This window comes from Mycobacterium sp. NPDC050853 (genome assembly GCF_040653875.1).
Lineage (GTDB): Bacteria > Actinomycetota > Actinomycetes > Mycobacteriales > Mycobacteriaceae > Mycobacterium.
Genome location: NZ_JBFAGW010000003.1, coordinates 113,177 through 227,872, shown reverse-complemented (window position 1 = coordinate 227,872; position 114,696 = coordinate 113,177). Strand labels below are relative to the sequence as shown.

The following is a 114,696-nucleotide window of genomic DNA, read 5'->3' as shown; positions in this document are numbered from 1 at the left end:
TCGAGCATGATCCGCGCACGTTTGACGAGGGTCGTCGACGCCTCGTCGATATCGTGGCCCCCAAGTAGTTCGATACCGACCCCCACGAGGCTGGACAGCCGGGCCTCCCGCTGATTCTGTCCTTCGATAAGGCCGTAGATACGTTCGGCATATCCGCGCGCGCGATGCAGATCCGCGGCACGCCATGGCGGCGAGGACTCACGGGCCATCTCCTTGAGCCGGGCCTCGAATACGTCGGGAGCCGTTCCGGATGCAAGTAACCGCAGCACAGATAGCGCTGATTGGCCTGCACTAGGAGCCCCTTCGCGCGCCCCATTCACCTGTATGTCAGTCAATCCCAACTACCCGTCTGCTGTATATGCGTGGCAACGGTATGGGTGGGGTACAGCAGCGTCAAGACTCTTACGCGCGAACAGTTCGCAAAGATTCAACATGAGCGAAAGTTTGCGCAGGTGAACTCCTCAGATACGGTGCGTGATGGCCGCCTCAACGAGCTGACCTGCGGCTCCTACATAGGTGGCGGGGTCCAACAGTTCATTGATATCAGTCTCGCTCAACCATGCGATGATCTCCGGCCGGGACCGACTAGCCTCGCGCAAACTCACACCGCGTGCGACGGCGTCGTCGACGACGGCCGTAACGACGGCCTTCGCAGGCCCCCTGCCCAACTGCGGGGTAAGCGCCGCCGCAAGCCGTTCGGCCGAGGGCTGTCCACCGAGCAACGCAAGGTTGCCGGACATGCGTTCCGCGTGCACCTGCAGGCCACGGCTGAGATCGACAGCCGTCTCTGCCGCACCACCGGTGAGCCGTAGACATTCCCGTAATGCCAACCACTCCGCGTGCCAACCGCCCGCCGACCGCTCGTCCTCACTGAGCAACGATTGCGTCAGAATGGTGCTCAGCGCCGGAACCTGTAGGGCGGCCGACCGAATCATCGTTGCCAGCACCGGATTTCGCTTGTGTGGCATGGCCGAGGACACGCCTCGACCCGGCGGGGCCGGTTCGGTCACCTCGCCGATCTCGGTGCGGCTCAACGTGAGAACATCGACGGCGAGCTTGCCGAGAGCTCCCGACACAAAGGCCGTGGTGCTGCCGATATCCGCTATCGGGGCACGCAAGGCGTGCCAGGGCAACCTGGAAGCCACCAACCCCGTTCTCCGGGCGAACGCCGCGCTCAGCTCCTCGACAAACACCCCGGGGTCAGCGCCAGCCGGGCCGGCGTATTCGAGGTATCCGGCAAGGGTGCCCGCAGCACCGCCGAGCGATATCGGCAGCGCGCCGGCCACCGTAAGCACTCGTGCGCGCGCCTCCAGAATTAGCTCCCGCCAGCCGGATGCCTTGAGCCCGAACGTCGTCGGAACCGCCTGCACGGCCAGGGTGCGGGCAGCCATGACGGTGCCCCGATGCTCGACGGCAAGGCCGGCGAGAGCATCGGCCACCGCACCCAGATCAGTGGCGATGAGCCCCAACACCCGTTTGGACAGCATCATCGCCCCGGTATCGAGAATGTCTTGGCTGGTGGACCCGCGATGCACGTAATCGGCAGCACTCGAATCGATCTCACTTACAACTCGGGTCAGTTCCTTGATCAGGCCGACGACGGGGTTAGCGGTCTCCCGCGCAGACAACGCCACTGTGCGGATGTCGATATCGTGTGCGGCCGCGGCCTTGGCGATGACATCCGCTGCGGCCCTGGGTAGGACGCCGATATCCGCCTGCGCGGCCGCCAACGCGACCTCGGCGTCGAGCATCGCCTGCAGCCAGGCGGCATCGGTCAGTTCTGCCTCGGCGACGGTGCCGGCACTGACCGGTGAGAGCAGTCCGGTCTCCAGGAAACCGGTCACAACAACACCCCGCGATCACCCACATCCGCGGCCGGTCGCGGTGCACTCGCCAACGCGGCACGAGCGATAGCATCGGCATCGCCCAGCGTCACCGAATCAACCCCCGGCCTGATTCCCGCCGCGGTGACCCAATGCACGGATTCGGTGGGCACCCCGTAGGCGAACCGGCGTGGATGAACTCTCCCGTCGGCGCCGATCAACCGGTACGGGCGCTCCGTGACGGCCAATCCCTTTGTTTGATAGGCATTGTGATCGTCGGTACGAATCTCATACGGTCGGCATTGACCGGTCTCCTGCAGAAAGATCAGCAGTGGGTCGCTGCTGCGGCGCAGATCGGGTTCATGCAATCGCGCCTCGATGAGGCTGCGCGTCCTGATGGCCGATCCCGGGACGAGTGGCGACTCCACGACAACGGCCGGCTCATGGGTGTCGAAACGCACCTGCATCCGCGGACCCACCAAATGCATAACCCCGGCCTCTACCAGGGCGATGATCTCCTCGATCCGCTGGGCCGGCGGGCCGATGGACAGAAAGGCGTTCAACGGCGTGTACCAGCCCTCCAGCTCGTCCCGGTACGACTTCCCGTCCAGCCCACCGTGGTCCACCGCAAGTCGGATCTCATTGCGCAGGTCCCGCAACACGTCCAGCGCGGCCTTCACCGGACCGTCGACATTGCCCTCGCGTGCCATGACCACATCGGCGCGGAGATGCTCGAGCATCCATGCAGTGAAATCGGCGGGGTCGCTGAACTCGCGATCGCCCCACGGACGGTCCAGATCGTCCCATTCCCACAGGATGTCCAGCAGCTGGTGATCCGATAGCACCGTTGGCAGGTCGCCCTCGTCGGCGTTGAGGTACCGCGCGGCGAACTCCTCCACCAGCATCCCGCGCTGTGTCAAATGTCGTTCGTAATAAACGCATTCCACCTCGCGTGCGATGAGCGGCCAGAGGTCGCGGCGGAACTGCAGCAGACCGCCCAGGTCCTCCCGGAGCTGAGCGATGTGCTCTGCCGTGAGCAACCGCGGGAAGTAGCGACCCGAGGATCCCTTCTGGTTCTCACCGCGTGCGTGGTAGGGGATGCCACGCCGTGAACTCGCGTACAGAACGGGCTCCTGCCCCGAGGGGTGGTACACCAGGCGCGCGCCTTCTTCCCCGCTATCCCGGAGGAATTTTCCGCCGCGCCCCGCCGTCAGCAAGGCCATGTAATCGAAGAAGTTCAGACCCAACCCCCGAACGGCCACGGGCTCACCCGGTTTGATGGCGGACAGGTCGATATCGGCGGGGTTCGCGGGCGTGACGTACGTCAGTCCGTGGATACGGGCAAGGGAGGCTGCACGCGCCTCGCCGGGACGCAGACCTGCGGGCACATGCCCGATGGCGAGAATGACGGCGTTGAGATCATGTAATCGGGTTCCGTTCTCCAGCCGAACTCCCTGCGGCCCATCGATATCACCATGAGTGTCCGCCAACGCCACCGCACGAGAGCGGTGGACGTGAACAGTCATATGATCGGGCGCCCACCCGACCACGCGCGCGAAACTGTCGCTGAGGTAATGCCCATAGAGTGCACGCGTCGGGTATGAGTTGGATTGCAGTGCGCGTGCCTCGGCGATGGCCTTCTCTCCGCTGCGAGATGGATCGCCCAGCAAGGCAAGGCTTTGCGCCCACTCGTAGAGTGTCGGCCCCGGTTCTATTGGCCCTTCGATGGCCACGCTGTCGTCGGTGAACACGGTGATCTGCGATGCGACGGTGTTCATCAACAGGTGCCACGACTGATCCGTGCGCCATACCGATCCGGCGCCCGGGGAGTAGGGATCCACGACATGCACGACGATTCGCTCCGCGCTGGGTGCATGGCGTTCGTTGGCGCAGAGCCGCTCCAGCACCGCCAGGCCGCGTGGTCCCGCACCGATAATGCAAACCTGATGGTCAGACATCTACCGCACCCCCGCGGCCGACGTCACCGAGGCCAGCCCGAAATCGTTGTCTCCGTGCATCCAGGCCAACGCCTCGTGCAGATCGGCATCGCTCATCGCACCCAACTTCTCGTTCCGTTCGACGGCCGCGTCCCCGGCCGAGTGCCAGATGCGGATGCTGTCGCGGGCAGCCAGAGTCACATCGGCGGTACGGTCCCGCCGCCCCGCGACATATCTGCTGAACCTGCCGGGGATGTGGTCGGGATCGGCACCGATGACCGCGCCGAGGACCACAGCATCTTCGAGTGCCTGGCTGGCACCCTGTGCCGCGTAGTGCAGCATGGGGTGCGCCGCGTCGCCCAGTAGTACGACGCGACCATCGGACCACTGCCGCACCGGATCGCGATCGACAAGCGCCCACGACCTCCAGTTCTCGCCCAGCTCAAGCAGACTGCGGGCCGTCCCGCGCAACGGTGCCAACTCGCAGAGCACCCGCGCCCTACTCACCGACACTCCCGAGAACGCCTGTGTGACACCGTCGGTGCGGCTCGCCGCCAGATTCAGCAGCGCCCCACCAGCAATGGGGTACGTCACCAGATGGCAGCCAGGACCGGTCCACCAGGTGACCGAATTGGATTGCAGGCTCGCGTCGACCTGGTCGATGGGCACTGTGGTGCGATACACCGTGATCCCGGCGACCCGCGGTTCACCGTCAGCAAGTAGGGTCCGTCGAATTATCGAGTTGATGCCGTCGGCCCCGACGAGGCCGTCGGCTTCCACGCTGGCGCCGTCGGCAAGCACCGCCCGCACACCGCTTGGATCCTGTTGGTATCCGAATACCTCACTACGGCTGCGGAGTTCGATGCGGTCATCCGAGGCGCACGCTTCGACCAGGATGCGATGCAGCTCAGCACGATGCACCACCAGGTAGGGACTGTCGAACCGCTGCTGGTAATCCACTCCCAGACTCATGGTGTTGATCAATCGGTCCGCGGTGGCGTCGAACAAACGCAGCGAATCCACCTGAACTCCGATGGCGTCGATCTTGTCCCCCACACCGAGCAGGTTGAGAGCGTGTAATCCATTGGGGGCAAGCTGGATACCTGCGCCGATCTCGGCGAACTCACGTGCCCGCTCCAGCACGACGACATCGTTTCCCGATGAGGCGGCACTCAATGCGATGGCAAGTCCGCCGATACCGCCGCCGACGACGATGAGCCGTGACATCACCGGCCTCGATTCTCTTGGTGTAAGCCGCTCATCACAAAGCCCCCGCACCTATGCGCGCCGACAGTTCCAGCCTCTTGATCTTTGTGGTGGCCGTCTGCGGCAGCTCATCGAGGCGCAACTGTAACGGCGCGGCCATCGGCGGCAGCTGTGCTGCCGCAGCATCCCAGGCATTCAGATTCAGCGGCACATCGTTTTTCGTGCACACGACGGGCTGCGCGAGACCTCCCGGGCCGGCGACGATGATCACCTCGGTGAGCTCGCCCACTGCCAAGAACAGGCGATCCTCGGCGGCCAGGGTGCTGCCGAAGCCGTCGATGAGATCAACCTCGCGGTCGAGTAGATGAATGCAACCCCAGCGCGTGCGATAGCCGACATCTCCCATCCGCCACCAGCCATCGTCGAGCTGCTTGTCGTAACGTTCCTGCTCCCCCAGGTAGGTACGAATCCGACCATCGGTGCGCACCTCGATGTAGCCGGGGTTCTCCTGTGACGGCCGCTGTCCATTGCGGGATACGATTCGGACATCCGTCATACCCGGGAACGGGTAGCCGACGCAACGACCGTCGGAATCAGCAGACCGGAGACGGCTGAAGCCACGCGCCACGATGGGTCCTACCTCACTCTGACCGTAGAGCTGGCCGAAAAGCGGTCGGCGGCGTTGTGAAGCTGCGAGCAGGGTGTGCACGGTACGCGGGTGGATGGCGTCGAAGGTGCTGCTGAAGTACTTCACCGAGGCCAGGGGGCGCCGAGGGTCATCGGCCAGTGCTTCCCAGTTGATGAACGTGTTCGGATGGGCCTCAAGGATTCCCGGTTTGACGCGCAGGAAGATTTCTGCGGCGTGCTCGGGCTCGTCGTCCACAAGAACCACCACGGGGAACCCGCGCAGGATCGCGATCGCCAGCGCCGTCACCAGGCGCGAATGCACGAAGGACACATGGATGACGACGGGTTCGCGGCGGCGTACCAGCGCGGCGACGGCCGCCTGTGGCCGATACCGTGCCTCGAAGGTGAAGTTGGTGTGCACCGCAAGCTTTGGCACCCCGGTGGTACCTGACGTGTGGGTGATGAGTGCCGGGTCGTGCGGGCTGGGGATGACGGCAGGGGCGGGGGCCGCGGGAGTCAGATCCGATAGCGTCACGGCCCGTGCGTGCTGGCCTTCGGCGAGCAAGATGCGGGAGGTGAGGTCGGCGATGGGCTGTCCGGCCAGGTCGCCGTCGAGTTTGGCGGCATCAGTCAGCAAGGTCGGGTTGCCGACCCGCTCGATGAGTGTTGCCACTGTCTGTCCGTCCAGCTTGGGGGACAACAGAACTGGAACTGCACCAACGCGGGCGGCGGCACAGGCAGCGAGCGTGATATCAAAGCCATCGGACTTGTGGATGACCAGTTTGTCCCCCGGCTCGACACCGGCGGCCCGCAGCCGCCGGGCGATATCGTCCACCGCTGCAGCCACCTGGGCGATGGTCGCCGTGCCTTCCAGCTGCGGAGCCAGCGAGGGCCGATGGTCAAGGGTCAGCGTGTTGGAAGGGTGCTTACGTGCGGCGCGCTCGAAGAGCGTGCCGAGTTTGATCCCGCGGTTTCCTAGGCGCTGCAAAATCATTGGGGTACTCCAGCTTCTAGGGTGATACGCGCAATCGCGTCCACGGTGGCCTGCATATCGGCGCGGAGCTTGTCGCCCCATTCACGGACGAAACGCGCCTTCCCCTCTTCGTCGAGGTGCGACATGATTTCGGTGATACCCTCGGTGGGCTTGCCCATGCGGTAGTGATGCCGCAGGGTCGAGCCGCCCTCGGCGGGGTCGACGAAGTAGCTCCAGATGCTCTCCTGCCGCTCTCCGGAACGGTTCAGAATGGACCAGCTGAACTGTTTCGGTGCTTCGGCAGCCACGATCTCACTCTCGGTCTGCCAGCCTCCGCGCACCACCGGGGCCCAGGCCACAACGTCGGACGCACGATTATTGTTGCCGCGGAAGACCGCGCCAACCTGGCCGGGTTCGCCGGATATCCATTGTCCACCAATGCATTCTGGACTCCAACGACCACTCTCGGGGAGGTCACTGACCAATGCGTACAGCTCGTCGGGGGATGCGGTGGAGAAGGCGCTGGTTTCGATTTCGAAGAGGCTCACGCATCAAAGGCTGGCACCGGCCATTGGGCGCAGCGACGATTCCGGAGAAGGTCCGTCAAGTCGATTTTCGGGTCCGTCAAGTCGGTGCGTCGACGAGGCGTAAACGCCAGGTTGCGGCCAGTAATCAGGCGGGAAGCAGCACCAGTCGGGTGCCACCCATAGGCTCGGTCTCGATGCGCCGATGTGCTCGGGCAGTATCCGAAAACTGCATCATTTCAATGGTATTCGTTGCCAGTTCACCATCGGCGAGCAATACTGCGGTGCGACGGGCCGCGTCGGCGAGCTGGCGGGTGGAGGCCCTGGACATGACAAACCCGCGGATGGATCCGCTCTTGCGGTACAACGGGCCAAGCGGCACCGGCCGCTGAGTGTCCGCGGTTCCGTCCCCCGACAACAGGACGATCCGGCCGTGTGGCGCGAGCAGTTCCACCGCAGCGGTGATGTCGTTGACGCCCGAGGTGTCCAGATAGACGTCGATACCGGCGCTGTGTGTCTCGCCCACCCGTGGAACCCAATCCGACGTGTAGTCGTACACCTCGTGGGCGCCGAGCTCCCTACACCTGTCCAGGCTTCGCCGCGACGCCACCGCGATCACCGTCGCGCCGGACCGGGCGGCCAACGCGATGGCGGCCGACCCCACGTTCCCGGCGGCGCCCACGATCAGCACCGTATCCTCGGCTCCGGTCTCGCCGTACTCGACGGTCGCTAAATAGGCAGTAGAGGCGGGGTGCGCCACCGCGACAGCTATCACCGGGTCCACATCCGCCGGCAGTTCGTACAGCCGTTCCGCGGGGACAGCAGCGAATTCCGCTGTAGCGCCTTGTCTTCCGTCGTAGCCGAGACTGGTGCACCAGACGCGCGCACCCGGGCGGAACCCCGCTGCTCCGTCCACGACCGTCCCCACCAGGTCACGTCCGACCACGAACGGCAGCGGAATCGCAGTGGGATACGAGCCCGAGCGCACGAAGGTGTCCACCGGGTTGACCGCCACCGCGTCGACCCGGACGAGCACCTCGCCCGGCGCGGTGACGGGTTCGGGAAGCGTGCCGTACCGGATGTTCTCGGCGGGTCCCCGCTGCTCTATGTAGGCGGCGCGCATACGCACATCTTGGGCCATGTGCGGGAACGTCACAATGTGACATGAGGAGGTGACGGATTACGCTGCTACAGATTGCAATTCACGTCGCCGCCGGCAACGGCGTACGTATCACTCCCGGGGTACCCAGCCTGCCTGCGATCCATGGGAATGCCTGCGTGAAGGCCTCCTGCGCATATGCCCAGTCGTGGTTGCCCGTGCGGGTCACCACCACACACTCGATCCCGGCAGGCAGCGCCGCCTCACATAGTCGCCGAGCGGCGATCGGACCAGTGAGCTGCTCCTGACCGGCTCTGATCTTCGCGGTCGTCGACACGTCCAGCCAGCCCGCAACATCCCGGTACCGCTCATGGCCGGGTATTGCGGTCAGCGTGTCGAACAGCGCCCATTGACTTGCGTCGCCACCGAAAAGCCGCTCTACCGTCTGATCCTTGGTGCCCGCATTGGGAGTGAGGTCGCCGGCCATGTCAACGAAGGCATGGAAGAGCTCCGGGTGAGTGATGGTCAGGTCAGCCGCACACGTTCCACCCATCGACCAACCAACGACCCCCCAGTTATCGGGGCGTGAGCTCGTCGCGAACTCCGAATTCACATATGGAACAACCTCTTTGGTGATATGGGTGGCCACGTTACCGCGCGGCCCGTTCACACATTCGGTGTCGTTATTGAAGGTGCCTCCGGTATCGACGAACACCAGCACGGGAGTGACTCCGTCATGAGACTGCGCGAAGCGGTCCATGGCGGCGGCCGCGTTGCCTTGCCGCAACCAATCTGCTGGTGTTGACCACGCGCCAGAAATCATGACAACGACCGGCAGTTTCGGTGGGTCCGGCCGCGCGAACCACACAGGCGGCAGGTAGACGTACTCGGTGCGGTGGTGAAATCCCGAGATGTCCGTAGGGATCTGCACGGGCACCACCGCTCCCGTAGCCCTGGCGCCCTTACCCCTCAGATCCTGTGCGGTCGCCAGGTCTACCTGGTCGGGCAGCGGCCCGGCGGTCACCGACGCCCACGCCAGACGTGCGGTGTCGTAGTAGTCGATCCACTGATTGAGCACGGTCGCGGCGGCGATCAAGCACAGCGGAACAGCCAATGCCATCGCGCTCCGACGCGTCCATCGTGTCCTTGCCCAACCGGCGACAAGGACGACTAGAGCCCCTGCGGCAAAACCGATCCAAACCCACAGCATGAGCGGAGGCGGATTGTCTGCCATTCCCTGCGAGCTGACGTACCAGTACGCGAGCGATCCGACACCCACACCGCACATCGCGGCACTGGGCAGCCAGACCCGAAGCCAGTTTTGCGGTCTGCGATAGACGCCTGCGACCAGAACCAGGGCCGCCACAACTTGAATGACCACTGGAAGCCAACCGTGGATGAGCGACGGGCCCGCGTAGAGCGGGTTGTTCCGCGCGTAGGCCGGCAGCTCTGCCAGAACCGATGTCCCCGACGACGGCACGCCCCGATTCTCCACGCCATTCCTGAAAGAACGTTCCCTCCATTCTGGAGAATCGCTGGGAATCGGCGTATTTCAGCCCAATACCGCCCCCGAACGTGACGGACAACGCTGCCGCTACTTGCCGCGGAACCTACGTCCTGCCGATAGTGCAGCAATGGTGCGGGTTGCTCTGGTGGTGTTGTGCGCCCTCCAGGTCACCATGCAGCTGTACGTGTGGATTCCGATCCACGATGCCGTCTCGGCTTCCTACGGCGGACAGAACATGACACCCGCGCTCTCGGCAGCGCTCTTTGGTTACGCCGCGGGTTTCCTGCTGTTCGGACCCGTCACCGACCGCTTCGGCCGCCGACGTGTGCTGATCGCCGGGGTGTCTGTCATGGCCGTCTTGACCTTCTTGGTGCCCTTCGCCACAACACCCGCTCTCTTCGGGGTGCTTCGTGTGCTGCAGGGTTTCGCCGGTGGCGCGTTCTCGCCGTCCGCACTCAGTCATCTTGGCGAGGCACTGCCCCGTCGGACGGCGACCACCGCAATTGGCGCGGTATCCACTGCGTATCTGATGGCCGGTGTTCTCGGGCAGGTGATGGCCTCCGTCGTCACCCGTGCGTGGGGGTGGCAGTGGCTGTTCTGGATCAGCGCCGCGGGGCTCGCACTCAATGCCGCACTGCTGGCGCCCGTGATGCGTGAGGAGCGTTCCGGCAATCCAGGTTCACGGATCGTGAGCGGCTTTGTGGCGCAGGCCCGGCTGCTCACCCGTCGGGATATCGCGGTACCGCTGGCAGCCGTCTTCGTACTGATGCTGTCCTTCGTCGCGATGTATACAAGCTTGGCTGTTCAGCTGGTGGATGTACTGCAGCTCCCGGAATCCACGGTGACGACCATTCGGCTGGCGGGTATCCCCGGAATGCTCGTGGCACCGTTCGTGGGGTCGTGGGTGGGCAGGGTCGGCACCGAAACCGGGGCGTTGGTGGGATACGTGCTGGCCGCGGTAGGGCTGGCGGTTGAAGCCGTGGGCGCCGGATCGATTCCGGTCATCGTGATCGGTAGCAATATCTTCGTCGCCGGTATAGCCATCGCCTCGACGGCGATGGTCACTATGTTCGGCGACCGCGCGGCTCCCCGCCGCGGTGCCGGTACCGCCCTCTACGGGTTCACGGTCTTTCTCGGCGCGAGCTCGGCGCCGTACCTGGCGCACGCACTCGGATTCCGGCCGCTGCTGGGCGCGTTGGTCACCGCGCTGATCGGCGGAGCGGTGCTGGTAGCGAGCTCACGACGTGTGACGGTGCCGGTCGACGCAACTGCGGACTCCGGATAGTCGACTGGCTAATCCATCCACCCCCCATCGAATACCTCGTAAGCTCCCCCGCATGAGCATGCCGACACCGCGACGGCCTCTTCCTGGCTACTGGTACGGCATCGGCGCCGCATTGATCGCCGTCGGTGTGATCGGCGGTATTGCGCTGTTCATCACGGGGATGATCGCGATGATGCAGGGACCGACCTCCCAATTCGAGGGGAATGGTTCAGCCACAGTGCCTTTCGAGGCGGGTACCTCACAGATCATCTATATCGCCGATGTCAAGAGCGGTGTATCGGTGGCCGGACGCACACGATGCGTCGCTCGCGATGACGAAAATCGAGATGCGGCGATCAGCCGATACAGCGGCAGCCTGTCCATCAACCAATGGAGCGCCCTCTACGTGGTCACCGCGCAGGACGCCGGCGACTACACCATCAGCTGCGCGGGCTCACCGGATATGTACTACGGCGTCGGCCCTCGGGCCAGCACCGCCGCCAAGTCGGTGACCATCGCGGGCCCGATCGTCGGCGTAAGTCTCGCCGCTGCCGGACTCATCGTCTTGGTAGTCACCGCGTCACGCCGCAGACAGCCGCCGCAGTACCCCGGGCCTCCGCAGTACCCGTACCCGTATCCGCCCCGCGGCTGATAGCCGTGCAGGCCTACGACGTGCATCGGGGCCGGTCAAGGCAGTGGTGGCGATGAGCACTCAGGACAGTCCGCTACCATGACCGACGGAGGATTCGCCTAGTGGCCTATGGCGCTCGCCTGGAACGCGGGTTGGGTTAATAGCCCTCAGGGGTTCAAATCCCCTATCCTCCGCCACGCAAGACCGCATCAAGGAGGGCAATGGCTGCCGGACGCCGGACGGCGACCATCGTTCTGACCAGCAGCCATGCCGCTCTCTCCTTGATCGCGGGACTGCTCTTTTTCCTCTTCGTGCTGCCCCGCTGGCCCGAACTGGACGGCGCCACCAGCCACACGCTGGGTACGGGATTAAGAATCGTCACGGGCACGCTGCTCGCGGCTGCGGGTATCCCGGCCCTCATCTCCTGGCGGCGGACCAGACAACCCGAGTTCGCGACGCCTCAGCTGGCGCTCACGCTGCGCGCAGCCTCGTTCAGCGGCCATTTCCTGGCGGGCGCCCTGATCGTCGGCACGGCGGTGGCCGAGATCTGGCTGGACTTGGACCGGTTCGGCGTTTGGGAGTTCGGGGTGTACGGCGCCGCCGCGGCGATCGGACTCCTGGCTTTCGCGGCATACCACCTGGCGTTGGTGGCCGAGCTCCCCGAGAAGGAACGCAAGCCCCGCCCGGTCAAGAAGAAGGCCACCAAGGTCGTGGAGCTTAGCGACCAGACCGAGACAGACGAGACCGAAGCAGACGAGACACCGGCCGACGAGATCGCAGCCGAGGAACCCAGCGAGACAGAGGCGGCACAGACTGCCGACGACTCCACCGAAGAGACTGTCGAGACCGAGGAACCGTCGCGCGGCCTACGGAACCGTCGCACCCGCAAGTCCTAGGCCGGGTCCTTCCCCTGCGTAGACAGGACCAGTACCGACCCGTCCTTGGGCACAAAGGCCTTGACCGCCCAACCACCCTTCTCGGTATTGGTGGACAGCATCCGGTCAAGCTCGTCGCTGCGTTCGAATTGCGCGGACGGCACACCGGAGTCGAGCGTTTTCCACAGACGCGGTCTGATCGCAAGCACCATGCCCGAGCGGAAGGGCGCCACGTACGCGGCCAACTGCTGGGGCGGCATTTCGATGATCGCGTCCATCCAATACGTGGTGTTTGGCCCGGGCAGGGGTGAGTCGCTGAAAAATCCCTGCACCCATTCACCGGTCACCGGTTTCGGTAACTTCGGGAAACGCTGCTCCAGCGGCTCGGAGTCATAGCGGATCGGTGACGCTCCGGTCTTTTGCGGCATGTACGACGTTGGGGTGGACTCAGCTTGGTCCCATGACGAGCAGCCACCGACCGCGAAAAGCGCGACGGCACAGGTCGCCGCCCAACGTTTCATTCCTGCACGGTACCGGTATCCGATTCGGGTATCAGAGATTTCGTCGTGAGTACCCATATCGCCACCACAAGGAACAGCAACGGCAAGGCTGCACAGTCGAAGGCCCGCTCGGCCTTGGACATATGCGCGATGACGGCATCCCACCCGGTGATGTAGGACTGAAAATTGGGGTCTATCCGCATTGCCCGGATGTAGAGCAGCACGTATTGCCACATGAACACCACCACGCCGATCACGGCCGTCACCGCGGCCCACTGCCACCGGTGCACACCGCGAGTCGTCAGAATCTGGTTGACCAACAGCACTATGAGTGGCACCGTCCACACCCAGTGATGGCCCCACGCCAACGGGGACACCACGCAGCCGACCATGCCGACGACGGCGACCGCCAGCAGCTCCCGACCCGCGCGGTGAGCGCGCCACGCGGCCGCCATTCCCAGCAGCGCGGCCACACCCGCGAGCAGAACCCACAGCCATGTCGGCATGGGTTGCGGCGCATAGAGATTCGATAATGCTCCACCAATTGACGCGTTGCCCGGATGATCCAGCGACCCTATGTGATCGGTGGTACGGACGGCACTCAACCAGTAGTCGGACGAATCCGAGGGCAGCACAATCCATCCCAGTGCCACGGTACCGATGGCCGTTGCTATCGAAGCCACCGCGGCCCGCCACTGACGGGAAACCAATAGGTAGGGAAGGAAGATGATGGCGGTGAGCTTGACGCCCGATGCGACGCCCACCGACCAACCACGCCACCGGGCGCCATCGGGGCGGGTGAGATCCCAAATGATCAGCGCGGCCAGCACGAGATTGACCTGCCCCTGCCACAGCGTTCCATGGACAGGCTGAATATCCAAGGCCAACAAGGTCATTCCAGCGCATGCGACGGCCAGGCGGCTATCGGCCGCATATCCGAGAACCCGCCAGCACCGCCAGATGATGGCGAACAGCGCCCCCATGTTCATCACGAACCAGAGCACCTTCGCTGTTCCCAGCGATACGAACCCCAGCGGGGCGAACAGTAACGCGGCGAACGGCGTGTAGGTGAACCACCCCGCGTCCGGAATCTCCGTGGCATACAACAGCTCGCGGTGCAGAATCCGCAGACCACCGAATCGGTAGGTCATCAGATCGCCACCATTGCTGAACAATCCGAAGCTATTCGGGGCATCCAGCGGTACCAGCCAATGCTGAACCAGAACCGCGACGATACCCACCGCCAAGAACACACTCGCCGTCCGCGACGACATACTGCGGACTGTCACTACTGCTTCCTATCGGTATCCCGGGATGGCTGAACGCGTTTCGGTTCTCCCGGCATCTTCGGGTAGTTGGGCGGATAGGGCATATCGCCCAGTCCGTTCGCCTCATCCCGCGCTACCAGCTCAAGAAGCGGCTCGATCGATTGCGGTGCACCGTCCATCTCCGCCATAGGATCTGGACGCTTCCGGAGCAGCTCGGGCACGGTCGCGATGGTGAAGTCATCGGGTTCGGCGTCGACGAGCTCGTCCCACGTCAACGGCGTGGAAACCGTCGCGATGGATGTGCGTCGCACCGAATAGGCCGATGCCATAGTGCGGTCACGCGCATTCTGGTTGAAGTCGATGAAGATGCGCTCGCCACGTTCTTCCTTCCACCACGACGTGGTCACCTGTTTCGGCGCGCGGCGTTCCACCTCGCGGGCCAGCGCGATACCGGCCCTGCGTACCTCGATGAAATCCCAGCGAGTCTCGATACGCAGATAGATGTGGATACCGCGGCCCCCGGAGGTTTTCGGGTAGGCGACGAACCCCAGTTCGTCGAGCAGCGGGCGCAGCACATCGAGTGCCACCGACTTGGCCTCATCGAAACCGGTCCCCGGCTGCGGGTCCAAATCGATACGCAGCTCGTCGGGGTGTTCCAGGTCGGGATACCGCACCTGCCAGGGATGCAGCGTGACCGTGCCCATCTGCGCGGCCCACACGATCGCGGCGGGTGTGGTGACCCGCAGGACCTCGGCGGTGCGGCCGGACGGGAAAGTCACCTCGCAGGTGTCCAAGTAATCGGGATAGTGCTTGGGCAGCCGCTTTTGGTAGATCTCCTCGCCATCGATGCCGTCGGGGAATCGTTGCAGGTGCGTGGGCCGGTCCCGCAGCGCGTTCATCATGGGTCCGGCAGCCGCGGATGAGCCGCTTGCGCGAAGACCGACAGCCATCGTGCGGTAGTACTCGGCGAGGTGGCGTTTGGTGCCGCCATCGGCACCAAGCTGCGGAAAGTAGATCTTGTCGGGGTTGCTCAGGCGGACGGCGACGCCGTCTACATCTAATTCCTCGGCGGGTGTAGGCATTGCAGTCAGTCTGTCAGAGCCCGCCCGTCAGAATGGGCCAATGGACCTCCCCGTCATGCCACCTGTGTCCCCCATGCTCGCCAAGCCGGTGGCAGCCATCCCCGCTGACGCGTCCTACGAGCCCAAATGGGATGGGTTCAGGTCGATCGTCTTTCGTGACGGCGACGAGGTGGAACTGGGCAGTCGTAACGAGAAACCGCTGACCCGATACTTCCCCGAGCTGGTTATCGCCGCGCTGGCTGAGTTACCCGAGCGGTGCGTTATCGACGGGGAGATCGTGATCGCTACCGAGGACGGACTGGATTTCGAGGCCCTCCAACAGCGGATTCACCCCGCGGATTCACGGGTGCGGCTGCTGGCGGAGCAGACACCCGCCTCGTTCATCGCCTTCGACCTGCTCGCACTCGGCGACGAGGATTACACCGCACGGCCATTCAGCGAGCGGCGGGCCGCACTGACCGAGGCCCTGTCCCCCGCCGGCACGTCGATTCATCTCACGCCCGCGACGACCGACCAGACCCTCGCGCAACGCTGGTTCGAGGAGTTCGAGGGTGCCGGTACCGACGGGCTCATCGCAAAACCCTTGGCTATCGCCTATCAGCCCGACAAGCGCGTGATGTTCAAGATCAAACCCGAACGGACCGCCGACTGCGTGGTGGCGGGGTATCGGGTCCACAAGTCCGGTGACGACGCCATCGGATCATTGCTGCTGGGTCTGTATCAGGACGACGGGGCGCTGGCTTCGGTCGGTGTGATCGGCGCGTTCCCGATGGCCGAGCGCAAGCGCCTGTTCCAGGAACTGCAACCGCTCGTCACCCCCCTCGAGGATCACCCCTGGAACTGGGCGGCCCACGAAGCCGGTGAACGCACACCACAGAAGAACGCGGGTTCGCGTTGGAATTCCGGTAAGGACCTGTCCTTCGTTGCGCTGCGCCCCGAGCGGGTGGTGGAAGTCCGCTACGACCACATGGAAGGCGTGCGCTTCCGTCACACCGCGCAATTCAACCGCTGGCGCCCGGACCGCGATCCGCGTTCCTGCACCTACGAACAGCTCGAACGACCAATCACCTTCAACCTCAACGATATTGTGCCGGGTCTGGTGTGACGGGTGCCGGGCGATTTGCGCCGAGCCCGTCGGGTGACCTGCACATAGGGAATCTGCGCACGGCCCTGTTGGCGTGGCTGCTCGCGCGGTCGACCGGGCGGAGGTTCTTCATGCGCGTGGAGGATCTGGATACGCGCACCAGCACCTCGGTGGCAGCACGCCAGCTGGCCGACCTCGCCGCGATCGGGCTCGAGTGGGATGAACCCGTGGTGTGGCAGTCCGCTCGGACCACTGCCTACGACGAAGTGATCTCATCGCTGGAGTCTCGCGGCACGATATACGAATGCTATTGCAGCAGAAAAGATATCGCCCAGGCACCGACGGCGCCACACTCCCCGCCCGGCGCCTATCCGGGCACCTGCCGCGACCTGTCGGAGACAGAGCGCGCACGGTTCCGGTTAGGCCGCACCGAACGTCCGCCCGCGTTGCGGCTGCGCACCGAGAACTCTCCGCGCACCGTGGTTGACGTGCTGCGCGGTGAATACACTGGCCTGGTCGACGATTTCGTGGTGCGCCGCGGCGACGGCGCGGTCGCCTACAACGTCGCGGTGGTGATCGACGACAACGCACAGGGCATCGATCAGGTGGTCCGCGGCGACGATCTGCTGACTTCCGCGCCCCGGCAGGCTTATCTGGCGGAACTGCTGGGTTATCCGGTGCCGACGTATGCCCATGTCCCGCTGGCGCTCAACACGGCACGTGTGCGGCTGGCCAAACGCGATGGTGCCGTGACCATCGCCGACCTGGGTGCGGACCGCTCATTCCGGTTAATCTGCGAATCCCTGGGATACCGGGCCGCCGACGCTGCCGATCTGATGCGGCAATTCGATGCACTGCGGCTGCCCCGCGAGCCATGGATTTACTCGGATTGATCCGAAGCGGCCGGTACAGACACCCGACATGTTAGCCTGCCGCCCACTGCCTTCGAGGGGATAACTGTTGCGCCGTACACGAGTGGCGTTGGTACTGGGCATGCTTATTGCCCTGGTTACATTGGCGTGCGGTCAAGGTGCGGAGGGAGGATCGGACCGGAATTCCTCGGCGCGGGTGTTGCGCGTCGGCACCGAAGGGACGTACGCGCCGTTCAGTTTCCACGATGGAAACGCCGGCGGCACCCTTTCCGGCTACGACGTCGACGTGGCGCGGGCGGTGGGCGACAAACTCGGAATTCACATTGAATTCGTTGAGATGCCATGGGATTCGCTCTTTCCCGCGTTGGAGGCAGGCCGGATCGATGTGGTTGCCAATCAGGTCACCGCATCCCCCGAACGCCAAGCCATCTACGACCTGTCCAAGCCCTACGCGGTTGGCGAGGGCGTCATCGTCACCCGCGCCACTGATGATTCCATCACCTCATTGAAGGATCTGTCCGGTAAGACTGCCGCCCAATCGATGACCAGCAACTGGGCCGCAGTGGCCCGGCAAGCCGGGGCCAAAGTAGAAGCGGTGGATGGCTTTACACCGGCCATCACACTGCTCGACCAGGGCCGTATCGACGCAACCATCAACGACAGCATCGCTGTCTATGCCTACCTGGCGAGCAAGGAAAACACCTCGGTCAAGATCGCGGCCAAGACCGGGCAGCGCAGCGAGCAGACATTTGCGGCGCGCAAGGGCAGTGGACTACTGCCAGAACTCAACCGCGCCCTCGACGAGCTGGGCGCCGACGGCACGCTGGCCAAGATCTCCGAAAAGTATCTGAAGACCAACGCCAGTGGCAGCGCTCCCGCGCCATCGACCACGCGGCTGATCCTGGACAACCTTTGGCCGCTGGCCAAGGCCACCATCACCATCACGATTCCGCTGGCAGCGATCAGCTTCGTGATCGGACTCGTGATAGCACTCGGTGTGGCACTGGCACGACTATCGCCGAACCGTGTGCTGTCCGGGGCCGCCCGGTTCTACATCTCGATCATCCGCGGCACCCCACTGCTGGTGCAGCTATTCCTGATCTTCTTCGCGCTACCCGAGGCGGGGATCAAAATCGACGCGTTCCCGGCAGCGGTGATCGCGTTCAGCCTCAACGTGGGCGGCTATGCGGCAGAGGTGATCCGATCGGCCATCGCCAGTATCCCCAAGGGCCAATGGGAGGCCGCACAAACCATCGGTATGAAGTATCCGACCACATTGCGGCGCATCATCTTGCCGCAGGCCAGCCGGGTCGCGGTACCGCCGCTGTCCAACACATTGATTTCCCTGGTGAAGGACACGTCCTTGGCCTCGACGATTTTGGTGACCGAACTGTTCCGGACAGCGCAGATTGTGGCCGCACCGACCTTCAAGTTCTTCGCGATGTATGGAACTGCGGCGGCGTACTACTGGATTGTCTGCCTGGCATTGTCGGCGGGACAGAACAGACTGGAGAAGCGTCTGGAAAGGTATGTGGCCAAATGACCGACACTCTGGTAACCGTCGCTGGTGTGACCAAATCCTTTGGCAGCAACCAGGTTCTCAAGGGCGTCTCCTTTGAGGTGCCCACTGGTTCAGTGACTGTCATCATCGGGCCGTCGGGCTCGGGAAAGACCACGGTGCTGCGCTCACTGAACGCGCTGGAACGCCCGGACGCCGGCGAAATCACCATCGGTGATGTGCGGGTGGACTTTTCGGTCGATATACCCGAGGCTGAGTTCTATCGGTTCCGCGCCCAGAGTGGCATGGTGTTCCAGGGGCACAATCTCTTTCCTCATAAGACAGTGCTGCAGAACGTCATCGAGGGTCCGGTGATTGTGCAACGACGCCCGGTCGATGAAGCGCGAGCCGATGCCCTGGAGCTGCTGAGAAGCGTCGGGTTAGACGGCAAACAGGACCAGTACCCCTACCAACTTTCCGGCGGGCAACAGCAGCGGGTCGGCATTGCGCGGGCGCTGGCAATCAAACCCAAACTGATGTTGTTCGACGAGCCAACCTCCGCGCTCGACCCGGAGCTAGTCGGCGAGGTACTGGCGGTGATCAAGGACCTGGCCACCCAAGGCTGGACCATGGTGATCGTGACGCACGAGATCCGGTTCGCCCAGCAGGTGGCCGACCAGGTGCTCTTCACCGACGGCGGTGTAGTGCTGGAGAAGGGTCCGCCGAGCGAAGTGATCGGTGCGCCCCGGCAGGAACGCACGAAACAGTTCCTGCATCGCATCCTCGAACCGCTGTAGCTATCCGATACTCACCGGCAGGTCGGCGAGCCCGCGCAGCGTGACATTCGGTTTGTAGGTGGGCTCACCGGTCAGGCACGCCTCGGGGAACCGCGCCGTGATCGAGCTCAGCGCCAGCTTGGCCTCCAGTCGCGCGAGCGGCGCGCCCAGGCAGAAGTGCGGCCCATGCCCAAAGGCCAGGTGCTTGATCTCGGCACGATCCGGGTCGAAGACGTCGAGGTCGGGGCCGACCTCCGGATCACGTTGCGCGGCAGCGAGCATCAGCAACATCCACTCGCCGCTGGGCAACGTGAAGTCGCGAATGGTCATGTCTCCATCGGCAACACGGGCCACCATATGCACAGGTGGGTCATAACGCAGTGTTTCCTCGATGACCAGTGGCGCACGATCGGCGTTCTGTCCCAACAATTTCCACTGCTTGGGCGCACGCAACATGGCCAACGACGCGTTGGCCATCAGGTTGACAGTGGTCTCGTGCCCGGCGATGAGCAGCAGGGTGCAGGTGGAGATGATCTCGTCTTCGGTGAGCTGATCACCGGCTTCCTCCACCTGAATCAGCGCGGACAGCAGATCGTCACCGAGGTTGCGCCGACGGGCCGCGATGAGATCGATGAAGTAGTCCCACATCCAGCGGCTTGCTTTGATGCGCTCGTCCATGTTCTCGGCGGCCTGCCCGGTGAGCGCGAAGACCGGGTCCAAAGACTGCCCGAGAAGTGCTGAGGCGCGGCCGAATTCGGGCTCGTCTTCCAGCGGCACGCCCAACATCCGGCAGATCACCGCCACGGGTAGCGGATAGGCGAAGTCCGAGACCAGGTTGAAGCTGCCGCGCTCGGCGATATCGTCCAGCAGACCGTCGACAAGGGACTGGACATCAGTGGCCATCGCATTGATGACCCTGGGCGCAAATGCCTTTGACGCGAGCTTGCGCAGCCGAGTGTGATCGGGGGCGTCCAGCCCGAGGAACGAGGGCTTACCCAACGCCAGGTTCGGGTACTTGGCGAGCTGCTGCTGGACGAGATTGGACTTGCGCCGATCCGAGGAGGCCTGCGGGTGACGCAGCACGGCATTGCAGTCCGCGAAGGTGGCCAGCACGCTCACGGCGGTGCGCGGCTGCACCGGTCCAGTCTGTGTCTGCTCGCACAGCTGCCGGTACACGGGGTACGGATCTGCGCGATTCGCCGGATCGAGCACCTGAAGTAGCAGGGTGCCCGGGTCGGTCGTAGTAGGCATGTGCCCAGTGTGCGCCCGGATGCTGAGATCCGCCTGAGGCACGGACTCAGCAGTAGTAGCGGCCCAGCGTCTCCTCACGCAGCGCGTCAAAGGTGCCGTCGACGATGCCGGCGCGGATGCGGTCCACCAGTCCGATGGTGAATCGTTCGTTGTGGATGGTGGCCAAGGTGGATGCCAGCATCTCCTTGGCCTTGAACAAGTGGTGCAGATAGGCCCGCGTGTAGTGAGTGCAGGTGTAGCAGTCACATTCGGCATCGATGGGGGTGAAGTCCCGGCGGTACTTCGCACCGGTGATGTTCACCCGGCCGTCGCGGGTATAGACGGCGGCGTTACGCGCGACCCGCGACGGGGACACGCAATCGAATGTGTCCGCCCCTGCGGCCACCGCGGCGAACAAGTCGTCGGGCTCGCTGATCCCCAGTAGGTGGCGCGGTTTGTTTTCGGGCAGCTCGGATGTCACCCAGCCGACGATGGCGCCGAGGTTCTGTTTCTCCAGCGCACCACCGATCCCATAGCCGTCAAAGCCCCGATCCGCGCCGTTAACAAGGGATTCCAGGCCGCGCGCGGCCTGGCGACGCAGGTCTTCGTACTGTGCACCCTGCACCACGCCGAACAACGCCTGATAGGGCTTGTCGGCGCGCTCACGGGTCAGTTTCTCGTGCTCATCCAGGCAGCGCTGCGCCCACTCGTGGGTGCGCTGCACCGAATCCTCTTGGTACTCGCGAGTATTGATCAGGGTGGTGAGCTCATCGAAGGCGAAGATAATGTCGGCGCCCAGCTGATGCTGGATCTGCATGGACACCTCAGGGGTGAACCGGTGTGTGGACCCGTCGAGGTGCGAGGTGAAGGTGACACCCTCGTCGTCGACGTGTGCGAGCTTGTCTTTCCCGGGAATGACGACGCCATCGGCGCGGGCCCGGTCAACATCCATCGCCATGACCTTGCGCGCCCCCGAGCCGAGAGAGAGCACCTGGAACCCGCCGCTGTCGGTGAATGTCGGGCCGGGCCAGTTCATGAACGCACCCAGTCCTCCGGCCGCGTCGACGATATCGGGACCGGGCTGCAGGTACAGGTGATAGGCGTTGGCAAGGACCGCCTGGGCACCCAGCGCGGCCATGGTTTCCGGCAACACCGCCTTGACGGTGGCCTTGGTTCCGACGGCGATAAAGGCCGGCGTCTTGATGTCACCGTGCGGGGTATGGATGACTCCAGCCCGGCCCGCGGTTCCGGGCAAGGTGGCGTCGATTGTGAAATAGGAGTCGGTCATCAGAGGACATTTTGCCTGGGCGCGTCGTGACCATCGGTCGTAGGCTCGGGTCATGACATCGACGTCGGATCTTCTCGCGCTGGAGCATGGCACGACCACCCAGGAGGCCTTGGCCTTCTTCGACAACCTGGAGCCCGTGCGGGCAGAGGATCTGATCGGCCAACGCTGGCATGGGGGCGAGGTGCCGACCGGGCATTCGATGGACGGGATTCTCACTGTCTCGGGCTGGTACGGCAAGCAGTTCGACGACCTGAACCATGTGCATCCACTGCTGTTCAGTGATGGCGGCGGCGATATCTTCGCCGTCGACCCAATGCTGGCCCCGATGGGGCTGGCGGGCCGGATCAGCGGACTGACCGAGTCCCCGATGGTCAAGCGGACGTCCCCGACCGCGCTTTCCGCACTCAAACCGCTGATCAGAACCAATAAGCACCGCGCGCGGCTGCGCAATATCGAGTACCGCGGCATCGTCAGCGCGGCCATGGTCTACGACCACAAGGCGATTATCGACCACTTCCGGAAGGTCGACGACGCCACCCTGCTGGGCATCATGGATCTGCGCGATATGGACCAGCCGTACTTCTTCACGCTCCGGCGGGACTGAGGGTTGCAGTTCGCCCGCGTCTAGGCTGCTCGGGTGAGGGCGCCGAAATGATCTTGTTCGAGCGGTCTTTTGCCTACACACCCACGCTGATCTGGCAGGTCATGGTCGATCCCGATCTGTGGTCGCTACAGACCAACGGGTTCCGTCCGGAAGTCGGTTGTCAGTACCGCATCACCCATCCGGCCATCATGGGCACCCGCCTACTCGGCACCGGCGACTGCACCGTGGTCGCCGCGGACCCAGGAAGGCTGCTCGCGGTCGAATTCGTGGGCGCGGTGCGCGAGGGCGATCCCGCCCGGTGGACCATCAGCCACGGTCTCGCTGCCACGGACGGCGGCACGACTGTTCTCACCACACATCTCGATGGGGTCGATATCCACGATCAATCAGAGAGGGTGCTGCTACGCATCGTGACGGATAGCACCGCACGATCCCTGCACCTGCTCAACGAAAGGCTGCACACCCGGCACTAGACATTACGCGCTGAGGGTGGTGATCTCACTGTTCTGCGACAGAACGGACGAGGCGGTCAGCCCGAACATGACCCGAAAGGTGTCACTGAAATGGCTCGGCGACGCGAAGCCCGCATCGACGGCCGCGGTGGTGAAGTCGTCACCTCGCGAGACCGCCGTGCCTACATACAACAATCTCGTCCACAATCGGTAGCGGCGAAAACTCGTCCCGGCATTACCGGTGAACAAATGCAGAAAACGCGACGTGGACAGACCCAGCTCGGCAGCCGTATCGGCCGCGGACATCGACTCCGCGGGAGCGGCCAGCATGCGATCCATGGTCAGCCGGATCCGCGGGTCAATACTTTCGGCATCGTTGTCCCCCACAATGATTCGCCGCAGTTCGGCGGGATCGACGGGGCCCGCACCCGACAGATAGTCGCATAGCACGACCTCGCCACGGTGGCCGGTGGCGATGGGTTCCGAACGTCCGGCCATCGCGGCATCCACACTGCCAACGCGAGTCGAGCTGGGATCGAGATAGTAGAACAGCATTCGCCCCGGCCCGGAACGGATTCGATGCACGGTACGTGCCGGGATGAGCGCACTGCGCGCCAATGCCGAAGCGCCACCCGGGATCTCGACGGTGAACGGTGCATCGACACCAAGGGCAAAACAGTGCACCGGAGTCGAACGGGTGTCCAAGTGAAATGACGGACCAAAATATGCGGCGTACCCGGGCCACAACCACACCTGACGGTGGGAGGACTCCACATCCTCGATCGTCACGAACCTCATCATCACACGACGACGCCAATGACAAGGGCGGCCGCGGCAACCTCGACCAAGAAGTAGAACCAGATCGGATAGAAGGATGTGCCCTCGTCCAGGATCCGGGAAAGCAGCCTGCCCGCCGCCATTCCACCAAGAGCCACGCCGACGGTCAGTGCCGCACCATTGCGAAGCTGGTCATCCCCGGTGGCCGTCCAGAACAGCAGACCCGCCATGGCCAGTCCAAACCCGCCGTACACAGCCCGGATCTCCGAGCGGCTGACCGCGCTCTCGATGGCAATACCGAACGGCCGGACGAGTGCCGCGGGCATGGCCAGCGCGTACACCCCCATACCCAGCATGAATACGCCGACAAGAATCAATGCCACATCCCGCACTGCCACTCCCTCGCTCGATTTTCGGATCGGCATCATCGTGACCGCAGTGCGGGCCGGACGCTTCCGAAAACCTGCTACAGGTGGGTGGCAATCTGGGCTACGCCGCGGGCGTCCCAGGACATGAGCACTCCCACCTGCGTAAACGCTTAGGGAGTTTTGGCGGTGGCGGAGGGATTTGAACCCTCGGACGGGGGTTACCCGTCACACGCTTTCGAGGCGTGCTCCTTAGGCCGCTCGGACACGCCACCGCCGAAGAGACTACAGGCCGCACCCCGGAATACCCGAATCGCGCCCAACCGCGCAGGCGAGCATTGGTTATCGGCGTAAGCCACTCCAGCGTTAGCAACGGACCACTCACATGCACGGATCCGCATGGCTGGCAGGTGATTCCCAGCTGCTTGTACGAAATCGGGGCCACGGTTCCCAGCTAGATGGCCTTCCATCGTGGTTGTGAAAGTTCTCGTTGGAATCGCAGCAGCCGCGGCCATCGCGGCAGGCGGACTTGGCTTAGCAACGACCGCGAATGCGGCCCCGGCACCGGCCATTCCCGCCCCTAGCTATCACTGGTGCCCGGGCGAGTTCTGGAACCCGATCTGGGGTTTCAACTGGGAAGGAGGCGATTGCCACGACGACTGGCATCGCGACCGCGACGGAGATCGCCATGACCGCGACTGGCGCGGCGACGATCACCGCGATTGGCATGACCAAGACCGAGATTGGCACGACAGAAATTGGAGACCCTGACATGAAACTTCTTCTAGGAATTGCCGCTTCCGCGGCCATCGCTGCCGGCGGTTTAGGCCTCGCAGCGACCGCCAATGCCGCCCCGGCCCCGGAGCTTCCGGCCCCCACCTACCACTGGTGTCCCGGCGAGTTCTGGGACCCGATCTGGGGCTTCAACATGAACTGGGGTGAATGCCACGCGGACGGGATCCTCGACCGCGATCGCCCCGGTGATTGGCGCGGTGACGACGGCCGCTGGCGCGACAACGGCCCCGGCCCGGGTGACAACCGTGGCCCTGATCGCGGACCAGACCGTGGGCCCGACCACGGACCTGGCAACAACTGGGGCCACTAAACCCTCCCCGAACCGGCCCGTCCGGTGCGCGCCGCGACCCCCCGACCCAGCGCGCACCGGGCGGGCCACCTACCGCTTGGTGGCGAAGAATTCCTCGAGCAGCGCCGCGCACTCCTGCGCCAGCACGCCACCGCGCACCTCCGGGCGATGCGCTTGCCGACGGTCCCGCACCACATCCCACAGCGATCCCACTGCCCCTGTCTTGGGCTCCCACGCCCCGAACACCACCCGGCTGACCCGAGCCAGCACCAATGCCCCGGCGCACATGGTGCACGGCTCGACGGTCACCGCCAGCGTCGCACCCTCCAACCGCCAGCCGTCGCCATGTTTCGCGGCGGCCTGCCGTAGCGCCAGAATTTCCGCATGCGCCGTCGGATCACCAAGGCGTTCACGCGCATTAGCAGCCCGAGCCAATTCGGTTCCGTCGGCGGCGTAGATCACCGCACCGATCGGGACATCGTCGGCACCGGCCTCCCCGGCGGCCGCCAGTGCGGCGCGAATCAGCGCCTCATCGTCTAGGAACGTCACCGATCCAGCTTGTCGAGCACCGCTCCGAGTTCGTCGGCGAAGCCCATCCGGGCGGCGATCATGCCGAGCTGCTCATCGGGGTAGAGGTCGGTCTCGCTGAGGATCACGCTGAGCACCGGTTCAGGCAGCCCGATATCGGAGAGCAGGCCCAGTTCGCCTTCCTCCCACGGATCGACATCGTCGAGCTCATCGGAATCGAGCTCCGGGACAGGAACATTCAGCCTGTCGAGCACCTCGACAGCGATGTCGTAATCAATGGCCGCAGTGGCATCGGAGATCAGGAGGTGTGTTCCCGAGGGTGCCGGACGAATGATGATGAAGAATTCCTCGTCCACATCCAGCAGTCCGAAGACCGCACCGGCGCTGCGGAGTTCACGTAGCTCGGTTTCGGCTGCCGCCAAATCGGTGAGCGCCGCGGCATTCAACGATGTCACCCGCCAGTGGCCTTCTTCGCGCACGACGGCCACACCGAAGCCCTCCAGGCTTTCGGTATTGGGCCCTACGGCCTTTGCGCGCTGTGCGTCCATGGGCAATACGGTAGTGCCCCAACCTGGGTTGTGACCACAGTCCTGAGGCTCTTCGCGCGTGCGGCTCATCGCACAACTTTGGTGACCTATGCCAACCTGATGGGGTGAACGCCGCCGAACACGACCACCAACACCCCCCGATCTGCGTACTTGGCCTCGGGCTCATCGGTGGTTCCCTGGTCCGGGCGGCCGCCGCCGCGGGCCGGCATGTCTGGGGATACAACCGTTCTGCCGAGGGTGTCGACGCCGCGCGAGCGGCGGGTTTTGACGCCACTGCCGATCTGGATCTGGCGCTCCGACGTGCTCGCAACGCCCAGGCGCTCATCGTGCTCGCGGTGCCGGTACCGGCCCTGTCGGCGCTCCTTGCGCGCATCGCGGAACTAGCGCCGGAATGCCCTCTCACCGATGTCACCAGTGTGAAAGCCGCTGTCCAACAAGAGGTGTCCCGGCACGGCCTGGCGCAACGATTCGTCGGCGGCCACCCCATGGCGGGGACGACGGACTCCGGCTGGAGTGCCGGCGACGCACGGCTTTTCCGCGATGCGACCTGGGTGGTCAGCGTCGACGAGGGCGTCGATCCGCAGGTATTCGCACAGGTCACGCGGCTTGCCCTGGACTGCGGTTCCGTCGTGGTCCCGGCACGTTCCGAGGAGCATGACGCGGCGGCAGCGGCCATCTCGCACCTACCGCATCTGCTCGCCGAGGCCCTCGCCATCACCGCGGACGGGGTTCCGTTGGCGTACTCGTTGGCCGCGGGATCGTTCCGGGACGGCACCCGCGTCGCCGCCACCGATCCGTCGCTGGTGCGCGCCATGTGCGAATCCAATCCACACGGTGTGCTGCCCGCCCTGGAAGAGGCAATGGCACTGCTGGCGGCGACGTGGAACACCTTGAACGCGGAGAGCTCGGTAGAGCTGCTGGTAGAGGCCGGCCACGCCGCGCGAGGGCGGTATGAGGCACACGAACGGTTCGACATCACCGGTATCAGCCGGGAGGACGCTGATTGGCGCGAGCACCTGGCCGAGGCGGGCCGGCAGGGCGGCGTGCTGCGGATCGTGCCTTAGATCCGGACGGCGAGTCCGGGGTACTCCAGCAAGAATCCCTCGTCATCGACGATGACGGTGGTGTCGGCGACCGGCGAAACCACCTTGATGCCCTTACCGTCGTTGCGGTAGCTGATGGTGGCGGGGCTGACGACTAGATCCGGCAGCGTCACGTAGACAACCGGCAGTACCGCGCTGCCTTCCCGCTGGTAGAGGCCGGTTCGCCGGATCGGAAGCGCATTGAAGAAGGGGCTGAACACCACGTCGACGTCCAGCGCTCCGTCGAAGGTGGCGCGCTTCGCACCCTCGTGGTTCTGCACGGTCCACATGCCCTCTTCGTCCCGGGCAATCGACAGCTGCCGTTCCCGCTCCGCGACCGTGGTGGACAGGGACAACCGATTGGTGGAGCCGGTCTCGTCGGTCACCAGGTCATATGAGGCGCTGAACGCGGGGTGCGCATCGGACGCACCGGCCACGAAGCGGCCGTGTGCGCGGATGCGTCGGCCCGATAGTTGGACCCGGGTGGATTCCATACGCGACCCGTCATGGGCGCGCCAGGTCAGGACCGCGGGCCCAGTCGCCGTGTCGGTCGAGCTGGGGTTACTCACCCGTCTACCGTAGGCGACCGCGCAAATTGCCCCGTCGCGGCCCGGATCACCCCCGTTTGTGCGCGATGTACAGCAGGTATTCCCAGTCCATCACCAGCCGTCCGTCACCGCGATCGTGTCGACGGGCCAGCTCCACAAGCGCATCGTCGAGTTCGGCGGTTCGGCTCGCCTCCTTCGCGATCCTGGCGTAGACGGCGATCGTCGGCCCGTAACAGGCCTTGAAGAAGTCGCGGAACTCCTCGGCAGTGGCGAACCGGTCCACCGTAAGCATCCGCCGCTTCACCGTGACCTCGATGGCCCGGTCGGCGAGGAGCTCCCGTACATGAGCCGGGTCACCCCACAACGGCGGCGGCTGCGCGCCAGGTGCCGGGGCGGCCGCGAACGGCCTCATGGTCGCGAACATCTGGCCGATGAATCCCTGTGGCGTCCAGTTGATCAGGCCGATCGTTCCCCCCGGCCGACAGACTCGGACCAGTTCGTCGGCGCTGTCCTGATGACGCGGAGCGAACATCACCCCGACGCAGGACACCACGACATCGAAGTCGTTGTCACCAAAAGGAAGCGCTTGCGCATCGGCTACCTGCCAATCCAATTTCACACCGGCCCGCGCCGCCGTCGCGCGACCTGCCTCCAGCAGTTCGGGAGTGAGATCGGAGGCCACCACATGCGCGCCGGTGCCCGCCGCGGGGATCGCCACATTCCCGGATCCGGCCGCTACATCCAACACCCGAACTCCGGGGGCGATGCCGGACTCTACGACAAGCACCGGGCCCAACGGCGCAATCACCTCGGACGCCACCGCGGGATAGTCGCCCAGCGCCCATAACGAAACTCTTTGGGCTGTTTCAGTGTTCATATACACAGACGCTAGCGACACCGTAGGACCACCGGCTAGTACAAGATCTGTACCGGGACTGGTCACCGCGAGTTCGGAGGCCTACCGTTCACACATGGGTGCGTCGTACTACCAATTCTGCCCCGTCGCGAAGGCGATGGAGCTGCTCGACGAACGCTGGACGCTGCTGATCGTGCGTGAATTGCTGCTCGGCAGTGAGCATTTCAACGACATCAGGCGCGGCGTGCCGCGAATGTCTCCGACCCTGCTGTCCAAGAGGCTGGACCGACTGGTGCGCGCCGGCATCGCCGAGCGCCACGAAAACCGCTACATACCCACAGACGCGGGCCAGGAGCTACGGCCGGTGGTCGAGATGTTGAGCCAGTGGGGAATCCGGTGGATCGGCGAGATCGGGGATGAGGATCTGGACCCCAAGCTGCTGCTCTGGGATATGCGACGCCACGTCATCGGCAGCGCCGTCCCCGAGGGCCGCACCGTGCTGCATTTCAGTTTCGGCGACGTCGCGGCCGATAAACGGCACTGGTGGCTGGTCGTCACGCCCGAGGCGGCCGATCTGTGCGATGCCGACCCCGGATTCGACGTGAATGTGGGTGTGACGGCACAGTTGCGGAGCCTGACCCGGGTATGGCGCGGCGACTCCGCGTGGTCGGACGTGCTGCGATCCGGCGAGGTGGCGCTGCGTGGGCCGTCAGGGTTGTGCCGCGGCGTGCCGACATGGTTCGACCTGCCTCTCTACGCCGGCGTCCCCCGGCCCTGAGTCGTCCGGGACATCGCGCGGTGCCAATCGCAGCCGCCCGCTGCCTGGAGCCGACAACCACACCGCGAAGGCCAGGATCGCATCGAGCAGCAGGGCCAGCGCGGTCACCATGATGGCGCCCACCAACGCCAAGTGGAACTGCCGGACCTTGATGCCGTCGATGAGGTACCGGCCGAGCCCGCCGAGGCTGGCATAGGCGGCGACGGTCGCGGTCGCGACGATCTGCAGGGTCGCCGTCCGCAGTCCAGACAGGATGAGCGGCAACGCGTTGGGTACCTCGACGCCGAACAGCACTTGGCGTTCGGTCATCCCCATGGCGCGGGCCGCCTCCACGACCGTGCGATCCACGTTCGCGATACCGGAGTATGTCCCCGCCAGCAGCGGCGGCACACCCAACAGCAGCAACGCGATGGTCGGCGGAACCAGGCCCAGACCCCACAGCAGCACGCCCAGCAGCAACACACCGAGCGTCGGGAGCGCCCGCAATGCGTTCACCGCACTGACCACCAGAAACGTGCCGCGACCGGTGTGACCGATGATGAGACCGATCGGCACCGCGATAGCGACCGCGGCCAGGAGGGCGATCGCGGTGTACTGGAGGTGCTCACCGATCCGCACGCCCAGACCACTATTGCCCGTCCAGTTGGACGCGGTGAACATGTAACCGAGTGCCTCGGAGAGAAAGTTCATGATGCACCAACGGCTTTCGTTGCTCTGGCCCACGGCGTGGCAGCACGACCGAGAAGCACCAGGAGTGAATCCACGACGACGGCCAACAAGAAGATGGCGACGATCCCGGCGACGATCTGACTGCTCTTGTTGGCCTGGTAGCCCTCGGTGAACCAGGTACCCAGGCCGCCGATGCCGATCACCGAGCCCACCGACACCATTGAAATATTTGTCACGGCAACGACTCTCAATCCCGCTACCAATACGGGTATGGATAAGGGCAGCTCGACCCGAATGAGACGGGCCAACGGCCGGTATCCCACCGCGGTAGCGGCGTCGCGCACCTGCGGAGCAATGGCATCGAGCGCCTCGGGTACCGCACGAATGAGAAGCGCAGTGGTGTAGAGCGTCAGGGCCACCATCACATTGGCCTCGTCGAGAATCCGAGTAGGAATGATGAGCGGTAACGCCACGAACAACGCCAGTGAAGGGATGGTGAACACGATGCTGGCGATCACCGTCGTCACCCGCCGCGCGGTCCGATACCGGTGAATCAGCGCACCACACGGAACCGCGATCGCGAGTCCAATGAGAATGGGCACCAGCGACAGCCGGAGATGGATCAGCGACAGCAGCCAGGCGTCATTGAGATGGGTGAAGAGATAATGCATCTCACCGCTTCCCGGTGCGGCGTTGTCGATCCAGCGCCATCAGGACGTCATCACCACGCACACCGCCGCGCACGCGCCCGTCCTCGTCGGTGGCGACGCCCAGCCCGGACGGTGAGGACAACGCGGCATCGAGGGCCTGCCGCAGAGTTCCGTCCGGCCCGAACAACGAACCTCCCGCGATCACGCTGTCGTACAACGACTTCCCTGAGCGGTAGACATTCGCTCCGAAGTCGTCCATCCATCCGAATGGTGTGCCGTCAGGATTACAGACAAGCACCCAGTCGCCCGGGGCGATGATCACAGTAGGTACATCCGCTTCGCCGATCAGCCTGATCTCGTGTAACGGCACCTCGCCCGCTCCGCGGAACTGCAAACTTCGGTAGCCCCGATCACGCCCGATGAAACCGGCGACGAAATCGCTTGCCGGATTGGACAACACCCGCTCGGGATCGTCGTATTGCTGTAAGACCCCACCAGGCCCGAAGACCGCCACCTTGTCTCCGAGTTTGACGGCCTCGTCGATATCGTGGGTGACGAAGACGATCGTCTTGTTGAGCTCGGCCTGTAGGCGCTGCATCTCGGCTTGCAAGTCATCGCGCACATTCGGGTCGACGGCACTGAATGGTTCGTCCATCAGGAGGATGGGCGGGTCGGCTGCGAGAGCACGTGCCACACCGACGCGTTGTTGTTGACCTCCGGAGAGCTGCGCGGGGTACCTGGTGGCCAACTTCGGATCGAGCCCCACCCGTTCCAATACCTGGAGGGCGGCCTTGCGTGCGGCGCGCCGGGATTCACCGCGCAGCACAGGCACTGTCGCCACGTTGTCGACGACGCGCTGGTGCGGCATGAGGCCGGCGTTCTGGATCACATACCCAATGCCCAACCGCAGTTTGACCGGATCGACCGTCCTGATATCGGCCCCGTCGACGGTCAAGACACCCGAGGTGAGGTCGGTCATCCGGTTGATCATCCGCATCGACGTGGTCTTGCCGCAGCCCGAGGGCCCCACGAATACCGTGAACGATCCCTTGTCGACATGCATGGTGAGATCGTCGACCGCGGTGGTCCCGTCGGGGTACTTCTTGGTGACGTTCTCGAAGGTGATCACGCGATCAGTTCCCTATCGGTTTGTCGAAACCTTTGTCCGCCAACCATTTCTGTGCGGCTTCCTTGGGGTCAACGCCGTCGTTACCGGAAACCGCGGCGTTGAGCCTGGTGAGGTCATCAGTGGTCAAGCGCGCCGAGAGCGCGTCGAGTACCTTCTTCAACTTCTCGGACTTCTTCTGCGCGTTGACCAACGGCACCAGATTGCCCGCCGGAAAGGTGAACTTGGGGTCCTCCAACACCACCAGGTCATGTTCGGCGATCGCCGGTGAGGTGCTGAAGATGTTGGCTGCAGTAATGGTTCCGTCCAACAACGCTTTCACTGTGGCAGGTCCGCCGCCGTCACTGATGGCCACGAAACGGGACTCCGGGATATCCAGTCCGTAATTGGCCTTGAGCCCGGCCAGACCCACGCTGCGGTGCAGGAACTCCGAGGGCGCGCCGACCTTCACTTCCCCCGAGTGCGCCGCAAGGTCCGCGAGCGAGCGCAGATTCCATTTGTCCGCGGTGGCCCTGGTGACACACAACGTGTCGGCATCCGATGCCGGAGAAGGGGTCAGGATGTCGAGATCCCCGTCCAGCTTGCGTAGCAGCGCCAGCTCAACGTCATCGGGCTTGGTGGCGGTCGCGTCCGGGTCGAAGTAGCGCAGCAGATTTCCGGTGTAATCGCCGATCAGGTCGATCGAATGATCCTTGACCGCCGGGATGTACGTCTCGCGGCTGCCGATACCCAACTGCCTGGTGACCTGAAAGCCGTTGGTCTGCAATATCTGGGCGTAGAGCTCGGCCACGGTTTTCGACTCAGGGAAGTCCGCCGAGCCGACGATCAACGTATTGAGGTCACCCGAAAGCGGTCCTCCGCCCAGGGGATTGGCGCTACCACAACCGCTGAAGACGATCGCGGCCATGACGGCGGCGAGGAGTCGTGCGGCCCTGCGCATCCTCCGACAGTAACCGGGGAGTGGCTACCCTGCCCGGTTTTACCGTCGGGAAGATTCCGGTGGCTAACCGTCCGAGGCATCTGTTTCGGGGTTCTCGCTCGGCACCGCCAGGAGCGATGGCAAATATTTGAGAACCGTCTCCGCCTGCTCGTCGGGAAGCAGCTGGCGTGCGAGGACATTGGCTCCGATGATCATCAACATGGTGGCGTTGGCCCGGTCATGCGCCTCCTGCTGGCCGATCTCGGGATGCTGTACACGCATCACCTGTGAGAGCAGTTCGGCACCTGTCTCACCGAAGCTCGCCCACATAGCCTGCCCCAATTCGGGATCGGTGCGCATCTGGCCGAGGAGTGCGGGGGCGGCCGCGATGACATCCGGTCGCTCGAAGAGTTCCGCTGTGTACGAGCAGGATTGACGCACCCAGTCGCCGACTCCCGCGGCCGCGCTCATCTCCTGAGTAGGGGCCGTCCAACCGAACACGGCCTCGAAGACCAGGTGTGCGCGCGACGGCCACCGGCGATACAGCGCAGGCTTGCCGACACCAGCCCGCTCGGCAATCGCAACCATGGTGGTGGCCTCCCACCCCTGTTCGACCAGGAGCTCGCGCGCGGCAGCAAGCGCCTTTGTGTCGATATCGGAGCTGCGGCGGCGGCCCCTGCCCACTGGTAACTCGTCGGTAGCCATTGCAAATATCGTAACACTGTGTAACGTTGAGGCGTGGGTCACATGCAGAAGGGCAGCCGATGACAGGACTTCTTTCCGGAAAGACCGTGGTGATATCCGGCGTGGGCACCGGATTAGGACGCGAGGTCGCGCTCAAGGCGCACCAAGACGGCGCCAATGTGGTGCTCGGCGCCCGCACCCGGGAAAACCTTGCAAACCTCGCGAAAGAACTCGACGACACCGAGGCCACCGTCGCCTGGGCGGTCACCGATATCAACGACGCGCAAGCATGCCAAGGTCTGATCGACACCGCCTGCGAGCGATTCGGTGGGGTGGACGTACTGGTGAACGTTGCGGCCAAGGAAGACGTCTTCGGCGGCATCGAGGGTGCGGATCTGGCGCAGTGGCAGGCGATGCTCAACACGAACGTCGTCGGCACGCTTCAACTCGTGCAGGCAGCCGTGCCGGAGCTGAAGAAGAACGGCGGATCGGTGGTCTTCATCGGTTCGCAGTCGGCCTTTCATCCGCAGCTGCCCCAGGCCGCGTATGCGACATCCAAGGGAGCGTTACAGAACGCGATGTACCAGCTCGCGAAGGAGCTGGGCCCGCACAAAATTCGCCTCAACATGGTGGTACCGACGTGGATGTACGGACCACCGATCCAGCTGTACATCGGCTTGGTCGCGCAGCAGCGCGGTATCACCCAAGCGGAAGTGCTGTCGGAGCTGACGGCCAAGTTCCCGCTGGGCGAAATGCCCGCCGATGAGGACGTCGCCGACGCGGTGGTGTTCTTCGCCTCGGACCGAGCCCGGATGGTGACCGGGCAGACCCTATTCGTCAACGCAGGAGAGTTCTTCTCATGAGCGACAAGTATCCCGTCATCCTTTGGGGCACAGGCGTAGTCGGCAAGCTGGTGATCCGCGAGCTGCTGGACCACCCGGTATTCGAGCTGGCCGCCGTCCTGGTACACGATCCGGCCAAGGAGGGTGTGGACGTCGGGGCCCTCGTCGGCAGTCACCCGATCGGGCTGGCGGCGACCACCGATATCGACGCCGCGCTGGGCACCGAAGGCACCGTCGCGTACTTCGGACCGACGGCGCAGTACGCCCTGGAGAACATCGACAACATGTCCCGGGCGCTGCGCAGCGGACACAATGTGGTCTCCACCGCGATGACACCCTGGGTGTACCCGCAGGTCTGCCCGCCCGAGATGTTGGTGGATATCACGCAGGCCTGTGAGGACGGCCAGACCTCCTGTTTCACTACCGGTATCGACCCTGGCTTTGCCAACGATCTGTTCCCGATGACCCTGCTCGGTGTGGGCGGTCGGGTGGATTCGGTTCTAGTGCAAGAGCTCCTGGACTACCAGTACTACAACGGCGATTTCAGCACCCCGATGGGACTGGGCGCACCCATGGACCAACAGGCGGTGCTGGAGATCCCCGAGGTGCTGATCCTGGCGTGGGGACACACCATTCCGATGATCGCCGACGCCGTCGGGGTCAAACTCGACAAGATCGACACCGTCTACGAAAAGTGGTCCACCCCAACCGAGATCGCCTACGGCGCGGAGCCCAATACCGGAACGATCACGGCGGGACATTGCGCCGCCGTGCGTTTCGAGATCCGCGGTTGGGTAGGCGGGGAGCCCAAGATCGTCATCGAGCATGTCAACCGGATCACCAACGACACCGCGCCGCACTGGCCGCGGGCGCAGTCGGTGGACAACGACGCCTACCGCATCGAGATCAAAGGCAGCCCGAACATCACCCAAGAGACCGTGTTCCGTGACGAGCGCACCGGCGACGGCGCCATCGGCGGCTGCCTGGCTACCGGGATGCGCGCCATCAACGCGATACCAGCGGTGATCGGCGCTAAGCCGGGATTCCTGACACCACTCGATTTGCCCGTAATCCCCGGACTGGGCACTATCCGGACCTGACCAGCGTCGAGTGTCGACTTTTGGCGACTTTCGCTCGTACTTTCACGCCAAAAGTCGACATTCACGCTTGCAATACCCGCTCGCGTAGCAAATGATGGACAGATGACCAGTGACCCCGGTACGACTCCGGACTCTCCGGTTGCCGACACATCGATCGACATCCCCGTCGGGGAGCAGCCACCGCTGCCCGCCACGAAGCCCGCCAAAAAGGAAGACGCGGTCAAGCGGACCCGCGCGGCGGCGACCTGGACCGGCGTCATCCTTGGCCTGTTGATCCTGATTCTGCTGCTGGTGTTCATTCTGCAGAATCTGACGGACACGACCACCCACTTCCTCTCGTGGGAGATCCAGATGCCTCTGGGCATCACGGTGTTGTTCGCGGCCATCACCGGTGCAGCGCTCACCGCCCTGGTCGGTGGGGTGCGAATCATCCAGCTGCGGCGCGCGGCGAAGAAGAACCTCAAGGCCTAAGACCGGGCTACAGTCGGCGCATGACGGCGCTGACCAGGCGCGGGCGCGCGCTGGCGCTTGTCCGGAAGACTCTCAAGGACAAGCCCGTACCGCTGGCTGACGCGAAGCATTTCGACGACGCCGAAGTTGTCACGATGCTGCGGATGCTCGGCATCGCAATGCTCGAAGTCGGCCAGCCCACCAACCTGGTGCTGGCCAAGTTGCACGACATCGCACCGCAATACACCGACAAGGAGCTGCGCGCCGTCGTCTTGCCGACTGTGCTGATCATCCAGATCGACGGTGTCACCGGACAGCTGGAAGTGGAGGAATCCACCCGCAGCACAGCGCAGCTGGATCAGGCCGGTCATATCGACACCATCGCCGATATGGCCGCCGTCGGGGCCATCGCGCCAGCGGAGGCGATCGCACGGATCTACGAGATCCGATGCCTCAAGCCACGTTTCGGGGCAATCATCACCGTGATCGGACACACCATCCTGACCCTCGGTTTCGGGCTGGCCCTTGCGCCGACCTCCTCGGCGCTACCCGCCTACCTGGTGCTGGGCTTGATCGTCGGCATGCTCATGTTGGCGACAAATCCCATGCCCACCCTGGCCGCGACCATGCCCGCCGTGGCCGCCTTCGTAGTGACGGTGCTCAGCACGTTCATCGTCGCGAACGTGCCCAGCGAGGGTCTGGCGCGCGTCGTCGCGCCGGCCCTGATTGCCGTGCTTCCCGGGGTGACCCTCACCATCGGGGCGTTGGAGCTGACCAGCACCCAGCTGATGGCCGGGTCGACCCGCATCGTGTACGGCATCGCACAACTGATGCTGTTGGCATTTGGTGTGGTGATCGGCGTGAAAGTGGCTGGACCACTGGAGCCCTCGTTACTGGGACCACCGCTGGGCAGCTGGACGATCGCGCTGGCCGTGCCGGTGATCGCGGTGGGCTTCTACCTCTACAAGTCCGCACCGCGCGGATCGCTGATCTGGCTGATTCTGGCGATCGGCGTCGCGATGCTGGGACAGCGGCTCGGCGGTCTGTTCCTGGCACCGGCGATGACGGGTTTCGTCGGGGCGGTCGCCGTCGTTCCCTTTGCCCTTTTCGCGGCGCGATTCAAGGGCGCCCCTTCGGCAATCGTGTTGCTGCTCGCGGCGTTCTGGTGTTTGGTGCCCGGTGCGCTGAGCTTCGTCAACGTCAGCGAGGTCGCCGCCACCGGCCACGCCAACCTCGCCGCGCTGCTCGATACCTGCATGGCGATCTTCTCGATCGCGCTGGGACTGCTGGTGGGGGCGAGCCTGCACCGCGGTATGCGCTACGCGCTCGCCGTCACTCGATAGCGTGTTTCGCAAGCTCGATCCGGGCCACTACCCCACGGTGCACCTCGTCGGGGCCGTCGGCCAGGCGCAGTGCGCGGGCGTTGACCCAAGCCGCCGCCAATGGGAAATCATTGGAAAGACCTCCGCCGCCATGGATCTGGATCGCCATGTCGATGACCTGCTGCGCCATGTTCGGTGCGGCCACCTTGATCTCGGACACTGGCGACAGCGCCCCCATGATGCCCACGGTGTCCAACAACCAGGCGGCATGCAGCACCAACAGCCGGGTCTGGTTGATGGCAATGCGGGCGTCGGCGATGCGTTCACGGTTTCCGCCGAGGTTCACCAAAGGTTTTCCGAATGCGGTGCGCTCCAACCCCCGTCGGCACGCATGCTCCAGCGCCACCTCGGCAAGGCCGATCAAGCGCATGGCATGGTGCACCCGGCCGGGCCCCAACCGCCCCTGGGCGATCTCAAATCCCTTACCCGGTCCCGCGATGAACGCATCCGCAGAGAGCCGCACATTGTCGAAGGACACCACACCGTGCCCGCCAGGCTCGTCGTAGAACCCCATCGTGGGCAGCATCCGTTCGACGGTGACGCCGGGGGTGTCCATCGGGACAAGGACCATCGAGTGGCGCGCGTACCTATGCGCAGTGGGATCGGTGAGCCCCATGAAGATGATCACCTTGCAGTCGGGATGACCCACACCGGTGCTCCACCATTTACGTCCGTTGATGACCACCTCGTCGCCCTCGACGACGGCGGTGGCCGCCATATTCGTGGCATCGGAGGACGCGACATCGGGTTCGGTCATACAGAACGCCGAACGGATATCGCCCTCCAGCAGGGGTTCTAGCCACATCTCCTTCTGTTCCTGGCTGCCATATCGGTGCAGTACCTCCATGTTCCCGGAATCCGGTGCGTTGCAGTTGAATACGGTAGGTGCGAACAGTGATCGGCCCATCTGCTCGGCCAGTGGCGCGTACTCGGAGTTGGACAGTCCGCCACCAAGCTCGGGGTCGGGCAGGAATAGATTCCACAACCCAGCGGACCGAGCCTTCGTCTTCAACGCGTCCAACTCTGGCGGCACCGCCCACAGCTCGGCCGTCGTACCCGCGCGGGCGCCCAGCAGTTCGTCGTGGTGAGCCAGCACGGCGCGCTCCACCGGCATGACCTCCCGATCGATGAACTCCCGGACGGCGGTGGTCAGTTCGGCAGCGCGGTCAGACGGGGCGAAGTCCATCCGTCCGATGCTAGAGGCGCAGTCACCCCACATGACAGACTTCGGCACATGAGCATGCGCCTGGCCTCCGTACGGGCACTTACGACGCTGACGGTCGGCGGGGTTATCGGCATCATCGCCACACTCATCCTCAACGTCTTTGTATTCGACAAGTTCGACGCCTATGGCGAGGTGAAGATCCCGGGTACCACCCAGCTGGAACTGCCCGCCGGCGAGGTGACCGTCAGCTTCCACTCCTGGGTCTCGGGTGACAACGGACTGCTCATCCCCCAGCTGGGCATGTCGATCTTTCCGCCGGCCGGAGTGGCGGAGCCGCAGGTGCGCGAGAGTATCGGGAGCTCGACAACGGTGAACGGCGATGCCCGCAGGCGGGTATGGGTCGCACAGATCCCCGCCGCCGGTACGTACGACGTGCAGGTAGAGGGTGAGATCAACGGGTTCGTCAATCCTCGACTCGCATTCGGCCACGGCAGCCCATATTGGGCCCTCACCTGGCTTTTTGCCGGACTGCTGGGCGTGGCGATAATCGGTTGGATCGCCTATGTGCTGACGCGGTCGCGCACTACCCATCCGTCGTCTCCGGCGGGCCCTCAACCCATCGCATCCTACGAACCGTCCGACAGCGGTATACGCCTCGAGCAACTTAAATCGCTTGCCGCCCTGAGAGATTCCGGTGCGCTCACAGAGACTGAGTTCGAGGCCGAGAAGCGCCGCGTGCTGGGTGGCGGCTAGTCGATACGATGCCTCTCATGGGCGTCATCTATCTGGTCCGGCACGGTCAAGCTGCCAACTACTCGAGCAGTCCCGATAGCCCGCTGACCAGCATCGGACAGCGGCAGGCCGATACCGTCGCGGCCGAGCTCGCCCGCCGCGGTCTGGGCGGCACCCGAATCCTGCACGGCGGGATGAAGCGACAGCGGCAGACCGGCGACGCCATCGCGGTGGCGCTGGGAAGCGAGCCGCGACAGGACGACCGGTGGGACGAGTACGACTACAAGGAGATTGTCGGCAACTCGCGGATACGACGCCTGGCGTCGGTCAACACGGTCAAGAGCCTGGCCAAGGGCGATACTCAGGCCGTTCTGGAGGACGGTCTGGCGCAGTGGGCGAGCACCGATTCATCCGGTGAGTACGCCGAGAGCTACACGCGGTTTCAACAGCGCGTGCTCGCAGCGATGGCCGATATCGCGGCATTGAGCGGTGACACCGTGGTGGCCACGTCCGCGGGGGTGATCGGGATGATCGTCGCGGATCTGTGGGGCGGAACCGTTTCCAATTGGCTTACCGCCCAACGTGTTGTCATCAACTCGTCGATCACTTCGGTGGTCAACGGCAAGCGTGGATTGAGCCTGCTCTCCTCTAACGATCACACCCATCTGATCGGAGATGGCGGTAATCGAGATCTGGTGACCTACCGATAGCGCGTGAGCCCAGCCGTTAGGCCAGGTTGTTGGCGAGTTGTCCTGTCTCACCGAATAACTCGGGCCGCCACTGATTCAGCAGGGCCGTATTGTCAACGTCGTCGGGATGGAACCCTACTGTGTTGTACTGCTGGAATCGCTGGCGGACAGAGCGTTTCAGGAACGGCGAACGGCGCAGATTCCACAGGCTACGTAGCAGCCGAACCGGGTTGTAGGTAGCCGGGTCCCGCAGCAGAGACAGCGTGGTGAAGGCCGCGATGCTGCCGAAGAAGGTGAGCGTCACCATTCGCATGGTCCAAATACGGCGTCGTTCAGTGCCGCCGACGGTGCGGTACACGTCGAAGGCGACGGCACGGTGTTCGGATTCCTCATAGGCGTGCCATAACAACATCTTTCGCACCTCCGTGGACCCCAACAACGCCTGCGCATCCTCGTCACCGAGCAGCGATTCCGCGAAGACGGCGGTGAAGTGCTCCAGCGCTGCTGTCATGGCAAGGCACGTAAGCGGGGAGAATCTACGCTCGTCCCACCGCAGCGCCCTCCCGGTGAATCGGTCGTTCCATCTTGTCGGATAGCCCATCTGCTGCAGCCGTTCATTGAGCGCGACATGCTCGCGGCTGTGTGTCACTTCCTGCCCGATGAAGCCCTTGACCTGGTCCTTGAGCACAGGGTCCGTCACCTCGTCGGCGTAGTGGCGCACCGACCGGACGAAGAAGTCCTCACCCTCGGGGAAGGTGGAGGACAGATATGCGATGACGTGGCTCATCACCAGGTCGTCCTGGACGTAATGCCTTCGCAGGCCGCCGTCGGGATAGTTGAAGTGGATGCGGCGCGCGCGGATGGGAAGCGTCGTGGTTTCAGTCATGAGCATTTCCTTTCATTCGGTACACCTGGGTCACTGTTGCGATCAACAACGCACGCACCTCGGCAACCTTCTGACGAGGGCCTTCCTGGACCAGGTCGTAGAGACTGAGCCCGTCATAAAGCGCGGTGATGCTGCGCAGCACCACATCACCGAATGGTTGAGCGACCACGTCGGGGAAGACCTCGGCGGCCGATATCCGCAGTACCTCGATGTACTTGTCGTCCCAGGACTTCATCAAGGAGCGCAGCTCGGAGTCATGGCGGGCGGCGATTGACAGTTCCATCAGGGCCCGGCATTCGGGCTGCTCGTAGAAGGACCACAAGATGTCGAGTGCCGCCGCCGGAGTGCGTTGCTCTGGCTCGAGCCGAGCCATCTGCGACTCGAATTCGAGGGCGCGTTTGGCCACCAGGTGCCCGGCCGCGGCGTTCACGAGCGCCGCCTTGGTCGGGAAGTGATGGGCAAGTGCGCCACGGGACACCTTGGCCCGTCGAACGACGTCATTGGTGGAGGTGGCTGCATAGCCCTTGTCGACGATGCACCACAAGGTCGCCTCCAGTAGCCGCAACCTCATGGCCTCTGCCCGCTCCGCACGCGGGATGCGAACCCTCTCATCGGAGTGCCTTCGAGTTCTGCTTGCGGTCACGGCGTCACGGTAGCCCCGTTTTCACAGGCAGGCAAGCCTGCCTGTCAAATGCCCGTCAAAATGCGAGACCTGATGGTCTAGCGCTAACCGTCGTTCGCGCAGGGGGACATCGCGGTGACCTCGAAGAGATCTCGTCCACCAGCGGTGGTGTAGGCCCGCGCGCCGACTACGTATCCACGCGCGTCGTGGTACGTCTTGGTGTTCGCCGGTTCCGGGTCCGGTCGCGCCCAGACCTGACGATCAAACCCCTGTGCTGCAAGCGAATCCAACCGACCCAAGGCCGCGGCGATGAGCTCCTGTGGCGGATTGTCCACCCACCACTGCCTGCGCACCTTCCACGGCGGTCCCTCGCTCATCAGTGATTCCTTGTTTGTCTGGCAACCGACCTTCTCAGCACGGTCAGGGCTCGGGTCCGCTTCCTGTCCGGAAACGAGGGAAACATAACCGGCGGTGATGCGTGCGGCTTCGGTGACCGTCAGCGTGATGGGTTGCATCGTGTCCTCACTTGTCATTTCCGTCGTGTGTGTGCCCGGGCCCGCACACGCGGTTCCGACCGCCAAAGTCAGCAGCGCCACAACCGTTGCCAGAGACCTCATTTCACCTGAACCCTTTGACCACGCTCTGGGTGATCTGTCACCCTCGGGTTATCCCATGGATGCTGGCGCCGGTCGACGGTGCCCTGGTCGTCCCACGGGAGCTCGGGCACCTTTGGTCCGGCCGCTGCTCGCCCCTGATCCCATGCCTCTGCCCTGAAGTTTCCGTCGTCACCAACGTTCACGTCGACGTAGTTCGTTTGGATGCCCCGTTCCACATAGGCCGTCGCCTCGCCGCCGCCGATGACCGCCGCGATGTTGTGGAAAGCGTCTGAATTGGGGTCATCCCAATAGCTTCCGTGCCCATCGGGTCCGACGATTACTTGGTTCGGGTGCTTGCCGAACTCCCCGTAGTAGCCGGTATCCAGCCGAGTCACGCCGGGAATCCTGTCCGGATCCGTCGCCGAGGGCAGACCACCCAGCGGATTGCCGATTCGGCCCTCGACATTGTGCGGAATACCCGGAATGTCATCCACGCCGGGGATATCCGAAATCCGCATATCTCGCGGCAGTGACTGCACGAGGGCGATCGGGTCACCGGGCGCCGTCATCGAATAGCGCTGCACATTCGGGTTCGGATCTGTGTATCCACCCGGCAGGATTCCAGTGCCCGCCGAGGACGCATGCAGGATGCGGTCGGCACGCAAACCCATCTGCTCGGCGGTCCCCACAATGGCTCCCCCGTATGAATGACCCACATAGGTGACCGGTGTCCCCGGGGCATTCTGGCCCACAGCGCGGTCCACCTCGTGGCCGAAGTCGACCAGCTTGGGTGCCATCGCCGCCGCATACGAGGGATCGGCCGCCTTGTCGAGCCCCTGCGGGAAATCGCCACCCAGGTATAGGAAGATCGGCGATCCGCTCTCCTTCGCCAGCTTGACCGCCGACTCATGGTTCGAGCCGCTCCCGTTCAGGTTGGTATTGGTACCGGGAACGATCACGCCGACACCTCTGACCCCCGGCTTGATGTCGCCGATCATCTCGATCATGCGGCCGTTGCCCTCCGCGGAGAACTTGACGTACTTCCGGTCCACGAGGTAATCGCTGGGACCGGCATCGGCGGGCCTCGTCACCAGGGGGTCTTCCATCGGTTTGAGCATGTTGTTCAGCTGATCCACCCGCGCCTGATCAGGTGGCTGCTTCTGCAACTCGTCATTGAGCGCGTTGCGGATATTGATCTCGTTCGCCGCGATACTGGTATCGAACGGAATTCCGTCGCTGTTGCCCATCACCTCTGGGTTGGCAATCACCATGGCGTGCACAGTCTCCGGACTCAGCGTCGACATGAAGGCCGCACGTTCATCGGCATTCATCCGCGACACTCGGTCAACGAGCGCGTCGGGATCGACCTTCTCCCCCGTCGGCAACGTCACATCCTGCTGTCCGTCGCGCATACTCTCCAGGTCGTTGACGGCCTCTCGTAGTCGCCTGCCGTACATCTCGTCCAGACGAGCGAGCTCGTCGAGCCCCGATTGAATCCTGCGCTGGTGATCGGCGGCGGCCTGCGCCTTCTCGGCGTCCGGGTGACTGACCTCGCCGGTGTCGGTGACCGTGAAACCTTCCGCGACGGCGGCGTCCACGTCCTGAAGCGTGTACTCCTTGGCGTGCTTGAGCGTTCGTCCCGCATCCTCGGCGTCATCGGACAGCCGGTTCAGAACATTCCGGACCTCACGACCGTGATCCAGCTCCTGGTCGACCTTGGCCTTCGCCGCGTCGTGGGTCTTGCCGTACCAGCCCGATGCGTCGTTGAACACACGGTCACAGGAGTCCAGCGACCTGTCCAGCGTCCGCGCGTTATCACGTGCCGTCTCACCCGCCTTGGTGAGCGCATCCAGGTTCCAGCCACGCAGCTGGCTGATCGTCGGACGCATCAGCGCGGCTTCAACGCATCGAAGGACACGGCGCTCTTCTCATCCTGCGCCGTCACGTTTGCGGCGAAGGTGTTGATGAGTCCCGACATATCCGAGAACCTGCGGGCAATCGACGACATCGCCTTGATTCCCGGCGACTGGACATCTCTGATCGCGGCTAACACTTCACTTCCGGCGCCTGAGGCGTCCTCGAATGACGACCACGACACGTCGTTGATGTGCAACGTCTCGCCCAGCCATGTCTTGGAGATGGCCGCAAGCTCCTCGGTCCGGACACCGAACTCGTCAGTCATAAGTCCCCTCCGCTAACTCCCACCACTAGCGAGTCTATCCGGCACCATGCGTCACGACGAGTACGTGTGTCAGCCCTGTGGAGACAGCACCAGATCGGCGGCCTTCTCACCGAGCAACACCGACGGCGCGTGGGTATGGCCGCGAATGAGACTCGGTATCACCGAGGCATCGACCACTCGCAGTCCCTGTACACCGCGAACGGTGAGGTTCGGTGTCACCACGCTGGCCTCATCTGTCCCCATTCGGCAGGTCCCGACGGGGTGATACAGGGTGTGTGAGTTGTTCTCCAGCGCGGCGACGAGTGTCTCCTCCAGATCGTCGCTGGGATTCCTCGGTCGCAGAATCCTGCCCAGCACCGCCCGCATCGATGGCGTCTCGGCAATGCGCGCGGTGGTACGCAGCCCGAACATCATGGCGGCGCGGTCCTGCCCGGCCGGGTCGCTCAGGTAACGCGGATCGATGCGCGGCTTGGCCAACGGGTCGGGCGAGGTGAGGGTGATCTCGCCACTGCTTTCCGGCTTGAGCAGGATGGGTCCCATCACGATGGCGTGCTCGACGGCCTCCCCCAGGCCCTCATCGAAGAACGGCGCGGGCGCGAAGATCAACTCCAGATCGGGTAGCGCGAGATCGGCACGGCTACGGATAAACCCGTACGCCTCACCGACATTCGAGGTGAGCATGCCGCGATGGCGCAGGAAGTAGTTGGCGAGCTGCAGCGGTTTCTCCGCGCTGTACAGCGAGTCGGCCTCGACCTCATAACCCACCGGGCAGCACAGATGATCCAGCAGATTTTGGCCGACCTGCGCGGCATCGTGCACGAGCGGGATCCCCAGTTCAGCAAGCCGCTTGGCGTCTCCGATCCCCGAAAGCATCAGCAGCTGAGGAGAGTTAATGGCGCCGCCGCTCAGAATCACCTCACGTCGGGCGTGCACGGTATGTGTGATGCCGTCGCGCACATACTCGACACCCACCGCCCGCGTTCCGTCGAACAACACCCGGCGCACCTGGGCGTCGGTGACCACGTTCAGGTTCCGACGTCGCAGGCCGGGTTTGAGGTAACCGTCCGCGGTACTCCACCGACGACCGCCGTTCTGACACACCATGGTTTCCGAGAACCCCTTGGGTTCAGGAGTATTGGCCCGCTCGACATCAAATCCGGCTTCTTTGACGGCCTCCAGCCACGCCGCGGTGCTGGAGCGGGGGCTGCGCTGTTTAGAGATCTTTAGCGCACCGTCGGTGCCCTCGTCGCTTTCGGTGGCACCCTCCACCGCCTCGATACGCTTGAAATAAGGGGCGATATTCGCAAATGACCATTGGTCGCCGGCAACAGCGGCCCAGTCGTCATAGTCGGCCGCGAACCCACGGACCCACATCATGGCGTTGATGGACGACGAACCGCCCAGCGTTTTCCCTCGCGGCCAATAGATTTGGCGGTTGTCCAGCTGAGGTTGCGGCTCGGTCAGGTAGTCCCAGTCGACATCGCTACGGAACAACTTCGAGAATGCGGCGGGAATGTGGATTCCCATGTCCTTGTCCTTGGGACCCGCTTCCAGGACCAGTACCTGGTCGTTGGTCCGTTCGGAGAGCCGAGCCGCGAGTGGAGCACCCGACGATCCCGCGCCCACGATGACGTAGTCAGCCGCGATGTCAGTAGAAGGAACCTCAACCATGGTGGCGACGCTAGCGGACTTGACATCATGTGGGGAAGGTTCTGGTACGGGACGTCCCAGGTATGAAGTCTGGGCGCGATCATGTCCCCACCTCGCCCGGAGGAACGAGCAACGATCGCGAACTCCCCGGAGCTGCAACACTGGTCGCCATGGCAGCTGCCGGCGGGGCGGGATCGAAACTTCCATCTGACAGCTGGGGTGTGCACTTCGGCTTGTACGCCCTCGTGGTTGGGCTGCTGCTCACCGCGGCGGCGGCCGTCAGCTTCATGTGGTTCTTCGCGGCGACCATGGCGAGCGACGGTTGTCACGGGAACGACGCGGACTACATCTGCTCCGCCGAAGGCCAGCACTGGGCGATCGCGCTCCCCGTCATCGCGTTCGTCGCCTCGTCGGTGACCGCGCTGATACCGATCGGCTGGGTGACGGCGTTCTCACGGCGGCCCGCATGGGTCTGGATCGGCGTTCCATTCACCATCGGCACATATGTTGCGGCACCGTACATCGCGAATTGGGGTCGCCTGCACGGAATCTGGTGAACCCGGTGGTGCTACTCACGGTGCGGGTGGGTACACCCGGTAGCAGTTCGTCCCGCCGATGCCGAGCACATACACGGTGTCACATCGGTTGAAGCTGCCATCGGGCGCGAAATCGGACTCACAAACGCCGCCGCCATTGCCCCACACCACGACGTTGCCGCACGGGGCCGCGGCGGCGGGGCCGGCCAGCGTGATGCTCCCGGCCGCCAAGGCGGCGGCAATGCCCAGGGTTGCCAGTAGTTTCCGCATGTCAGTGCCTCTTCTTCACACTCCGGGCCTCAGGGTGGCGACCGGATCTACTGGCTAAACGTTTCCACAAATGGAAAAGTTTCCTAGTTTGGAATGTTTGTTAGCATGACCACATGCCACCGACCCACGGCCTGCGTGAACAGAAGAAGTCCGAAACCAAACTGGCGTTGAGTCGCGCCGCCCTCGAGCTGGCGCTGGAACGCGGGGACCTGGCGGCGGTCACCGTCGATGACATCGCCAACGCGGTGCGCGTCACATCACGCACCTTTCGTAACTACTTCACCAGCAAGGAAGACGCCGTCTTGTTCTCGTTGCGGGATATCGAGGACAACGCAGTCGGGGTGCTACGTCAGCGCCCCACCGAGGAGCACGTGGTGGATTCTTTGGAGGCGGTGATGCTGGACCTGGCGACCTCCGAGGCCTTCAGTACCGCCGTCGCGGTCACCCGGCTCTCTGCGCAGAATCCGGGCTTGGCCGCACACGACGCAGCCCGATCCGACGATGTGGGCACTCTGGTGCTTGCCGAGGTCAGTCGGCGCACCGGCCTAGATCCTGACGTCGACCTGTATCCGCGGTTGGTCTGCAACGCGGCCTACGCGGTCCTCGGGACGGTCATCCAGCTGGCGGTATCCGATGCCAAGCTACCGAGAGATCCCGGAGAGCTTGTCGCCCAAGGTTTCCAGCAGCTGCGTGACGGACTGATATGACGCTGAAAGCGGACCGGATCGACGCGGGTGACGTGGTGCTCCGCAAGGCGCATGACGCCGACCGCGGCGGGTTCGTCGAGAACTCCGGCCGCCACGGCGACACCGGGGGCCTTCGTTGTGGCCGATAAGACCGACGATCGGTTCACCGGAACCATCACACTCGGTCGCAGACGTTCGGACCTCCCCGGCCACGTTCTTCCGGACGGAGACGAACTGGAGTTGTCCTACGTGTTCCGCCGCGACTCATGGGGAAAGGGCTGGGCCTACCGGGCAGCGTTCGCGCTACTCGGCGCCGCTGCCGCGGAGCTCACCGACCAGCCCGTGATCGTGGTGACCCAGAGTGCCAACACACGGTCTCTGAGCCTGCTGCGGCGGTTGGGATTCGAAGCTATAACAACCTTCGTCCAGTTCGACGCCCACCAGACATTGGCGACGGCGCGACTGCTTCGCTTTGCGAAGGCTTAGGGACGGGCGCGGTCCAGCAGCTCGGCCACGCCGTGCAGCTCCCATTCCTGGATGTCCTTGACGGCGCGCAACAGCAGCCGCTCATCGCGGTCGCGCATGTTCACACCGACATTGGCGACGTTCAGCAGCGTGCCGCCCTCATGTTCGCGGAACGTCGTGTGCCGCTCCCATTCGGCAGGTGAGCCCGGCTGCGCCAGCGCCACCAGACTCGTCCTCAACCTTTCACCGCGCAGGGCGTCCAGAATTTCCACCTCGAACGCTCCGGTGAAGCGGGTACCCACGATGGGGACCGTCTCGAGATCAAAGCGGGCGCCCACGACAACCTCGATCGGACGTTCGGGAGCCTCCCACCAACTCGTGGGATCGAGTACCGCGTCCCATACGCGTTGGGGCGGATGGGGAATGTAGCGCTGCACTCGAGTCATAGCGCACCCCCTGCGAATGTGTGGTGCGCCCGAAGGGATTCGAACCCCTAACCTCTTGATCCGTAGTCAAGTGCTCTATCCGTTGAGCTACGGGCGCTTACTATTCAATTGTTGTAGGTCAACAGGTTTGGCCTGCAGACCGACGCGGAGGCGAGAGGATTTGAACCTCCGGTCCCCCGTAAAGGGGACAACTCATTAGCAGTGAGTCCCATTCGGCCGCTCTGGCACGCCTCCTGAACTTCCCGAGGGTACCGGAACCCATAAAATGGATCCCGAACCGCCGAGGGCACAGAGTACAGGCCCGCGCGGCCGGAAGGCAAAGCCGTGGGTCGTCATCCAGCCCTACATGCACCGATACTCTGATGACCGTGCCTGCGCGACTTCGCCCCGAGCTGACCGACCTGCCGGCCTACACCCCGGGCCGCAGTGTCCCCGGCGCCATCAAGCTCGCCAGTAACGAGACCGTCCACGAGCCACTGCCGAGCGTCCGCGCCGCCATCGCCGAGGCCACCTCGCTGATCAACCGGTACCCCGACAACGGGTACGCCGAGCTGCGCTCTCACCTGGCCAAACACGTGGACATGCCACCCGAACACATCGCCGTGGGATGCGGATCCGTGAGCCTGTGCCAGCAGCTGGTCCAGGTCACGGCGACGGTCGGCGACGAGGTGCTGTTCGGCTGGCGATCCTTTGAGACCTACCCGCTGGTGGTGCGGGTCGCCGGGGCGACCCCGGTGCAGGTGCCGCTGATCGACTACACCTACGACCTCGACGCCATGGCCGCCGCGGTCACCGACGCCACCCGACTGATCTTCGTGTGCAACCCGAATAATCCGACCGGCACCGTGGTGCCGCCAGCCGATCTACGGCGGTTCGTGGAGACCGTACCGTCGCACATCCTCATCGCGATCGACGAGGCTTATATCGAGTACGTGCGCGAGGATCTTAGCGATAGCCTCGCGCTGGTCCGCGAGCACTCCAATGTGGTTGTGTTGCGCACCTTCTCGAAGGCATACGGCCTCGCAGGCCTGCGCGTGGGCTACGCGATCGGCGATCCCGACGTGATTACCACGCTCGGCAAGGTGTACGTGCCGTTCAGCGCGTCCAGCCTCGCTCAGGCTGCGGCCGTGGCCTCACTCGGCGCCGCCGAGGAACTCCTCGCCCGCACGAATAACGTTGTCGCCGAGCGCACCCGGGTGACCGGCGCGCTACGAGAAGCCGGGTACGAGGTGCCGCCCTCACAGGCGAACTTCGTGTGGCTACCACTGGGCGAACGTTCCACGGAATTCGCACAGGCCTCAGCTGAAGCCCGAATCATCGTGCGCCCCTTCGGAACTGATGGCGTACGGGTCACAATTGGGGCACCGCAGGAGAACGACGCCTTCCTTGAGTTCGCGCGCGCCTGGCGCTAACTCACCCGCGAAAGTTCCGCGGCTTCGGCCCACTCGACGGTGAACTCGACAACTTCTTGTGCATCCGGGAGCACCAAAGCCAGTGGAGTCAAAGGACCTTGGGCCACCCCAGTGAGCACACGAGCCGCCGCGGTGGGATCGGACACGGAGACCGTCACCGCCGCGATGCACTCCGCAGGACGCACATAGAAACGCGTACCCGGGTTCACCGAACCCGCTAGCTCAGCGCCGGAGATGTCCATCGCCTTTGCACCCTCGGACAACGAAAGAATAACCGGGCGTGCTGAATCAACCACGAAAGGCCCCATCAGACCCGCAGCCATCACTGCCTGCGAATCATCGATCGCGACAGAATGCTCCACCTGGCCGGCGGCGATCGACGACCGCTCCAGCAAGTACCGGTACAGCTGCACGACACGGTCGGCATTGCGATGGTTGCGTGCATCGTGCAACCAGAAGTCGACGCCCTCGACCTCAGCGGTACCGCCCTGGACGTACAGACGATAGAAGCGGTACCCCAGATCCGATGCACCATGGCGGGTTTCGGCAACGGTCGCGCCCACACCCAACGCCTTCACGTATCGGGTCTCGCCCGCCGTGAAACTCAACTCCGACGAGGACACCTCTCGCCACACCGCACCGTTGACCGATGCATGCAGCCGAACACTGGCCGCCCCTTGCGCCGCACCGGTACGCACCACAAAACCACCCAGCTGCGGACGCTCATCGAACTCGAACTCGATGAAGGAGGGGGATTTTCGCGTGGCCGTGGGCACATTGCGCGCGGCGGTATCGAGCTCCACCCCATTGGTGAGGAACCAGATGGCCGCCTGAGTGCCGGCGATGGCCTCGTGGTCCTTGATATTGGCCTCACCCAAATAGCCCGCCGCACGCAACCGGTGGCTCAGCTGCGCCGTCGACAGCGCAGGGAAAGAGTTGGCCAGAATCCACGCGACCTGTGTCTCGCGGGTTCGGGCCCTGAGGTTGGCCACCGACAGCCAGTCCGCCACCTGGTAGCCCGATGGCAGGTTCGGGGCAATACCCGCGATATCCAGCGAGTACGCCGCGATGCTGGGGTTGAGGCGAATTAAATCTGTGCGAGCAGAAGTTCCGTCAGTGAACACAACCTCGTCCACAGTCGAGGAATAGGTGCCGCCGCGGTACCTCGTCAGACGCTGCGGGAGCGCCTTCGTGTTATGACCGCGGCGCCTGCCAGTGATGCGGGCAGACGGCCATTCGACGAGTGATAGCAAAGAATGAGTGGTCATGGGTTGGTTGATCCTTATGCCGGTGTATTGCAGCCCAGAAGCTCGGCATCGTCGAATGACGGTGAGCTGGGATGCCAGGGGCGGGGTTAGGGGATCAACAACAACAGCAACACACGGCGGCGCTGCGCGCCCCGGTGATCTCGGCACGCAGCCCGCTGGTCGCCGAGAGGCGGCGAGACTCTGCGAGATGCTGCATGCAACAAGTCTACGTGCGCCCTCCCGCGCCGACACTCCGTCTTGCGGTGAGGACGTGCGATACGAAACCGCCGCGATGCGGCGTGTCGACATCGGAGGCGCGCCGGGCAGACCGGGCCGGGGCGCCACGCCGTCTGCGCGGCGGAGTTTGGCGCACGGGTGTTAGTTACCTGATGCGCCGCGGTGATCGCGATTAGGCTTTCACTCGTCCGGTCTTGTTCCCATTTCCGAGGAGGAATCTGCTGTGCCCGCTGCCAAGAATGAATCTCAGGCTCTCGGTGACCTTGCCGCACGGCAGCTAGCCAACGCCACCAAGACCGTCCCCCAGCTGTCGACGATCACCCCGCGGTGGCTGCTGCATCTGCTGAACTGGGTTCCCGTCGAAGCAGGCATCTACCGGGTGAACCGGGTGATCAACCCCGATAAGGTCGCCATCCACAGCGAGGAGCAGGGCGAGGGCGAGGCCCCGCTGCCGCAGACCTACGTCGATTACGAGACCAACCCGCGCGAATACACGCTGCGGACCATCTCGACCCTGCTCGATATCAACACCCGGGTTTCCGATCTGTACTCCAGCCCGCATGACCAGATCGCCCAGCAGCTGCGCCTGACCATCGAGTCCATCAAGGAACGTCAGGAAAGCGAGCTCATCAACAACGCGGAGTACGGCCTGCTCGCCCAGGCGACGCCGGAGCAGACCATCAAGACCCTCGGTGGCCCGCCCGCCCCGGACGACCTGGATGCCCTGATCACCAAGGTGTGGAAGACCCCCGGGTTCTTCCTGACTCACCCGCTGGGTGTGGCGGCGTTCGGCCGCGAGGCCACCCGCCGTGGCGTGCCGCCGGTGGTCGTGAGCCTGTTCGGCGCACAGTTCATCACCTGGCGCGGTATCCCGATCATCCCGTCGGACAAGGTTCCGGTGAAGGACGGCAAGACCAAGTTCCTGCTGGTGCGCACCGGCGAGGAGCGTCAGGGCGTCGTCGGCCTGTTCCAGCCCGGACTCGTCGGCGAGCAGGCACCGGGTCTGTCGGTGCGGTTCACCGGGATCAACCGGTCGGCCATCGCCTCGTACCTCGTCACCCTGTATTCGTCGCTGGCTGTGCTGACCGATGACGCACTGGCCGTTCTCGACGACGTGCAGGTGGACAAGTTCCATGTCTACAAGTGATGCGATTCCAGTAGCGGACAGCCCGCCGGGTTTCCCGTCCGCGGCGGAGCTGTCGGCGTTGGCCACCCAGTTGTTCTGGGAGGCAACGCCTACCGGCGCTCCGGGTATCGACACCCCGGGGCCTGCGGTTCCTGTGGGGCCACGCGGGACAGTTCCCGACGGAACGGCCGGCACGTCGGTGGCGGCAACCGCCGCGGCACTGGCGAGTCCCTACGCACCCGTACCTGTCCAGGACGCGGTTTCCTCGGCTGCGGTGGCTCCCCCGATCGCGTCGTTCAGTCCGGTGGCAACACTGCCGGATAGCGTCCCCGGCACCGCACCGGTCGCACCGCGCGGCGGGGGCGGGGATCTGACCTCCGGGACATCGGCCGCACATGCCGCAGCGACGTACCCGGCTGCAGGCGTAGTGGATCCGTTCGGCATTCCCGCTGGTTTGGTGCCGACGATTCCGGGAGTACTCGCCACACCGGCCGTGGCAGCGGCACCTTCGGTTCCACGAGTGGCGCCGCACTCGGAGGGGCTCGCGGTTCCCGACCTCGGTTGGGGTGCTCCGGCGGCTCCTGCAGGTGGGAACGAGGCGGACTACTACTTCCTGGGCGGAGCACCGGCAGCGGCACCCATCCATGAGGATGCGCGGGCCTTCGATGTCGCCTCGATCCGAAGGGACTTCCCGATCCTGTCCGAGACGGTCAACGGTAAGCCGTTGATCTGGTTCGACAACGCCGCCACCACGCAGAAACCGCAGTCGGTGATCGATCGGCTGGTGCACTTCTATCAGCACGAGAACTCGAATATCCACCGTGCCGCACACGAATTGGCAGCACGGGCCACCGACGCCTACGAGGACGCACGCGGTGCGGTCCGCAAGTTCCTGGGCGCCGAGGCCGACGAGAACATCATCTTCGTGCGCGGTGCCACCGAAGCCATCAACCTGGTGGCACATGCCTGGGGCGGTAAGAATCTCGGGCACGGGGATGAGATCGTCATCACCCACTTGGAGCACCACGCCAATATCGTTCCGTGGCAACTGATCGCGAAGAAGACGGGCGCCGTCATCAAGGTGGCCCCGGTCGACGATGCCGGCAACCTGCTGCTTTCCGAGCTGGAGGACCTGGTCGGTCCGCGCACCAAACTGGTTGCGGCCACCCAGGTTTCCAACGCATTGGGGACCGTGACGCCCGCCAAGCAGATCGTCGATATCGCGCATCGCTATGGTGCGCGGGTACTCATCGACGGCGCACAGTCGGTGCCGCATCTGACGGTGAATCTGCAGGAGCTCGGTGCCGATTTCTTCGTCTTCTCGGGCCATAAGATCTACGGACCCACCGGAATCGGTGTGCTGTACGGCAGCGAGGACGCCCTGGCGGAGACGCCGCCGTGGCAGGGTGGCGGCAACATGATCGCCGACGTGACATTGGAGCGCGCGGTGTTCCAGGGTCCGCCCAACAAGTTCGAGGCGGGTACCGGAAACATCGCCGATGCCGTCGGGCTGGGCGAGGCGCTGCGATACGTGGAGCGCATCGGCATCGACCGGATCGCCGAGTACGAGCACGCGCTACTGGAGTACGCCACTCCGTTGTTGGCGGCGATTCCCGGTGTGAGGCTGGTCGGTACCGCCGACCACAAGGCATCGGTGCTGTCGTTCGTGCTCGACGGGCACGATCCTGTGGACGTCGGCACGGCGCTGAATGCCGACGGTATCGCGGTGCGGGCCGGGCATCACTGCGCACAGCCGATCCTGCGACGCCTCGGGCTGGAACAGACCGTGCGGCCGTCGTTCGCCTTCTACAACACCTTCGACGAGATCGACGTCTTCATCGACGCGGTGCGCAGGCTGGCGGAAAGCGGAGGGCCCAAGGCCTAGCGAAGCGGGCGGGTTCGCCTTGCAACGCTATCAAGATGTGCCATAGTGCGGACATGCTCAAAGCGTGGTTAGGTGGCGTGCTGGCGGGGGTGCTCGCGGTAACCGGGATGGCGGTACCCGCACGCGCCGACGTCAACCAGGTGGGCTGCAACTTCGGTATCGCCAGGCCTTACATCGCCACAGTGGGCGGGGCGCAGGTGGTGCAGACCCGGATCAACGCCAGTGGCTGCTACACGGACCTGGACAGCGTGCTGATGGAACTCACGCTAAACCTGACCGTCGACGACGGCACTCCGGAGGGTGCGGCAAATGCGGTGCCGTTGGAGTACACGACGGTCCGAGACGTCCACAACGGAGATTCATTTTCGGTGGTCTTCCCACCTGACGACCAGCCAGTGGCCCTCAAGCCGGGGACGTACTTGGCCTGCGGGTCGGCGGCTACCTACCTTGAGGGCTACCAATCCCCTAGGCAAATCGACTGCAAATTGGCCGGCTGGAACGTCCCGCTGAACATCCCCAAGATGTGACTTCGGGTGCCTCAGGTCGCCCGGCCGACCACCGTCAGAAGCACGGCCGACTCTTCAACAGCCGTAAGGTCATGCCGCTCTTGCGGAATGACTATGAAGTCACCAGCCGCGGCGGCAGCCCTTGCGGTTGCCGTCGCGAGCTCCACACGCCCCTGCAGCACCAGTAACGTCGCCTCACCGGGGTTTTCGTATTCGGCAAGCTTTTGGCCGGCAGCCAGAGCCAGTACCACCTGCCTCAGCACGTGGCCGCTGCCGCCGTGCACGGTGTGCGCCGCCCGACCGCTGGGCGCGTTTCGTGCCATGCCCACATGTTGCTCGCCCAAAGCGATCATCGAGATGACGTCCATCGCCGCGTCTCCTTCACATGTGTTGGGGCCGTGCGTCATACCTGGGGATCCAGCGCCAAGTTGACGGTGCAGTTGCCGTGACCGGCGTCGGGCGAGACGGTGACCTGGAACTGGCCGCCCACCGAGTCTGCGTTGACATCGAGCACTTCCTGGATAAGGCCGCGCTGGATCCCGCGGACCACTTCCGGGGCTGTCCTTGCGATCTCGGCCAGTGGGCATGAGCAGATCTGTACGGTGATGCGTCCAAAGGACATCAGCGTGGAGCGCACCGTAAAGCCGAGTTCGCCAAGGGTTTCCACCACCAAGTCCACGGCCGGCATCGCCGCCCGGCGGCACACTACGTTCACACGGTGCGCTAGGTCGGCTCCAACCAGCGCCGCCCGTGACTCACGCTCTGCTGGTGTGCCACCAAGATGCACCGCGAACAGCGACACGACATCAGCGTAGTCGAGGCGCGGGGCGATCGCGTACGCCAGCCGTGGCCTGCCTGCTTTCTGCTCGGTACCGCCACCGCGCCGGACGATATGTCCTTGCTCTACCAAGATCTTGAGGTGAAACCGCACGGTGGTGACGTGTATCCGCAGACTGTCGGCGATGTGCCGCGAATCAACCGGCTGGGGCGCCTCCCGCAGTAGGCCCAGGACGCGCTGACGCTGCTGGCCTACCCTGCGGGTGTCGGTCATCAGGCGCTCGCGGTGACGGGCCGAACACCGACTACGGCAACCGCCGTCAACGCGTTCCGGTACTCGCGGAACGTACGCCGCATGGCCAAGACTCTCTTGCGTGCCGCGGGATGCAGGAGAAGGTTCTTCACCAGCCGCAGGGCGCCCCCGATGCCCTCGTCCGCGATGACGCGCCGCGGATTGAGCAAGGCCATCGGTGCTCGGTCGGTGCTCACCACGTCGAATCCCGAAGCCGTGAGCAATTCGCTCCATTCGGCCACAGTGAGCGGCCTGGCATTGACCTTGATCGAGCGGGCCAGGGCACGGCGAATGTCGTTCTTGGTGTCGGCGTCCACGGAGTCGGGTGTCAGCCCCAGCTCATGAATCGCATACCGCCCGCCCGGACGCAAGACCCGGTACGTCTCATCCACTATGGCCCGCTTGGCCTTGTCGGTCTGCATCGTCAGCATCGCCTCACCGACGACGACATCGGCGCTGCCATCGGGCAAGCCCGTACTGGCCGCATCCGCGACGATGACGCGACCGCCGCACGGCGCCACGACATCGCGCACTGATTGGGTAGCGGCCGCGGTGTCATCGACACCGATATAGGACCGCGGCCGCAGTGCCACGATGTCGCGCGCGGTCCGGCCGAGTCCTGGGCCGAGTTCCACCACGTCGGCACCGGACAGCTTCGCGGCAGCCAACAGGCGGAAAGTCAGCTCAAGCCCGCCCGGGCGCAGAACACGCTTGCCCAGTCGCGCCAACAGCCAATGTCCGGGCAGATCTTCATCGCTCCGGCCCGCCAACGGAAGCGTTTCCCTCGCTGCCATCGCGATCAGCTCCTTCACCATCAAGGTTTGGTATTCAAGTACGTCCTTCCAATTTAGAGGATTCTTTTCCTTTTAAATAGCCCTACCTCTACGGCATCCGGATTGGATTCACCGCGGGCGCAACCGTCCAGCCGCGGAGGCGATGCGACTAGCGTTATCGCGCATGACTGCTTCGACAACGTCCCTCAACGCGATCACCGCTGCGACCCGGTCGGCAGTCGCCGACAAGCCGGCTGCAGCGACGGTGGTGTTCAAGGCGTCCGCCCAACCGGAGGGCACGGTCGGCAGTGAAATCACCCTCGGTAAGTACAGCGTCCATGTCGACGAGCCACCGAGCCTTGGCGGGCAGAACACGGCGCCCAACCCCGTTGAGTTCCATCTGGCGTCGCTGTTGTCCTGCCAGGTGGTGACCTACCGCTTCTGGGCGGAAAGGCTAGGCATTCAGGTTGATTCGCTCAGCGCGAGCGCCGAGGGTGACCTCGATGTGCGGGGCTTCTTCGGCCTAGACGACGGCATCCGGCCCGGTTTCCAGCAGATCCGCGTCACCGTCACGGTCTCCGGACCGGACAGCGACGAGCGGTACCGCGAACTTCAGGAAGCCGTGGACGCGCACTGCCCGGTGTTGGATCTGACCACCGGCACCACCCCAGTGCACACTCAGCTGATCATTTCGGCATAGCTCACAGCTAAGACCTAGCGCGTCGATGTGCTTATGCGACGCAGATTTCCCTCAATGATGCGAATCAAGAGTGCGGGCCGCAGTAGGCGCGTAGGCCCATCATGGAGTTGCACCAGCCGCATGAATGTTTCGGCTACGACGATGTCCTCGGTGGCCGCGGCCGCCATCCTGTTCGTACCCCAGTTCAACAACCGCTTGGGTATCAAACGCCAATCGTCGGCAGGCAGCACCATGAAGTCGTTGAATCTGTTGGCCTGCCAAATCTGAGTCAGACTCTTGGCGGCCGCCCGAAAGTAGCGCCGGCTCAGATCGTCATCATTGGACTGGGCCAGACAGCGTCGCAATGCTTTCGCTTGGAACGCCGCCGAGGTCATGCCTTGGCCGTACACCGGGTTGAAGCTGCAGAAGGCGTCGCCCAGGACGAGCAGACCCGGGGGAAAGTGGCGCAACTTGTCGTAGCGGCGCCACACACTTGCCGGGTACTGCTGCGCCGACATCTCGCCAATCGGTTCTGCGGCCCGAAGTGCGGCGACAAAACGGGCGGGCAGGAGCTCTGCGGCCGAGGAGAGAAGCCCAGGGAGGTCCTCCGGTGGTCTGTGTCCTGCGATACCGATCAACGTCAGGACCGCGGTATCGTCCTCGTAGGCCAAAAATCCTGCGCCCGTAGAACTTTGAAGAGTGGGTGCAACCAAGGCAACCTTCTCGGCGAGCAGTCCGTGCGGCACTCGAAAAAACTGGCTGCAGTAGCGCAAGTTCACCGAGTAACTCTGCTCGGCCGGGCTCTCGAAGCCGTGCGCCCTGAGGAATGCGGGAGTTCGACCAGCCCGACCGGTGGCGTCAACCACTAAATCCGCGTCCAGCACCCGTTCCTGCTTGGTTTCGCGACTCACCAGCCGAACGGCCATAACGCGGTCTTCCGGGCCGAGAATCGGCTCAACGACATCATGCCCTTCGAGGGATGTCACGTTCTCGATGGCCTGCACCCGCCGCCGGACATGAGCCTCCAGTAACGGCCGACTCACGGTGTGCGCCACCATTGCTTCGCGATTTATGAATTGACCGTGTTGGGCCAGTGCATGGTCACCAATATGCATATAGGCCAGCGATGGATCGTCGACAATGTGCGCACCGGCTGCCACGAGGTCATCGAACAGGCCGGGAAACAACTCGCTCAACACCGTCGAGCCACGATTCAGCAATTGATGCAGATGCCTGCCCTGGGGCACTCCCTTACGCTGGATCACCTTCTCCGGCAACACATCACGCTCCACCAGCGTGACATGCTCATAGAATTCCGCCAGCACACGTGCGGCAAGCAATCCGGCCATACTTGCGCCGCAGACCACGGCGCGGTGGCCACGTCGGCTCACCGGAGCCCACCCCGATCGACGTCCCTCACAACCGCCAGCCTGGCACCGGCAGCAGCCAGCGTCCAGACCCAACAGGGACGGATATCAGAGATTCGCGGTGATGTCGAACCAGCTGCTGTGCGCCGGGGACCAGGTACGCCATCGGGAATAACATCGGCGTCCGGCAGATCTACCTCGAACCCAAAGAGTCCGGAACGAAAGTCGATATGCGTTAGGAGGGCCGGCGGCGACCTTTCACGGATCCGGCTAGGGCCGGAACTTCTTCGGCAGTTCCGGCGCCGCGATCACCGGTTCGTCCTCATCTGCTACGGCCCAGCGTTGCCCGTTCAAGGTGAAGAACCGACGACTGTCAGCCTCAGACACCGTAGTCACACGCACCGCGATCCACTCACCCTTGACCGGCACTAAAAGACCCAACTTGGCCGCGATCGCCGGGTGCGAATCCTGGTGGCCGAGTATCACTATGCCCTCCGCGCGCAACTGCAGCCGAGCATCCCGTGGACGCTTAACGGCGTCGTCTTGCTGCGCAACCGCTAAGACAGTCTGGCGACCCACAAGCCGCCCCTGGACCTCGCGGAACAGTTGATTGACGCGCTTCTGGCCGGAGCCCGGGAACGCAAAAATCCGGTCACGGACCTCGGGGTCCAGGTGCAGCAGGAGGTTGCGGGGCAGGTCGGTCTGCAAACCACCCCACAGCCAGCACACGTCCTCCGCCGCGGCGTTCGAAAGCTTCCGCTTGTTGTCCCGGTTGTAGCCTCGTTTGCTTTCGCCTGACCCCTTTGCGGTTCGCCACCATAGGCGCTCGTCGGTGACAGTGACCAATCCTGCGGCCCACCGGTTCGTGGTGTCGTCGAACCAAGCCAGCAATGCGGGGTGGTCGGCGACGCCCTGTTGATCGCCGTGGGCGGCACACAAGTACATCTCCATCGGAATCTCCCACCCGCCAAGAACCCTGGAGAACTTGCAGTCGATATCGGCACCGGCGATCTTCCAGTCGAGGTGGTCGCCGTCCGGGAAGTCGAACTCCCTGGTCAGGTTCACCTCAACGGCGGTGCCCAGGTAAGTCTTCTCAGTCTTCGACAGGTGCTGATACGCCCATCGACCAGTCCGCTGCCCATCCAGCAGCTCATCTAGTGAGTCGCGCAGCACCCAGCGGAATCGCTCGCGCGCGCCGGTCTCGTTCTCAAACCAGTCCACGAACGGTTGCAGCTCGGCGGGAACCTCTTGCTGCAACCCGCTGTCCAGCGCCCAGGCGTTCGGCATCGTGCCCATCGAATCAGTGGGCGCCACGAGGCGTCGGGGCGTGTTGCGACGGCGCCGCATCGCGGCGGCACGGGAATCCTGCACAGCCGGAACGGAGTCGTCGAATGGCAATATCACGGCGACCGGTCTACAGATACGCGCGCAGGTGCTTGGCGATAGCCTGCGCCAGACCAACCGGGACCGCGTTGCCGATCTGGCGAGCGATCTCAATTTTGCTGCCGCACCAAAAGAACTCCTCGGGAAACCCTTGCAATCTCGCAGCCTCTAGGTGGGTGATCGGACGGTTTACCCGGTTCTTCCCGAGGGCGTCCCACTGTGGATGCAGATAGGCACCCTTCTCCGGCTTGTAGAACTCGGTGCGGATCGTGTGCGACGGGAACCCCCACTGCATCCGGCCCATGACATCGGTTGTGCCGGTGGGCTTCTCGCGCCAGCAGCGCGGCAGAAGGTGGTCGGGCACATCGAAGCGGCCGCCGCCGGGCGGCACATGGTCGTAGCGCTGTAGCGACAACTCGGTGGGGTTGCGTCCAACATGCAGGTCGAGTGCCTTGAAAACGCCGGGCACGACGTGACCGAAGAACTCGGTGGTACTGCTCGGCAGACTGGTCGTCGCAGGGCGGGCCGGCAAGCCCTTTATGCGCGTCTTCGTGCCGTTCCATGGCAGCAGCTCTGAGTCGAGGGCCGGATTCCTGGCGTGGGTCGCCTTCGGCAACTCGATCTTGCCGATGCGAGAGCCGATGACGATGGTGCGGATCCGCCGCTGGGCGACGCCGAAGTCTGCGGCGTTCAGGTGGTCATAGCTCAGCTCGTAACCCCTGAGCGAGCCGTTGTCGACCTCGTCGAGTAGGAGTTGAAACTCTGCTGACTTCATGAACCGATCGACGTTCTCGATGACGAACACCTTGGGCTTGGCGACGCCGACGATGCGCAGGTACTCGCGCCAGAGCTGGTTGCGTGGATCGTCGATATCCTTCGACCCTAGGTTTGAAAAGCCCTGGCAGGGTGGACCGCCGATCACAAGGTCAGCCTTCGGTATCTGCTTGCGGACGACGTTCTTGATGTCGCCGTAGATCGTGTGGTCCTCCCCGAAGTTCGCGGCGTAGGTCGCCGCGGCGTGCAGGTTGAACTCCACCGACAGCATCGGGTCATATCCCTCGGCGGCGAAACCTGCCGTCATACCCCCGCAACCTGCGAAAAGGTCGATCACACCCGCCATGAAGTACACCCTAAATCAGGGTACCGACACCGCCGAGAGGCGCGCCGGCCGTAGCATTTAGACGTGGCCGCTAACACGTCGTGGGCCTCATCCGAAGCGACCCGCGCGTCGATGCAGGCGAACCGGAGACGGGACACGAAACCCGAACTCGCCGTGCGGAAGCTGGTCCATGCGGCAGGTCTACGCTACCGAATCGACTTCGCGCCGCTGTCCGATCGGAAGCGCCTGCGGGCCGATCTCGTATTCACCCGGGCGCACGTCGCGGTCTTCGTCGACGGGTGCTTCTGGCACGGCTGCCCCGAGCACCACACCGTGGCCCGGACTAACGCCGAGTTCTGGGCGTCGAAGGTGATCGGCAACCGCGACCGCGACTCGCGGGTGACCGCGATGCTCACGGATGCCGGCTGGGTAGTGCTCCGGTTCTGGGAACATGAGGACCCTACCGACGTCGCTGCACGGATCGCGGAGGTTGTCCGTGAGCGCCACTGAGCGCCCCCGTCGGCCCGTACTTCGGCATGCTGGCCTTGGCACCACAATCCGTTGCATCGGTGCGCAGTTCGGTCACCAACTTTCCGAACTTCAGCCTTGCCGATCTCCTGAACCCGGACGTCACCGCACCGAGGGGCACCGTCGCAGAGGAGCGGTGCGCGGCCCGCGCGCCGCCTTGGCGTCTTTTGGACGTGAACCACGCCTCGATCGCCTGCTGGAACGTGAGATCCGAAGGCGCGGTGCGCCAGCCGCGGATTCAGCGGACATGGTGTCGTGACACACCCTCGCGTAATCGAGTGACGCGAACCTCTTCCGGTGCCGCAGACGCCAGCCGATCGGCGGTGCCGTGCTGATTCACGCCCCACCGACATAGGCCAGGGGCGATCCCCGTCGATATTGCTGACCGTGGCAACTTTCCGAAGCCCCAACACTTCGACGGGGTGACGGAAGTTTCCCCTTAAGAGCGGTGGCGGAGGGATTTGAACCCCCGGTCGGTGTTAGCCGACTCTCGCTTTCAAGGCGAGTGCATTAGGCCGCTCTGCCACGCCACCGTCGGCAAGCCTAGCGGCTCCGTGTGGCGGGCTACTCCCCGACGCGACCCTTGGGCTCATTGAGCGCCTCCTCGGCACCCTCACCCACCCGCCGGAAGCTCTCGGCGACGGCGGCCTGCTGCGGTCGCGTCAGCCGAGCCAGATAGTGCTCACGCACACACTCGGAGTACGTGAGCATCGCCGCCTCGCCCAGCGTGCGGCCCTGCTCGGTGAGCGCCGCCAGCACTGCCCTGCGGTCCTGGGGCATCGACCCCCGTTTCACCAGGCCCTGCTCCTCCAGGCGACGCACCTGATGGGTGATGCGGCTACGCGAGGCCAGCAGGCCGTTGGCGATATCCCCCATCCGGCAGCTGCCGTTGGCAGACCGTAGTAGCTGCTGCAGCACGTGAAAATCTGTCAATGAAATGTTGTGTGTTGCAACCATCTTGCGATTCAGCAAGAAGTACAGCCTGTTAGTGGCCACCCAAAAGTTTTGCCACGAACGAAATTCAGCGAGATCAAGTCCAGGGACTTCACTCTCCGAACGCGTACTCATACGCCATCCCCCCTTCCGCCGACCATCCCATTGCCTCGACCGCGCCTCCACCCGCTGTGTCCCGGCGCCCGATAGCTCGGCATATTCTGGATGTTATGCACGCTATCACCGTTGACAATCCGGGTGGGCCAGAAGCGCTGTGCTGGACCGAAGTTCCCGATCCAATCCCAGGTCCGGGCGAGATCTTGATCGACGTGGCCGCCGCGGCAGTTAATCGCGCGGATCTGCTGCAACGTCAGGGTTTGTACACCCCGCCACCTGGAGCAAGCTCCATATTGGGTCTCGAATGTTCGGGCGTCATCAGCGCACTCGGTGAGAAAGTTACGCAATGGGCTGTGGGACAACCCGTTTGCGCGCTGTTATCCGGCGGTGCCTATGCAGAAAAAGTGGTAGCGCCCGCTAGCCAGTTGCTACCAATTCCTTCAAATATCAACCTTGACGTAGCGGCCGCGCTACCCGAAGTCGCGTGCACGGTGTGGTCGAACCTGGTGATGACAACGAGAATGACTGGCGGACAAACCATCCTGATTCATGGCGGCGCCAGTGGTATCGGCACCCACGCCATTCAACTCGCCAAGGCGCTCGGTGTGCGGGTTGCGGTCACCGCCGGCACACCCGACAAACTCGAGGCCTGCGGTGATCTTGGCGCCGACTTAACCATCAACTATCGCGACACCGATTTTGTACAGGCTGTTCACAGTTTCACCGGCGGTGCGGGTGTCGATCGAATTCTGGACATCATGGGAGCGAAATACCTGGACCGGAATGTCGATGCCCTCGGCAATGACGGGCACCTCGTCATCATCGGCATGCAGGGCGGTGTGGTCGCGGAGCTGAACATCGCCAAGCTGATCGCCAAGCGCGGCTCGATCACCGCCACCACCCTGCGAGCCCGTCCCGTCGAGGGCCCATCCGGCAAGGCGGCGATCGTGGATTCCGTGGTGCGGAACGTGTGGCCACTCGTCGAGGCAGGAAAGGTCCGGCCGGTCGTGGGTGCCGAGATCCCCATCAGCCAGGCCGCGGAAGCGCATCGTCTGCTGGAGAGCGGCGAGGTAGTCGGGAAGGTGCTACTGACGCTGCGATGAGCCACTCGCGCGAAGAGCGTGGGCCCTCAGCCCAGTGAGGCGACCGCGCGGACCAGCTGGTCAACCTCGGCAGCCGTTGAATAGTGCCCCAACCCGACCGTTATCGCGCCACCGATCTCGTTGACACCGATCGCGTCGAGCACCCGCGAGCTGGTGTTCGCGATCGCGCACACACCGTTATCGGCCAGGCGCTGCACCACCCGATCCGCCGGAACCCCGATGACGGTGAAGCTGAGCGCAGGGATCCGATCCTCGGGAGCTCCGATGACCATGACACGCGGCAGGGTCCGCAGCGCGCTCACCAGATATCTGAACAGCCAGTCCAGATATGCACCTGCCGAGTTCAAGGACGTCAGCAGCCGCTCACGCCGGGTACCCGAGGCGGATTCGTCAAGACCCGCCAGGTACTCCACGCTCGCTACCAGTCCGGCCAGCATCGCGAACTGATGCCCGCCCAGCTCAAGCCGTGCCGGGCCACTCGCGTACGGATCCAGCGATATCGAACTGATCGAATCCAGCAGCGCAGGGTCGCGAAACACCAACACACCAACCGGGGGTCCACCCCAAGCCGTCGCGTTGAACGCAACAACATCGGCGTCGAGAGCCTCGATGTCCACGGCCCGGTACGGCACCAGGCTCGAACAGTCCATCACCACGATGCCGCTGACCGCGTGCGCAAGCTTCGTGGCCTGCTGCAGGTCAGGCACCGTTCCCAGGGTCGACGACGCCGCCGTCACGGCCACCAACCGAGTCGGCTTGGTAAGCAACGACTCCCACTGCCAGGACGGCAGGTCGCCGGATTCGATGTCCACCTCGGCCCACTTGACCTTGGCTCCATACCGGTTGGCCGAACGCAGCCAGGGCTGCACATTGGCCTCTTCGTCGAGCCTGGACACCACCAGCTCGTAGCCCAGCCCCGCCTTGGAGGACGACCCCTCGGCCAACGAGTTGAGCAGAACGGCACGATCGCTGCCCAGCACCACACCACGCGGGTCGGCGCCCACCAGGTCGGCAGCGGCCTGCCGGGCGGCCTCCAACACGGCTGCACTGCGGCGCGCGCTGGGGTGGGGTCCGCGCGTGTCGGAGAAGGATCCGCGGAAGGCTGTGGATACAGTCGTAGCAACCGCATCGGGGATGAGCATCCCGGCCTGAGTGTCGAAATGCACCCATCCGTCGCCGAGTGTCGGGTGCAAACCGCGCACCCGGGCGACGTCATATGCCATGCCAGACACCTTAGATGCTCACTACAGGTCACGGCACTGAACCCGTCCTTGCACCACGCGCCGACGGACGAGGGTCAACGGCGCCGTCTCGTGTAGTCATACTAGAACAATGTCGCTTGCTTTCGGGGTGGCTGCGGCACTGCTGTTGCTGTTCGTCCCGGGCTGGCTGATTGGCCGAGCCTTCGGGCTACCAACGCATTCAGCCGCCGTCACCGCACCTGCATTGACCTACGGGCTAGTTGGGTTCTGCATAGTCGTCTTTGGCTCAATCGGCATACCGTGGAACTCAGTTTCCGCCGGGTTTGCGCTTCTCGGTGCGATCGTCATCGCGCAGCTGTTCTGGCGGTGGCTGCGGCCGAAAGAGCACGCTGAACAATCTCCGTCACAAAATCGGGCGGCACTGATCGCCGTCACGTTCGGCATCGTGATCGGGACCGCGCTCATCGCCTACGCATTCCTGCGCGGGCTCACCAACTGGCAGTCGATTCCGAGCACCTGGGACTCGATGTGGCACGGAAACACCATCCGCTACATCCTCGACACCGGGCAAGCATCGTCGACCCGCATGGGCGACCTCCGCAACGTCGAGACCCACGCCACCCTCTACTACCCGTCGGCCTTCCACGGGCTGGCCGCGGTGCTCTGCCAGCTGACCGGGGCCGCCCCCACCACGAGCTACACGCTCTACGCGGTCGCCGGGTCGCTGCTCTTCCCGCTCTCGGCGGCGACGCTGGCATGGCAGATGCTGCGCGGCCGCAGCAGCCTCACCTTCCAGGCCGGCTCCGCGGCCACTGCCGCCGCACTCTCGGCATCGTTCACCGCGCTGCCCTATGTCGAATTCCACGTCGCGGCCATCCCGAACCTGGTTTCCTTCGCCCTGGTGGGCCCGGTGATGATCGCCATCACCAGCGTCGTCGCCGATCGCAGCCGCGTACCGGTCGCGATCGTGGCATTCGTGGGTATCGCCTCCGTGCATACCTCGGGCGCAATCGTGGTGGTCGTCTTCGTGGCGGCGTGGTGGGTGCTGGCACCACTATCCCGACGCAGGAGCAGTGGCACGGAACGAAAAACAGTACGCCGCTTGGGAAATGGCTTCGTGCCGCTGGCCGTCGCGGGCATGGGCTCGCTAGTGCTGCTCTACCCGCAGCTACGCACCCTGCTACAGCTGTCCGAGATCATCGCCGGGCATCAATTCGGCACACCGTGGGGTAAGAAGCGCGCGCTGCTGAATGCCCTCACCCAGCACACCCGGCACCTGGCCGACTACCCGGTGCAGTCCGCGCTGCTGTGGCTGGCAGCACTCGGCGCCATCGTGTTGATCGTGAAGCGAGTGTACTGGCCGATCGCCGTCTGGCTGCTGTTGATCGTCGCGATTGTCCACTCCTCCAGATCCTTTGGCGGGTTCGTAGGCCATGCGGTGGCCCTGTTCTCCGACGCGTTCTACAGTGACCCGCGCCGACTGTCGGCCATCGTCTGCCTGCTACTGGCCCCGGCCGCCGGGATCGGTCTGTTCACTCTGGCGTACGCCGTGCTGAAGAGGGTGCGAGGGGAGCGAACACGAAGATGGGCGCTAGTGGCCACGGCCATCGCGCTGGCCCTGGTGTGCAGCTTTTCCGCCCGCCACTACTTCCTGCCGCATAAGTACCTCGTCGGCGCCAAGTACGACCAGGTGATGATCGGCCCCAAGAAGCTCGCCGCGATGGCCTACTTGGCGACCCTGCCCGATGCCAAGGACTCCACCATCGGCGACGGAAACGTCGACGGCTCCGGGTGGATGTATGCGGTAGCGGGCCTGCATCCGCTGTGGACGCACTATGACTACCCACAGCAGGAGGGACCGGGCTACCACCGGTACATCTTCTGGGCCTACGCCGACGACGCCGATACCGACAGGCGCGTGACAGAAGCTGTGCATGCACTGAACATTCGCTATGTCATGACCAGCACTCCTGTGGTCCAGGGGTTCAAGGTTCCCGACGGACTAAGGTCGTTGGACAGATCCCGATCATGGAGAAAGCTGTACGACAACGGCGCCGCCCGCATCTACGAATGGGTGGGCGACCGGAAATCAGATGCGGAAGGTGACAGATGACCCATCCCGGTCACGGTGAAAACTCTGACGACAGCGAGGACGAGGTAATCGTTCTGGGCGTGGAGGATTCCGACAAGGGCGCCGATGCCGCAGACGACGACATGTCGATCACCGACCTGGTGGAACAACCCGCCAAGGTGATGCGGATCGGCACGATGATCAAGCAGCTACTTGAGGAGGTGCGAGCGGCTCCCCTCGACGACGCCAGCCGCACCCGACTGCGCGAGATCCACGCCAAGTCCGTTCGTGAGTTGGAAGACGGGTTGGCCCCCGAGCTCCGTGAGGAGCTGGAGCGTCTCGCCCTGCCGTTCAACGAGGACACCGTTCCCTCGGACGGCGAGCTGCGCATCGCCCAGGCGCAGCTGGTGGGCTGGCTAGAGGGGCTGTTCCACGGCATTCAGACAGCGCTCTTCGCTCAGCAGATGGCCGCCCGCTCACAGCTTCAGCAGATGCGTCAAGGGGCGCTGCCGCCGGGTCTTTCGGTGCCCGCACAGGGTGGCAGCGGCACCGGCCAGTACCTGTAAGCGTGGTCAGTATCCAGACCCACGAGGCGTGGGTAGAGTTTCCGATTTTCGACGCTAAGTCGCGCTCGCTGAAGAAGGCGTTCCTGGGCAAGGCCGGTGGCGCCATCGGACGCAACGCCTCGAATGTGGTGGTCATCGAGGCGTTGCGGGACATCACGCTCTCACTCAAGGAGGGCGATCGAGTCGGGCTCGTCGGCCACAACGGCGCGGGTAAATCGACTCTGCTGCGGCTTCTTTCGGGAATATACGAACCCACCCGGGGCAGCTCGTACGTCCAGGGTCGGGTGGCGCCCGTCTTCGACTTGGGTGTGGGCATGGATCCGGAGATCTCCGGGTACGAGAACATCATCATCCGCGGCATGTTCCTAGGACAGACCCGCAAGCAGATGCAGGCCAAGGTGGAAGAGATCGCCGACTTCACCGAATTGGGCGAGTACCTCTCCATGCCGATGCGTACGTATTCCAGCGGTATGCGCGTTCGCCTGTCCATGGGCGTAGTCACCAGCATCGACCCGGAGATCCTGCTGCTCGACGAAGGCATCGGAGCGGTCGATGCCGAATTCATGAAAAAGGCCCGAATCCGGTTGCAGGAGCTAGTGAAACGGTCCGGCATGCTCGTCTTCGCCAGCCACTCCAACGAATTCCTGGCCCGCCTGTGCAACACGGCAATGTGGATCGACCACGGCACCATCAAGATGAGCGGCGGTATCGAGGATGTAGTCCGCGCCTATGAGGGCAATGAGGCCGCGGATCACGTGGCCCAGATCCTCGCCGAAGACGACCAGCATGCCTAACGCGGTCGTCGCTGTCGTTGTCACCTATCGGCGCCCGGTCGAGCTTGCCGAGTCGCTGAAGATCGTCACGTCTCAAACCACGTTGCCGACACACCTCATCGTGGTCGATAACGACAACGACCCCGCCGTCAAGGCCCTGGTCGACGGCCAGCCTATCGCCACGACATACCTGGGATCGCGCCGAAACCTCGGGGGTGCAGGGGGATTCGCCCTCGGCATGCTGCATGCACTCACCCTGGGCGCCGACTGGGTGTGGCTTGCCGACGACGACGGCCGCCCCGGCGGGACCGAAGTTCTGGAAACCCTGCTGGCCTGCGCCCGCAGGCATCGCCTCGCCGAGGTATCGCCGATGGTCTGCGATATCGACGATCCCGGTCGGTTGGCGTTTCCGTTGCGCCGCGGCCTGGTGTGGCGCCGGCGGGTGGAGGAACTTCGCACCGAAGCCGGCCAAGACCTCTTGCCGGGTATCGCGTCGCTGTTCAACGGTGCGCTGTTTCGTGCCGAAACCCTGGAAGCCGTGGGCGTTCCCGACCTGCGCCTGTTCGTGCGCGGCGACGAGGTAGACGTGCACCGGCGACTCGTACGCTCCGGCCTGCCGTTCGGAACCTGTTTGGACGCAACGTATCTGCATCCCAATGGCGCCGCCGAGTTCAAACCGATCCTGGGCGGCCGCATGCACACTCAGTACCCCGACGATGCCACCAAGCGTTACTTCACCTACCGCAACCGCGGCTACCTGATGTCCCAGCCCGGCATGCGCAAGCTGCTGCCCCAGGAATGGGTGCGCTTCGGCTGGTACTTCCTGATCACCCGACGGGATCTTTCCGGCATGCGTGAATGGATTGCCTTGCGAGGCTTGGGCCGACGTGAGCAGTTCGGGCGGCCGGGCAACCCGACGCCTTCGGTACAGGAGAGTGACAATGAGTGAGGAACTACTGGGGTTATCTTCGGACTCCCGGACGTTCAAACGCGCGTGGCGTGACCTGGCAGAGGGCTTCGAGCATCGCCAGCTGTGGTTACAGCTGGGCTGGCAGGACATCAAGCAGCGCTACCGGCGTTCGGTACTGGGACCGTTTTGGATCACCATCGCCACCGGATCGACTGCGCTGGCGATGGGCATCCTGTACTCGCAGCTGTTCAAACTCCCCCTGGCCGAACATCTGCCCTACGTGACAATCGGTTTGATCGTTTGGAATCTGTTCAACGCCGCGATCCTGGAGGGCTCAGACGTCTTCGTCGCCAACGAGGGCCTGATCAAGCAGTTGCCGACGCCGCTCAGCGTCCACGTCTACCGGCTGGTGTGGCGGCAGCTCCTGTTGTTCGCGCACAACATCATCATCTTTCTTATCGTCATCGCTGTGTATCCGCCGCACTGGCATTACTCCGATCTCAGTTTCATACCCGCGCTGGTGTTGATCACGCTCAATTGCGTATGGGTTTCACTGGTTTTCGGGGTCATGGCCACCCGCTATCGCGATATTGCGCCGCTGTTGGGCAGCCTGGTGCAGCTGTTGTTCTTCATGACGCCGATCATCTGGAACGAGAACATGCTCAACGAGCGGGTCGGGAAGCTGGCCACCGTGGTGCAGCTCAACCCATTCGTGCATTTCCTGGCCATCGTCCGCGATCCACTACTCGGGCTCGATCAGCAGGTCCACCACTGGGTCATCGCGGGCACCATCACCATCGTCGGTTGGATTATCGCTCTCGTGGTGATGCGCCAATACCGCGCCAGGGTTCCGTACTGGGTATGAGCATGCCGAGGACCACCGGCCAGGATTCCCGTTGGCTGCCGGTATCCGCCGGCGCAGCCCTCCTTATATACGCACTGCTGTGGCTGGGCTATGTGCGGCAGTGGAGCTGGCTCGCTGGGCTCGATGCCGCGGCGCTGGATCCCGCACACGAGTACGGCGTCGCCCATCCCGGCTGGGTCACCGCGTGGGATGTGTTCTGCACCGTCTTGGGCCCCACCGCATTCCGGCTCGCCGTCGCGGTGGTTGTCATCGTGCTCCTGGTACGACGCCAGCCGCGAGTGGCCGTGTTCCTGGTGCTCACCGTGGAACTCAGCGCGGTGGTCACCGAACTGGCCAAGCTGCTGGTGAATCGGCCGCGCCCGGAAACCGCTCTGGTCGGCGCCTACGCATCGTCCTTCCCCTCCGGACATGCCGTCGGCACAGTTGTCGGTGTGCTTGCGCTGCTAGCCGTGTTCATGCCGAAAGCAGGTGCCACGCTACGCCTCTGGGGCGGGATGCTCGGCACGGTACTGATTCTCGCGATCGGTGTCGGCCGAGTTCTGCTGAACGTCCACCACCCCTCAGATGTGGTGGCGGGATGGGCACTGGGCTACGCGTACTTCGTGGCCTGTCTGCTGGTGCTGCCACCGTGGCCCCTCAGGGCAGCGGGCGGAGCACACTCAACGCCCGGTAACGAACCTTGAAACTGGCATCCGTGTACGTGTCCCCCGCCTCGCCGTCACGTGCGAGCACAGTCGGGCCGTCCACCGCGGTGAAGGAAAACTCGGGCACCTGCAGCTCGTGGTAGAGCGGGCTGCGCGGTAGCCGCCCCAGCACCAGTGCCGTCAGGATCCGCACACTGCTGAACTTGCGCCCGGTTTCCAGGATGCGCACGTCGATGAGGCCGTCATCGAGACGAGGCCGCACCGAAGGGGCGAAACCCGATGGCAGATAAGCCGAATTGCCCAGGAAGAAGAGCGATGTCTGGACGGTCTTGTTATCGAAGCGGATACGCACCGGATGATCGCGGCGCGCGATGTGCAACATCGCGTACACACTGGCCAGCGGCTTGCCTATCCGACGTTCGAGCTTCTCGCGGATCTGCACGAACTTCGGATAGGAGCCGATGCTGGCGGTGTTGATCACCACCTGGCTCTCGTTCAGGTAGACCAGATCGACGCGGCTGGCGCTACCCCGGCGGATGGCATCGACCGTCTTGGCCACGCTCTCGCAGCCGATGTCCTTGGCGAAGTGGTTGAACGTGCCGCCGGGAAAGACGGCCAGCGGTGTATCGGTCTCCGCCGCCACACCTGCGGCACATGCCACCGTGCCGTCACCGCCGCCCACCGCCAGCACCTCGGCCCGGCGCGCCGCACTGCGCATCACCTCGATCACGTCGTCACCCTTGTTCAGTTCGACGATTTCGGTACGGGGCAATGCTTTTCGTACCTGATCCAGAATCCGCTGCCCGGTCCCGTCACCGGAGGCCGGGTTGACCACCAACACGACGCCCGCGCCGTCGGGACGCGGGGCGGTATCCACCCGCAGCGGGTCCGCCGCTGGTACCGCCGTCTGCGTAATCGGCGGCACCACCCGGGCACCCAAGACCGCTATCCCGGCACCGATCCCGAATCCCGCGAACACATCGCCGGGGTAGTGGACGCCGGTAGCCACCCGGGACAGGCCGACCAGCCCGGCCAGCAGCGCGAGTCCCAGGCCTAGCGGCGGGCTCTCGAGCCCCGCCCCCACCGCGAAGGCCGCGGCGCTCGCCGAATGGCCCGAGGGCAGCGACGAAGACGTAGGTAGCCGTCGACTGCGACGCACGAGCGGCACCGACATATGGTCCGGCCGCGTACGCCGTCTCAGCCGTTTGGCCACCTGATTGGTGACCGCGCTTGTCACCGCCAAGGACAGCAGCCCACGCGTGGCACCGCGCTGCATCGCCGGCTTGCCGAATATCGCCAGCCCGGCACCGATCCCGATCCAGAGCTTGGAATGGTCCGCGGCGCGCGTGAGCCGCGGCATGACCGTGTCCAGCAGCGGGCTCGGGGACTCCGCGACCGCGTCGAACACCTCACGGTCGAGCGTGCCTAGACCAGCACCGATCTGCCGCAGACCGCGGAGAGAATTCCGAGAAGGCAAGAAACCCATGCCATTCAACATATCCGCGGCGGACCGCCGGCGGTATCGATCGCTGAGGTCAGCAGCTGACAGCGACCTGAGCACCCGCCCGGAACGACACATGCACGTGGTCGTAGTGATTGGCCGTGGCGCTGCCGCGGTTCTCCATCATCGACCAGCCGTTGCCATCGTTGTACCGCTGCTGCCAGATCACGTACGTCACCCCCAGCCGCTCACGGTTGGCGAGAACAAAGTTCGCGAGTGCCGTCCCTGTCGTGTTGGAGTTCGTCATGAAATCCAGGGCCAGACCGCGGCCGTGGTCGCCGCCACCACCCCGACCACTCGAGCCACCGATATTGGAGATGCCGAACATCGTCTTGAGGGCGTTACCCGCCTGGGCGACGGCGGGCTGCGCACCGGCCAGCACCGACGAGCATGGCTTGATGGCCTTGGCCCTGGCCTCCATCGCCAACGCCTCGCCCGAGATGAAACGCCGGTCCCGCTGTGCACGTGGCAGGTCGGTAATAAGCGCAATGGCGTGTTGTTCGGGCTTGATCGGAAGCTGCACATCGTGCGGTCCGACTTCGCTCACGATCCCCATAGCCGCGGCTCCGGCAACGAGAGACAGGCTGAGGCCCGCGACGCGAGAGGTCGGCATCGCGGGCCGCTTCTCCCCGTGCTTTGCACGCCATCTCGCCAAGATCACAGGGCTAGATTACGAAACGATCACGCTTCTGTCACGCCGACGACAAAGAATGTGGCAAATCTAGCCACGGCGTGGAGGTGCGTTGCGGGTAGTGACAGCGATGCGATTCCACGCGTTGATCGTCAGGATCATCCCGATGATCTGTCCCAGCTCGCGTTCGGTGAACACCGCGGCGGCGCGGGCGTAGGTGGCATCGGACACGTGCTCACCAGCGGAAAGCACGGTTGCCTCTTCGGTGAGGGCCAACACGGCCTTCTCCCGCTCGGTGTAGATATCGCCGGCCTCGGCCCAGGCGTTCAGTAGATAGATGCGCTGCTCGGTCTCACCGTTCTTGCGGGCATCGTGAGTGTGCATATCGAGACAGAACGCACAGTGGTTGAGCTGAGAGGCACGGATCTTGATGAGCTCGGCGAGGCCGGGATCGACATCCTTGGCCGAGGCGATGCTCAGCGCCATCACGGCCTCGTAAACCTCGGGCGAGACCTTCTCCATGCGGAGGCGGGGAGTCGTCAGTGTGTGTCCAAGTGTGTTTGTCATGTCATCAACTCTAGAACCGGAAAGACCCATTCTCATGGTTCAATTCAGGCATGAGTTCGTGGGCCAATTTGGGAACAACAGAGCCGCGTCCCCTCAGCCACGACCTGCATCTCGACCTGCGCCACGCCATCACTCCGGGGGCCCGGGGCGTACGTGACCTGCTGATCTCCGCGCTACGCGAGGCCGTCAGGTCCGGGCGCCTGACGGTGGGGGCGATGCTGCCGCCCTCCCGAACCCTCGCCAGTGACCTAGGCCTGGCGCGGAACACCGTCGCGGAGGCCTACGCAGAACTCGTCGCCGAGGGCTGGCTCGAATCGCGACAGGGCTCCGGTACCCGCGTGGTCGGTCGTGGCCAAGACCAGCTGCCACCGCGGCCGCGTGGGGCGGGCTCCCCCCCACCGCACAACCTCATGCCCGGGTCCGGGGACGTCACGGCCTTCCCCCGGGCGGACTGGCTCGCCTCCGTCCGCCGCGCGCTGAGCAACGCGCCCAATGAGGCCCTGCGCATGGGCGATCCGCGCGGTCGGCCCGAATTGCGTTTCGCCGTCGCCGAATACGTGGCCCGAGTACGCGGTGTGCGAACTACCCCAGATTCGGTCTTCATCTGTGCGGGCACCCGGCACGCCGTGGAAATCCTCACCCGGATATACGGGCTTACCCGGCCGATCGCCGTAGAAGCGTACGGACTCTTCATCTTTCGTGACTGTATCGACACCGCGGGTGGCTCCAGCACACCGATCGGCTTCGACGAAGAGGGCGCCGTCGTCAGTGATTTGGACACCCTCGACGCGCGCGCGGCCCTGATCACCCCCGCCCATCACTTCCCACACGGGCTGCCACTGCACCCGTCGCGGCGCACCGCGGTGGTGGATTGGGCGCGCCGCACCGACTCTTACGTCCTGGAGGACGACTACGACGGCGAGTTCCGCTACGACCGTCAGCCCGTCGGCGCGCTACAGAGCCTGGATCCCGACCACGTCGTGTATCTCGGTTCGGCGAGTAAGAGCCTGGCACCCGCATTGCGGCTGGGATGGATGGTGCTGCCACCTGAGCTCGTGGACGCGGTGGTGGCGGCCGCGGGTGGGGCGCAGTGGTACGTCGACGCCATCTCGCAGCTGACCATGGCGGACTTCATCGCCAACGGACACTACGACCGGCATATCCGGCGCATGCGCAGCCGGTACCGACGAAGACGCGACCTGCTCGTCGAGCGGCTGGCGGACTATGACGTCGGCGTCCGCGGACTATCGGCCGGATTACACCTACTGCTGACGCTGCCCGACGGCGCGGAGCCCGACGTTTTGTACCGCGCCGGTGCGGCAGGAGTGGCGCTGGCCGGACTGTCGCGGCTGCGCCATCCACTCGCCGGCCCGCATATCCCTGACCCGGACGGGGTGGTGGTCAGCTTCGGCACCCCGGCCGACCACGGTTTCGCGCCCGCCGTCGACGCGCTATGCGGCGTGCTGGCGGCCACGGGCCTTTAAAGGTCTGTCCGCCCCCGGATGGCACCGACTGGCAGTGCCATGCCTCGCGATGGCAGCAGGTCAGGGCGATCGTCGAGGTATGCCTACTTTCGAATCCAGCGCCGGCGCCATCCACTACCGCGATAGCGGGGACGGTCCACCGATCGTCTTCGTGCACGGGCTCTTCGTCACCGGCACCATGTGGCGGAAGGTGATCGATCCACTCAGCGAGCGCTTCCGCTGCATCGCGCCGGACCTACCGCTCGGCGCACACCGGACTCCGATGAACCCCGACGCCAACCTAAGCCCACACGCAGTCGCGGGGCTGATTCGCGAGCTGATGGAGAGGCTCGATCTCGATGACGTCACCGTGGTCGCCACCGATACCGGCGGGGCGATCACCCAGCTTTTGTTGGCCGGCGGCTGCGACCGGATTGGCCGGGTGGTGCTGACACCCTGCGATTCCTTCGACAACTTCCTGCCGAAATCGATTCGCATCTTCCAATACTGGGCGCGCGTTCCCGGTACCGACTTCGTGCTGCGTCCGTTCACGTTCAGATTCGCGCAACGTGCCCTCGGAAAGACCCTCGCCAAGCACTCAATTCCCGACGAAGTGCTGGGTGAGTGGGTAGGCCCCCTGCTACAGGACAAGGCCGTCCGACGCGATGTACGCGCCTTTCTCAGCCGAATCGACTACCACGACACACTGGACGCCGCCGAGACGCTGCGGACCTTCGAGAAACCGGTCCTGCTGCTCTGGCCACGCAAGCTGCCGTTCTTCCCGTTCGCGCACGCGGAACGCTGGGCGCAGCTACTGCCCGACGCAAAACTCGTCGAGGTCCCAGACAGCTACGCCTTTGTCAGCGAGGACCAACCCGAGCTCATGGTCAGCGAAATCGAGACGTTCGTAGCGCAACGAGTGTGAGCACAGGCGCTCAAACTCGGAGGACGCGAAGACGCGTTACTCGTCGTCCTTGGCATGATCGGCGACTCCGGGGTTCGGATCACGTGACAGATCGATCAGTGGATCGACGCCCTCGCCCTCGGCCCGTTCGTGCTTTCCGTGCTCTGGAGTCGTCATAGCTTCCCCTCAACGCGTCAATGTTCCAGCAATCCAGCTACAGAATCTGCCGCGACCTTACACACGCACGCTGCGGCGCGCAGTGACCGGTGGCATAGGCTCTGCCGCGTGCAGGATGCCCCGAAGTCCGACGCGGTGTCGAGCCCAGCACCGGCGCCGCTGTCGCTGACCACTCAAGCCACCCGTTTCGTCATCACCGGCGGACTCTCGGCCATCGTCGACTTCGGACTATATGTACTGCTGCTGCACTTCGGCCTGCAGGTCAATATCGCCAAATCCATCAGCTTTGTCGCGGGAACCACCACCGCCTACCTGATCAACCGGCGCTGGACGTTCCAGGCCGAACCGAACCGAGCCAAATTCATCGCGGTAATGGCGCTCTACGGTCTGACGTACGCCGTCCAGGTCGGCATCAACTACCTGTTCTACATGCAGTTTGAGGACAAACCCTGGCGAGTGCCAGTGGCTTTTGTCATCGCACAGGGGACGGCAACAGTCATCAATTTCATCGTGCAGCGCGCTGTGATCTTCCGGATACGGTGAGCCGCTACGCTCAATCAACGATGACAACTCCGAAGTCCGCGCTACCCCTCACTCCGCGCACGCTGACCGGGTTCGGCCGCACCGCCCCGACCGTGGCGCAGGTGCTCTCCACCCCCGACGTCGCCGTCATTGCCGAAGCGGTACGCCAGGTCGCCGACGCCGGCTCCGGCAGTCCCAGCTATCTGCGCCGCGGTATCGTCGCGCGCGGTCTGGGCCGCTCCTACGGCGACCACGCCTGCAACGGCGGCGGCATCGTCGTTGACATGACCCCGCTCAACACCGTGCATTCGATCAGCGCGGATACCGCGATCGCCGATGTGGACGCGGGCGTGAGCCTGGACCAGCTGATGAAGGCCGCGCTGCCCTTCGGTCTGTGGGTGCCGGTGCTACCCGGCACCCGGCAGGTGACCATCGGCGGCGCCATCGGCTCGGATATCCACGGCAAGAACCACCACAGCGCGGGCAGCTTCGGAAACCACGTGCTGTCCCTCGATCTGCTGATGGCCGACGGCGAGGTGCGCACCATCGCCCCGGACGGCCCCGATGGCGAGCTCTTCTGGGCCACGGTCGGCGGAAACGGCTTGACCGGCATCGTGGTTCGGGCCCGGATCGCCATGACGCGCACCGAGAGCGCCTATTTCATCGCCGACGGGATCGCCACCGCGGACCTGGACGAGACCGTCGCCGTGCACCAGGACGGCAGCGAGGATAACTACACCTATTCCAGTGCCTGGTTCGATCTGATCAACCCGCCGCCCAAGCTGGGCCGCGCAGCCGTCAGCCGCGGCAGCCTGGCCAGAGTGGACCAGCTGCCGCCGAAGCTGGCGAAAGACCCGTTGCGGTTCAGCGCGCCACAGCTGCCGGGCTTCCCCGATCTCTTCCCGGTCAGCGTCATGAACAAGCTGTCGCTGAGCATGGTCGGCGAGGCGTTCTACCGGATGAGTGGGAACTACCAGGGCAAGATCGTCAACCTGACGCAGTTCTACCACATGCTGGACATCACGACTGGCTGGCAATACGCCTATGGCCCAGCAGGTTTCGCGCAGCATCAGTTCCTGGTACCGCCCGACGCACTTGACGAGTTCAAGGGCATCATCCGGTGGATCCAGACCCAGGGTCACTACTCGGCACTCAATGTCTTCAAGCTCTTCGGTCCGGGAAACAAGGCGCCGCTGAGCTTCCCGATGAAGGGCTGGAATGTCGCCATGGACTTCCCCAACAAGCCCGGTGTCAACGAGTTCCTCAACGAGCTCGACGAGCGCGCGATGGAGTTCGGCGGACGGGTCTATACCGCCAAGGATTCGCGGGTGAACGCAGAGAAGTTCCACAAGATGTACCCGCGCGTCGACGAGTGGATCGCCACCCGACGCAAGGCCGACCCCCAGGGCGTGTTCGCCTCCGATATGGCCCGCCGACTCGAACTGCTCTGATTTTTCACGCTGGAATACCACAAGGACTGACAACATGATTGACGCAACCGGAAACCCGCAGACCATCCTGCTGCTGGGTGGCACCTCGGAGATCGGCCTGGCCATCGTCGAGCGCTACCTCAAGAACGCCAAGGCACGGGTAATCCTGGCCGACCTACCGAACGCTCCTAAGCGCGAGGCGGCCATCGAGCAGATCAAGGCCGCAGGAGCCAAATCGGTCGAGTATCTGGACTTCGACGCCGTCGATACCAAGAGCCATCCCGCACTCATCGAATCCGCTTGGGCACAAGGCGATGTCGATGTAGCGATCGTCGCCTTCGGCATTCTCGGAGACGCCGAAGAGCTCTGGCAGGACCAGGCCAAGGCGGTACTGAGCGCACAGGTCAACTACACCGCCGCGGTCTCCGTCGGGGTGCTCATCGGCCAGCGGATGAAGGGGCAGGGCTTCGGCCAGATCATCGCGATGTCCTCGGTTGCCGGTGAGCGGGTGCGCCGCTCCAATTTCGTCTACGGCTCCACCAAAGCGGGGCTCGACGGTTTCTACCAGGGCCTCGGAGAAGCGCTGCGCGAGTTCGGTGTACGCGTGCTGGTGGTACGGCCGGGTCAGGTGCGCACCACCACGACGATCGAGCATTGGAAGGCCACCGGCGCCAAGGAGGCGCCGTTCACGGTCGACAAGGAGGAGATCGCCGAGCTGGTGGTGGCGTCGGCCGCCGCGGGCAAGGACCTGATCTGGGCACCGGGCCAGTGGCGCTATGTGATGTCCGTGCTGCGCCACGTTCCGCGCCCCATTTTCCGCAAGTTGCCCGTGTAACCACGTCGAAATGACAGCCCAGATGGCATTGAAGTCACGTCGGCATGTGCTGGACACCATCAAAGACCTGACGCTCGCTGTTGTCATGGCCACCTCGGTCAGTGTCGTCGCGCTCATGGCGATTGCGCGGGTGGAGTGGCCGGCCTTCGGGTCTTCCAACCAACTGCACGCCCTGACCACGGTCGGCCAGTTCGGGGCCATCGCCGGGCTGCTGCTAGCGGGCCTCGCCTGGCGGTCGGGCCGCGAGCTGCTCGCGAAAGTGCTTTCCCTGCTCTTTCTTTCGGTGTTCACCGTGGTGACTCTCGGTATGCCGCTGGGCGCCACCAAGCTCTACCTGTTCGGAATCTCGGTGGACCAGCAATTCCGCACCGAGTATCTGACGCGGTTCACCGATGCGCCCGCGCTGCACGATATGACCTATTCGGATATGCCACCGTTCTATCCGGCCGGCTGGTTCTGGATCGGTGGGCGCATCGCGGCACTCACCGGAACCACCGGCTGGGAGATGTACAAGCCATGGGCCATCGCATCGCTGGCCATTGCGGTATGTGCGGCATTCGTCCTGTGGAACAAGATGATTCGCTTCGAGTACGCGCTCATCGTGACCACCGCGACCGCGGCCGTCACACTGGCGCTCACTTCCACCGAACCGTACGGCGCGATCGTGACCGTGCTGCTGCCACCCGTGCTGGTGCTGGGCTACAGCGCGCTGCGCGCGACCGGGAGTGCCGGCTGGATGGCGGTGATCGGGACGGGCGTGTTCCTAGGCTTCTCGGCGCTGGCCTACACACTGCTATTCGGGTACGCGGGGCTGGCCATCACCGTCGCGGCCAAGGTCGTCGCGATAACCCGATGGCGGCGGGACGGCTGGCGGGCCATCCGGAAACCGCTGCTGCGCTGGCTAGCCATCATCGGCATCGCAATCGTCATCGCCCTGGTGTTCTGGGGACCCTACCTGCTTGCCGCACTGCGTGATTCGCCGGAGAACGCGGCATCGGCGCAGCATTACCTGCCCAATGACGGCGCCGAGCTGTCCTTCCCCATGCTGCAGCCCACCATGCTTGGTGGTCTGTGCCTGATCGGGACGGTGTGGCTGGTGGTGCGGGCACGGACCTCGGTACGTGCCGGGGCGCTCGCGATCGGCGTGGTATCCGTCTATCTGTGGTCGCTGCTGTCCATGCTCGCCACCCTCGCCAAGACCACCCTGCTGTCCTTCCGGCTCGTGCCCACCCTCACCGTGCTGCTCACCGCCGCGGGCGTGTTCGCCTTCATCGAGGTGGCCGCCTGGGCCGCCCAGCGCAGCAGCCAGACCAGGCCGGCCGCGACGCTCGTGGCGACCGCCATCGGTCTGGCCGGTGCACTGGCATTCAGCCAGGACATACCCGATGTACTGCGTTCGGACATCGTCATCGCCTACGCCGACACCGACGGCACCGGACAACGCGCCGACCGCCGTCCGCCCGGCCCAGAAAGTCACTACGCCGCCATCGACAAGGCCATCACCGAGATCACCGGCCAACCGCGCGATGAGACCGTGGTGCTCACCGCCGACTACAGCTTCCTGGCGTTCTATCCCTACTACGGATTCCAGGGCCTCACCCCGCACTACGCGAACCCACTGGCACAGTTCGACAAGCGTGCGGCGGCGATCAAGGGCTGGGAAGACCTGCACACGGCCGACGAAATGGTCCGCGCGCTCGATGCGCTGCCCTGGCGGGCCCCGACCGTCTTTCTGATGCGCCAGTCCGGTGACAACTACTCCCTGCGGCTTGCCAAGGATGTCTACCCCAACCAGCCGAATGTGAAGCGATACACCGTCACGTTGAACAAGCAGTTGTTCGCTGACCCGCGGTTCACCGTGCGGACCATCGGGCCCTTCGTCCTGGTTGTGCGGGTTCCACCGCACGCTTAAGGCTCTTCACGCAAGCGGCTCATCGCACGCCAACTAACATCTTCCTCCGTGACGGTTCAGGGGAACGCGACGGAGAAGGTCGCCAACAACGGCGACGGCGAATACCGCAGGGCCCGGCTGACCGCTATCGTCACCGGCTTCCTGGGTGCACTGCTGGCCATCGCCACTCCATTGCTTCCCGTTCAGCAGGACACAGCGCAGCTGAACTGGCCGCAGAACGGCACCCTCGCAAGCGTCGACGCCCCCCTCATCGGATACGTCGCCACCGACCTCACCATCACGGTGCCCTGTGCGGCAGCCAAGGGGCTCGACGGACACAACAGCGTGCTGCTCTCTACCGTGCCCAAGCAGGCACCCAATGCCGTCGACCGCGGCATGCTGATCCAGCGCACGGGCGGCGACCTCGTGGTGATCGTGCGCAACGTGCCGGTGGTGACGGCGCCGATCTCCGAGGTCACCGGCCCCAACTGCCAGCGACTCGAAGTAACCGCACACTCAGACAAGGTCACCGGGAAGTTCGTCGGCCTCACCCAGGGGCCCAAGGATGCCCAACCCGGGCAGCCCCGCGCCGGGGAACGCGGTGGTTATGACTTCCGACCGCAGATCGTCGGCGTCTTCACCGACCTTTCCGGACCCGCTCCCGAAGGCCTGAAACTCTCCGCCACCATCGATACCCGGTACAGCAGCTCCCCCACGTTCATCAAGTTCATCGCGATGATCCTGGGTGTCCTGCTGACCGCCGTCTCGCTGGTCGCCCTACACACTCTCGATGCGGCAGACGGGCGCAGGCACAAGCGCTTCCTGCCCGAGGGCTGGTGGAAACCGCGCCCGCTGGACGCGCTCGTCGGGGCGGTGCTGGTCTGGTGGCATTTCGTCGGCGCCAACACCTCCGACGACGGCTACATCCTCACCATGGCCCGCGTGTCAGAGCACTCGGGCTACATGGCCAACTATTACCGCTGGTTCGGCACACCCGAATCACCGTTCGGCTGGTACTACGACCTGCTGACCATCTGGGCACATATCAGCACCTCCAGCGTCTGGATGCGGCTGCCCACCCTGGTCATGGGCCTGCTGTGCTGGGCGGTCATCAGTCGCGAGGTGATTCCCCGGCTGGGCCACGCCGCCCGCACCAATCTCGTGGTGCCCTGGACGGCGGCCGCGATGTTCCTGGCGTTCTGGCTGCCGTTCAACAACGGCCTACGGCCCGAACCGATCATCGCCCTCGGCATCCTGCTGACATGGTGCTCGGTCGAGCGAACAATCGCCACCAACAGGCTGCTGCCCGCAGCCGCGGCCTGCATCATCGGGGCGCTGACCTTGTTCTCCGGTCCGACGGGTATCGCGTCGATCGGTGCGCTGCTGGTTGCGATCGGGCCGCTGCGCACCATCGTGGCCAAGCGCGCCAAACGATTCGGCTACGCCGCATTGCTCGCACCGATCCTGGCGGCCGGACTGGTGACGCTGATCGTCATCTTCCGCGATCAGACCCTCATCGGGGAGATCCAGGCCAATGCGCTCAAGTCGGCCGTCGGCCCGTCATTGAACTGGTTCGACGAGCACGTCCGCTACGAGCGGCTGTTCCTGCCCACCACCGACGGCGCCATCTCCCGGCGGTTCCCGGTGCTGGCCCTCATCACCGCGCTCGGCGTAGCCGTGGCAATGACATTGCGCAAGAACAAAATTCCCGGCACCGCGAGTGGACCCAGCCGACGGATCATCGGCATCACCCTGATCTCGTTCATCGCGATCATGTTCACCCCCACCAAGTGGACCCACCACTTCGGGGTGTTCGCCGGCCTGGCCGGCTCGCTGGGCGCACTGGCCGCGGTGGCGGTCACCGCGGCAGCCATGCGCTCGCCACGCAACCGCACGCTGTACGCCGCGATCGTGCTCTTTGTCCTCTCGCTGTCGTTCTCCAGCGTGAACGGCTGGTGGTACGTCTCCAATTTCGGGGTTCCGTGGTCAAATTCCTTCCCGCAGTGGCATTTCGGCATCAGCACCGTGTTCTTCGGGCTCTCGGTGCTCGCCCTGTTGATCGCGGCGTGGATACATTTCACGGGCCGCGATCACCCGGGCAGCACGCCCGTACCTCCGGTATTGGCCCGCATCGCCGAATCTCCTCTGGCCGTAGGCACCTGGATCGTTGTGATCTGGTCGGTCTTCTCGCTGACCGCGGGCATGGTCAATCAGTATCCCGCCTGGTCGGTCGGACGTTCCAACCTCGACGCGCTGCGTGGACACGGCTGCGGGTTGGCCAACGATGTACTGGTTGAGGAGGACCCCAACGCCGGAATGTTGCAGCCAATCGATGCCCCGATCGGGCAGGCACTAGCCGCCGATACCAACATTCTGTTCGATCCCAACGGAATTCCGTCGGATGTATCGGCCGATGAGGAGAACAACCCACAGGGCTCCGATAGTTTCGTCGAACGCGACAAGGGTGGCAACACCCCGGGGAGCCAAGAAGGCACCGAGGGCGGCACCACCGTGGTCGCCGGTGTCAACGGATCGCGGGCGCGCCTGCCCTTCGACCTCAAACCCGAGACCACACCGGTGATGGGCAGCTACCAGATTGGCAGTCAGCGTTCGGCTCGGTTGCAGTCAGCGTGGTACCGACTGCCCCCCAAGGACGCTACTAAGCCGCTGATCGTGCTGTCGGCCGCAGGCCGGTTCGACCCGTACGAGCTTCAGGTGCAGTTCGCCGGCGAGGACGGGAAGGTCAAGGGCGCCATTTCGTTTGCCGACCTTGGTCCGGCCCCGGCCTGGCGAAACGTACGAATGTCCCGCGATGCCATCCCGACGGACGCCACCCGAATCCGGCTGCTGGTCGCCGACGAGGACTTGGCGCCACAACACTGGATAGCGGTTACCCCACCCCGGGTTCCGTCGCTGCGCTCACTGCAGGAAGTCGTGGGCTCCGAACCAGTGTTTCTAGATTGGCTCGTCGGGCTTGCCTTCCCATGCCAGCGGCCATTCGATCACAAGAACGGGGTCATCGAGATTCCAAAATGGCGCATTCTCCCCGACCGCTTTGGCGCGGAGGCGAACTCGCCGGTGATGGACTACCTCGGTGGCGGCCCGCTGGGTATCACCGAGCTGCTACTGAAGGCGACCCCGGTGCCGACCTATCTGAAGAACGACTGGTTCCGCGACTGGGGTGCGCTGCAGAAGTTCACGCCGTACTACAAGAACGCCACCGAGGCACAGCTGCAGCTCGGAACCGCTGTGCACAGCGGGCTCTGGACGCCCGGACCGCTGCGCAAGAGTCGTTAACATCCGCCGGCCGAGACAGGGCCGTTGGCTGATTCTCGATAGGAACTGGCAACTTATCGGAAGCCAGTAGCAGTCTCGCAGACTTCAATTGGGGTTGTCATTAAGAGATCCCAGAGGAAGGTGCGGCGATGCTGCGACAAATCGCTTGGCAATTCTTGGTGACCGTATCCATGGTGTCGTACCTGGTGACGACCCTTCCGACGCACGGGAAACCCGATGACGACGAGCCCTGCCCCCATCACCCCGTCAAGGTCGATCCGAAATGCGAACGCTCGGGCGCGATCCGGGAGAAATCACCTCATAACGGATAGCGTGCCGAGACTACGGTTTCGGCACGTTTCGCAAAATCAGTCCTCTTGTGCACGAACGAATTCCGCGAATCCCGGAATGGTGAACTCCAGGACCCCATGGCCCGCGACGGCGATGAAGCCCTTATCGATGAGGCCTGCGCGGGCGGCACTGATCGCCCGCGAATCCCGGCCCATGACGGCGGCGATATCTGACCGGCCGGCCAACCGCTGATCGGTCAGTGACTGCGCCATCGCGGCCATAAATCTTCGCTGCACCGGAGTCGCGTTGTTCCAGCGCGCACGAAAGAGAGCGTCCATGTCTTCGGCGACCCGGCCGGCCGCGTGCTCGACATCGGCTTTCCGGATCTGGCCGCCCGGATCCGGATAGCCGGCGCGCGCCCATGCGGCGTCCGCATACAGCTGCAGGGTGTGCGGATACCCGTTCGTCTGCGCGATGACGGCATCGAGCGCGTCCTCCGCCCAGGTGACTCCGATCTCGCCGGCGGGTTTGACGAGCGCCACCCGAGACGCGTCGGGGCCGAGGCGATGCAGCGTGCGGTAGGCGAACCGCTCACTGAATGTCGCCGCGGCACTGATGATCTCCGGCGTCTGTGGCAGACCCGCCGCAAAGACCCCGACGGGCAGGGTATCGGCTTCGGCCTGCAGGTCCTGCCAGGTGACGGCCAGGGTGCGCAGCCCTTGCCGGTCGGCGTCCTGGACTTCGTCGATCAGCAGCACCAGACCGCGGTGTCCCTCCTCGCGCGCCGCGTTGGCGGTCTCGATGATCAGTTCCTTGAACGACGGCTCTGACAATGACCCCGCTGACCCCTCAGACCCAGCCGTGCCCAATGCCGGTTTGACAGTCGCGCCGACCTGGGCCACACCGGGCACGCCCGCGGTGATGCTCACCTGATCAATGGCGCGCAGCAGTCGGCCGCGTGACTTCTTCTTCCACCCTGCGACGCGCGCACGGATCTGGGTCGCGATGGCCTGCGCGAGCGGCTCGTCGCCCCCGGCGGTGACCCACACCGTCGCCACCCCGCGAGCCTCGGCATCACGCTGGACCTCACGCAACAGTGAGGTCTTTCCCACACCGCGCGGGCCGGTGTCGACACGGATGCGCCCGATCAGCCGGCCGAGCTCGGCCATGTACATCAGTCGCTCGCCGATCTCGGCAAGCTGTTCGGCGCGACCAACCACCTCACGTGCCACCTGGCCGGGTGTGTACGGGCTGGGTTGCATACCGAATCCTCACTTGATACTTCATGGGGCTGTATCAATAGGTATCAGGAGGGTACGACATCCCGGATACTTTTCGATACTTTCGCTGATGTATCGATTGGTATCGGGTTGCGATGTCTCAATCCGGCCAATCGGCCGCGCTGCATTCAGGTGCCTGAAGCTTCGTCACATACCATCGCCCTCGTGCCATTGCCGTCTGAATCCCTATCGTCGAGAAGCGGGACAGCAGGTGCAGCCCAGCGGGCACGTCTGATCTCATTGGCCGCGGCCACCATCGGTGTGCTGCTGTGCGTGCTCGTCCCACTGCTGCCGGTCCGTCAATCCACCGCCGAGATCACCTGGCCACAGGGCGCCACGGCCGATGGGAACATCACCGGCATCACCGCACCGTTGGTGTCGGGCGCGCCGCTGTCCTTCGAGGCGCACATTCCATGCACCGCCATCGCGACACTGCCCGCCAACGGTGGCGTCGTGCTTTCCACCAGCCCCGACGGTGGGTTCGAGGCGAGCAGGCACGCATTGTTCGTCCGCGCGACATCGGACCTGGTGGTAGTCGCCTTCCGCGATAACGTCGCGACCGTCGCCCCGCGCAAGGCAGTGGAGTCCGGCGGCTGCACCACGTTGGACATCTGGGCCAACGCCACCGGCGTGGGCGCGAACTTCGCCGGACTCCCCAATGCCACCGGGACCCTGTCCATCGAGAACAAGCCTCAGGTGACCGGCCTGTTCACCGACCTCAAGGTCCCCGCAGCGGGCGGACCGACCGCCCACGTGGTGATCGACACCCGGTTCATCACCAGCCCGACCGCACTGAAGCTGGCGGCCATGCTGCTCGGTATCGCCGCGGTGGCGGTCGCGATCGGAGCGCTGGCCGCGCTGGAGCGCGGCGGACGTCGGCCCGCTCGGCTTTCATTCCGTCTGCCCGACCGCGCGACCCTGCTGACCACTGGGGTCGCCGATATCGGAGTCATTGGCACACTGCTTCTTTGGCATGTCATCGGCGCCATCACCTCCGACGACGGCAACATCCTCACCGAGGCCAGAGTGGCGGACCAGGCCGGTTACGTCACCGAGTACTACCGCTACTTCGGCGCTACCGCGTCCCCATTCGATTGGTACGCAACCCTTTTGAACTGGCTCACGCAGGTGAGCACGGTCGGCGTCTGGATGCGGGTGCCCGCAACCCTGGCAGGCATCGGCACCTGGTACATCCTGCGCAAGAAGATGCTGCCCCGGCTCGGTGGGCAGCTCGCCGCGAGCCGGACCGCCGTGTGGACCGCAGCACTGGTCTTCCTCGCCGCCTGGCTCCCCTTCAACAACGGCTTGCGGCCCGAACCGATCATCGTGTTCGGCACCGTGATCGCCTGGATTCTGGTGGAGCGCTCTATCGCGACCCGCCGCCTATCCCCCGCCGCACTGGCGATCGTCGCCGCGCTCCTCACCGCGACCGTCGCCCCCCAGGGGCTCATCGCGCTCGGGCCACTGCTCGCGGGTGGACGCGCCATCGCCCAAGTCGTCGCCGCGCGGCGCCTGCGATACGGACGGTTCACCCCGATCGCGGTGCTGGCGGCATCGGTCGCGGGCGTGCTGGCCTTCACGTTCCGGGACCAGACCCTGGCCACCGTCGCCGAATCCGCCCGCATCAAGTACGTCGTCGGCCCGACGATCGCGTGGTACCAGGAGTTCCTGCGCTACTACTTCCTGACCGTCGAATCCAACGTCGACGGGTCGCTGACACGACGCATCGCGGTATTGATCCTGCTGCTCTGCCTTTTCGGCACACTGGCGGTCCTGCTACGCCGTGGCATGCTGCCCGGCCTGGCCAGCGGGCCGGTATGGCGCCTCATCGGCAGCACCGCGATCGGGCTGCTGCTGCTCACCTTCACCCCCACCAAGTGGGCCATCCAGTTCGGCATCTTCGCCGGACTGGCCGGCGCCCTCGGCGCTGTCGCGGCCTTCACCTTCGCCCGGGTGGGACTGCATTCTCGACGCAATCTCACGCTGTACGTGACGGCGCTGCTGTTCATCCTGGCGTGGGCGACCTCCGGTATCAACGGCTGGTTCTACGTCGGCAATTACGGCGTGCCGTGGTTCGACAAACAGCCGGTTATCGCCGGACACCCGGTCACCACTATGTTCCTGGCCTTGTCGATCGTCACTGCACTGCTCGCCGCATGGCAGCACTTCCGCCTGGACTACACCGGGCACACCGAGGTCGAGAACAATCGCCGCAACCGGCTCCTCGCCTCCACCCCACTGATGATCGTCGCCGCGATCATGGTGATCCTCGAGGTCTTGTCTATGGCCAAGGGTGTCTACGCGCGCAGCGACACCTACACCACCGGCAAGGCCAACCTATTGGCACTGACTGGTAGCGATCCGTGTGCCATGGCCCGCGACGTGCTAGTCGAAGCAGATGCTAATGACGGTCTACTGCAACCGGTTCCGGGACAAGCGGCAGGCAAGTACGGCCCACTCGGCGGCATGGATCCCGTCGGCTTCACCCCCGACGGCGTGGATACCGGCATGACGTCGCTGCCCGTCATCGGCAAGCCGGGCCTGGTGAACTCCGATGCCTCACCGAACGCGCCGATCATGGAGGTGAGCGACGCGGCCGGTACCACCGGCGGTATCGGCCCTACCGGAATCAACGGCTCCAGCGCGCTGTTGCCGTTTGGCCTCGATCCGGCTCGCACCCCGGTGATGGGCAGCTACGGCGAGAACTCGATTGCCGCGCACCTCAAGTCGTCCTGGTACCAGCTCCCGCCCCCCAGTCCGGATCGGCCTTTGGTGGTCATCTCGGCTGCCGGTGCGATCTGGTCATTCCAGCAGGACGGCACCTTCAACCCCGAGATCAACTATGGTCAGCCGCTCAAGCTGGAGTGGGGCACCATGGGTCCCGATGGTGCGGTCAAGGCTGTTCGCCAGGATCTGCCCATCGACATCGGGCCCCAAAAGGTCTGGCGCAATCTGCGATTCCCTATGAAGACCGCTCCGCCGGCCAACGTGGTCCGGATCGTCGCCGATGACCCCAACCTCTCCAGCGACCAGTGGCTCGCATTCACCCCACCTCGTGTCCCCACCCTCAAGACCACCCAGGATCTGTTGGGCTCCGACACCCCGGTACTGCTGGACATGGCTGTGGCACAGAACTTCCCGTGCCAGCGGCCGTTCGGCGAGCGCCTGGGAGTGGCCGAGCTGCCCAAGTTCCGGATACTGCCCGAGCACAAGCAGGTTGCGACATCGTCGAACATGTGGATGTCGGCCGAGGACGGCGGGCCGTTCATGTTCACGACCGCGCTGCTGCGAACCTCGTCGGTCCCTACCTATCTGCGTAACGACTGGTACCGCGACTGGGGTTCGATCGAGAAATACGTGCCCGTCCTCGGGCCTGATCTAGCACCCAACGCCCAACTCACCGAGGGCACCGTCGTCGTGAACGGCTGGACCCGTCAAGGACCGATTCGAGCCCTGCCATGACAGAGAAATCCGTGACAGACGTCTCCCCTGAGGCCCGCAAGCTGCATATCGCACGATGGACGGCAACCGTTTTCGGTCTGCTCGGGTTCGTGCTCTGCATCTCCATCCCGCTGCTACCGGTCAAGGTGTCCACCGCGACCCTCAACTGGCCGCAGCAGGGTCAGCTGAACAGCGTCACCGCGCCACTGATTGCCCAGACACCCATGGATGTCACGGTGACGGTGCCGTGCGACATGGTCCGCTCCGCGCCCGCGAACGGCGCGGTGATCTTGGGTACCGCGCCTCCCGAAGGCAAAGAGGCTGCGCTGCAGGGCCTGTTCGTCAAGGTGTCCAAGGAACGCGTCGACATCACCGACCGCAATGTCGTGATCGCCAGCGTTCCGCGCACCAAGGTGGCCTCACCGGACTGCCGACAGATCGTCATCACGTCCACGGACAAGGGCACATTCGCAACGTTCGAAGGTCTTCGGGGAGACGCGGATGAAAAAACCGGCAAGGAGCTCACCAGCGGGTTCCCCGATCCCAACCTGCGTCCACAGATCGTCGGCGTCTTCACCCAGCTCAACGGTCCCGCCCCCGCGGGGCTGAGCCTCACCGCACATATCGACACCCGATTTTCTTCTAGCCCAACGTTTCTCAAACTCATTGCGATGGTGGGCGCAGTCATCTCCACCATCATCGCGCTGCTGGCGCTGTGGCGGATCGACCAGACCGACGGCCATCGCATGCAACGGATCATCCCCACCCGCTGGCGACGGTTCGATCTCACCGATACCGTCATCATGGGCAGCCTGGTGGTCTGGTACGTCATCGGGGCGGGGTCATCGGACGACGGCTACCAGATGGGCATGGCCCGTACCGCCGAGCATGCGGGGTACATGGCCAACTACTTCCGCTGGTTCGGTAGCCCCGAGGACCCGTTCGGCTGGTACTACAACCTGCTGGCCATCATGACGAAGGTCAGTGATATCAGCCTGTGGATCCGGCTGCCCGACCTCATCGCCTCACTGGTCTGCTGGCTGCTGATCAGCCGGGAAGTGTTGCCCCGCTTGGGTCCTGCCGTCGCGCGCAGCCAACCCGCGGCGTGGGCCGCCGGCTTCGTGCTGCTGGCGTCGTGGTTCCCGTTCAACAACGGTCTGCGCCCCGAAGGCCAGATTGCCGTGGGATCGCTGATCACCTGGGTGCTCGTCGAGCGGGCCATCACCTCCAGACGGCTGACCCCGGCCGCGCTGGCCACAATCACCGCGGCCTTCACCCTTGGCATACAGCCGACAGGACTGATCGCCGTGGCAGCGCTGCTCGCCGGTGGCCGGCCCATCCTGCGGATCATCGTAAAGAAGCATCGCCAGGTGGGCACCTGGCCGGTGGTGGCGCCCATGCTGGCCGCCGGAACGGTCATCCTGCCCGTGGTGTTCTCCGACCAAACCCTGGCAACGGTCTTGGAAGCCACCAGAATTCGCACGGCCATCGGCCCGGCACAGGCCTGGTACACCGATAACCTGCGGTACTACTACCTGTTCCTGCCGACCGTGGACGGTTCGGTATCCCGACGGTTCGGGTTCCTGCTGATCCTGCTGTGCCTGTTCATCGCGATGTTCATTCTGTTGCGCCGCAAGCGTGTTCCCGGAGTCGCACGCGGGCCCGCCTGGCGGGTGCTGGGCGTCGTCTTCGGCACCATCTTCTTCCTGATGTTCGCGCCGACGAAGTGGGTGCACCACTTCGGGCTGTTCGCCGCGCTGGGTGCGGCCGTGGCAGCCTTGGCCACGGTGCTGGTATCGCCACAAGTGTTGCGTTGGAGTCGCAACCGAATGGCGGTCGTGGCCGCGGTGCTCTTCGTGCTGGCATTGAGCTGGGCCAGTGCGGCCGGTTGGTGGTACGTCTCAAGTTTCGGAATCCCGTTCAACAGCAGCATGCCCAAGGTCGCCGGAATAAGTGTCAGCACAATATTCTTCGCGCTCTTCGCACTCGCGGTGGCCTATGCCGCCTGGCTGCACTTCTCGCCCGGGCGCACCGAAAATCGCGTGACGAGGTCCATCACCTCTGCCCCGGTGGCCTGGGCCGCCGGGTTCATGGTGCTGACGTTCATTGGCTCGTTGGCGATCGGAGTAGTTCGGCAGTATCCGACATACTCCAACGGCTGGGCCAATATCCGCGAACTGGCAGGCGGCTGTGGGCTGGCCGATGACGTGTTGGTAGAACCGGACCCGAATGCCGGTGCGCTGGCGCCGGTACCCGGCCCGGCCGGGCCGCTGGGACCGCTGGGTGGTACGAACCCGGTCGGGTTCACTCCCGACGGCGTCCCCGACAAGATCGTCGCCGAAGCCATCCGAATGACCGACTCACGGCCCGGTACCGACTACGACTGGGATTCCAAGGATCGCAACACGACACCGGGCGTCAACGGCTCCACGGTGCGACTGCCGTACGGGCTGGATCCGGCCCGGGTACCGATTGTGGGCTCCTATCGAGTGGGCCCACAACAACAGGCGAAGGTGACCTCTGACTGGTACCAGCTGCCGGCACGCGATACCGCCCATCCGCTCGTCGTGGTGACGGCGGCCGGAACGATCGCCGCCAAGAACGTCAAGGGCGATTTATCCGGCCAGACATTGCAATTGGAGTACGGCACACCTGGGTCCGGCGGTGCGTTCACACCGGCCGGCCGCCTCACGCCCTATGACCTGGGACCCGCACCGTCGTGGCGCAATCTGCGCTTCGCCCGTTCGGATATCCCCGACACCGCCACCGCCGTGCGCATCGTGGCGGTCGACGGATCGCTGACCCCGGGCGACTGGTTGGCCTTCGCCCCGCCTCGGCTACCCGAGCTGAAGTCGTTGGAGGAGTACGTGGGTCGGACAAAGCCTGTGCTCCTGGACTGGACGGTGGGACTTGTCTTCCCGTGCCAGCAGCCGATGCTGCACCGGAACGGGATTACCGAGATTCCCGAGTTCCGGATCACCCCGGACTACGACCAGAAGCGCAAGGACACCGATACCTGGCAGGACGGCGAGAACGGTGGCCTACTCGGTGTCACCGATCTGCTGCTGCGGGCGCACGTGATGCCGACCTACCTGTCGAAAGACTGGGGCAGGGACTGGGGCTCGCTGCGCAAGTTCGACACCATCGCCGATGCCCAGCCGGCGGAGATCGAATACGGGTCAGCGGTGCACAGCGGATTGTGGACGCCGAACAAGATCCGCATCAAGCCGTAGTTCACCTCGACGAGCGCGCACTCAGGCAGGCATTGCACGAGTAACGCTGTGCGTAAGTGCGCGCTCGGCGGGTCGGTAAGGGCTAGTGGTGGCCACGGCGGCGATTGCCATGGCCGCCGCCGCCGAATAGCCCGCCCATGATGCCGCGGTAGTCCTGCTGCGGCGGCGCGGGTGGATAGGGCTGCGACGGCGACTGGTCGATATGCGCCGACGGGCCGAACCGAGCGGCGCCGTCTACAAACTGCTGAAGGCTGTCCTGCTCCAGGAGCACTGCGGCGCATCCCGTGCATTGGAAGGTGCGCACGCCGAACCACTTCGTCGACAGCATCTGCGACTCACATTTGGGGCATGTCAGGGGCTGAACGTTTGTCATTACACATGCTAGCATGCATATGTTTGCATGAGTTATGAGAAGGAGTGAACATGGCAGCGGACGCACACCAGCACGGATCCGGGCACTCGCATAGCCACGGTGTCAGCGCGAACGCCGATCGGAAATGGCTGACCATCGCCTTGGTCCTGATCGGCGGATTCATGGCCATAGAGGTCGTCATCGGCGTCATCGCCCAATCACTGGCCCTGATCTCCGACGCCGGACACATGCTGACCGATGCGGCATCGATCGTGTTGGCACTCATCGCCATCCGATTGGCAGCACGCCCTGCCCGCGGCAGCTACACCTACGGCCTCAAGCGGGCCGAGATCCTGTCGGCACAGGCCAACGGCGCCACGCTGTTCCTACTTGCCGCCTTCTTCATCTACGAAGGTATCCGCCGCCTGATCACACCGCCGGAGGTCTCGGGGCTGCTTGTGTTCGTCACCGCCCTCGCGGGAATCGCCGTCAACGTGGCGGCCACCTGGTGCATCAGCAAGGCCAACCGGTCCAGCCTCAATGTCGAGGGCGCCTTCCAACACATCCTCAACGACCTGTACGCATTCATCGCCACCGCCGTCGCGGGTGCAGTCATATGGCTCACCGGGTTCACCCGTGCGGATGCCATCGCCGCCCTCGTCGTCGCCGCGCTGATGCTCAAGGCCGGATGGGGGTTAGTGCGTGAATCGGGACGCATCTTCATGGAAGCCGCTCCCGCAAATCTGGACCCCGACGCCATCGGAGCTCAGCTCGCATCCGTTGAATCCGTCACCGAGGTGCACGATCTGCACATCTGGCAGATCACGTCCGGCCAGCCCGCGCTGTCCGCGCACATGCTGGTGGCGCCGCAAGCGGACTGCCACGGAATACGGCGTGATATCGAGCGGTTATTACATGAGCAGTACGACATCGACCACACGACATTGCAGGTCGATCATGAGGACACCGAGACATCGGAGCACTGCCTCGACCCCCATGGAAAGCCGTACCGCGCGGACGAAAGCACCTTGCCGAGCACCGGTTAGGGATCTACTATCGTTTGTAGTAGACCGACGGAGGTCACGATGTCACCACTCGCCGCTCGCGCCGACGCGTTTCTGCGGGCGGCCACCATCGCCTTCATCATCGGCTGGGGGTTGGACCTCGTCGACCACCTGCGACGCGGCCCGAGCGCTACCCCGCTGGTCCTCACCTACCTCGCCGGTACTCATGCACTTTTCATCGCAGTCGCGGTCACAATGATCCTGCGCCACCGCAAGCACGCGCCGGAGGCCACTGTGGTCGTCGGCACCGCCAGCGTCCTCGGGCTCGGCTATGTGCACCTCATGCCGACGTACTGGCCGGCCGTACAGGACAGCTTCATCTCCGGCCCACGCGTCGACGTCACCTGGTTCTCCTGGGTGACGGTGGTGGTGGCAATCGGTGCGGCCATGGTGTGGGCGCATGCGGGTAGCCGCGCCCTGGTACTGCGCGACTAACCCGCCAAACACGAAACCCCCGCCACGCTGTGCGTGCGGGGGTTTCGTGCGATGAATCGTTAGATCGGGGTCAACCCGTGTTTGCGCTGCACGCGACTGATCTGCTTGTCTTTCAACAGGTTCAGCGACTTGCGCAGCAACAGCCGGGTCTGATGCGGTTCGATGACACCATCGATGTAGCCACGTTCGGCGGCGATCCACGGCGTGGCCAAGTTGGCGTTATAGCCCTCGATGAAGTCCTGGCGGATCTTCTGCACCTCCGGCGCCGTCGGATCGGGGAACCGCTTCACCAGCAGCTGCGCCGCACCCTCCGCGCCGATCACGGCGATCCGCGCGGTCGGCCACGCGTAGTTCAGGTCGGCGGAGAGCTGCTTGGAGCCCATCACCGCATATCCGCCGCCGTAAGCCTTGCGAATGATGACAGTCACCTTCGGTACGTCGGCTTGCACGACGGCGTTGAAGAAGCGCCCGCCACGCTTGATGACGCCGGCCTTCTCCTCCTCCACGCCCGGCATGGCGCCCGGGGTGTCGACCACGAACACCAAAGGCAGATTGAACGAGTCGCAGAACAGGATGAAGCCGGCCGCCTTATCGGAGGCTTCGTTACCCACCGCACCGGACATGTGCATCGGCTGGTTAGCGATCACCCCGACCGGGTGACCGTCGACGCGAGCGAACGCGGTGATCATGGAAGGACTGCGCTGGTCGGCAATCTCGAAGACGTCACCATCGTCGAAGATCCGCAGCAGGATCTCCATCATGTCGTAGCCCTGGTTATCGCTATCCGGGACGATCGTGTCGAGATACCGATCGTCCTCGGTGATTTCGGGCTCAAGACCCGGGTTGACGATCGGCGGATAGTCAAAGGTGTTGGCGGGCAAGAAGCCCAGGTAGTCGCGCACGTACTGGTACGCCGCGGCCTCCGACTCGACCACCTTGTGAATGTTGCCGCGCTGCGCCTGCACGTCGGCGCCGCCCAGCTCATCAAACGTGACATCCTCGCCGGTGACGTCCTTGATGACGTCCGGGCCGGTAATGAACATGTAGCCCTGATCGCGCACGGCGACCACCAGATCGGTCTGAATCGGCGAATAGACCGCTCCGCCTGCACATTTCCCGAAGATCAAGGAGATCTCCGGGACCATACCGCGCAGCATCTCATGCCGGCGGCCCAGCTCCGCGTACCAAGCCAGCGAGGTGGCGGTGTCCTGGATGCGGGCACCCGCCGAGTCATTGATCCCGACCACGGGGCAGCCGTTGGTAGCCGCCCATTCCATGAGCTTGGCCACCTTGCGGCCAAACATCTCCCCGACGCTGCCCTGGAACACCGTCTGGTCGTGCGAGAACACCGCAACGGGACGACCGTCGATGCGGCCGAAGCCGGTCACCACACCGTCGGTATACGGCGCGTTGGGATCATTGGGTGTGCGGGCGAACGCGTCGATCTCCATGAAGCTGCCCTTGTCGAGCAGCGCGTGGATGCGGGCCCGGGCACTCGGGATGCCCTTGGCGTCACGCTTGGCGATGGCTTTGGGATCACCCGGCTCCTGGGTGAGCGCCATCCGCTCACGCAGGTCGGCGAGCTTCTCGGCGGTTGTGTGTGGAGGCACTATCCCTAACCTTCCTGGTTCTGGGCGTTGATGGTGCGCAGCGCCTGACTCATATGTGCACCGACCTTAGCGATGACCGGTTCGTCGATTATCTGGATGTGCTCCCCACCGACGGGAACCACCTCAAGATCCGCGACGAACTCACCCCAGCCGCCATCGGGCTGCCGAGTCGCGTACGCAGGCTCGAACGTAATGGCGTCATCGTGGTAACGGTCCGCCATGTACAGCGTCATATGCCCGTCGAACGGCACCGGATTCGAGGTATCAATGGCCCGCTGATCGAGATACGACGTGCGCTGGTGCTCGATGATCCCGCCCGGGATCTGCACACCGCTCGCCTTGACCGCCTCCAGCACGAACCGCACCTGAGCCTCGTCGTCGAGCTCCTCCAGCTGCTCGTAAGGGATCGCCGGAATCTGCACGTTGAACGTCTTCTCCGCGAACTTGGCGTACCGATCCCAGCGCTTGCGAGTCTCTTCAGGAGTCTGCAGGATCGGCGTTCCCGGGCGCACACCATCGATATTGCCGACCCACGCGACCTCCGCACCGGCTGCCCGGAGGCCCACCGCGCAGGCGTACGCCAGCACCGCACCGAGTGACCATCCGGCAAGGATGAACGGACCCTTGTGCAATTCCAAGAGCTTCGGGACGTACTGGGCAGCCCGCTCCTCGATGGTGCCCTCGACGCGCTCGAGACCGAACATCGGCGTGTCCTCGGGCAGACGCTTCAGCAGCGGCTCGTAGACAACTGTCGACCCGCCCGCCGGATGGAATACGAAGACGGGAATGGTCGCGGTGCCTTCGGCCCGGGGGCGCAGGATCCGCACGAAACCGTCGATCTTCCCCGCCTCCAGCCGGCTGCGGACAACCTCGCCCAGTGCCTCGATGGTCGGCGCGAGCTTGACCTCCTCGGCGCTGATCTCGCCATCGGCACGCTGCGAAAGGCGTTCGGCGAGTTTATCCGCCGTCGCGTCGTCGATCTTGGACAGCGCGTTGAAGATGCTGCCCGGCGACTCCCCGGTGACGATGGCCCACGTTGCGAAGGCGACACGTTCGGCGGCATCACGCGGTGGCACATCGGCATTCAATGCCTCGGCGATGGCCTCCTGATTCATCACGGCCGCGGCCCGCGCCAGTTCAGAAGTCTCCGCCGAGATGACATCTGTGCCGGCTGATTCCGGCGTTTCGCCCGCGTCGGTCTCATCTTGCGCGGGGGTGGGGACAGCGGCCGGCGTGCTCTCCAGCGCCTTTTCGATATCGGCCTTGGACAGCACCCCAGCACCCGGCGCAGCATCCTTGAACTCGTCGGTCTGCTGGTACGCGTGCAGGTCAGTTACCGCGTCGGGGTTCTCCAGCGCGTAGACGACCAGCCGCTCGACATCGTGCAGGTTCGCATCGCGTACAGCCTGCAGCTGAATGGGCGGCAGGCTGAAGTCGAACTCGACGCGGTTCTTGATGCGCACTGCCATCAGCGAGTCCAGGCCCAGCTCGATGAGCGGCACCTCGAGGGGTACGTCCTCGGGCTCATAGCCCATAGCCAACGACACGATGGCCGCAAGGCGCTCGATGACGGGCTCCCCGGACTCCTTGCTCCACTTCTTGAAGTCGGCACCCGCACCCGCCCCGGAGAGCAGATGGTCGTGAATCTCTTCGGGCACTTCGTCTTCCACGACAGCGACGGCTGCGCCTGCCACCGGGCCACCGACAAAGGTGGAATCATTCGTGGCGGTTCCCTCGGCCCGGCCGGACGACACCGCGAACGGTAGTGCGCCGCCCTGCCCGGCCCGGGAAACCACCGCGTCGTAGACGAGCGTGAAGGATTCGCCGATTCGGGCGTGCACCTGCACGGTGGCTCCACCCGGATGCCGCGACAGCGTGGTCACCAGCGTGGAACCCTCACCCGGGATGGCCCGCTGCTCCGAGGCGGTGAGCTGAGCATCCGAAAGAACCGATACCGCAGCGGCCTTCACCAGCTCGGGGAAATCGACCTCGGCGGCTCCCGGGCTCCACTCCCACACATGCTTGCCATCGGGCAGCGACACGTGCGTACCCGGGATCCGGCGTGAACCATCGGCACTGAAATGCGCCGGAAGCCAATGCGGCTTGCGCTTGAACTCGGTCGCGGGGATCGACGCGTAATCGGACGACTTGACCGCCTTGCTGAACAGCGTCCGCGGATCCAGGCTGTGGCCGTACACATACAGCTGGGCCATGGTCTTCACCATGGATTCGACCTCGTCCTCCTTGCGGGCGAGCGTCGCGATCAGCTGCGCGTCGGGAAGTCCCGAGGCCATAGTGGTGAGCCCAACCTGCATGAGCGCCACTGGATTCGGGGCCAGCTCCAGGAACGTAGTGTGCCCTGCGTCGACGGCGTTACGGACGCCGTGGGTGAAGTAGACCGAATGCCGCATCCCCTTCTTCCAGTAGTCGACATCATGGACCGGGTCACCGCCCGGGCGGATATATGTGCCCTCGTGCACCGTCGAGAAAATCCCGATGTTCGGGGTCATCGGCTCGATGCCCTGCAACTCGGCAGCGAACTCGCCGAGCAGCGGGTCCATCTGTGAGGTATGGCCGGCACCCTTGGTCTGCAGCTTGCGGGCGAACTTGCCCTCGGACTCACAGCGGGCCACGATCGCGTCGATCTGCACCGGCGGACCGCCGATGACGGTCTGCGACGGTGCGGCGTACACGCACACCTCTAGGTCCGGGAAGTCGGCGAACACCGTCTTGAGCTCGTCGGCCGAATACTCGACCAGGGCCATCAGCCGGATGTAATCGCCGAACAGCATCGCTTCGCCCTCACCCATCAGGTGGGCGCGCGAGCAGATGACGCGGGTGGCATCACCCAGGGACAGCCCCCCGGCGAAGTAGGCCGCCGCGGGCTCGCCCAGCGACTGTCCGATCACCGTGGTGGGCTTGGCGCCATGCGCCTTGAGCACCTCGCCCAGTGCAATCTGGATCGCATAGATGGCGATGTTGCTGGTTTCGATGCCGTATTCGTGTGAGTCGTCGAGGATCAGCTCGACAACGGAGTAGCCCCGCTCGTCCTGCACATACGAGTCGACCTTGTCGATCCACTCGGCGAAGAGCGGATCGCGCAAGTACAGGCTCTTACCCATCTTCCGGTGCTGTGCACCGAAACCAGCCATCACCCAGACTGGGCCGCTGGTGACGGGCCCGTCGGCGGAGTACACGTAAGGCTTCTGCTTACCCTCTGCCACCGCACGCAGACCCTTGACGGCCTCTTCGTGATCGTGGGCCAGCACCACCGCACGTGAACGGCCGTGGTTACGGCGCGACAGCGAGCGGCCGATGGACTCCAGCGAGTAGGACTGGCCCTCCTCGGTCTCCATCCAATCTGCCAGCGCGGCCGCAGCGGCCTTCTTACGAGAGGACAGGAAGCCCGAGATAAACAGCGGGACAACGGGAGTCACCGGCTCTTCATCCGAAAGAGCAGCAAGCGCTTCCTCTTTCAAACGCTTGGCCTCGTCTGTGAGCCCGGGCAGTTCCACCGGCTCGTCGGAATAGCCACCGACGAACTCGCCGTACTCGTCAAATCGTGACGCGCCGGAGTCGACATCGCCTTCGGTATCCGCCTCTGCCACAGCGTGTTTGCCGTTTTTGTCCGCATCACCTTCGGATTCGGATTCGGACGGCTCACTCGGCTCTACCAGATCGATGGGCAGCACTTCGCGCACCACGATGTGGGCGTTGGCTCCGCCGAAGCCGAAGCCCGAGACACCGGCGATGGCATGTCCGCTGTAGCGCGGCCAATCGGAGACTTCGTCAACGACCTTCAGGTGGATGGCGTCGAAGTCGATGTAGGGGTTGGGCCCGGTGTAGTTGATCGATGCCGGAATCTTGTTGTTCTGCAAGGCGAGAACGATCTTCGACAGGCTCGCGGCGCCGGCCGCAGACTCCAGGTGTCCGAAGTTCGACTTGGCCGAACCCAGCAGCGCCGGCTTGTCGGCGTCGCGGCCACGCCCGACCACCCGGCCCAGCCCGTCCGCCTCGATCGGATCGCCGAGGATGGTGCCGGTGCCGTGCGCCTCGATGACATCGACGGTGCGGGGATCGATTCCCGCGTCCTTGTAGGCCTTACGCAGCACCTCCGCCTGAGCATCCGGGTTCGGTGCGAGTAGGCCGTTGGAGCGGCCGTCGTGGTTGACCGCGGAGCCGGCGATGATCGCCATGATCGGGTCACCGTCGCGGCGCGCATCGGAGAGACGTTTGAGCACCAGCATGCCGCCACCCTCGGAGCGGCTGTACCCATTGGCGTCCTGGGAGAAGGACTTGATGCGCCCGTCAGGCGCGAGAATGCCACCCACCTCGTCGAAACCGATAGTCACGACGGGGGTGATGATGGCGTTGACACCACCGGCCACCACCACGTCAGCCTCACCCGACCGCAGCGCCTTCACACCCTGGTGCACCGCGACCAGCGAGGAAGAACACGCAGTGTCGACCGTAACGCTCGGCCCACGGAAGTCGAAGAAGTACGAGACCCGGTTGGCGATAATCGAACTCGCGTTACCGGTGATGGCATACGGGTGGGCGTTGGCGGGATCGGCCACCGTCAGGTAGACGTAGTCGTTGTTGGTGCTACCGACATAGACGCCGACGCTGTCCCCCTTGAGGCTGGATGCCGGGATACGAGCGTTTTCCAGTGCCTCCCAGGTTAATTCCAGCGCGATCCGCTGCTGCGGATCCATATTGTCGGCCTCCATCTTGGACAGCGTGAAGAATTCGGCATCGAATCCCTTGATGTCCTTGAGGTATCCCCCGCGGGTAGCGGCCTGTGCCACCCGCTCGGCAATACGCGGGTCGACCGTGAACTCTTCCCAGCGCCCCTCGGGCAGGTCGGTGATGGCGTCCCGGCCTTCCAGCAGTGCCTCCCACAGCTGCGCCGGAGAGTTGACATCGCCAGGCAGGCGCGCCGCCAGGCCGATCACCGCGATATCGAATTCGCCTGCGGGATCTCGAGACCAGTCCTCGTCACCGGCATCCGGCAGCGCGGGCTCGCCCTCGACGATGCGGGTGGCCAGCGACTCGATCGTGGGGTGCTGGAAAGCCACGGTGGCGGTCAGCGTCACCCCGGTGAGGTCTTCGATATCGGCTGCCATCGCGACGGCGTCGCGTGAGGACAAACCCATCTCGACCATCGGTGCCGATTCGTCAATGCGATCGGGGCTCACCCCGGTGGCCTTGGCGATCCAGTTGCGCAGCCACTCGCGCATCTCGGGAATGGTCAGATCGCCCTGCGCTGAGCCGCTTACGCCAGCAGTGTCGGAGCTAGCGCCGTCTTCCGTCGCCTTTGGAGCCTCGAGCCCGGTCTCTGGTGTCGAATCCTGTTGTATATCAGTCATGTTCGAGCCCTCTCCGGGGTATTGCGTGCACTGATCGACGATCAGCTGTGCTATCTGCTCTACTGCTTGTCGTCAGGGAATGCGGTCTGCTGGTAGCCGCCACGCAGGCTGCCATCCAGGTAGCTGGTCCGGGCGGCACGCCGGGCGATCTTGCCGCTGGAGGTCCGGGCGATGGAGCCGGCCGGGACCAACAGCACATCGCGGACGGTCACACCGTGCCGCACCGCGACGGCGGCGCGCACATCGTCGCCCACCGTCTGGTTGTCCGACTTGTGTCCGCCGACGCTGCGCTCGCCGATGACGACCAGCTGCTCCGAGGAATCCTCCGGGTCATACTTCAGACCCGCGTGCGGGTTGTCGAAGACCTCCTGGGGCAACTGATTTGCCGGTACCGAGAAGGCCGCGACATAGCCCGGGCGCAATGCCTTGTTGGCTTCTTGCGCGGTGTACTCGATATCCTGCGGGTAGTGGTTACGGCCGTCGACGATGATGAGGTCCTTGACGCGACCGGTGATGTACAGCTCGCCGTCTACCCACACCCCCAGGTCACCGGTGTTGAGCCACATTGCGTCATCCGGCACACCTTCGGCGTGCGATTCGCTGATCCGCGACTTGAGGGTGTTCTGGAACGCTTCGCGCGTCTCCTCCGGGCGGCCCCAGTAGCCCGAGCCGATGTTGTTGCCGTGCAGCCAGATCTCGCCGACCTGGTTGTCGGGCAGCTCAGATGCGGTCTCACCGTCGACAATCGCCGCCCACTCGTCGCGGGCCATCCGGCCGCTGGACACCTGGGTCAGCGAGTTTTCCGAATCCGGTTCCACCTGCGCGATACGCCCGGCGTTCAGCTCGGTGCGGTCCACATGCAGCACGCGCGCCGTATCCGAGTTCCAGATGGTCGAGGAGACGAACAGGGTGGCCTCGGCCATGCCGTAGGACGGGTGAATAGCCCTGGGGTCGAAGCCATACGGCTCGAAGGCCTCGCAGAACTTCTTGAGCGATGACGTCGACACCGGCTCGGACCCGTTGATGATCGAGTACACGTTGGACAGGTCCAGCGGCGGCTCACCCTCCTTGGGCACACCGCGCGTCGCGCAATGCTCGAAGGCGAAGTTGGGTAGCGCCGAATAGGTTCCGGCACGGTCGTCGCCCTTGACCCCCATCTCGCGCAGCCACCGGATGGGGCGGCGGATGAACGCCGCCGGGCTCATCACCGTCATGTGGCGACCGATCATCGACGGCAACATCGCCGTGATGAGACCCATATCGTGGAAGAACGGCAGCCAGGTGGTCCCGCGTGAACCGTCTTGGCCTTCCTTCACCGACAACGCATCGACCAGCTGCAGCAGATTGGTGGCCAGCGACAAGTGCGTGATCTGCACACCGGCCGGGGCACGGGTGGAGCCGGAGGTGTACTGCAGATAGGCGATGGTGTCCCTGGTGGCCACGGGCTCCACCCAGGTCTGCGCGACCTCCGCGGGAATCGCATCGACGGCGATGACGCGGGGACGCTCCTTGGGAGGACGGTTCCGGAAGAACTTACGCACACCTTCGGCGCATGCGGTGGTGGTGAGGACCGCGGCCGGCTGGCAGTCGTCGAGCACCGCGTGCAGGCGGCCCGCATGGCCGGCCTCGCTGGGGTCGAACAGCGGCACCGAGATCGCACCGGCATAGAGCGCACCGAAATGTGCGACGAGGTAGTCGAGGCTCTGCGGGGCCAGGATGGCGACGCGGTCGCCCGGCTTGGTTACCTGCTGCAAGCGAGCGGCCACGGCACGGTTGCGCGCGCCGAACTGCGACCATGTGATGTCGATATACGCGCCGTCGCGCTCGGTGGAGAAGTCGAGGAACCTGTACGCCAGGGTGTCAGCCTGTGACTGCGCCCAGCCTTCGACGTGACCGACGATGCTCCCGTCTTCGGGGAACTTGATCCGGCCTTCCGTGTCGATGAACGGGTTGACGAACGCCATGTGTGCTTCTTCTCCTATGACGGCGCGCCGGTGCGCGGTGGTCGCGGGCCTGAGGCATTCGCGAGTACGCGCCATCGCGAACGTCAAGATCCACGACGATCGTACCGAGAGGCAATCGCGTACTACGGCAGCTCAGGCGGCCATTCGCGACGAGATTATCGGTCGGTGTCGGCGAGCCAAAATCCGTCGACCTCGCGAACGGCTTTACGGTCTTATTTTTCTCTTAATCTTAGGTGAGCGTACAGCGCCCGCCAAATGCCCCGGCGCCCTGTTGCCGAGATGACATCTAAGCGGCCGGCGCACGAGCGAGTACGGACCCTCATCCGCACCGGTGGTCTTCGCGCAAGCGGCTCATCCGTGCTTGGGATGGGGCGCCCTGTCGATGAGCCCGTCGGCCCAGTTGGTGGTCCATACCGTCGCGGGCTGGCCGTCGATCTGCCAGAACTCCGGCGTGGCATACAGCGCGTGCACCGGCGCACCGGCGCCACCGGACAAAACATCCAGTGTCTTGCCCAGATTGGAGATGTTGAATGCGTCCGGGGGTGCTGCGCAGATAAGGTCCCCCGTACCGCAGATCTGATTGGTGCGGTCATTGAGCTCACCGAACCCGCCGGGGCGTGGGCCGGACATCTTCAGCCCGAACGATTCCAGGACCCCCAGATCACCGAGGGTGACCTCGGCGCCCTGTCCGGGCGGGTTGGGTCCGGGCGACTGCCCAACACCATCCTGGCGGCGGCCGTCCGCGATCAATGTCACGCCGAGCACCAGATCCTGGTCGACGGGGCCCTCGCCGTTTCCGATCTGGCTGGCAATGTCGCCGGCGATCACCGCGCCCTGCGAGAAACCGACGATGACGTAGCCGGTGAGCGGGCAGCGCTCGTACATCTCCGTGAGCTGCTTGAGCGCCCGGTCGGTGCCCTCTTTGCGGCTGTCGTTGTACGACATCTGGTTGTCATTGGCGAACGGGTTGTGGAACTGCGCGGTGTACGGCACCGTCCACGTCTCCAACCGCGCCTTGTCGAACTTCTCGGCGATCGGCCGGGAGACGTTCAGCAGCAGTGAGCGCGGGAACTGGGTGGGATTGAGCGGGTCTTCGGTGGGCGACGACTCCCAGGTGCCCGGGATGATGAGTGCTTGCACATCGGGGCAGTCGGCGCTCTGGAACGCGGGCCGAGGCTTCTGGCCGGGTCGTGTCAGCGGCGGCGGCGTCGTGGTCACCTGCCCCTGACCGGGTGTGACATCGTCGGGCCTGCGGACGATCACGACGACGATCGCGATCACCAGGATGACGACGACGGCAACGGCAAGCGCCGCCGCCAATCCGAGAATCCTGTGCCGTTTCCCGTTCGCACTCGGCTTAGTCGTCTTGCTCATCTGTCTCCCTAGCCCGTTCACGCGTCACACCGCGCGTAATCGCTTCCACGGTACCGGCAGTCCGCAGCGAAGTTAGTGACCCACTACAGCCTGCACCTGCGCAAATGATCGCTACGGCGCGAATTTCGTTACTCGATTGTGCCCCGAACAGACAACGGCGGCGACCACCGAAGTGACCGCCGCCGTCCGTTGACTGCTGTTATGCCTAGTGGCTACCGAGGTAGCTCACCATGTCGGACTTCATCGCCCTGAGCTGGTTGCCCCAGTAGGTCCAGTTGTGCAGACCACCCGGGGGGAACTCCACGTGGGCGTTCTTGCCGCCGGCAGCGGTGTAGGCGTCGACGTACTTCTTGTTGATACCGATGGCCATGCCCTCGAGGAAGCCGCCGGTGAAGTTCTCGAAGCCGTTACGGCTGGCATCCAGCTCGGTGGAGTCACCGCTACCGCAGTAGATCCACAGCCGGGTGCCGTTGGCCACCGTCTTGTCGATGTTGAGGAACGGGTCGTTGCGGACCCACGCCGGATCGCCGTCCGGGCCCCACATGTCCTCTGCACTGAAGCCACCGGCGTCGCCCATGGCCATGCCGACCTGCCCCTTCATATCGGAGGGGTTCAGGAAGCCGGAGAGCGCACCTGCGTAGATGAACTGCTGCGGGTGGTAGTTGGCCAGCGTGATGGCGGATGCGCCACCCATGGACAGGCCGACTACGGCGTTACCGGTCTTGGACACGCCGTTATTGGCTGCCAGGTAGGCGGGCAGCTCCTGGGTCAGGAAGGTCTCCCACTTGTAGGTGAAAACACCATCCTTGCCCTTGGCCGGCTGGTACCAGTCGGTGTACCAGCTGGACTGGCCGCCGACCGGCATGACCACCGAGAGGCCGGACTGGTAGTAGTCCTCGAACGCCGTGGTCTCGATGTCCCAGCCGTTGAAATCGTCACGCGCACGCAGACCGTCCAACAGGTAAACGGCCTTGGAGCCGCCGCCCTGGAACTGAATCTTGATGTCGCGGCCCATGGACGCCGAATGCACCTGCAGGTCCACGACCGGAAGCCCGGGACGCGAGAAGGCGCCCGCAACGGCCGAACCACCGGTGACACCGATGAGTCCTGGTAAAACTGCGGCGGCCGCGGCCACCGTCACAACTCGGCGCACAGTGGCACCACGCATATTTGAAAAGAGCTTCATTACCTCAGTATCCCGTCTTCTTCAGCCGGCGTTACATTACATGTCAGGCCGATGGACATCCCTATGGGTTCCCCGAGGTAGTCAACCACATCGGACTAAGAGCCGACAGCACCCTACTGCATTGTTGGCCCTCTGCAACAAGACCGATGTTAAGCGGTGACATAGCGCAAACCCCGGGGACCGCAAAGCGGCGGTCCCCCCGTCCTGCAACAGGGTGACCACCGCTTCGGCGATTGCTAGTACTAGTGGCTCTGCAGGTAGGCGACCATGTCAGACTTCATCGCCTTCAGCTGCTGACCCCAGTAGGTCCAGTTGTGGATACCGCCCGGAGGAAACTCGATGTGGGCGTTCTTACCACCGGCTGCGTTGTAGGCCTCGATGAACTTCTTGTTCGAACCGATGGCCATACCCTCGAGGAAGCCGCCGGTGAAGTTCTCGAATCCGTTACGGCTGGCATCCAGGTCGGTGGAGTCACCGGTGCCGCAGTACAGCCACAGGCGAGTGCCGTTGTCGATGATCTTCTGGATGTTCACGAACGGGTCGTTCCGCTGCCAGGCCGGGTCGCTATCCGGGCCCCACATGTCGGAGGCGCTGAAGCCGCCGGCGTCACCCATGGCGAGGCCGATCTGGAACTTCATGTCCGACGGGTTCAGGAAGCCCGAGAGCGCCCCCGCGTAGATGAACGTCTGCGGGTGGTAGACCGACAGGGTCAGCGCGGCCGAGGCACCCATCGAGAGGCCGACGACCGCGTTACCGGTCTGCGAGAGCCCCTTGTTGGCAGCGAGGTACGCCGGGAGCTCCTGAGCGGTGAACGTCTCCCATTTGTAGGTCCAGACGCCGTCCTTGCCCTTGGCCGGGTTGTACCAGTCCGTGTAGAAGCTGGACTGCCCGCCGACCGGCATGACCATGGAGATACCTGACTGGTAGTAGTCCTCGAACGCCGTGGTCTCGATGTCCCAGCCGTTGAAATCGTCGCGCGCACGCAGGCCGTCCAACAGGTAAACGGCCTTGGCGCCACCGGGCTGGAACTGGACCTTGATCTCGCGGCCCATCGACGCCGACGGCACCTGCAGGTACTCGACCGGAAGCCCCGGACGCGAGAAGGCGCCCGCAACAGCCGAACCGCCGGCAACGCCGACGAGACCCGGCAGCACGGCCGCGGCCGTCGCCACAACAGCCAGTCGGCGCGCGGAAGCACCGCGCATCTTCGAAAAGAGCTTCATTTACTTCGTATTCCCATCTGTTTCAATCGATTTCCCACGTCAGGCCAACGAGCTTGATGGATGCCTACCGCATGCTCGGCGGTAGTCAACCACATCCCTGGACCTGCCAAAACCATCACTATGTACGCCTGCTGGCCCCTCAATCCGACGAGAGACCCTAGCTGTTGAGAGTGGCAATCAGATCACCCTTAAGCGCCTGCAGTTGCTGTCCCCAGTACGGCCAGGAATGGTTCCCGGACGCGGGGAAGACAAATGTGGCGTTGCTGCCACCGGCGGCGGCATACGCCTGTTGGAACCTCTTGTTACCGCTGACCGCCAGCGACTCCAAGCTGCTAGCGCTCAGGGCCACACCGGCATCGCCGTTTTCGTCGATGGGTGTCGAGCCACCAGGAGCGCAGTAGACATAAAGGCGGGTCCCGTACGCGACCAGCGCCTGGACCTGCACCGTGGGGTCATTGCGCTTCCACGCCGGATCCCAGGGCGGACCCCACATATTGTCGACGCTGTAACTGCCCGCATCGAGCATGGCGACCCGGATCGCGTTGGCCATGAAGATGGTCGAGGGGTTCAGGAACCCTGACAGCGAGCCGGCGTACTTGAACTGAGCCGGGTGATATGCGGCCAGGATCAGTGCCGCGCCGCCACTCATCGAGAGCCCTACGACTCCGTTGCCCGTGGCCGCCACCTGCTTATTAGTGGCAAGGTACGCGGGCAGCTCCTGTGAAAGAAAAGTTTCCCACTTGTACGTGTACGGCTGCTTGTTGAGCGCCGAGGGCGAATACCAGTCGGTGTAGAAACTCGACTGCCCACCGACGGGCATGACCACCGAGATACCCGACTGGTAGAACCACTCGAATGCTGCGGTGTTGATATCCCAACCGTTGAAGTCGTCCTGGGCACGCAGCCCGTCCAGTAGATAGACCGCATGCGGCCCACCGCCCTGGAATTCGACGCGGATATTGCGCCCCATCGAGTTCGAGTAGACGTCCAGGTATTCGACCGGAAGTCCCTCACGTGAAAAAGCGTGCGCAGTCGCGGGAACAACAACCGAGCCCGAGACAACCACCGCAGGCATCACAAAGGCCGCCAACAGGGCCGTCAGCACGCGGCGGGTTTTCACTCGCACGCTCATCTGGGGTCCATCCGTTTCATTCGGGGAAAGTCACAACAGTCACTTCTGTCACGCACCATTGCATCTGAAGTGTCTGACACGGTCGTCTTCGTATCGCCGCAGCGGGGCCGCGGCGTTACCTAATTGGGATCTCAAATCGGACACGGAAATCCGCAGGCCGTGCTCTTATACGCGCGCGATTAAGGGCCGGTTGCCGGTAGGCCAGTGTACTGAGGAGTATCCAATTTCGGTACCGGTAAACCGCATCGGACCAGCTCAAAGCGCGGAACACGGTCAATCCGATAGGTGGTGAACTCGTAGGCGTGTAGCAGGTTCGAGGCAAACAGCCGTAGTGACAGCGGCTTACGGATCGAACTCAGCATCGCGTCCGTTTGAGGACACTTGAGCGCCTCCACGGCCTCCGCCACCCAGTCCTGATCGATGTACCGAGGGATATATGGATAGCGCTTGAGCCAGGGCCCGTCGGCAATCACCCAGTCCGGGAAGAGATTCTTGTCATGGCCGATACGCCCGTCCGTGATGCGCGCCGTATGCGCCGCCAACGGATTCGCCAGGCCGATCTGGTCCACAATCCGCACGTCCAGCCCCAGATTCATGCCGAGCATGCCCAGGTTGGTGAACAGCACCGCGTGCGGCCCGCGATACCCGTGCGGAATCGGAGGCGGCGGCGGGATGGCCGGCACCACATCCCATTGGTCGTAGTTCCCCGACGGGAGCAGTAGCGCTCCATCTGGCGTGTTGTCGATCGCCACCAATACCGCGCGCATACGCGGGTAGTTCAGGTAGTCCGCGGCGGTCAGCGGATGTGCGACACCGGTCGCCTGTGCATAGAAACGCCGCTCATCGACGATGCCGCTGTAGGTGACCTTGGTGCCGTCACCGCCCATTCCCGGAGAGTTGGCCGCCCACACCGCCCAACCGGCAATACCAGCGAACAACCCGACGGTGAGCCCGGTGAGCAGACCGGCCTGCCTGCGGGTGAAGGCCGCACTGTCTGGAGCCGCCAGTGGAACCACCGCGATCGGGATCAGCAGGCAGAACACCGGGGTCAACAACACGCGCGCATGCATGAAGTCCCCACCCTGACGTATCCAGTACACGCCTTGGATGAGACCACTGCCAAGCATGAAAATGACTACAGCCGTGGGGTTTTGAACAAGCCGCGCCAGCCAGCCGTAGCCGGGGGCAGCCACCTGACGCACCCACCATTGGCCGCGACGGGCCTGGAGGGCCGCCGCGCCGAGCGCGATGAGAAGAACCGTCGGAATCCAGATGAGATACGGCGAGTTCATGTTCTGCAGATAGACGAAACCCTGACCCCACTTGGAGCCGGAGGCGTCCTTGGCGATCGCCGTACTCGGCACGATCAGGCCGTAATAGCCCATCCGGAAGACCTGATACAGCACCGGCAGCGCGCCACCGGCTATCACGATGTACACCCGACTGGTGAACCCGCGCGCGGCGATCAGCATCATCACCAGGAAGCCGCCGCCGATAAGCGCCAGCTCCGGGCGGATCAGCACACTCAGCCCGGCCATGAAGGCCAGCCCTATCGTGAACCGCTTGCCGACAACATCTTTCCGGTCTTTTCGATCGGTATGAACGATTCGGGGGTCCACCGGCTGATGTGGGCCGCCGCGTCGATCGAGGGTCACCGGCATGCGCACCGCCTGCGCCCAGATCACCATCATGAGCCACAGCCCACCCAGATACGCCAGCACCAAACCGTTTTCGAGGCCGGAGGTCGCGAAATCGCGCGCCGGAGGAATGGCGATGTACACCAGCATTCCGGCAGGAACCATCACCGCCGCACGCCCGGCAAGTAACGGCGCATAGAGCCGAGCGGTGCCGAAGATGGCGAGCACGACGCCGACCAAACTCAGCACCAGCGACAACGTCAGCGCCACGTACTCCAGGCGCATACCGCCGCCGGCCCAACCCCCGAGGTACGTCAGGTACGTCCATACAGTGGAGGTGTTGGCCTCCACCCGCTCGCCCTTGTTGAACACAGGGCCGTTGCCCGCCAACAGATTGCGCACCGTACGCAGCACGATGAGTCCGTCATCGGCAATCCAGCGCCGCTGCCAAGCGCCACATCCAAACAGTGCCACCACGGTGAGGGCGCTGACCCACACCGTGAAGCGTGTCAGCCCGTTCGTACCCGGGCCGGGTTGAGTTTTAGGAGAAGTAGAAGGCCGCACCGAGGGATCCGATCCATGCGACGAAGAGGAACTGCAGCACCCTGTCTCCCAAGGCGACCTCCTCGGGCTCACCCGCCTCGCCCCCGTCGACATCGACCGCGTACCGCAGAATCGCGATGGTGAACGGGATCATCGATGCCACGAACCACGATCCAGCGCGGTGATCGCGCTCAAAGGCCCAGAGGCCGTAGCAGACCACGATTGCCGTGGCCGATAGCGTCCACACAAATCGCAGATAGCTGGAGGTGTAACCCTCGAGCGACTTACGGATCTTGGCACCGGTCTTCTCGACGATCTGCAGCTCGGCATACCGCTTACCTGCAGTCATCATCAACGAACCGAAGGCCATGATCAGCAGGAACCATTGCGACAGGTACACCCCGGCCGCCACGCCACCGGCGATGGCGCGAATGAGATACGCCGAGGAGACGATGCAGATGTCGATGACCGGCTGGTGTTTGAGCCCAAAACAATAGGCCAGCTGGATGGCGATGTAGATCGCTATAACGATGACAAGATTGATGTTGACCCGAGATCCGATGCCCAGCGACCCGGCGGCCAGCACCACCGCAAGCCCGTATGCGGCGGGTATCGGTAGCACACCCGCGGCGATGGGCCGGAAACGCTTGGTGGGGTGCTGGCGGTCGGCCTCGACATCGCGGGCATCGTTGATCAGGTAGATCGAGGATGCGGCCATGCTGAAGGCAACAAAGGCAATGGCGACCCGGATAAAAATGCTTCGGTAGTCGTGCGGCGCGATATCGCCGAGGGCCGCCAGCGGGGCCGCGAAGACCAGAATGTTCTTGACCCACTGGCGGGGGCGCACGGCCTTGACGAGCCCCGAGGCGAGGTTCTTCGGCGGACCGGCAGACTGAACCTGGGGGTCCCTCCCGCTCACGGGGGATTCCTCACTCATCGCTGCTCCTTCGTGGACGCAATCCGACGGTCTGCTTCACGCACGACCAACCCTATAACCGCCCCGAGAGCCGCACCCGCGGCCACATCTGTGGGGTAGTGCACACCAAGAACCAACCGCGACAACGCCATCGGCGGAATCAGCAGCGCGGGCAAGGGCAATCCCGTCAGCGGCGCGAGCAACACAGCGGCCGCCGCGGTCGAGGTGGCATGCGAGGAGGGGAAGCTCAACCGGCTCGGGGTACTGACGTTCACCCGCACCGCCTCATGACTGGGACGGCGACGCCGCACCACACGTTTGATGATCACCGAGGCGGCGTGGGCACCGAAGGCGCCGGCCCCCGCTGCCAGCCAGCTGCGCCGCAGGGGCTTGTCGCGCTTGTTGATGGCGGCGCCTATCAATGCCGCGGCCACCCATCCGATGCTGTGCTCGCCGAAATGCGACAACCCGCGGGCAGTGCTGAGCACCCCGGGCCGTCCGGCGAGTGCCGACTGCACGGCGACGAGAACCGCGGTCTCTCCCTGCGGCGCGGTGACTTCGCCCGGCAGCAGACCGGTCATGCACTCACCCCAGGATTCACGGACTGCGGCGCCGTGTTGTCCTTACCAATGCCAAGGATGTTCTCCCACTGCTCTTTACTGGTCAGCGTCGGCAGCGCGTCGCGGTAGGTCTTGCGCATCTTGTTGAAATTACGCATCAGCTGCAGGTGGCGGCGCACCGACGCGCGCAGCAGCGCAAACATCTTGGCGCGGTCGCGCTGGCGGTACACCACACCCCGCCCGTCGGCGGTGGTCACGGTGACGCCATCGACACGACACAACAGGAACCAGCGAGCATCCTGGGTCGCCACATTCAGCTCCGGGCGCACGTGATGCGCGGGGTCTTCCTTCTTCAGCTGGTGCATCACACCGCGGGAGAGCCGTAACCCAATGGCGGGCAAGGAGACCGGCGGCTTGTGTACCTTGCGACGTCCGGACGGGGATGGCAGCGAGGTGGCCGTCGGGAGCACGACGGCGTCCGGGAACTCCTGGCGCATCTTGCGCACATCGGGCAGCGCCGACTCCAGGATCGATGCGATGTGCTCGGGCCCGGCCAGGAAGTCGTCGATGGCCCGGTTCTGGATGGCCACGGTCGAGTACTCCAGGCACAGCAGGTGCTTGAGGGTGGCCTTCAGCGAGCTGGCGAGCAGACCGCGGATCGGGTTGTCCCAGTGCAGTGCCGCAACCACCAGCCGGTTACGCAAATGGAAGTAGGCCTGCCAGTCGATGGCATCGTCCTTGTCGCTCCAGGCCATATGCCAGATCGCGGTGCCCGGCATGGACGCGGTGCCGTAACCGTGCTCGTTGGCCCGCAGGCCGTACTCGACATCGTCCCACTTGATGAACAGGGGCAGCGGCTGCCCCAATTCCTCGGCCACCGCACGGGGGATCATGCACATCCACCAGCCGTTGAAGTCGACATCGATGCGGCGGTGCAGCAGCCTGCTGCGATCATGCTCGATATCGTCGAGTGCGAACTCGGCGAAGTCGTGGTCATACTCGGCGAACGGAGCACTGGTCCACATGAAGTTGTCACGGTTGACCATCTCGCCCATCACATGCAGGTGCGAGGGCTCCTGCAAGTTGAGCATCTGGCCACCGACGAGCATGGGAGCCTTGGCAAACCGGCTCAGCGCCAAGGCGCGCAGGATCGAATCCGGCTCGATCCGGATGTCGTCGTCCATGTAGAGGATCTGCTCGCAGTCGGTGTTCTCGAGCGCCTCGTACATGACCCGGCTGTAGCCACCCGAACCACCGAGGTTCGGCTGGTCATACACCCGGAGCCGGTCGCCGAGCGGCCCGGCGGCGGCATCCCACTCGGGGTGATCCTTGGCCTTCTTGGTGCCCTGGTCCGGGACGATGACGGCGGTAATCACCTTGTCCACCTGCGGGTCCGAGGTGAGCGCCTTGAGGGCGTTCACGCAGTCTCCGGGACGGTTGAAGGTGGGGATGCCCACGGTGACGCTGGCCCGGCCGGGCGCGGCGCTCGGCGCGTACCAGCCCGCGTTGTGCACCGCGACCTCGGCATCGGAGGTGATGTCGAACCAGATCCAGCCGCCATCCTCGAATGCGTCCAGGCCGATCTCGAACTCGATCACGGCGTTCTGGCCACTGAACTGGGTGCCGCCCACGGTGATTCGAGCTCCGGTGGCCTTGGTCCGGTATACGTCAATGCGCCCGGCGCCACTCAGTTCAATGTGCAGCACCACGTTTTCCAGCGTCGACCAGCGGCGCCAGTAGCTCGCCGGGAAGGCGTTGAAGTACGTCGCGAAGGACACCTCGGACTCCGCGCCGATCTCCAGCGTGGTGCGGGTAGGCGCGTGTGCACGCTTGGCATTGGTGTCGGACTCGACGATGTAGAGCTTGCGCACGTCGAGTGGTTCACCCGGCCGGGGCAAGATCACCCGCGACAGCAGGCTCACCGCGTGCGACTCAGCCGAATCGATCGGACCAAATGGAATATCACTCATTGTCGTCACCTCCGGACAAGGGTGCACCGTCGGCCAGGTGCGGCGCGAGCACGTTGTCATACATGCTCAGCGCACTGGCAATCGCCATGTGCATATCGAGATATTGATAGGTACCCAGCCTGCCACCGAATAACACCCTGCCCGAAGCTGTTTCCTGCTTCGCTCGGGCGCGGTAGGCGGCCAGGACGGTCCGATCGGATTCGGTATTGATCGGGTAGTACGGCTCGTCACTCCCCTCGGCGAACCGCGAGAACTCCCGCATGATCACGGTCTTATCCGTCGGGTAGGCCCGCTCCGGATGAAAGTGACGGAACTCGTGAATCCGCGTGTAGGGCACGTCGGCGTCGTTGTAATTCATCACCGGGATCCCCTGGAAGTCTCCGGTATCGAGCACCTCGACCTCGAAATCCAACGTCCGCCAACCTAATCGGCCCTCGTCGTAATCGAAGTAGCGGTCCAGCGGTCCGGTGTACACGACCGGCGCATTGGGCGACTCCGTGCGCAGGTCTTCCCGGACCTCGAACCAGTCGGTGTCCAGGCGCACCTCGATCCGCTCATCGGCCGCCATGTTCTGCAGCCATGCGGTGTACCCGTCGACCGGCAACCCTTCGTAGGTGTCGTTGAAGTACCGGTTGTCAAAGGTGTAGCGCATCGGCAGCCGGGTGATGTTCCCAGCGGGAAGCTCCTTGGGATCGGTCTGCCACTGTTTCGCGGTGTAGGCCTTGACGAACGCCTCGTACAACGGGCGCCCGATCAGCGATATCGCCTTTTCCTCGAGGTTGGTGGCGTCCTCGGTGGCGATCTCGGCGGCCTGCTCGGCAATAAGTGCCCGGGCCTCGTCGGGGGTGAAGTAACGGCCGAAGAACTGCGACACCAGCCCCAGACCAAGCGGGAACTGGTACGCCTGCCCCTTGTGCAGCGCGAAGACGCGGTGCTGGTATCCGGTGAAGTCGGTGAACTGCCGCACATAGTCCCAGACCCTCTTATTAGA

The 114,696-nt window shown here is 64.3% G+C and carries 104 protein-coding genes, 5 tRNA genes and 2 pseudogenes (2 of these 111 only partly in view); 48 read left to right on the top strand and 63 right to left on the bottom strand.

Features of this window, described 5'->3' with window-relative positions; translation table 11 throughout:
* The 8 genes from AB0H22_RS13000 to AB0H22_RS12965 form a co-directional block, all read right to left on the bottom strand.
* Positions 1–209 carry the 5' portion of a helix-turn-helix domain-containing protein gene (locus AB0H22_RS13000; protein WP_180750837.1) on the bottom strand. The gene continues 1,519 nt to the left of window position 1, outside the view, so the window shows 209 of its 1,728 coding nt (coding positions 1–209); the start codon lies at positions 207–209; its stop codon lies beyond the left edge, outside the window.
* A gap of 252 nt (positions 210–461) precedes the next feature.
* A complete protein-coding gene (locus AB0H22_RS12995) occupies positions 462–1,844 on the bottom strand; it encodes a lyase family protein (RefSeq protein ID WP_180750576.1) in 1,383 nt (460 codons plus the stop codon).
* Positions 1,841–3,781 carry an FAD/NAD(P)-binding protein gene (locus AB0H22_RS12990; protein WP_358146839.1) on the bottom strand — a complete coding sequence of 647 codons (1,941 nt, stop codon included), beginning with the start codon at positions 3,779–3,781 and terminating at the stop codon, positions 1,841–1,843. Before AB0H22_RS12990 ends, AB0H22_RS12995 begins: the two co-directional genes overlap by 4 nt.
* Complete coding sequence (locus AB0H22_RS12985; protein WP_358146838.1) at positions 3,782–4,987, bottom strand: FAD-dependent monooxygenase; 1,206 nt, start codon at positions 4,985–4,987, stop codon at positions 3,782–3,784.
* Positions 4,988–5,021: 34 nt separating this feature from the next.
* Complete coding sequence (locus AB0H22_RS12980; RefSeq protein ID WP_358146837.1) at positions 5,022–6,587, bottom strand: AMP-binding protein; 1,566 nt, start codon at positions 6,585–6,587, stop codon at positions 5,022–5,024.
* Positions 6,584–7,114, bottom strand: coding sequence for an SRPBCC family protein (locus tag AB0H22_RS12975; RefSeq protein ID WP_180750572.1), 531 nt, complete (start codon positions 7,112–7,114; stop codon positions 6,584–6,586). Before AB0H22_RS12975 ends, AB0H22_RS12980 begins: the two co-directional genes overlap by 4 nt.
* Before the next feature lie 124 nt (positions 7,115–7,238).
* Positions 7,239–8,213, bottom strand: a complete 975-nt coding sequence (locus tag AB0H22_RS12970) for an NADPH:quinone reductase (protein ID WP_180750836.1) — start codon at positions 8,211–8,213, stop codon at positions 7,239–7,241.
* A gap of 79 nt (positions 8,214–8,292) precedes the next feature.
* Entirely contained in the window at positions 8,293–9,669 is a 1,377-nt protein-coding gene (locus AB0H22_RS12965; RefSeq protein ID WP_358146836.1) for an alpha/beta hydrolase-fold protein, read from the bottom strand.
* A gap of 154 nt (positions 9,670–9,823) precedes the next feature.
* Here AB0H22_RS12965 and AB0H22_RS12960 point away from each other — a divergent pair, with 154 nt between their 5' ends.
* The 4 genes from AB0H22_RS12960 to AB0H22_RS12945 all read left to right on the top strand — a co-directional run bounded on the left by AB0H22_RS12960 (position 9,824) and on the right by AB0H22_RS12945 (position 12,487).
* Positions 9,824–10,981: an MFS transporter gene (locus tag AB0H22_RS12960; protein WP_358146835.1), complete on the top strand. Its 1,158-nt coding sequence runs from the start codon at positions 9,824–9,826 to the stop codon at positions 10,979–10,981.
* 52 nt (positions 10,982–11,033) lie between these two features.
* A complete protein-coding gene (locus tag AB0H22_RS12955) occupies positions 11,034–11,612 on the top strand; it encodes a hypothetical protein (protein ID WP_255485955.1) in 579 nt (192 codons plus the stop codon).
* Positions 11,613–11,699: 87 nt separating this feature from the next.
* Positions 11,700–11,788 (top strand) — tRNA-Ser (locus AB0H22_RS12950).
* Positions 11,789–11,812: 24 nt separating this feature from the next.
* Complete coding sequence (locus AB0H22_RS12945; protein ID WP_358146834.1) at positions 11,813–12,487, top strand: hypothetical protein; 675 nt, start codon at positions 11,813–11,815, stop codon at positions 12,485–12,487.
* Here AB0H22_RS12945 and AB0H22_RS12940 read toward each other — a convergent pair.
* From AB0H22_RS12940 to AB0H22_RS12930, 3 genes are read right to left on the bottom strand one after another with little or no spacing between them, the layout of a single operon-like run.
* The gene (locus AB0H22_RS12940; RefSeq protein WP_358146833.1) at positions 12,484–12,987 is read right to left on the bottom strand and encodes a hypothetical protein; all 504 of its coding nucleotides are present in this window, start codon (positions 12,985–12,987) and stop codon (positions 12,484–12,486) included. The genes AB0H22_RS12945 and AB0H22_RS12940 overlap by 4 nt on opposite strands.
* Positions 12,984–14,255, bottom strand: coding sequence for a glycosyltransferase 87 family protein (locus AB0H22_RS12935; protein WP_358146832.1), 1,272 nt, complete (start codon positions 14,253–14,255; stop codon positions 12,984–12,986). Before AB0H22_RS12935 ends, AB0H22_RS12940 begins: the two co-directional genes overlap by 4 nt.
* Positions 14,255–15,316, bottom strand: coding sequence for a DNA polymerase domain-containing protein (locus AB0H22_RS12930; RefSeq protein WP_358146831.1), 1,062 nt, complete (start codon positions 15,314–15,316; stop codon positions 14,255–14,257). Before AB0H22_RS12930 ends, AB0H22_RS12935 begins: the two co-directional genes overlap by 1 nt.
* A gap of 40 nt (positions 15,317–15,356) precedes the next feature.
* Here AB0H22_RS12930 and AB0H22_RS12925 point away from each other — a divergent pair, with 40 nt between their 5' ends.
* From AB0H22_RS12925 to AB0H22_RS12910, 4 genes are all read left to right on the top strand, one after another.
* A complete protein-coding gene (locus AB0H22_RS12925; RefSeq protein WP_180750566.1) occupies positions 15,357–16,421 on the top strand; it encodes an ATP-dependent DNA ligase in 1,065 nt (354 codons plus the stop codon).
* Entirely contained in the window at positions 16,418–17,293 is an 876-nt protein-coding gene (gene gluQRS / locus AB0H22_RS12920; protein ID WP_358146830.1) for a tRNA glutamyl-Q(34) synthetase GluQRS, read from the top strand. Before AB0H22_RS12925 ends, gluQRS begins: the two co-directional genes overlap by 4 nt.
* Positions 17,294–17,393: 100 nt before the next feature.
* Positions 17,394–18,815: an ABC transporter substrate-binding protein/permease gene (locus tag AB0H22_RS12915; protein WP_358147035.1), complete on the top strand. Its 1,422-nt coding sequence runs from the start codon at positions 17,394–17,396 to the stop codon at positions 18,813–18,815.
* Positions 18,812–19,567 carry an amino acid ABC transporter ATP-binding protein gene (locus tag AB0H22_RS12910; protein ID WP_305803601.1) on the top strand — a complete coding sequence of 252 codons (756 nt, stop codon included), beginning with the start codon at positions 18,812–18,814 and terminating at the stop codon, positions 19,565–19,567. Before AB0H22_RS12915 ends, AB0H22_RS12910 begins: the two co-directional genes overlap by 4 nt.
* Here AB0H22_RS12910 and AB0H22_RS12905 read toward each other — a convergent pair whose 3' ends face one another.
* Positions 19,568–20,797, bottom strand: coding sequence for a cytochrome P450 (locus AB0H22_RS12905; RefSeq protein WP_358146829.1), 1,230 nt, complete (start codon positions 20,795–20,797; stop codon positions 19,568–19,570).
* Positions 20,798–20,843: 46 nt separating this feature from the next.
* Positions 20,844–22,064, bottom strand: a complete 1,221-nt coding sequence (gene tgt / locus AB0H22_RS12900; RefSeq protein WP_180750563.1) for a tRNA guanosine(34) transglycosylase Tgt — start codon at positions 22,062–22,064, stop codon at positions 20,844–20,846.
* Positions 22,065–22,116: 52 nt separating this feature from the next.
* Between tgt and AB0H22_RS12895 the strand changes: the two genes are divergently transcribed.
* Positions 22,117–22,668, top strand: coding sequence for a DUF4334 domain-containing protein (locus AB0H22_RS12895; RefSeq protein ID WP_180750562.1), 552 nt, complete (start codon positions 22,117–22,119; stop codon positions 22,666–22,668).
* Between the two features lie 47 nt (positions 22,669–22,715).
* Entirely contained in the window at positions 22,716–23,141 is a 426-nt protein-coding gene (locus AB0H22_RS12890; protein WP_255485954.1) for an SRPBCC domain-containing protein, read from the top strand.
* A 3-nt stretch (positions 23,142–23,144) separates the two neighbouring features.
* Here the strand turns inward: AB0H22_RS12890 and AB0H22_RS12885 are convergent, their stop codons facing one another.
* The 3 genes from AB0H22_RS12885 to AB0H22_RS12875 form a co-directional block, all read right to left on the bottom strand.
* Positions 23,145–23,909, bottom strand: a complete 765-nt coding sequence (locus AB0H22_RS12885; protein ID WP_358146827.1) for an AraC family transcriptional regulator — start codon at positions 23,907–23,909, stop codon at positions 23,145–23,147.
* 11 nt (positions 23,910–23,920) lie between these two features.
* On the bottom strand, positions 23,921–24,289 hold the full coding sequence (locus AB0H22_RS12880) for a DUF4345 domain-containing protein (RefSeq protein ID WP_180750560.1): 369 nt from the start codon (positions 24,287–24,289) through the stop codon (positions 23,921–23,923).
* Positions 24,290–24,446: 157 nt separating this feature from the next.
* Positions 24,447–24,537, bottom strand: a tRNA-Ser gene (locus AB0H22_RS12875).
* A 202-nt stretch (positions 24,538–24,739) separates the two neighbouring features.
* Here AB0H22_RS12875 and AB0H22_RS12870 point away from each other — a divergent pair.
* Positions 24,740–25,033: a hypothetical protein gene (locus AB0H22_RS12870; protein WP_180750559.1), complete on the top strand. Its 294-nt coding sequence runs from the start codon at positions 24,740–24,742 to the stop codon at positions 25,031–25,033.
* Position 25,034: 1 nt separating this feature from the next.
* On the top strand, positions 25,035–25,367 hold the full coding sequence (locus tag AB0H22_RS12865; RefSeq protein ID WP_358146826.1) for a hypothetical protein: 333 nt from the start codon (positions 25,035–25,037) through the stop codon (positions 25,365–25,367).
* A gap of 69 nt (positions 25,368–25,436) precedes the next feature.
* Here the strand turns inward: AB0H22_RS12865 and AB0H22_RS12860 are convergent, their stop codons facing one another.
* Both AB0H22_RS12860 and AB0H22_RS12855 read right to left on the bottom strand, forming a co-directional pair.
* The gene (locus tag AB0H22_RS12860) at positions 25,437–25,895 is read right to left on the bottom strand and encodes a nucleoside deaminase (RefSeq protein WP_358146825.1); all 459 of its coding nucleotides are present in this window, start codon (positions 25,893–25,895) and stop codon (positions 25,437–25,439) included.
* Positions 25,892–26,422 (bottom strand): tRNA adenosine deaminase-associated protein, encoded by a 531-nt coding sequence (locus AB0H22_RS12855; RefSeq protein ID WP_180750556.1) that lies wholly within the window; start codon positions 26,420–26,422, stop codon positions 25,892–25,894. Before AB0H22_RS12855 ends, AB0H22_RS12860 begins: the two co-directional genes overlap by 4 nt.
* Before the next feature lie 104 nt (positions 26,423–26,526).
* Between AB0H22_RS12855 and AB0H22_RS12850 the strand changes: the two genes are divergently transcribed.
* A complete protein-coding gene (locus AB0H22_RS12850; protein ID WP_358146824.1) occupies positions 26,527–27,486 on the top strand; it encodes a prephenate dehydrogenase in 960 nt (319 codons plus the stop codon).
* On the opposite strand, the gene AB0H22_RS12845 is transcribed toward AB0H22_RS12850, so the two are convergent.
* Positions 27,483–28,073, bottom strand: a complete 591-nt coding sequence (locus tag AB0H22_RS12845; protein ID WP_180750554.1) for a putative glycolipid-binding domain-containing protein — start codon at positions 28,071–28,073, stop codon at positions 27,483–27,485. The genes AB0H22_RS12850 and AB0H22_RS12845 overlap by 4 nt on opposite strands.
* Before the next feature lie 46 nt (positions 28,074–28,119).
* Positions 28,120–28,929, bottom strand: coding sequence for a class I SAM-dependent methyltransferase (locus AB0H22_RS12840; protein ID WP_180750553.1), 810 nt, complete (start codon positions 28,927–28,929; stop codon positions 28,120–28,122).
* Positions 28,930–29,023: 94 nt separating this feature from the next.
* Between AB0H22_RS12840 and AB0H22_RS12835 the strand changes: the two genes are divergently transcribed.
* Positions 29,024–29,686: a helix-turn-helix domain-containing protein gene (locus tag AB0H22_RS12835; protein ID WP_358146823.1), complete on the top strand. Its 663-nt coding sequence runs from the start codon at positions 29,024–29,026 to the stop codon at positions 29,684–29,686.
* 3 nt (positions 29,687–29,689) lie between these two features.
* Here the strand turns inward: AB0H22_RS12835 and AB0H22_RS12830 are convergent.
* The 5 genes and pseudogenes from AB0H22_RS12830 to AB0H22_RS12810 all read right to left on the bottom strand — a co-directional run.
* A pseudogene (locus tag AB0H22_RS12830) lies at positions 29,690–30,376 on the bottom strand (ABC transporter permease subunit); the annotation flags it as partial.
* Positions 30,373–31,026 carry an ABC transporter permease gene (locus AB0H22_RS12825; protein WP_180750551.1) on the bottom strand — a complete coding sequence of 218 codons (654 nt, stop codon included), beginning with the start codon at positions 31,024–31,026 and terminating at the stop codon, positions 30,373–30,375. The pseudogene AB0H22_RS12830 and the gene AB0H22_RS12825, both read right to left, overlap by 4 nt.
* A 1-nt stretch (position 31,027) precedes the next feature.
* Positions 31,028–32,134, bottom strand: coding sequence for an ABC transporter ATP-binding protein (locus AB0H22_RS12820; RefSeq protein WP_180750550.1), 1,107 nt, complete (start codon positions 32,132–32,134; stop codon positions 31,028–31,030).
* 4 nt (positions 32,135–32,138) lie between these two features.
* Positions 32,139–33,071: an ABC transporter substrate-binding protein gene (locus tag AB0H22_RS12815; protein WP_180750549.1), complete on the bottom strand. Its 933-nt coding sequence runs from the start codon at positions 33,069–33,071 to the stop codon at positions 32,139–32,141.
* A gap of 63 nt (positions 33,072–33,134) precedes the next feature.
* Positions 33,135–33,755 (bottom strand): helix-turn-helix domain-containing protein, encoded by a 621-nt coding sequence (locus tag AB0H22_RS12810; protein ID WP_358146822.1) that lies wholly within the window; start codon positions 33,753–33,755, stop codon positions 33,135–33,137.
* A 59-nt stretch (positions 33,756–33,814) separates the two neighbouring features.
* Between AB0H22_RS12810 and AB0H22_RS12805 the strand changes: the two genes are divergently transcribed.
* From AB0H22_RS12805 to AB0H22_RS12790, 4 genes are all read left to right on the top strand, one after another.
* Positions 33,815–34,597, top strand: coding sequence for an SDR family oxidoreductase (locus tag AB0H22_RS12805; protein ID WP_358146821.1), 783 nt, complete (start codon positions 33,815–33,817; stop codon positions 34,595–34,597).
* Entirely contained in the window at positions 34,594–35,676 is a 1,083-nt protein-coding gene (locus AB0H22_RS12800; RefSeq protein ID WP_358146820.1) for a dihydrodipicolinate reductase, read from the top strand. Before AB0H22_RS12805 ends, AB0H22_RS12800 begins: the two co-directional genes overlap by 4 nt.
* 102 nt (positions 35,677–35,778) lie before the next feature.
* Positions 35,779–36,147 (top strand): lipopolysaccharide assembly protein LapA domain-containing protein, encoded by a 369-nt coding sequence (locus tag AB0H22_RS12795; RefSeq protein ID WP_180750546.1) that lies wholly within the window; start codon positions 35,779–35,781, stop codon positions 36,145–36,147.
* Positions 36,148–36,167: 20 nt separating this feature from the next.
* Entirely contained in the window at positions 36,168–37,469 is a 1,302-nt protein-coding gene (locus AB0H22_RS12790; RefSeq protein WP_180750545.1) for a threonine/serine exporter family protein, read from the top strand.
* On the opposite strand, the gene AB0H22_RS12785 is transcribed toward AB0H22_RS12790, so the two are convergent.
* Positions 37,459–38,694: an acyl-CoA dehydrogenase family protein gene (locus tag AB0H22_RS12785; RefSeq protein WP_358146818.1), complete on the bottom strand. Its 1,236-nt coding sequence runs from the start codon at positions 38,692–38,694 to the stop codon at positions 37,459–37,461. The two genes, AB0H22_RS12790 and AB0H22_RS12785, sit on opposite strands and share 11 nt — an antisense overlap.
* Positions 38,695–38,742: 48 nt before the next feature.
* Here AB0H22_RS12785 and AB0H22_RS12780 point away from each other — a divergent pair, with 48 nt between their 5' ends.
* A complete protein-coding gene (locus AB0H22_RS12780; RefSeq protein ID WP_180750543.1) occupies positions 38,743–39,426 on the top strand; it encodes an SHOCT domain-containing protein in 684 nt (227 codons plus the stop codon).
* A gap of 17 nt (positions 39,427–39,443) precedes the next feature.
* Entirely contained in the window at positions 39,444–40,115 is a 672-nt protein-coding gene (locus AB0H22_RS12775; RefSeq protein WP_180750542.1) for a histidine phosphatase family protein, read from the top strand.
* Positions 40,116–40,131: 16 nt separating this feature from the next.
* Here AB0H22_RS12775 and AB0H22_RS12770 read toward each other — a convergent pair whose 3' ends face one another.
* The 6 genes from AB0H22_RS12770 to AB0H22_RS12745 form a co-directional block, all read right to left on the bottom strand.
* Positions 40,132–40,986 carry a metal-dependent hydrolase gene (locus tag AB0H22_RS12770; RefSeq protein ID WP_180750541.1) on the bottom strand — a complete coding sequence of 285 codons (855 nt, stop codon included), beginning with the start codon at positions 40,984–40,986 and terminating at the stop codon, positions 40,132–40,134.
* Positions 40,973–41,623, bottom strand: coding sequence for a TetR/AcrR family transcriptional regulator (locus AB0H22_RS12765; protein WP_180750540.1), 651 nt, complete (start codon positions 41,621–41,623; stop codon positions 40,973–40,975). Before AB0H22_RS12765 ends, AB0H22_RS12770 begins: the two co-directional genes overlap by 14 nt.
* 83 nt (positions 41,624–41,706) lie before the next feature.
* Entirely contained in the window at positions 41,707–42,219 is a 513-nt protein-coding gene (locus tag AB0H22_RS12760; protein ID WP_358146817.1) for a hypothetical protein, read from the bottom strand.
* Positions 42,216–44,087 carry an alpha/beta hydrolase gene (locus AB0H22_RS12755; protein ID WP_358146816.1) on the bottom strand — a complete coding sequence of 624 codons (1,872 nt, stop codon included), beginning with the start codon at positions 44,085–44,087 and terminating at the stop codon, positions 42,216–42,218. The genes AB0H22_RS12760 and AB0H22_RS12755 overlap by 4 nt, the downstream gene beginning before the upstream one ends.
* Positions 44,087–44,380, bottom strand: coding sequence for a hypothetical protein (locus AB0H22_RS12750; protein ID WP_180750537.1), 294 nt, complete (start codon positions 44,378–44,380; stop codon positions 44,087–44,089). The genes AB0H22_RS12755 and AB0H22_RS12750 overlap by 1 nt, the downstream gene beginning before the upstream one ends.
* A gap of 69 nt (positions 44,381–44,449) precedes the next feature.
* Positions 44,450–46,051: a GMC family oxidoreductase N-terminal domain-containing protein gene (locus AB0H22_RS12745; RefSeq protein ID WP_358146815.1), complete on the bottom strand. Its 1,602-nt coding sequence runs from the start codon at positions 46,049–46,051 to the stop codon at positions 44,450–44,452.
* Positions 46,052–46,200: 149 nt separating this feature from the next.
* Here AB0H22_RS12745 and AB0H22_RS12740 point away from each other — a divergent pair, with 149 nt between their 5' ends.
* The gene (locus tag AB0H22_RS12740; RefSeq protein ID WP_180750535.1) at positions 46,201–46,587 is read left to right on the top strand and encodes a hypothetical protein; all 387 of its coding nucleotides are present in this window, start codon (positions 46,201–46,203) and stop codon (positions 46,585–46,587) included.
* Positions 46,588–46,602: 15 nt separating this feature from the next.
* Here the strand turns inward: AB0H22_RS12740 and AB0H22_RS12735 are convergent, their stop codons facing one another.
* Complete coding sequence (locus AB0H22_RS12735) at positions 46,603–46,836, bottom strand: hypothetical protein (RefSeq protein WP_358146814.1); 234 nt, start codon at positions 46,834–46,836, stop codon at positions 46,603–46,605.
* 113 nt (positions 46,837–46,949) lie between these two features.
* Between AB0H22_RS12735 and AB0H22_RS12730 the strand changes: the two genes are divergently transcribed.
* Together AB0H22_RS12730 and AB0H22_RS12725 are read left to right on the top strand one after the other, a co-directional pair.
* Positions 46,950–47,543: a TetR family transcriptional regulator gene (locus AB0H22_RS12730; RefSeq protein WP_180750533.1), complete on the top strand. Its 594-nt coding sequence runs from the start codon at positions 46,950–46,952 to the stop codon at positions 47,541–47,543.
* Positions 47,540–48,008 (top strand): annotated as a pseudogene (locus tag AB0H22_RS12725) (GNAT family N-acetyltransferase). Before AB0H22_RS12730 ends, AB0H22_RS12725 begins: the two are co-directional and overlap by 4 nt.
* Here AB0H22_RS12725 and AB0H22_RS12720 read toward each other — a convergent pair.
* The 3 genes from AB0H22_RS12720 to AB0H22_RS12710 form a co-directional block, all read right to left on the bottom strand.
* Positions 48,005–48,433, bottom strand: a complete 429-nt coding sequence (locus AB0H22_RS12720) for an SRPBCC domain-containing protein (RefSeq protein WP_358146813.1) — start codon at positions 48,431–48,433, stop codon at positions 48,005–48,007. The pseudogene AB0H22_RS12725 and the gene AB0H22_RS12720 overlap by 4 nt on opposite strands.
* 21 nt (positions 48,434–48,454) lie before the next feature.
* Positions 48,455–48,530 (bottom strand) — tRNA-Arg (locus tag AB0H22_RS12715).
* Between the two features lie 48 nt (positions 48,531–48,578).
* A tRNA-Ser gene (locus tag AB0H22_RS12710) sits at positions 48,579–48,667 on the bottom strand.
* Positions 48,668–48,801: 134 nt separating this feature from the next.
* Between AB0H22_RS12710 and hisC the strand changes: the two genes are divergently transcribed.
* Positions 48,802–49,845 (top strand): histidinol-phosphate transaminase, encoded by a 1,044-nt coding sequence (hisC, locus tag AB0H22_RS12705; RefSeq protein ID WP_358146812.1) that lies wholly within the window; start codon positions 48,802–48,804, stop codon positions 49,843–49,845.
* Here the strand turns inward: hisC and AB0H22_RS12700 are convergent.
* The gene (locus AB0H22_RS12700; RefSeq protein WP_358146811.1) at positions 49,842–51,113 is read right to left on the bottom strand and encodes a thioester domain-containing protein; all 1,272 of its coding nucleotides are present in this window, start codon (positions 51,111–51,113) and stop codon (positions 49,842–49,844) included. The genes hisC and AB0H22_RS12700 overlap by 4 nt on opposite strands.
* A gap of 439 nt (positions 51,114–51,552) precedes the next feature.
* Here AB0H22_RS12700 and AB0H22_RS12695 point away from each other — a divergent pair, with 439 nt between their 5' ends.
* From AB0H22_RS12695 to AB0H22_RS12685, 3 genes are read left to right on the top strand one after another with little or no spacing between them, the layout of a single operon-like run.
* Complete coding sequence (locus AB0H22_RS12695; protein WP_180750529.1) at positions 51,553–52,476, top strand: family 2A encapsulin nanocompartment shell protein; 924 nt, start codon at positions 51,553–51,555, stop codon at positions 52,474–52,476.
* Complete coding sequence (locus AB0H22_RS12690) at positions 52,463–54,340, top strand: family 2A encapsulin nanocompartment cargo protein cysteine desulfurase (RefSeq protein ID WP_358146810.1); 1,878 nt, start codon at positions 52,463–52,465, stop codon at positions 54,338–54,340. Before AB0H22_RS12695 ends, AB0H22_RS12690 begins: the two co-directional genes overlap by 14 nt.
* 53 nt (positions 54,341–54,393) lie before the next feature.
* Positions 54,394–54,867, top strand: coding sequence for a hypothetical protein (locus AB0H22_RS12685; protein WP_358146809.1), 474 nt, complete (start codon positions 54,394–54,396; stop codon positions 54,865–54,867).
* A gap of 11 nt (positions 54,868–54,878) precedes the next feature.
* Here AB0H22_RS12685 and AB0H22_RS12680 read toward each other — a convergent pair whose 3' ends face one another.
* Genes AB0H22_RS12680 through AB0H22_RS12670 form a run of 3 tightly spaced genes read right to left on the bottom strand, consistent with a single transcriptional unit; the run spans position 54,879 to position 56,709 of the window.
* Positions 54,879–55,214, bottom strand: a complete 336-nt coding sequence (locus AB0H22_RS12680) for a cupin (protein ID WP_358146808.1) — start codon at positions 55,212–55,214, stop codon at positions 54,879–54,881.
* 35 nt (positions 55,215–55,249) lie between these two features.
* Positions 55,250–55,897: an ArsR family transcriptional regulator gene (locus AB0H22_RS12675; RefSeq protein ID WP_358146807.1), complete on the bottom strand. Its 648-nt coding sequence runs from the start codon at positions 55,895–55,897 to the stop codon at positions 55,250–55,252.
* Complete coding sequence (locus tag AB0H22_RS12670; RefSeq protein WP_358147034.1) at positions 55,897–56,709, bottom strand: methyltransferase domain-containing protein; 813 nt, start codon at positions 56,707–56,709, stop codon at positions 55,897–55,899. The genes AB0H22_RS12675 and AB0H22_RS12670 overlap by 1 nt, the downstream gene beginning before the upstream one ends.
* 163 nt (positions 56,710–56,872) lie before the next feature.
* Here AB0H22_RS12670 and AB0H22_RS12665 point away from each other — a divergent pair, with 163 nt between their 5' ends.
* Entirely contained in the window at positions 56,873–57,388 is a 516-nt protein-coding gene (locus AB0H22_RS12665; RefSeq protein ID WP_358146806.1) for an OsmC family protein, read from the top strand.
* A 14-nt stretch (positions 57,389–57,402) separates the two neighbouring features.
* Here the strand turns inward: AB0H22_RS12665 and AB0H22_RS12660 are convergent, their stop codons facing one another.
* From AB0H22_RS12660 to AB0H22_RS12650, 3 genes are all read right to left on the bottom strand, one after another.
* Entirely contained in the window at positions 57,403–58,758 is a 1,356-nt protein-coding gene (locus AB0H22_RS12660; RefSeq protein ID WP_358146805.1) for a 2-polyprenyl-6-methoxyphenol hydroxylase-like oxidoreductase, read from the bottom strand.
* 246 nt (positions 58,759–59,004) lie between these two features.
* Positions 59,005–60,138 carry a NaeI family type II restriction endonuclease gene (locus AB0H22_RS12655; protein WP_358146804.1) on the bottom strand — a complete coding sequence of 378 codons (1,134 nt, stop codon included), beginning with the start codon at positions 60,136–60,138 and terminating at the stop codon, positions 59,005–59,007.
* Positions 60,139–60,148: 10 nt separating this feature from the next.
* On the bottom strand, positions 60,149–61,237 hold the full coding sequence (locus tag AB0H22_RS12650) for a DNA cytosine methyltransferase (protein ID WP_358146803.1): 1,089 nt from the start codon (positions 61,235–61,237) through the stop codon (positions 60,149–60,151).
* Between the two features lie 63 nt (positions 61,238–61,300).
* On the opposite strand from AB0H22_RS12650, the gene AB0H22_RS12645 reads away from it, so the two are divergent.
* On the top strand, positions 61,301–61,726 hold the full coding sequence (locus AB0H22_RS12645) for a very short patch repair endonuclease (protein ID WP_358146802.1): 426 nt from the start codon (positions 61,301–61,303) through the stop codon (positions 61,724–61,726).
* A 464-nt stretch (positions 61,727–62,190) separates the two neighbouring features.
* On the opposite strand, the gene AB0H22_RS12640 is transcribed toward AB0H22_RS12645, so the two are convergent.
* Together AB0H22_RS12640 and AB0H22_RS12635 are read right to left on the bottom strand one after the other, a co-directional pair.
* Positions 62,191–62,277, bottom strand: a tRNA-Ser gene (locus AB0H22_RS12640).
* 31 nt (positions 62,278–62,308) lie between these two features.
* Positions 62,309–62,812: a MarR family transcriptional regulator gene (locus AB0H22_RS12635; protein ID WP_358146801.1), complete on the bottom strand. Its 504-nt coding sequence runs from the start codon at positions 62,810–62,812 to the stop codon at positions 62,309–62,311.
* A gap of 95 nt (positions 62,813–62,907) precedes the next feature.
* On the opposite strand from AB0H22_RS12635, the gene AB0H22_RS12630 reads away from it, so the two are divergent.
* Positions 62,908–63,897, top strand: coding sequence for an NAD(P)H-quinone oxidoreductase (locus tag AB0H22_RS12630; RefSeq protein ID WP_358146799.1), 990 nt, complete (start codon positions 62,908–62,910; stop codon positions 63,895–63,897).
* Between the two features lie 26 nt (positions 63,898–63,923).
* Here the strand turns inward: AB0H22_RS12630 and AB0H22_RS12625 are convergent, their stop codons facing one another.
* On the bottom strand, positions 63,924–65,120 hold the full coding sequence (locus AB0H22_RS12625) for a cysteine desulfurase-like protein (protein WP_180750523.1): 1,197 nt from the start codon (positions 65,118–65,120) through the stop codon (positions 63,924–63,926).
* Between the two features lie 109 nt (positions 65,121–65,229).
* Here AB0H22_RS12625 and AB0H22_RS12620 point away from each other — a divergent pair, with 109 nt between their 5' ends.
* The 6 genes from AB0H22_RS12620 to AB0H22_RS12595 are packed head-to-tail and all read left to right on the top strand — an operon-like array spanning position 65,230 to position 70,967.
* Complete coding sequence (locus tag AB0H22_RS12620) at positions 65,230–67,212, top strand: DUF6541 family protein (RefSeq protein ID WP_358146798.1); 1,983 nt, start codon at positions 65,230–65,232, stop codon at positions 67,210–67,212.
* Positions 67,209–67,736 (top strand): bacterial proteasome activator family protein, encoded by a 528-nt coding sequence (locus AB0H22_RS12615; RefSeq protein WP_180750521.1) that lies wholly within the window; start codon positions 67,209–67,211, stop codon positions 67,734–67,736. Before AB0H22_RS12620 ends, AB0H22_RS12615 begins: the two co-directional genes overlap by 4 nt.
* A 2-nt stretch (positions 67,737–67,738) precedes the next feature.
* Positions 67,739–68,530: an ABC transporter ATP-binding protein gene (locus AB0H22_RS12610; protein WP_180750520.1), complete on the top strand. Its 792-nt coding sequence runs from the start codon at positions 67,739–67,741 to the stop codon at positions 68,528–68,530.
* Positions 68,523–69,458, top strand: a complete 936-nt coding sequence (locus AB0H22_RS12605) for a glycosyltransferase family 2 protein (protein ID WP_180750519.1) — start codon at positions 68,523–68,525, stop codon at positions 69,456–69,458. The genes AB0H22_RS12610 and AB0H22_RS12605 overlap by 8 nt, the downstream gene beginning before the upstream one ends.
* Positions 69,451–70,284, top strand: coding sequence for an ABC transporter permease (locus AB0H22_RS12600; protein WP_180750518.1), 834 nt, complete (start codon positions 69,451–69,453; stop codon positions 70,282–70,284). The genes AB0H22_RS12605 and AB0H22_RS12600 overlap by 8 nt, the downstream gene beginning before the upstream one ends.
* A gap of 2 nt (positions 70,285–70,286) precedes the next feature.
* A complete protein-coding gene (locus tag AB0H22_RS12595) occupies positions 70,287–70,967 on the top strand; it encodes a phosphatase PAP2 family protein (RefSeq protein ID WP_358147033.1) in 681 nt (226 codons plus the stop codon).
* Here the strand turns inward: AB0H22_RS12595 and AB0H22_RS12590 are convergent.
* The 3 genes from AB0H22_RS12590 to AB0H22_RS12580 form a co-directional block, all read right to left on the bottom strand.
* Complete coding sequence (locus AB0H22_RS12590; RefSeq protein ID WP_358146797.1) at positions 70,921–72,414, bottom strand: diacylglycerol kinase family protein; 1,494 nt, start codon at positions 72,412–72,414, stop codon at positions 70,921–70,923. The two genes, AB0H22_RS12595 and AB0H22_RS12590, sit on opposite strands and share 47 nt — an antisense overlap.
* Before the next feature lie 49 nt (positions 72,415–72,463).
* Positions 72,464–73,042, bottom strand: coding sequence for a hypothetical protein (locus AB0H22_RS12585; protein WP_180750516.1), 579 nt, complete (start codon positions 73,040–73,042; stop codon positions 72,464–72,466).
* A gap of 108 nt (positions 73,043–73,150) precedes the next feature.
* The gene (locus tag AB0H22_RS12580; protein WP_255485951.1) at positions 73,151–73,627 is read right to left on the bottom strand and encodes a carboxymuconolactone decarboxylase family protein; all 477 of its coding nucleotides are present in this window, start codon (positions 73,625–73,627) and stop codon (positions 73,151–73,153) included.
* 50 nt (positions 73,628–73,677) lie between these two features.
* On the opposite strand from AB0H22_RS12580, the gene AB0H22_RS12575 reads away from it, so the two are divergent.
* The 8 genes from AB0H22_RS12575 to AB0H22_RS12540 all read left to right on the top strand — a co-directional run bounded on the left by AB0H22_RS12575 (position 73,678) and on the right by AB0H22_RS12540 (position 84,457).
* On the top strand, positions 73,678–75,111 hold the full coding sequence (locus AB0H22_RS12575; protein ID WP_358146796.1) for a PLP-dependent aminotransferase family protein: 1,434 nt from the start codon (positions 73,678–73,680) through the stop codon (positions 75,109–75,111).
* A 49-nt stretch (positions 75,112–75,160) separates the two neighbouring features.
* Positions 75,161–76,015 (top strand): alpha/beta hydrolase, encoded by an 855-nt coding sequence (locus tag AB0H22_RS12570; RefSeq protein WP_180750514.1) that lies wholly within the window; start codon positions 75,161–75,163, stop codon positions 76,013–76,015.
* A gap of 291 nt (positions 76,016–76,306) precedes the next feature.
* Entirely contained in the window at positions 76,307–76,714 is a 408-nt protein-coding gene (locus tag AB0H22_RS12565; RefSeq protein WP_180750828.1) for a GtrA family protein, read from the top strand.
* Between the two features lie 20 nt (positions 76,715–76,734).
* Positions 76,735–78,144: an FAD-binding oxidoreductase gene (locus AB0H22_RS12560; RefSeq protein WP_358146795.1), complete on the top strand. Its 1,410-nt coding sequence runs from the start codon at positions 76,735–76,737 to the stop codon at positions 78,142–78,144.
* A 34-nt stretch (positions 78,145–78,178) separates the two neighbouring features.
* Positions 78,179–78,958: a decaprenylphospho-beta-D-erythro-pentofuranosid-2-ulose 2-reductase gene (locus AB0H22_RS12555; RefSeq protein ID WP_358146794.1), complete on the top strand. Its 780-nt coding sequence runs from the start codon at positions 78,179–78,181 to the stop codon at positions 78,956–78,958.
* 10 nt (positions 78,959–78,968) lie between these two features.
* Positions 78,969–80,870 (top strand): galactan 5-O-arabinofuranosyltransferase, encoded by a 1,902-nt coding sequence (locus tag AB0H22_RS12550; protein WP_358146793.1) that lies wholly within the window; start codon positions 78,969–78,971, stop codon positions 80,868–80,870.
* A 48-nt stretch (positions 80,871–80,918) separates the two neighbouring features.
* Complete coding sequence (locus tag AB0H22_RS12545; protein ID WP_358146792.1) at positions 80,919–84,146, top strand: arabinosyltransferase domain-containing protein; 3,228 nt, start codon at positions 80,919–80,921, stop codon at positions 84,144–84,146.
* A 128-nt stretch (positions 84,147–84,274) separates the two neighbouring features.
* Complete coding sequence (locus AB0H22_RS12540; protein ID WP_180750510.1) at positions 84,275–84,457, top strand: hypothetical protein; 183 nt, start codon at positions 84,275–84,277, stop codon at positions 84,455–84,457.
* 36 nt (positions 84,458–84,493) lie between these two features.
* Here the strand turns inward: AB0H22_RS12540 and AB0H22_RS12535 are convergent, their stop codons facing one another.
* Positions 84,494–85,678, bottom strand: coding sequence for an ATP-binding protein (locus AB0H22_RS12535; RefSeq protein ID WP_180750509.1), 1,185 nt, complete (start codon positions 85,676–85,678; stop codon positions 84,494–84,496).
* Between the two features lie 189 nt (positions 85,679–85,867).
* Here AB0H22_RS12535 and AB0H22_RS12530 point away from each other — a divergent pair, with 189 nt between their 5' ends.
* Entirely contained in the window at positions 85,868–89,158 is a 3,291-nt protein-coding gene (locus AB0H22_RS12530; RefSeq protein ID WP_358147031.1) for an arabinosyltransferase domain-containing protein, read from the top strand.
* Entirely contained in the window at positions 89,155–92,370 is a 3,216-nt protein-coding gene (locus tag AB0H22_RS12525) for an arabinosyltransferase domain-containing protein (RefSeq protein ID WP_358146791.1), read from the top strand. Before AB0H22_RS12530 ends, AB0H22_RS12525 begins: the two co-directional genes overlap by 4 nt.
* An 82-nt stretch (positions 92,371–92,452) precedes the next feature.
* Here AB0H22_RS12525 and AB0H22_RS12520 read toward each other — a convergent pair whose 3' ends face one another.
* Positions 92,453–92,698 (bottom strand): hypothetical protein, encoded by a 246-nt coding sequence (locus AB0H22_RS12520; RefSeq protein ID WP_358146790.1) that lies wholly within the window; start codon positions 92,696–92,698, stop codon positions 92,453–92,455.
* 95 nt (positions 92,699–92,793) lie between these two features.
* On the opposite strand from AB0H22_RS12520, the gene AB0H22_RS12515 reads away from it, so the two are divergent.
* The gene (locus AB0H22_RS12515; RefSeq protein WP_180750506.1) at positions 92,794–93,768 is read left to right on the top strand and encodes a cation diffusion facilitator family transporter; all 975 of its coding nucleotides are present in this window, start codon (positions 92,794–92,796) and stop codon (positions 93,766–93,768) included.
* Positions 93,769–93,807: 39 nt separating this feature from the next.
* A complete protein-coding gene (locus AB0H22_RS12510) occupies positions 93,808–94,221 on the top strand; it encodes a hypothetical protein (RefSeq protein WP_180750505.1) in 414 nt (137 codons plus the stop codon).
* Positions 94,222–94,280: 59 nt separating this feature from the next.
* Here AB0H22_RS12510 and AB0H22_RS12505 read toward each other — a convergent pair whose 3' ends face one another.
* The 12 genes from AB0H22_RS12505 to glf all read right to left on the bottom strand — a co-directional run.
* Complete coding sequence (locus tag AB0H22_RS12505) at positions 94,281–95,783, bottom strand: acyl-CoA carboxylase subunit beta (protein ID WP_219603160.1); 1,503 nt, start codon at positions 95,781–95,783, stop codon at positions 94,281–94,283.
* A gap of 53 nt (positions 95,784–95,836) precedes the next feature.
* A complete protein-coding gene (gene pks13, locus AB0H22_RS12500) occupies positions 95,837–101,200 on the bottom strand; it encodes a polyketide synthase Pks13 (RefSeq protein ID WP_358146789.1) in 5,364 nt (1,787 codons plus the stop codon).
* 59 nt (positions 101,201–101,259) lie between these two features.
* On the bottom strand, positions 101,260–103,164 hold the full coding sequence (gene fadD32, locus AB0H22_RS12495) for a long-chain-fatty-acid--AMP ligase FadD32 (RefSeq protein ID WP_180750502.1): 1,905 nt from the start codon (positions 103,162–103,164) through the stop codon (positions 101,260–101,262).
* Positions 103,165–103,515: 351 nt separating this feature from the next.
* Positions 103,516–104,538, bottom strand: coding sequence for a cutinase family protein (locus AB0H22_RS12490; RefSeq protein WP_358146788.1), 1,023 nt, complete (start codon positions 104,536–104,538; stop codon positions 103,516–103,518).
* 205 nt (positions 104,539–104,743) lie between these two features.
* A complete protein-coding gene (locus AB0H22_RS12485; protein WP_180750500.1) occupies positions 104,744–105,724 on the bottom strand; it encodes an alpha/beta hydrolase family protein in 981 nt (326 codons plus the stop codon).
* Between the two features lie 242 nt (positions 105,725–105,966).
* The gene (locus AB0H22_RS12480; RefSeq protein ID WP_180750499.1) at positions 105,967–106,947 is read right to left on the bottom strand and encodes an alpha/beta hydrolase family protein; all 981 of its coding nucleotides are present in this window, start codon (positions 106,945–106,947) and stop codon (positions 105,967–105,969) included.
* 157 nt (positions 106,948–107,104) lie between these two features.
* Positions 107,105–108,079, bottom strand: coding sequence for an alpha/beta hydrolase family protein (locus tag AB0H22_RS12475; RefSeq protein WP_358146787.1), 975 nt, complete (start codon positions 108,077–108,079; stop codon positions 107,105–107,107).
* 179 nt (positions 108,080–108,258) lie between these two features.
* Positions 108,259–110,280, bottom strand: a complete 2,022-nt coding sequence (gene zomB / locus AB0H22_RS12470) for a flagellar motor control protein ZomB (protein ID WP_358146786.1) — start codon at positions 110,278–110,280, stop codon at positions 108,259–108,261.
* Entirely contained in the window at positions 110,258–111,196 is a 939-nt protein-coding gene (locus AB0H22_RS12465; RefSeq protein ID WP_358146785.1) for a decaprenyl-phosphate phosphoribosyltransferase, read from the bottom strand. Before AB0H22_RS12465 ends, zomB begins: the two co-directional genes overlap by 23 nt.
* Positions 111,193–111,756 (bottom strand): phosphatase PAP2 family protein, encoded by a 564-nt coding sequence (locus AB0H22_RS12460; RefSeq protein ID WP_180750496.1) that lies wholly within the window; start codon positions 111,754–111,756, stop codon positions 111,193–111,195. The genes AB0H22_RS12465 and AB0H22_RS12460 overlap by 4 nt, the downstream gene beginning before the upstream one ends.
* Positions 111,753–113,705 (bottom strand): glycosyltransferase, encoded by a 1,953-nt coding sequence (locus AB0H22_RS12455; RefSeq protein ID WP_358146784.1) that lies wholly within the window; start codon positions 113,703–113,705, stop codon positions 111,753–111,755. Before AB0H22_RS12455 ends, AB0H22_RS12460 begins: the two co-directional genes overlap by 4 nt.
* Positions 113,698–114,696, bottom strand: the 3' portion of a protein-coding gene (gene glf / locus AB0H22_RS12450) for a UDP-galactopyranose mutase (protein ID WP_358146783.1). It continues 207 nt past the right edge of the window; 999 of the gene's 1,206 nt are visible here — the last part of the coding sequence; its start codon lies off the right edge, out of view; its stop codon occupies positions 113,698–113,700. Before glf ends, AB0H22_RS12455 begins: the two co-directional genes overlap by 8 nt.

What these genes read in the sequence shown, in the direction of transcription:
- AB0H22_RS12990 (WP_358146839.1), bottom strand. Translation starts at nt 3,781, where the DNA reads ATGTCTGACCATCAGGTTTGCATTATCGGTGCGGGACCACGCGGCCTG.
- AB0H22_RS12985 (WP_358146838.1), bottom strand. Translation starts at nt 4,987, where the DNA reads ATGTCACGGCTCATCGTCGTCGGCGGCGGTATCGGCGGACTTGCCATC.
- AB0H22_RS12980 (WP_358146837.1), bottom strand. Translation starts at nt 6,587, where the DNA reads ATGATTTTGCAGCGCCTAGGAAACCGCGGGATCAAACTCGGCACGCTC.
- AB0H22_RS12970 (WP_180750836.1), bottom strand. Translation starts at nt 8,213, where the DNA reads ATGCGCGCCGCCTACATAGAGCAGCGGGGACCCGCCGAGAACATCCGG.
- AB0H22_RS12960 (WP_358146835.1), top strand. Translation starts at nt 9,824, where the DNA reads ATGGTGCGGGTTGCTCTGGTGGTGTTGTGCGCCCTCCAGGTCACCATG.
- AB0H22_RS12955 (WP_255485955.1), top strand. Translation starts at nt 11,034, where the DNA reads ATGAGCATGCCGACACCGCGACGGCCTCTTCCTGGCTACTGGTACGGC.
- AB0H22_RS12945 (WP_358146834.1), top strand. Translation starts at nt 11,813, where the DNA reads ATGGCTGCCGGACGCCGGACGGCGACCATCGTTCTGACCAGCAGCCAT.
- AB0H22_RS12940 (WP_358146833.1), bottom strand. Translation starts at nt 12,987, where the DNA reads ATGAAACGTTGGGCGGCGACCTGTGCCGTCGCGCTTTTCGCGGTCGGT.
- AB0H22_RS12930 (WP_358146831.1), bottom strand. Translation starts at nt 15,316, where the DNA reads ATGCCTACACCCGCCGAGGAATTAGATGTAGACGGCGTCGCCGTCCGC.
- AB0H22_RS12925 (WP_180750566.1), top strand. Translation starts at nt 15,357, where the DNA reads ATGGACCTCCCCGTCATGCCACCTGTGTCCCCCATGCTCGCCAAGCCG.
- AB0H22_RS12915 (WP_358147035.1), top strand. Translation starts at nt 17,394, where the DNA reads ATGCTTATTGCCCTGGTTACATTGGCGTGCGGTCAAGGTGCGGAGGGA.
- AB0H22_RS12910 (WP_305803601.1), top strand. Translation starts at nt 18,812, where the DNA reads ATGACCGACACTCTGGTAACCGTCGCTGGTGTGACCAAATCCTTTGGC.
- AB0H22_RS12905 (WP_358146829.1), bottom strand. Translation starts at nt 20,797, where the DNA reads ATGCCTACTACGACCGACCCGGGCACCCTGCTACTTCAGGTGCTCGAT.
- tgt (WP_180750563.1), bottom strand. Translation starts at nt 22,064, where the DNA reads ATGACCGACTCCTATTTCACAATCGACGCCACCTTGCCCGGAACCGCG.
- AB0H22_RS12895 (WP_180750562.1), top strand. Translation starts at nt 22,117, where the DNA reads ATGACATCGACGTCGGATCTTCTCGCGCTGGAGCATGGCACGACCACC.
- AB0H22_RS12890 (WP_255485954.1), top strand. Translation starts at nt 22,716, where the DNA reads ATGATCTTGTTCGAGCGGTCTTTTGCCTACACACCCACGCTGATCTGG.
- AB0H22_RS12865 (WP_358146826.1), top strand. Translation starts at nt 25,035, where the DNA reads ATGAAACTTCTTCTAGGAATTGCCGCTTCCGCGGCCATCGCTGCCGGC.
- AB0H22_RS12855 (WP_180750556.1), bottom strand. Translation starts at nt 26,422, where the DNA reads ATGGACGCACAGCGCGCAAAGGCCGTAGGGCCCAATACCGAAAGCCTG.
- AB0H22_RS12840 (WP_180750553.1), bottom strand. Translation starts at nt 28,929, where the DNA reads ATGAACACTGAAACAGCCCAAAGAGTTTCGTTATGGGCGCTGGGCGAC.
- AB0H22_RS12835 (WP_358146823.1), top strand. Translation starts at nt 29,024, where the DNA reads ATGGGTGCGTCGTACTACCAATTCTGCCCCGTCGCGAAGGCGATGGAG.
- AB0H22_RS12825 (WP_180750551.1), bottom strand. Translation starts at nt 31,026, where the DNA reads ATGCATTATCTCTTCACCCATCTCAATGACGCCTGGCTGCTGTCGCTG.
- AB0H22_RS12815 (WP_180750549.1), bottom strand. Translation starts at nt 33,071, where the DNA reads ATGCGCAGGGCCGCACGACTCCTCGCCGCCGTCATGGCCGCGATCGTC.
- AB0H22_RS12810 (WP_358146822.1), bottom strand. Translation starts at nt 33,755, where the DNA reads ATGGCTACCGACGAGTTACCAGTGGGCAGGGGCCGCCGCCGCAGCTCC.
- AB0H22_RS12805 (WP_358146821.1), top strand. Translation starts at nt 33,815, where the DNA reads ATGACAGGACTTCTTTCCGGAAAGACCGTGGTGATATCCGGCGTGGGC.
- AB0H22_RS12800 (WP_358146820.1), top strand. Translation starts at nt 34,594, where the DNA reads ATGAGCGACAAGTATCCCGTCATCCTTTGGGGCACAGGCGTAGTCGGC.
- AB0H22_RS12795 (WP_180750546.1), top strand. Translation starts at nt 35,779, where the DNA reads ATGACCAGTGACCCCGGTACGACTCCGGACTCTCCGGTTGCCGACACA.
- AB0H22_RS12790 (WP_180750545.1), top strand. Translation starts at nt 36,168, where the DNA reads ATGACGGCGCTGACCAGGCGCGGGCGCGCGCTGGCGCTTGTCCGGAAG.
- AB0H22_RS12785 (WP_358146818.1), bottom strand. Translation starts at nt 38,694, where the DNA reads ATGGACTTCGCCCCGTCTGACCGCGCTGCCGAACTGACCACCGCCGTC.
- AB0H22_RS12780 (WP_180750543.1), top strand. Translation starts at nt 38,743, where the DNA reads ATGAGCATGCGCCTGGCCTCCGTACGGGCACTTACGACGCTGACGGTC.
- AB0H22_RS12775 (WP_180750542.1), top strand. Translation starts at nt 39,444, where the DNA reads ATGGGCGTCATCTATCTGGTCCGGCACGGTCAAGCTGCCAACTACTCG.
- AB0H22_RS12770 (WP_180750541.1), bottom strand. Translation starts at nt 40,986, where the DNA reads ATGCTCATGACTGAAACCACGACGCTTCCCATCCGCGCGCGCCGCATC.
- AB0H22_RS12760 (WP_358146817.1), bottom strand. Translation starts at nt 42,219, where the DNA reads ATGAGGTCTCTGGCAACGGTTGTGGCGCTGCTGACTTTGGCGGTCGGA.
- AB0H22_RS12755 (WP_358146816.1), bottom strand. Translation starts at nt 44,087, where the DNA reads ATGCGTCCGACGATCAGCCAGCTGCGTGGCTGGAACCTGGATGCGCTC.
- AB0H22_RS12750 (WP_180750537.1), bottom strand. Translation starts at nt 44,380, where the DNA reads ATGACTGACGAGTTCGGTGTCCGGACCGAGGAGCTTGCGGCCATCTCC.
- AB0H22_RS12745 (WP_358146815.1), bottom strand. Translation starts at nt 46,051, where the DNA reads ATGGTTGAGGTTCCTTCTACTGACATCGCGGCTGACTACGTCATCGTG.
- AB0H22_RS12740 (WP_180750535.1), top strand. Translation starts at nt 46,201, where the DNA reads ATGGCAGCTGCCGGCGGGGCGGGATCGAAACTTCCATCTGACAGCTGG.
- AB0H22_RS12735 (WP_358146814.1), bottom strand. Translation starts at nt 46,836, where the DNA reads ATGCGGAAACTACTGGCAACCCTGGGCATTGCCGCCGCCTTGGCGGCC.
- AB0H22_RS12730 (WP_180750533.1), top strand. Translation starts at nt 46,950, where the DNA reads ATGCCACCGACCCACGGCCTGCGTGAACAGAAGAAGTCCGAAACCAAA.
- AB0H22_RS12720 (WP_358146813.1), bottom strand. Translation starts at nt 48,433, where the DNA reads ATGACTCGAGTGCAGCGCTACATTCCCCATCCGCCCCAACGCGTATGG.
- AB0H22_RS12700 (WP_358146811.1), bottom strand. Translation starts at nt 51,113, where the DNA reads ATGACCACTCATTCTTTGCTATCACTCGTCGAATGGCCGTCTGCCCGC.
- AB0H22_RS12690 (WP_358146810.1), top strand. Translation starts at nt 52,463, where the DNA reads ATGTCTACAAGTGATGCGATTCCAGTAGCGGACAGCCCGCCGGGTTTC.
- AB0H22_RS12685 (WP_358146809.1), top strand. Translation starts at nt 54,394, where the DNA reads ATGCTCAAAGCGTGGTTAGGTGGCGTGCTGGCGGGGGTGCTCGCGGTA.
- AB0H22_RS12680 (WP_358146808.1), bottom strand. Translation starts at nt 55,214, where the DNA reads ATGGACGTCATCTCGATGATCGCTTTGGGCGAGCAACATGTGGGCATG.
- AB0H22_RS12675 (WP_358146807.1), bottom strand. Translation starts at nt 55,897, where the DNA reads ATGACCGACACCCGCAGGGTAGGCCAGCAGCGTCAGCGCGTCCTGGGC.
- AB0H22_RS12670 (WP_358147034.1), bottom strand. Translation starts at nt 56,709, where the DNA reads ATGGCAGCGAGGGAAACGCTTCCGTTGGCGGGCCGGAGCGATGAAGAT.
- AB0H22_RS12665 (WP_358146806.1), top strand. Translation starts at nt 56,873, where the DNA reads ATGACTGCTTCGACAACGTCCCTCAACGCGATCACCGCTGCGACCCGG.
- AB0H22_RS12650 (WP_358146803.1), bottom strand. Translation starts at nt 61,237, where the DNA reads ATGGCGGGTGTGATCGACCTTTTCGCAGGTTGCGGGGGTATGACGGCA.
- AB0H22_RS12635 (WP_358146801.1), bottom strand. Translation starts at nt 62,812, where the DNA reads ATGAGTACGCGTTCGGAGAGTGAAGTCCCTGGACTTGATCTCGCTGAA.
- AB0H22_RS12630 (WP_358146799.1), top strand. Translation starts at nt 62,908, where the DNA reads ATGCACGCTATCACCGTTGACAATCCGGGTGGGCCAGAAGCGCTGTGC.
- AB0H22_RS12625 (WP_180750523.1), bottom strand. Translation starts at nt 65,120, where the DNA reads ATGGCATATGACGTCGCCCGGGTGCGCGGTTTGCACCCGACACTCGGC.
- AB0H22_RS12620 (WP_358146798.1), top strand. Translation starts at nt 65,230, where the DNA reads ATGTCGCTTGCTTTCGGGGTGGCTGCGGCACTGCTGTTGCTGTTCGTC.
- AB0H22_RS12615 (WP_180750521.1), top strand. Translation starts at nt 67,209, where the DNA reads ATGACCCATCCCGGTCACGGTGAAAACTCTGACGACAGCGAGGACGAG.
- AB0H22_RS12605 (WP_180750519.1), top strand. Translation starts at nt 68,523, where the DNA reads ATGCCTAACGCGGTCGTCGCTGTCGTTGTCACCTATCGGCGCCCGGTC.
- AB0H22_RS12600 (WP_180750518.1), top strand. Translation starts at nt 69,451, where the DNA reads ATGAGTGAGGAACTACTGGGGTTATCTTCGGACTCCCGGACGTTCAAA.
- AB0H22_RS12595 (WP_358147033.1), top strand. Translation starts at nt 70,287, where the DNA reads ATGCCGAGGACCACCGGCCAGGATTCCCGTTGGCTGCCGGTATCCGCC.
- AB0H22_RS12590 (WP_358146797.1), bottom strand. Translation starts at nt 72,414, where the DNA reads ATGGGTTTCTTGCCTTCTCGGAATTCTCTCCGCGGTCTGCGGCAGATC.
- AB0H22_RS12585 (WP_180750516.1), bottom strand. Translation starts at nt 73,042, where the DNA reads ATGCCGACCTCTCGCGTCGCGGGCCTCAGCCTGTCTCTCGTTGCCGGA.
- AB0H22_RS12580 (WP_255485951.1), bottom strand. Translation starts at nt 73,627, where the DNA reads ATGACAAACACACTTGGACACACACTGACGACTCCCCGCCTCCGCATG.
- AB0H22_RS12575 (WP_358146796.1), top strand. Translation starts at nt 73,678, where the DNA reads ATGAGTTCGTGGGCCAATTTGGGAACAACAGAGCCGCGTCCCCTCAGC.
- AB0H22_RS12570 (WP_180750514.1), top strand. Translation starts at nt 75,161, where the DNA reads ATGGCAGCAGGTCAGGGCGATCGTCGAGGTATGCCTACTTTCGAATCC.
- AB0H22_RS12560 (WP_358146795.1), top strand. Translation starts at nt 76,735, where the DNA reads ATGACAACTCCGAAGTCCGCGCTACCCCTCACTCCGCGCACGCTGACC.
- AB0H22_RS12555 (WP_358146794.1), top strand. Translation starts at nt 78,179, where the DNA reads ATGATTGACGCAACCGGAAACCCGCAGACCATCCTGCTGCTGGGTGGC.
- AB0H22_RS12550 (WP_358146793.1), top strand. Translation starts at nt 78,969, where the DNA reads ATGACAGCCCAGATGGCATTGAAGTCACGTCGGCATGTGCTGGACACC.
- AB0H22_RS12540 (WP_180750510.1), top strand. Translation starts at nt 84,275, where the DNA reads ATGCTGCGACAAATCGCTTGGCAATTCTTGGTGACCGTATCCATGGTG.
- AB0H22_RS12535 (WP_180750509.1), bottom strand. Translation starts at nt 85,678, where the DNA reads ATGCAACCCAGCCCGTACACACCCGGCCAGGTGGCACGTGAGGTGGTT.
- AB0H22_RS12525 (WP_358146791.1), top strand. Translation starts at nt 89,155, where the DNA reads ATGACAGAGAAATCCGTGACAGACGTCTCCCCTGAGGCCCGCAAGCTG.
- AB0H22_RS12520 (WP_358146790.1), bottom strand. Translation starts at nt 92,698, where the DNA reads ATGCTGTCGACGAAGTGGTTCGGCGTGCGCACCTTCCAATGCACGGGA.
- AB0H22_RS12515 (WP_180750506.1), top strand. Translation starts at nt 92,794, where the DNA reads ATGGCAGCGGACGCACACCAGCACGGATCCGGGCACTCGCATAGCCAC.
- AB0H22_RS12510 (WP_180750505.1), top strand. Translation starts at nt 93,808, where the DNA reads ATGTCACCACTCGCCGCTCGCGCCGACGCGTTTCTGCGGGCGGCCACC.
- AB0H22_RS12505 (WP_219603160.1), bottom strand. Translation starts at nt 95,783, where the DNA reads ATGGCGCTCACCCAGGAGCCGGGTGATCCCAAAGCCATCGCCAAGCGT.
- pks13 (WP_358146789.1), bottom strand. Translation starts at nt 101,200, where the DNA reads ATGACTGATATACAACAGGATTCGACACCAGAGACCGGGCTCGAGGCT.
- fadD32 (WP_180750502.1), bottom strand. Translation starts at nt 103,164, where the DNA reads ATGGCGTTCGTCAACCCGTTCATCGACACGGAAGGCCGGATCAAGTTC.
- AB0H22_RS12490 (WP_358146788.1), bottom strand. Translation starts at nt 104,538, where the DNA reads ATGAGCAAGACGACTAAGCCGAGTGCGAACGGGAAACGGCACAGGATT.
- AB0H22_RS12485 (WP_180750500.1), bottom strand. Translation starts at nt 105,724, where the DNA reads ATGAAGCTCTTTTCAAATATGCGTGGTGCCACTGTGCGCCGAGTTGTG.
- AB0H22_RS12480 (WP_180750499.1), bottom strand. Translation starts at nt 106,947, where the DNA reads ATGAAGCTCTTTTCGAAGATGCGCGGTGCTTCCGCGCGCCGACTGGCT.
- AB0H22_RS12475 (WP_358146787.1), bottom strand. Translation starts at nt 108,079, where the DNA reads ATGAGCGTGCGAGTGAAAACCCGCCGCGTGCTGACGGCCCTGTTGGCG.
- AB0H22_RS12465 (WP_358146785.1), bottom strand. Translation starts at nt 111,196, where the DNA reads ATGAGTGAGGAATCCCCCGTGAGCGGGAGGGACCCCCAGGTTCAGTCT.
- AB0H22_RS12460 (WP_180750496.1), bottom strand. Translation starts at nt 111,756, where the DNA reads ATGACCGGTCTGCTGCCGGGCGAAGTCACCGCGCCGCAGGGAGAGACC.
- AB0H22_RS12455 (WP_358146784.1), bottom strand. Translation starts at nt 113,705, where the DNA reads ATGAGTGATATTCCATTTGGTCCGATCGATTCGGCTGAGTCGCACGCG.